This window comes from Legionella quinlivanii (assembly GCF_003265995.1).
GTDB lineage: Bacteria > Pseudomonadota > Gammaproteobacteria > Legionellales > Legionellaceae > Legionella_C > Legionella_C quinlivanii_A.
In genome coordinates this window covers 230,686-315,054 of the sequence record NZ_MVJN01000006.1, presented here as the reverse complement: position 1 = coordinate 315,054, position 84,369 = coordinate 230,686, and the positions used below count along the sequence as shown (strand labels likewise).

Here is an 84,369-nt window from a genome sequence, read left to right as displayed (position 1 = left end):
AAAAAACCATAACAATATAGAATTTTCCTTTTACAAAGCCTGTAAACTCCTAATCATCAACGTCTCAGAACTAGCTTCTGCTCTAGTCTCTGTCTATCGCCTAAAATCGTTTATCCATTCCTTTTATAAAAGTCTCGCTTGCTTTGCTATAAAAAATGTAAAAAAGAAACCCGATTGGGAGCCAGCTCCCTCCCCGGGGGAGGGATTTTAGTTCCTTAGCCTGACGGCTATGGGCGAAGCGCCCGACCTACGCTTTATGGTTAAAACTTGTGAAGTGTCCTGCTCACGTTGTCTTATGGCGAAGACGGAGTGTCCGAGACAAGTTCTATCTCTGTATGTTTTGTTTCCACCACTTCCTCGATGGTAATTGATGGTTTTATGCTGACTGGCTTTTTCCAGAAAAACGAATAAAGAGAATCTTTAAAGCCTGGCGCATTCTCCGATTTAGCATCTTCTTTGGGTGGGGCAATTAAAGAGGCAAGAAACTCAGGTAGTTCAACCGGCAGGTTTTTAAACTCGCCCGATTTGAGTAACTCCTCGATTGTTTTGGCAGGCGATAGATTAGGCAAATACACCAGAAGTAATCTCACCAGACCGATATTGGTAAAGGCAGTGAGCAACAGGCGATAAAAAAACATGGTGGTGAGAGTTAAAAAATCGTGCTGTAAATCAGGACGATTACGAAGTTTGGCGTAATGCCAGAACATGGTCATGGCTTGCTGACCCGCAATTACCGCAGCCAGCTTCCCCCAATAGGTGGGATCGTTTGCTGATATAATCATTACCAGTAAACGGGTCCAGTCTACATAATTATTATACAGTGTATACATCTGGCTAGCTTTTAAAGCAGCAACATCCGCGGGCTTTAAATTCCATTCTGTAAAAAAATTACGCAGCAATTCAATGTTCATGGTGTGAATCCCCATACTCCATCCTCTGGCTCGCTGCTTATAGAGATTTTGATCCGGGCCTAAAACAGTTGTGGGTACTTCGGTCGGAAACACATAATTGGCATCAAAACGCTGACGATAACCTAAACGAGCGGCACGAATACCCGTTTCAAGGTCTTCGGCGATGAAGCGAGTGCTATGGGTTAATAATGTTCTTAACAAGACTGATATTTTCCAGAGAGCAATAGCGCCATGCGGATATAAAGCACCATGAAAGCGATCCTCGAACATTTTAAAGTGATCGGCCTGCTTGTACTCAATAGATTGAAATTGCACTAGTCTGGATGGTTTTTCTTGCTTGGAAATAGCCATAATGGGATAGAAAATCCCTTTAAATTTTTCATTCTCTAACAAGCTTTCGTTAAATTTAAAATTAGATGGCGGATGGACGTCATCGTCGCTCATCAGCGCAAATTCATGGTGATCTGCCTGAGCTAAAATAAGTCCAGTAAATTGGGCAACTGTTTTGTTTCCACGATTATGCCAATAGTAATTAATTTGTTCAGATACCGATTTTGCAATGCTGAGTGTATTGTCGGTGGGCTGCTCGCTGTTCCCATTGTCAATAATATAAATTTGCTCGGGCTCAACAATTTTCAAATACGCTCTGAGCGTAGCTTCTATTTCCTTGGAACTGTTGTGAGCAACGATGATTACAGCCATTTTTTTATTATGAGCTTTAATGGCTGCCTGAGTGTTTTCCTCCTCAAGCTGGATTTCCAAGTCTGCTGGCTCGGGGGCTTTCTCTGAAACCTCAGGAAGTTTATCCGGATACCTGGTGAAAGCCATCGTAACCAGCATTAATAGAGGTTCAAAACCATATAGAATAGCCATTAAAGGAATGAGATTGGATTTAACCGCGCGAACCAGATATTCAAAAAAACCCACATTAGTCTCTACAGCTACAACTGCTGCAATGAGTAATGCATAAAACAGAAAGAAGAATAGTTTGCGTAAAGTGAATGGGAAAATAATTTCGCGGGGATCAAAAATAGATTTGATAAAATTCCAGTCCATTGAAGGGGTAAGTTTCATGAGTAACTCAATATCTCAAAAATTAATAAATTGCCATTCCCTGCTGAAGCAGTGGCATAGTAATGCCAATTGACAGGAGATAACCTCAAAAAAAGCAATAATTCTAAAGAATTTAATCGTGAAATGAAATAAAGCGACAGTTATTAAACAGAGAGCTAAACTTTATAATAAGGAATTTCGCAAACTGCGATAAAAATCGGTATAATTGAAATTTTATTCTTAAAGTTATCATATGAAGATTCTAGCTGGATTACATCGTTTTCCATCAGATATGGGATGTGTAGCAACAATCGGTAATTTTGATGGCGTACATTTAGGGCATCAGGCCATCCTGAAAAGATTGCAGCAAAAATCAAGGGAATTGAATTTGCCCTCTGTTGTATTGACTTTTGAACCGCAGCCCGCCGAGTTTTTTCTTGGAAAGGACACTTTGGCGCGATTATCTACTTTCAGAGAAAAGGTAGAAATTTTTTCCAGATACGGGATAGATTATATTTGCCGGTTAAAGTTCAATAGTGAAATGGCTTCAATGAGCGCTGAAACCTTTGCAAAAAAGTATCTTCTCGATTTATTACAACTGCGCTATTTAACAGTGGGCAATGATTTCCAGTTCGGGGCCAACCGTCAGGGAAATGCGCTATTATTAAATGATTATTTCAAGGATCAAGGACGGGAATTAGAGATATTTCCTGATTTTGAGATAAATGGGAAACGAGTCAGTTCCACCCGAATCAGAAAACTGTTGAAAGAGGGCAGGCTAACCCAGGCTGCCAGTTTGCTAGGCCGTACTTACAGCATTTCCGGGCGGGTGGTTGTCGGAAACAGGCAAGGTCACAAATGGGGAGTTCCCACAGCGAATATAGCCCTTAACAGAAAAATACCTCCGTTTACAGGTGTGTTTTGCGTCGAAGTGAAACGGTGTAACGGCAAGATATATCATGGTGTCGCCAATTTGGGTGTTCGCCCAACAGTTGACGGTACTAAAACAGTATTGGAAGTTCATTTGCTCAATTTTCAGGAAAACCTGTATAGTGAACGATTACAAGTATTTTTCTTGCATAAATTAAGAGATGAAATAAAATTTTCCAATTTGGAAGATTTAATCCAGCAAATTAGAAATGATATTGTGGCGGCAGAACACTATTTTTCAAACAGCCGCCTGAATTTAACGCTTTTAACAGAGTAAGTAATGGCAGATTATAAAGACAGCTTAAATTTACCGAACACTTTATTTCCAATGAAGGCCAGTCTGGCGCAGCGGGAACCGGAACGCCTTGCGGGCTGGCAGGATGCCAGGCTTTATCAGCAAATCAGATCAGAAAGAAAAGGTGCCGACAAGTTTATTCTGCATGATGGCCCTCCCTATGCAAACGGTCATTTGCATTGTGGACATGCCTTAAATAAAATTTTAAAGGATATTATTGTCAAATCCAAAACCATGAGCGGGTACGATTCACCATTCCAGCCCGGTTGGGATTGTCATGGCTTGCCTATTGAACTAAATGTTGAAAAAAAGATTGGGAAGGCCGGGGTAAAAGTTTCTGCAAGAGAGTTTCGTGAAAAATGCAGGGAATATGCCGCAAGCCAGATTGATATCCAGCGGGATGAGTTTCAACGCCTGGGTGTTTTCGGTGACTGGGAGCATCCCTATGCTACATTTGACTTCTCTTATGAAGCCAATATTATTCGTGCACTTGCAAAAATCATTGAAAACGGCCACCTGCAACAGGGATTTAAGCCTGTGCATTGGTGTATTGAATGCGGCTCTGCCCTGGCTGAAGCAGAAGTTGAATATGAAGAAAAAACATCCAGCTCTATTGATGTGAGTTTTTATGCGATTCATCCCGAGCAAATACTTAAAATTTTTGCTGCGGGTCAGACAGTCAAACCCGTTATATTCCCAATATGGACTACAACCCCCTGGAGTTTGCCTGGAAATGAAGCGGTTTGCCTGCATCCGGAATTAAGTTATGAGCTCGTGGATGCCGGAGCAGCCTGTTTTATTATTGCATCCGAACTGGTTGAGAGCTGCATGACCCGCTACGGTTTCTCTGAATACCAGTCTCTTGGACAGGTTCCAGGCTCGAATCTGCTAAAGCAAGCTCTGCAACATCCATTTCTGGATAAAACTGTTCCTGTAATTCTTGGTGAACACGTTACGATTGACGCAGGTACCGGCTGTGTGCACACAGCGCCGGCACATGGTCCGGACGATTATCAGGTGGGCAAAGCCTATAATTTGCCTCTGATTAACCCCATTAAAGCGAATGGCTGTTATGCTGCTGATGTGGAATACTTTGCGAATCAATCCGTCCTGAAAGTGAATGACAAGATTATTGCGCTACTTGAAGAACGAAAAGTACTGCTGAAAAATGAAGTCATTCGGCATAGTTATCCGCATTGCTGGCGTCACAAAACACCAATGATATTTCTTGCAACCCCACAATGGTTTATTTCCATGGAAAAAAACGGGCTGCGAACACAAATCTTAAAAACTATCAATGAAGTGAACTGGATGCCGGAGTGGGGCAAAGCCCGTATTGCCGGCATGATTGAGACAAGACCCGACTGGTGTATTTCCCGGCAAAGGGCCTGGGGAACGCCGATGCCCTTAATGGTTCATAAAGAAACCAGAGAGCTTCACCCAAATATAATCGACTTGATAGAGCAGGTTGCAAAACGCGTTGAAGAGAAGGGCATTGATGCCTGGTTTGAACTTGATTTGAAAGAACTTCTGGGCGATGAGGCAGAAAACTATGAAAAAATTACCGATACCCTGGACGTTTGGTTTGATTCCGGCGTTTCTCACTATAGTGTATTGAAAGCGAATCAAGAGTTATCGCTTCCGGCTGACATTTATTTTGAAGGCTCCGATCAGCATCGAGGCTGGTTTAATTCCTCCATCACAACCGCCGTTGCCATTTATGGACATGCTCCTTATCGTACCGTTCTGACCCACGGATATACAGTAGATGCAGAAGGAAAAAAACTGTCAAAGTCCAAAGGGAATTATGTCGCTCTGGATAAACTCATCGGCCAGCACGGGGCAGATATTCTTCGTCTCTGGGTTTCTTCTACTGATTACCGTAATGAGGTAAGTATTTCAGAGGAAATTATAAAGCGAAATGCCGATGCCTATCGGCGAATCAGGAATACAGCCCGGTTCTTATTAGCCAATTTATTTGATTTTGATCCTCAGACAGATTTATTGCCTGCCGATAAGCTGGTGGAGATCGATCGCTGGGTTGTCAAGCATAGCCAGCAGTTACAGGAAGAAATTCTGCAGGCTTATGAGCAATATAATTTTCATATTATTTATCAGAAAATTCATAATTTTTGTGCAGTTGATCTAGGCAGCTTCTATCTTGACGTCATTAAAGATCGACAATATACGACCCCGAAAAACAGTGTAGCCAGACGCTCCTGCCAAACAGCAATGTATCATATCATCCACGCGATGACTCGCTGGTTAGCTCCCATTCTGTCATTTACCGCCGATGAGATTTGGCAGTATATCCCAGGCAAATCCTCTGAATCGGTGATGCTGGAAGAGTGGTATGATAGCTGGCCTGAAATTGGTCACGTGGATATGGCATTCTGGCGGCAATTACTAGAAATCAGAGATGAGGTAAATAAAGCACTGGAAGCTCAGCGACAGCAGGGAGTTATAGGTTCTGGATTAGCGGCAGAGATTCGCTTGTATGTTAGTCCGGCGCTTTTAAATAGACTCAAACCCCTTGAAAATGAGCTGCGTTTTCTGTTTATCACGTCGGACGCTAAAGTTTTTTCGATTGAGGAAAAGCCGGAAGAGCTTTCTACACTCTCTGATTTTGAGCTTGCAATCGAAGTCAATGCCAGCCCTTATGAAAAATGCATTCGTTGCTGGCATCGTCGTGACTCTGTTAACAAGCAGGAAAACTTTCCCGAAGTATGTGATCGTTGTGCAGACAATTTAAGTGGTCAGGATGAAGTGAGACAATTTGCATGAAGAAATGGCACTGGTTCATTATTAGTATCCTGGTAATTGCTCTGGATCAAATAAGCAAATATTGGGCGTCGACCCATCTGGTTGCTTATCAGCCAGAGCCTTTAATCCCAATGGTTAATTTTACCTTGGCGTATAATACGGGGGCGGCATTTAGTTTCCTGAGTGGAACTGGCAGCTGGCATCGCTGGTTTTTTGCAGGCTTTAGTATTGTAATGAGTATCGCACTAATAATCTGGCTTGTGCGCTTACCCAATAAAGCAATTCTGCAGTCACTTGCAGTTAGCCTGATTCTCGGTGGGGCGATTGGCAATTTGTATGATCGTGCACTGCTGGGGCATGTAATTGATTTTATTGATGTGTATTACCAGAATTATCATTGGCCAGTCTTTAATCTGGCCGATAGCGCGATTTGCCTGGGAGCTTTTTTCCTGCTCCTGGATCTATGCAAGAGCCCCGTCCGATAAAGAGGTTAATAATTTAACCTCTGGATTCAGAATGCTGATTGCAGCAACTGACGGCAAGCTTAAATAATGCTCTGCTTCATCCCATTCGACTTCCGCGGGGAATAAACGAAGGGTGGGTAAGCATTTATTTAATAGTGCGCAGAATGATAAGGACGCAGGAAAAGGCCTTGCCTGATGGTAGCCGAGTGCCATTACCTGCATTGCCTCTGACAGCGTGGCAATCCCTGGAAGATGGTTAATTGAATAAATTGCAGCTGTTTGTGCAATAGCGGGTAAGAAACCTGGGCTGGAAACAAAGTGGACACCTGCCTGATAGCAATCTTCCAATTGTTGGGTGCTGATTACGTTACCTGCTCCAATGCGAAGCCCGGGAAATTCGGTCAGAATTTTTTTCAAAAGCCCTTCATCACAGCTGTTGATCTCAACGACTGAGAAACCTGCCTTTGCAATTTGTCTAAGCCGGTCAAATAAATAGGCATCGACATCGAGGCTTATTATAATTGATTGATTTCCAAACAATTTATCTGTCATCATAGATTTTCGCTAATACAGGCGCCGTAATGACTCCTATGTTAGAAGACTTACAAACTCTTAGCAAGCCTTTTGTAGTGAAGGAAGCAGCTCATGCTGTCAAAGCTTACCTCAGGACCCAAATTGAACTAAACTTAATACAAGGACTATCGTTCACAGGAAAGGATCCGTCATGAATACGAATAAAATAAGCGCGATTTTCCGTGATGAAAGAACCCTCGAAAAAGCGATCAGTCATTTGACTGAGAAAACCCTTTCTTTGGGTGAAGTCAGTGTTCAGGGTCCTCCATCGAAAATGGTAGAAAAATTCGGCAAGCCTTATGTTAATCCGGAAACTGTACAGAAAGCAGAAGATTTTTCCCCAAAGCAAGAACCCTACATGCATGATGATTTTGGCTGGGTTCAAGGATTTTCAATATCAATTCCTATGTTTGTCGGCATTATTCTCGGCCTGCTTGCCGGAGGCGAATTGAATCACTATGCTGATAATCTTATTTTTGGGATCCTAGGCGGCTTAATTGGTGCGGCAATTGGCTTCGGTATAATGAAGTCCATTAGAAATGCACGTAAAGCCAAAATTGAGAAGCAGGAGCATATGGGTGGTTTTGTGTTATGGCTGACCTGCACTAACGAACAACAGCAGCAGGCGATATTTTCTATATTAAATGAACATCATGCTGAGAATATTACACTGCACTCCGACAGTCCTAATATCGTTTCATAAAGGAGTATTTTTATGGGCAATGTTGAGCAATTTTTGAAATCCAGCGCCTTTGCCGTGGTCGGGGCCTCAGGTAACCGCAGCAAATTTGGCAATAAAGTATTACGCTGCTACCTGGCTCACGATATGAAAGCCTATCCGGTTAATCCATTCGAGGATAACATTGAGGGGCAGGCAAGCATCAAAGATCTTTCAGATCTTCCTGATGAGGTTGAGAGTATATCAATTATCACGCCTCCTGCTATTACCGAAAAAATTGTTGACGCGGCCATTACAAAGGGAATAAAAAACATCTGGATGCAGCCCGGAGCTGAAAGTGAATCAGCCATTGAGCAAGGCTTAAGGCATGGAATTAATGTAATAGCTCGAGGCCCTTGTATTCTGGTGGTATTGGGATTTGATGAGTGGTGGTGAGTAAATCAGATCGATTGCCTTAACTGCTCGATGGTCATTGGTGGATAGAAATAGATACCCTGAAACAGATTGCAGCCTCTTGATTTGAAAAATGTCAGATCATCTTCTCGTTCAATGCCCTCAATAATGACTTCACTGTTCTGTGACAGTAATTGTTTAAGCATGATATCTATTTCAGTCTGGTCTACTTTTCGTTCATAAATTTTTCGTACATAGTAGCGATCAAATTTAATCTGCCTGGCACCAATTTCAGCCATAAAGCGATATGACGTAAATAAGGAATAACCACAGGACACCGCAATATTGACTCCGCTTTTCTGCAGTAGCTGCACGCTCATAGCGGCCGCCTGCTGCTTTGTCATTAGATCGTTATTGATTTCAAGACTTAACATCGAGGGTGAAAAATCATAATGCTGCAAATTTTCCTGCAGTTCCTGATAAAAATCCGGGTGAAGAAACTGAGAGGCACTAATGTTGACATGAAGTCTTAAGCTTGTGGAGTTAATCATTTTCATATCTTGTAAGGCCTGAGCAATAACCCATTTTTCAATCGCAGGCAAAAGCTGATATTTTTCGGCAATAGGGAAAAATTCATTAGGCAATAACAGACCGCCCTGATCATCCTTGCATCGTAGAAACGCTTCGATGGCAACAATTTGATTGTCCAGGGTGACAATGGGTTGATAAAAAAGACAAAGTCCTTCGTTATTCAAAGCTTCTTTAAGATAGGAGTAGGTAATCAGATTGGATGATGATTTATTTTGAGGTTCATCAATAAAATAAGACGATTGTTTGTTGATGGTTTTGGCATGCAGCATCGTAGAAACTGCTTTCACTAACAAAGTATCGAGATAAATTCCATTTTCAGGATAGACTGCAGCACTAAGCGACAGGCCAATGGGCAGGTTAGCTGATTTATTTTCCGAGTTAATCATTTCAATCAGTACCAGGCGAAGATGGCCTAGAGTCTGTTCCAGTGCATTTCGTTGTTGAAAACTGGCGATGGCGATTAAATAATTGTGATTCAGTTTACCGGCAAAAACAAATTGCTGTGATTGACTGGACATGTAGCTCACTATTTTGTCGCTAGCACTCTGATAACTGTTTTTACCATTGAGTTCATATTCGGACGTTTCAATTTTCAATAAAATAAGCGCAAAACTGTCGTTATTATTATCACCGGTATTTTCGTCGAAAAAACTGGACAGTGTAATTTCTGATCCCGGGAGCAGGTTAGGGCAGGCATCAAATTGCGGCATATGAGTTATAACCGAGTCAACTAAATCCCCAAGTATTTGTACTGACAATAAGCGCAGGAGATAGAACTGCAGATCGCCTTCATCATCATTAATCCTAATAACCAGCACATTGGCGAGATAGGCCTGTCCTGTTCTTGTGCGATTTATCATAGCACCTTGCCAGCGTTGGTTTATCGCAAGGAACTGTTCAATTTTTTGAAAATAGGAATCATCGTGCAGGCCTGATCCTAACAAGAAAGCATCCTGTCCAATTAGTTCTGCGGGGGAATAGCCGGTGATGCGCGATGCAGTGACATTATTCAATATGATTTTATTGAGCGAATTGAGAACAAAGACCCCATCCTGAGAACTTTCAATAAGCTCATTGATGAGTCTGAACTCTAAACCAGTCGTGTCCATATAATCATTCCTTTGAGCCTGTTAGATCAAGTGGGCAGATTAATAAACTAATCCCTTAGATTATTTACATCTGATGCTACAGTATACCTATACTGTTTCCTTTAAAAAATCCTTTTTGACGAATTGCAGATTTTTTATTGAGTAGTTTTTACTGCTTCATAAATTGGGTATAGCTAACCAAAGGAATTTGTCAAATTCATACAGTAATGACTATAGAAATTAGCTACCAGCACTGGTCAACTGTTCCGCTTGGTGCCCCACCAGGCCCCGCAGCAATTCCTTTTGCGCCCAGGCTATTTACAGTTAAGGTCTGACAGAGGCGGTCGTCACGCCCCTGGTTGTTTCGCGGGATAGCCTGAAGCGTATAGGTAGAGGCTGTTTGCGAGCTGATAGAAAGCGTATACCATCCTTCAGGCGATATATTGCTTGAGCGGATATCATTGGCGCCTCCAGTTCCGATTGTAGCGTTTAAATAGGTATTACGCTCTGAATAGTAGCGCTCCATTCGGCTCGCCAAGTCCATTATTGCGGATTGACCATCGCTTCGTCTGGCACTGACGATGTATTGCAAATAACTTGTGTAAGCAATACTGACCAGAATTCCAATGATGACCATGACAATCAGTAATTCAATTAGCGTAAATCCCTTTTTCATAATACCCTCTAAAAGACTGGTGAACTTAGTTGATAATCACTTGTACTGATCTGAGCCTGCGGTGGCTTCCGGTTTAAAGTATAAGCGGAATGTAACTGTTCTGCCGATTTATGGAATAAGCGGTTACAGGGCGTATCATCTTTCGCTTTTGAAAGATGAGCCTTGGGCAAATCATCGATAAGCATTTCAAGAAGGCATTGCGTAGAATCCTGGTCTTCCAGACGTTCAATGCGCATTACATCTTCCTGAAAATAATCAAAATCAGTTTGTGGCTGGTGTACTGCTGCATCCTGGGCCGCGAAAGCCCAATGAAACAAGGCATGTCGGCCTAACTGGATCTCTTTTAAAATTAATTGACGACTAAATCCGGCCGCCTGATCGATTAGATTGCTGGTTTTAGTGACAATCGTCGCACTTAAACGCAGTAAATAGCCTATCGTGTAATCGGAAACATAGCCAGTGTAAAATAAAGTCTTTCCCAGCATGAATGCTGCCAGTCGGCTTATGGGATCAATTAATGTCAGAGACAGGCGAATCCCAAGAAAAGTCAGATCCAGAAGCGGAAGAATGATGAGGTTTTTTAGTAACTGAAAAACGGGGATTATCACCATACACACCAGGGTAGCCAGTAAATTAAGCAAGGTATTATTGGAGTAGCGCTGAATCGGGTTGCTAAATCCATAAAGCGGTGACAGGCGAAAACCTGATAAATAATTCCAGCCTGTTTTTCGCTCTGCAAACTCACTAAGACTTTGTCCAATCGCCTGAACATTTCCAAGCGCACCCAGTGTTTTGCTAACGAGACTGGTAATGCCTCTAAATGGCACATGAATAAACAGGGCGCTTAACTCCATAAATGGAATTGTTAAGAGGGCGAGCGTAAAATCCAGTGAACCAGCGGCAATTTCTTTTGCAGTTTGTATAGTTAGTACAAGGCTTTTGCCAAGACCTGACCCAAAGCCATTTTTAAATCCGTAATAGCGCCATTCAATGAAGGGCGATAGGGCAATTTTGAGGAAAATAAAGCCGCCGTGTAATAACCATTTAATGGTTCCCAAAAGCCAATCATCGCCGGGATGCATGATGGTGTCAAAGGAGGCTGCACCAAACTTCCCTCCAACAGCCAATCGATTGGGCCAGGGAAATGTGCCCATTTCTTTCTCAATCGCAGGAAATGTCTTGCATAAACCATAACCTAGTCCAAGGGCGAGGCTGATGATGATCGCAACCTGGGCGGGCTCATCTTTCAGAACGCTCACCGCTTTAATAAAGAATTGATCCAGGTCACCGCCCACAATGACTCCCTGCCAGTAAGTGACAGCCGCAGAAATAGCCTCTGAAACTGTACCGTGACTCATCCAGCGCCCTAAAGCCTGAGTGGGTTCAATACCATAGATCAAACCATTCAGATGAAGCTTGGCCAGAATGGACTTTAGCAGCTCTGGAGCGGCAACAGCACCCGCACCGTAAATATAGGCAGCAAGTGCCAAGGATCCAATAATAGGATTTTGCTCGCTAATATCAATGAACAAAGCTGAAAAATGCCTTAATACACCCAGCACTCTATGAAATGGATTGTTGTAAGGGGGAGGGCTTGGCAGATGTTCTGCTCTGGCGATGACATATTGATTAACATGTATTTGTCTTTTAACAAACTCCTCCAGTGTTTCTCCATTGGCAAGCAGCCCCTGACCCTGAAGAATGTCTTGTAAACTTCGCAGGTGGGCTGGCAGCACTCGTAAGGGTTTAGATGGGGGGGCTTCTTTTTTTAATTGGGGATGGCCTGAATGCAGATGATTGGAAAAATCGTCCTTCAGAGTTTCAGTAATATAAGCGTAAACCTTTGTATATAAAAATTTAAAAAAGCGAGGAACGTTCACTAAAAATGCTTTGAATGTTAATTTCGCCCGTTCAGGAAAATAGAGATGGCGCTTGCTCAATTGCATCAGAGTCAGCAGGTCCTGATTCGTTGGTAAAATATAATAACATTCATTTTCCTTAAAATAATGCCATTGACGGATGCGATTATTTTTTCTAAGGACAATTGAATTTGAGCCTGCCAGGCGCACCCAGGAGCCGTCATGAGCGGTCCATAACAATTCTTCTGCCTGTTCAAAGGTCTCGGTTTTGGCGATTTCCACGGGACTATTCACCAGGCTTTCAACTAATGAATGAAGATTCAGGTGAGCTTGCTGTCCAACACCTTCAAAAAAATAATAAGGCTCAATACTGGTAGTCGATATTCCATTTAATCGCTTTTCTTCTCTAAGCTTTGGCTCGGGCTTGTGTGGCAATGCCAGATAATCAACCCATTTTTGGATATCCTGCCATCGCTTTCTTAAAAACGTCTCCAGCCGCTTAAAACGGTTGGCATCAATCTGGTTTAGTTCATTTGCTTCATTGAAACCGTATTGACGCGAAATAACCCAGAGCGCCTCTTTTAATAATTCTTCTTTATCACCATTTTCCAGGTGAGTTTCACTATCCCAGATGAAACAAGGGTTGTTCTTCGTTTCAGATACCCTGGAAAAATCATGTTGATCAATTCTACTTACTGGAAAAACGCGATTAAATTCATATCGTTGAGCAAAGTCACGTGCATGAAATAAAATTTTACCGAGCGTTCCCTCCGAAACGGCGGGATGATTGGCCAGCAAAATATTCCCATCCTGGCATGCTTCAATGACAGCCAGTACTTTAATGCGCAGGTCTTCTTGTCTTGACCATTCCTCACACTGAATTTGTCGTTCTTCTTCAAGAAGCAGAGATAACTGTTTAATACAGTTTTGCGTCAGCTGAATTTTTTTCTTCTGATGAATGGAAAGCGGTCTGTCATAAGAATCCGCGTGCAGGAAATAGCCGTTTAAACGGCTGATGGTATTGGCAATCAGAGAGGAAGGCCGCTCTCCTGGCATCTCCTGGAGCAGCGCGGTATCTTCTGTCATCAGCAATATTTGCATTGTTTTATTGTCATGACGCGCTAATAACCGCAGAATACCTCCCGGTATACGGTAATCCATACTATAATGCCCGTATAATAAGCTAGCCTCTTTGGGCGTTAAGCTGCTCACTGTTGCTGTTTCGTTATCAACAGGTTTAACGGTTAAGGGAATAGCTATTTGCAGATGATCATCCGTTGCTCTTAAATTGGCCATTTGCTAGTTACCGTTTATCCATGTGGTCTTAAACATTAGCGTTATTAGGGTTGATAAGGCAAGTGCTTTTGAATAAGTAATCTTATCAGTTCACGGTTACTGTATTGGCCGAGTCATGCTAAAATGACTCCAAATTAATCAAGGTTTTATTGAATGACTAGTTATTGCGGCTATATTGCTTTAGTAGGGCGTCCTAATGTAGGCAAATCAACCCTGTTGAATCGAATTTTAAAACAGAAAATCAGCATTACTTCGCGAAAACCTCAAACGACGCGGCATAGTATATTAGGGATTGATACCCTCGGCGACTACCAGTATGTCTATGTGGATACGCCAGGTATTCATCAGGGTTCCAAAAAAACCATGAATCGAATGATGAATAAAACAGCCATCAGTGTGCTGCGTGATGTCGATGTGGCTGTATTGGTAGTAGATGGAACGCATTGGAATGACGAGGATGAGTATGTCCTTAAGCTAATCAGGCAATCAGGCGTACCCTGTATACTCGCGATTAATAAAGTGGATAAGCTTGCAGACAAATCCGCCTTGCTGCCCTGGATAGATAAAATATCCCAACAGCATAATTTCGTTGCCATGATTCCCTTATCAGCAAGAACCGGGGTGCAGGTTGAGGAATTGCAGAATCAGCTAAAGCCGTTTTTACCCGAAGGTCCCCATTTGTTTGGGGAGGATCAAATCACCGACCGGCCGATAAAGTTCCTTTGTGCAGAACTGCTTCGTGAAAAAATATTCCGTCTCTGCGGACAGGAGCTGCCCTACTCGACGACTGTGGATCTTGAGTCCTACAAAGATGAAGGAGACCTGGTGACCATTCATGCCCTGATTCTGGTCGATAAAGATAATCACAAGCGAATGATAATCGGCGATAAAGGGAAAAAGCTGAAAGAAATGGCGACTAGCGCGCGTCTGGATATGGAAGAGTTACTGGGCAAAAAAGTATTTTTACGTTGCTGGTGTAAAGTGAAGTCAGGCTGGTCTGATGATGAGCGTATGCTACGGCAATTAGGCTATGATCACTGAAACCTGTAAAGCATGGCTTTTGCACAGGCGCCCATCGGGTGACAGCAGTCTTCAAGTCCGTTTTTTTACACGAGAAATGGGCGTAATTGATTGCCTGTATCGAGGCGGGCGCAAACCTGGAAAACATGCTTTGGTACAGCCTTTCTCTGCATTGTGGTTATCGGTTAATCTGCGAAGAGATTTTTTCTATATTAATACCGTGGAGTCAACAGAAACTATTCTTGACTTGCAGGGAAACGCTTTATTTACAGCACTTTACCTTAACGAACTAATTTATTATACAATCAGGCCTCAGGATCCCTGTTCCTGGTTATTCGACAGTTATGAATTAACACTCAACGCACTGCAGATTACTAATGACAAGCTGGCGATTGAAATCGTATTGAGACAGTTCGAGAAGTGTTTATTAAGTACCTGCGGGTATAGTCTGAATCTCAGCGAAGAGGCTTCAACAGGAGATGCCATTACTGCAGACCATTATTATCAGTTTATTCCGGGTACTGGTTTTCTTTTATCCCGTCAAGGTTTTCAGGGATCTGATATTCTCGCTTTTGCCAATCAGGATTTCAGTCGTCTGTCTGTTCTTAAAATGGCTAAAGCCATTATGCGTCAAGCCATTGATCACTTATTGGCTGGCCGCGAGCTGAAATCGCGAGCCCTGTTTTTAATTCCCAGGAGCGAATGATTCCTGGAGGGTGTTCATTAAACGGTGTCATTACACCCGTCATCTCGAACGCAGTGGGAGATCTCCTAAATCTGATATGGCATGACACAGTTTGATGAAGACTCTCGATTCTTCTACTTTCTCGCATTATAACCTGATATGATAAATTGAAATGAAGTGCCGGCCACTTGGTTATTCTATTGTATTTGTAACAGGTGAAGTATGTTAAAAGAGATATTATTGGGCGTAAACATTGATCACATCGCAACCATTCGTCAGGCCAGGGGCACTCGATACCCTGACCCGGTACAGGCAGCAATGGAGGCAGAGGAAGCGGGCGCGGATGGCATCACTTTGCATATGCGGGAAGATCTGAGGCACATACAGGCCCGGGATGTCCGATTGATTAAGGCTGTTTTACAAACAAGAATGAATCTTGAACTGGCCGTTACTGATGCTATGCTGGATTTTGCTGAGGAAATTTCACCTGAGCATGCCTGTCTGGTTCCTGAAAAAAGAGAAGAGCTGACTACTGAAGGGGGTCTGGATGTGCTTGGCCATTTTACAGCCGTATCAAACGCTGTAAGACGGTTAAAGGCTAACGGCAGTGAGGTCTCTCTGTTTATTGATGCTGATCTTAAACAAATTGATGCGGCGGTTGAGACAGGGGCTCCGGTTATCGAAATTCATACGGGATGCTATGCCGACGCAAGCAGTCCGGAAACTCAGAATCTGGAGCTGGAACGAATAACGCAGGCTGCAAGTTATGCTGCCAGCAAAGGTTTGATTGTAAATGCCGGACATGGTTTACATTATCATAATGTAAAAGCCATCGCGGCTATACCGGAAATGAATGAACTGAATATTGGGCATGCCATCATTGCGAGAGCACTGTTTACCGGTTTAAAGCAGGCAGTGAAGGATATACGTCAACTCATGCTGGAAGCAAGGAATTATGTCAACAACTGATGCGATTGTAATTCGCCTCACCGGAGATTCTGGTGATGGGGTACAATTACTGGGCGAGCAACTCACTATCACTGCTGCACTTACCGGACGAGAGGTGCGAACTCTGCCTGATTTTCCGGCTGAGATCCGTGCACCGGCCGGAACAGTGGCTGGAGTGTCCGGTTTTCAGTTAGCGATGGCTGAAGAGGCTATTTTTACCGCCGGTGAAACTTTAAATGTATTGGTCGCTTTAAATCCTGCAGCCTTAAAAAACTCTCTGGAGTTTTTATCTCCGGGGGGCTTGCTGATTATCAATGAAGACAGCTTTACTGAGAAGGATTGGCAAAAGGCTGGTTTAAGCAGTGATTTTTTAAAAGGGGCCAGCGAGCTTTATCAGATTTTGAGTCTGCCGCTAATCAGTCTGACTATCAAAGCAGTAGAGGGCCTGGGTATTACGCATGCTCAAGCCAAGAAGACCAAGAATTTCTATGTGCTGGGTCTGGTATTATGGCTTTTTGATTTACCTGCCGAAAATTGTCTGGCGTTTATTGCTAAAAAATTTAAAAACAATTCAGAAATTGCCAAAGCAAATGAATTGACGTTATTGGCTGGTTATAACTACGCCATGACGCTGGAACTGGCCAGACAGCATTTCATGTTGGGCAAGGTGAACAGAGAGCCAGGGGAATATCGGCAGATTACCGGGGTTGAAGCTTTGAGCATGGGACTTGCAGCCTTAACTGTGGGTACCCAGACCAGAATGCTGGTATCCGGATATCCTATTACACCTGCTTCCGCCATTTTACATGAGTGCGCAAAATTCACTGATTATGGTATCCAGTTATTACAGGCTGAAGATGAAATTGCCGCTGTCTGCGCCTGCATTGGAGCGGCTTTCGGAGGCAACCTTGCTTTGACTTGCACCTCCGGTCCGGGCCTTGATTTAAAAAGTGAGGGCTTGGGGCTTGCGGTAATGACTGAATTGCCCCTGGTCGTGGTCGATGTACAACGGGCCGGCGCTTCCACGGGATTGCCAACTAAAACTGGGCAAAGCGATCTCAGGCAGGCTTTATATGGACGTCATGGTGAAGCTCCTTTACCGGTTATTGCTGCTCGTTCGGCAGCCGATTGTTTCAAAACTATTATTGAAGCATTCTCAATAGCAGTTTCTTATATGACGCCAGTGATTGTTTTGCTGGATGCTTATCTGGCCAATGCCGCAGAGCCCTGGAAAATTCCTGACTTCGACTCTTTGAAATTACCTGAGATAGAATTTAACCATTTTGATAAGCCTTATCAGCGTGATGATAAATTGGCTCGAAGCTGGAATCCGCCAGGTGTACCTGGCTTTATACACCAGATTGGCGGGCTGGAGAAACAGGGAGAAGAAGGGAAGGTCAGTTACGATGCTCAAAACCATCAGAAGATGGTGAATTTACGAGCTGCCAAGATTGCAGGGATAAGCAAAATTTATCAGCCACTTCATGTAGAAGGAAGTCAGAACGCTTCAACATTAATAATTGGATGGGGAAGTACCTATGGCAGTCTTAAATCAGCTGTTCAGCATGCGGCTTTAGAAGGGCTTGAGCTTGCCCTGCTACAACTTCGTCATTTGAATCCATTTCCAGATGATCTGGGTCCTTTGCTCAAAAAATACAAGAAGGTGCTGGTGGCTGAACTGAACTCCGGACAATTATGCCAGTTGCTCAGAGCCGAGTATTTGGTCGATTGCCGTTCAATCAATCAATGTAACGGTCAACCATTTACAGTCAGTTTTTTACTTCAAGCCATCAAAGCGGAAGTCGATTATGAACACTCAATACAAGCGTGATGATTTTGCCAATTCAAATGAAGTTCGTTGGTGTCCTGGATGCGGTGACTACGCTATCCTGATGGCATTGCAGCGCTTGCTCCCGGAGCTTGGCCTGCCGCCTGAACAGCATGTATTTATATCAGGAATTGGCTGTGCCGGCCGGCTTCCTTATTACATGAACACCTATGGTCTGCATACAATACATGGAAGGGCGCCTGCTGTCGCAACAGGTCTCAAAACCATGCGAGACGATCTTACCGTCTGGATTATTACCGGAGATGGAGATGCTTTGAGTATTGGCGGTAATCATTTTATTCATTGCCTGCGCCGTAACGTCAATGTCAATATTTTATTGTTTAACAATCAGGTCTATGGTTTGACTAAAGGTCAATTTTCACCGACCTCTCAAAAAGGTCAGATTACAAAAACCTCACCGCAGGGCGTTAATAATGAACCGATTAATCCCCTTATGCTTGCTTTGGCAGCAGGAGCCAGCTTTGTTGCCAGAGCGGTTGATAAAGATCCCAATCATCTAATCACAGTGCTCAGGAAAGCTTATGAGCATCCTGGATGCTCATTTGTTGAAATTTATCAGGATTGCAATATTTTCAATAATGGTGCTTTTGATGGTTTTGCCTTAAAAACAAACCGTGCGGACAAGACCGTGCTATTGGAAGAAAATAAACCTCTTGTGTATGGAAGCAATGGTGAGAAGGCTTTATCATTGAAGGGAGAGACACTTGGAATCATCGCTCATGATGAACAAAACACTTATGTCCATGATAGCAGCAATCTGATAGCCGCCATGCGCCTGGCCCAGATTCATTATCCCGATTATCCAGTACCCTTGGGTGTTTATTATCAGCAGCCCCGTCAATGCTATCAGTTTGATAAACCAATAACTAAAACAAAAGCTGATGTAGAGCATTTATTCCGGGCAAAGGCGTCCTGGAGTCAGGATTAGCGTATCATTCGTAATCGAAGGCCTGGTTTCGAGGGATCCAGAAGACTCATAAGAGAAGCACTGCACCTGCGGACAAGCCGCAGGGCGTAGTGGAGATGTACAGATACCTTTCAGATCAGGAAGTTTAGCAAATGTAGCTTAAACTCAGTTGCAATTGATGGGCATAGAAATTATCAGTTTCAATTCCATTACCTACTGTTTGGCCAGAAGCGCGGCTTAATTCAGTTTTACCCCAATCTGCAAATTCATAACCTAAGCCGACTTGCCAGTTTGAATTCAACGCTGTTTGTAATCCGATCCCCAGCGTATAAACAAAAGATGATTTTGTTTCTGAGTTAAATGGAGGCGCTGGAATTTCTTGAAATATTCTGGCAGCAATCTGGAAATCTCGAGCCTGATTAAAACCTATACCGGCGCTTGCGCTGACATAAGGCTCAACCCACTCATCCAGATCCATAAGCAGCTTACCTTTTACAGCAAGATGATAATGATTCACTTTATACTGATAGGTAAAATTATTAAATGCAGGGTCAGCATCTTCCCAGACATCGCCTTCCAGTTTTACCTGTGTTGTAGCTGCCCCCGCTATTCCGATTTGACCGCGTAGCGTATCATTGATGGGGTGTTGCCAGCCAAGAAATAACTCGATAGCAGGAACGACTTTTGAGTTGGTGGTATCAGAATAGGTTTTAACAATATCAGGTTGTAGTGTCAGGGTTTGAGTTTCGCCAGGATCGACCCAGGCTGCAGCGAGACTTACAGTCGCTACATAAGCTCCCGCTGGTACCGCACCCATTGTGCCAGCGAAAGAACTGGAAGCGAGTAACATGCCTATCGAAATTAGAGCATTATTTTTTGTATGCATGTCTTGTCCTTGACTTATAATTGGAGACAATATTAAAAAAACGGGTTAATGATATGATCGATAAGCAGTTTAGGCAATAAGGGGATGAAAAAATCCCGACTGGCGTCGGGATTCAGATAGGAAAAACGAATCGATTAATCTCTGTTGCCTGCAAAAGCGCTTAGTATGTTCAATAAACTGATAAACAGGTTATATATTGATACATAGAGAGATATCGTTGCGGAAATGTAATTTGTCTCACCGCCATGAATAATTTCGCTGGTCTGGAAAAGAATCAAACCGGAGGAAATCAATACAAAGGCCGCTGAGATAGTTAACTGAAGGGCAGGAATATCAAAGAACAGACCTGCAATCATAGCCAGCAACGCAACCATCATTCCCACAAAAAGAAAGCCGCCAAGGAAGCTGAAATCCTTTTTAGTTGTCAGAGCATAGCCAGACAAGGCGAAGAAAATCATACCGGTGCCGCCCAGTGCAGTACCAATTAATTGCGGCCCGTTAGAAAAACTGGCGACATAAAAGTTAAGAATAGGGCCCAGGGTGTATCCGAGAAAGCCTGTGAATGCGAATGCGCTAACCAGTCCCCATGCGCTGTTACGCAGAGCCTGAGTCAGAAACATTAAACCGTATACACCTGCAATCATGACAAATGGGTTCATTGGACCTGCTTTGCTTGCATAAGACAGATAGGCTGTCAGTGCGCTAAACAGGAAAGTCATACTCAGAAGCAAATAGGTGTTTCGCAAAACACGATTGGTCGCGAGTACCGAATCGTTGCGTTGGCTTAAAACAGTAACGTCATTTCTATTCATTGACAGCTCCGGTTATTTTGTCCTAATTAAAATAATATATAGTTATTTTAGCATATATATGGGAATGACTCTTGGCATTTCAAGTCTATAGAGATATTAAATTGAACTCAATAGTGTGATTACTGTAACCATCGTTGAATAGAATAATCAGAAAGTTAAAAGCGTGTAATATTCAATTATTTGAGAGTAGAATGAGATTCTGTTTTATGCAAGGAACACAATGATGTCCAAAGTGGCTGTATTACAAATGGTTTCTTCTGCCTCACCCGCTGAAAATTTGCGCCAGGCCGATTTATTGCTGGCAAGTGCAAAGGAGCAGAATGTTGAGTTAGCGGTTCTTCCAGAAAATTTTGCATTTATGGGATTGAAGGAAACCGACAAGCTTGGCTTGGCGGAGGCTTATCCGCACGGCGAAATTCAGGAAAAAGTCAGTGCGCTTGCCAGTAAATACAGGCTTTGGATTATCGCTGGAACAATACCGGTCAAAGGGTTGCAGGATAAAGTGCGTTCCTCAAGCCTTGTATTTGATGAAAAAGGCATTTGTGCAGCCCGTTACGATAAAATCCATTTGTTTGATGTCAGAGTGTCTGAGCAAGAGGCCCATCAGGAGTCTCTGACAATTGAAAGAGGAAGCGAGCTGGTCGTTGTGGATACACCCGTAGGTAAAATCGGCTTGACAGTTTGCTACGATTTGCGTTTTCCAGAATTATATCAACAATTATTGATGAGGGGAGCAGAATTATTTTCCGTTCCTTCAGCATTTACGGCCATAACTGGCATGGCGCACTGGGAAGTTTTACTGAGAGCGCGTGCCATTGAAAATTTATGTTATGTGCTTGCCGCCAACCAGGGTGGAACACATCAAAATGGCAGACAGACTTATGGTCATAGTATGATTATTGAGCCTTGGGGGAAAGTTCTGGGCCAGCATGAGAACAATGCAGGTATGGTGACTGCGGATATTGATTTGCCGCGGTTGCATCAGTTAAGACGGCAATTTCCCTGTGTGGAACATCACGTCTTGATATGTAACTGAGGTTTATGCGGTCATGGTAGGTTAATAACGTATAAGGTGTTTATTATGAGTCAGGCGCTGGCAATTGCCAAAGAATTAATTTTAAAACCCGCTTCACTTGATGAATCAACCATCGCCAAGCTGGTTCGTTCGATAATGGGTCAGCATGTGGATGATGCTGATCTTTATTTTGAAAGCAGCAGCTATGAATCCTGGTATCTGGAAGATTCCGAAGTTAAAAGCGGCAGCTATTCTCATGATAAAGGAGTAGGGATTCGAGCGGTTAGCGGTGATAAAACCGGTTACGCCTACTGTGATGATATCATTTTACCTGCATTGCAACGTGCCGCAGATGCGGCGCGTTCAATTGCTCTGGTCGCGACTAATCCTGTGCAGGCCATTCATGTGACTGGAGCGCCTGTTGCCCGCTATCAGGGTATTAATCCGATTGAGGGAATGAATAAGCAGGAAAAAATCGCATTACTGGAAGCGATAGATAAGGAAGCTCGCCGTCTTGATCCCAGAGTGATTCAGGTGAATGCTTCATTGAGCGGCTGTTATGAAGTGATTATGATCGCCGGGATTGAGGGAAGAATGGTTGCAGATATCAGACCATTGGTAAGCATTCATGTCAGTGTTCTGGTGGAAGATAAAAACGGCCGCCGTGAAAGCGCTCGCTCTGGAGGAGGAGGCCGGGTTCCCTATTCCTACTTTCTTGAGAAGGATCGTGCTTTGGAGTATGCACGAGAAGCAGTGAGGGAGGCTTTGATAAATCTGGAAGCAGAAGATGCTCCCGCAGGAACTATGCCTGTCGTATTAGGACCTGGCTGGCCGGGGGTGTTATTACATGAGGCCGTAGGACATGGTCTGGAAGGTGATTTTAATCGCAAAGGCTTATCTGCGTTTTCCGGTAAAATCGGTCAGCAGGTTGCAGCCAAAGGGGTGACCGTGGTGGATGACGGTACTCTGGAAAATCGTCGCGGCTCCCTGACAATGGATGATGAAGGTACTCCAACGCAATGCACAACACTTATTGACGACGGTGTATTAGTAAATTATATGCAGGATAAACTAAATGCCAAATTAATGGGAATGAAACCCACTGGAAATTGCCGTCGTGAATCCTACGCTCACGTACCAATGCCCAGGATGACTAATACTTATATGCTGGCTGGTCAATATGATCCGCAGGAGATAATTAAATCTGTTAAAAGAGGTCTGTACGCAGTTAATTTTGGCGGTGGACAGGTTGATATTACTTCCGGACAATTTGTTTTCTCTGCCAGTGAAGCCTATTTGATTGAAAATGGCAAAATCACAAAGCCTGTAAAAGGAGCAACACTGATCGGCAATGGTCCGGAAGTAATGAAGCAAATCAGTATGATTGGCAATGATTTGACCCTTGACGGTGGAATTGGTATTTGCGGCAAGGAAGGACAATCCGTTCCTGTAGGCGTTGGGCAGCCAACGCTTAAGATTGATGCTCTGACTATTGGCGGAACGAAATAAAGATTCGGAGGACTATTGTTCAATAAGTCTAACTCGTCTGCGAAAATCCCCTCTCTCTAACTCTCTCCCCTTAGGGGAGAGAGGATTTTTTAAGGGAAGATTTTTTGTGAAGATCCCCTCTCCCAAATTGGGAGAGGGTTAGGGTGAGGGTTGATTTAAAACCCTTGACTTAGCCTGATTTATAGTTTCGATACCAGGGAGGGTCGATAATGAAAAAAAGGAATATCCTTATAACACTGTTCAAATATAGCATCGCTTTATGCTTGCTGTTCCCGTTTTGCATAGAAGCCAGCAGCTTCGAACCATTAATTTATCTGCGGCCCAATGAAACTCCTGTGTTCACCGAGCTATACCAGCGTTATGGTTTGCTGAACCCTCCAGCGCTTCATGTATACGACAGCTCTATCTATATTGGCCAACCGGGCGAGGAGGGTGGTTTATTAATTCGTTCAAGTCAGACTTACTTCAATGATGTAGATAAAGCACTGCAAGCCTATCATTCGCGTATTGGGAATCTGGGCCAGTTCCTCGATACCAATGAAAAATATATTTTTAGCCCCTCCAACGGATCACTGCAGATAATTTTTGCTCTTGTCTATGCCGTTGTAACATCAGAGCCTGATAAAAAATTTCTTTTCGTGGAAAAAATTCCCTTTTATTCATTCCATGAACATGCGGTGTCTTACCGGCCTTATCCCAATGCGCGGTTTCAGGGATTTAATGATCCTCAGGAAATCAAACTCAATCCTGACGAAGTGCTTGTTGAGTTTGTCACCTCTCCTAATAATCCTGATGGAAAGTTCAGGGAACCTTATACTGACGCAAAAATTATTATTGCAGATTTTGTTTTTGCAGCACCCCCTTATGGCAGTGAGGGAACTGGTTATGTGAAAGAAAATCTTGAATGGCTTTCCAAAGCAAAAGGCGAGGGAAGACACATATTTGCATTCAACTCCGTTTCAAAGGCCCTGGGAAAACCGGGTTATCGTTTAGGCTATATGTGGTTTCCAATGGGTGATAGTTATGGCTCCAGCATATTTACCAATTATTTTTCCTATCTTTGGAAATTGACTGTCGGCGATAGCACACCCGGTGTTGCCGAAGCATTAAATCTGATGTCTGCAATCACCGCTCTTCCTGATGCCGGACAATCACTTCGCAGTGATGCATTTAATACGATTGTAAAACGTCATAAAATTCTGCAGACAGAGTTTCTGAAACGATATCCTGGTTCGGAAGTATCAAGCATTGCGGGCAGCCCAACCTTTTTTGCCAGGCTCAATAGTCCTGATACTAAAACTATGGCCGCCAAGGATGTTTTACTCAAAACATACAATGTGGCTGTCGATAACGGGAATACGATGGGCGCCACTGATGAGTATTTAAGAATCAATCTCTGTGGTTATAGCGGTGATCTGGCTGAATTCCTGAATCGTCTGGCGGGTGATAAAAAGTATAAGGCAGAAGATCTTTTAATCGCGTCGGCGAATCACTGCAGCCATACCACTATTCATAGCAATGAAAACAGTCGTTACGTGGTAATACCCAATGATTGCACTATTGATGTGGATGCAGAAAATGCGGATGTCACAATCATCCTGCCGCAATTTATTAATTATCAGTACAGCAATCTAATAACCATTAAAAAGCTGGATTCGAGTCCACATGCAGTGACGGTGCAGACTGAAACGTTTACAGCAACTATAAAAGAAAAAGAAAAGCCGCTTCAGCTTCAATGGACACAGGCTTTTTTCCTGAATGGTCAATGGGATAAACGATAATTATCCTGATGAGAGAGCAGTGAAATTATTATCAGGATAATTTCACTGCCTTAGCTATAGTGTCTTGACTTTAGCGCCCTGGTCATTCATTCGACTATACTTCTAGCTGTATATAGAGATTTTTCAAGGATTGAAAATGACAGCTACTGATACAGGATGTTTGATAAACCAATATCTTCTCGATAATGAGAAGCGCCTTGGTGATCGCATCTATCTTCGTCAGCCACGCGATGATCAATGGCATGAATATACCTGGCAGCAAACGATGCGGCAGGCCCGGCAGGTTGCGCGTTTTTTACAGGATGCGGGCTTAAACCCAGGCGATCGAGTGGCTATTTTTTCAAAAAACTGTGCGGAATGGTTCATTAGTGATTTTGGTATTTCTTTAGCTGGAATGGTGAGCGTACCGCTTTTTGCAAATCAGCACAAAGAGAGTATTGATTTTGTATTAAATCACGCCGGCGTGAAGCTGGTTTTTATTGGCAAACTGGATAACCATAAAAAAACCAGAGAATACATTTCCAATCAATTTACCTGCGTTTCTTTTAATTATCATCCCAATCTGAGCAACTGTATATCCTGGGATGAGATATTAAGAAAAGAACCTTTACAGGAAGTTGTTTTACCGCAGCCAGAGGATTTATTTACGATCATTTATTCGTCAGGCACAACGGGGCTTCCCAAAGGCTCTGTCTACACACATGAAATTATCGGTAATTACCTGGCGTTATTCCCTGACGATCTGGCACGCGTTCGTAAATTAAATCATTATCATCTGGTTTCTTATCTACCATTGGCTCACGTATATGAACGAACAGCTATTGAGCTCGGTAGTGTGAGTATTCCCTGTGATGTGTCTTTTATTGAGAGTCTGGACAAATTTGCTGAAAATCTTCGTGAAATAAAGCCCAGTCTTTTTACGGCAGTACCCAGAATATGGGGAGTTTTCCAGCAGAAAATAGAACAAAAAGCCTCGCCTGACAAATTGCGCCTGATCTTGAAAATTCCCATACTTTCTTATTTTATCAAGAAAAAAATCCGACACCAATTAGGGCTGGAACGATGTTATAACTGTTTCTCGGGCGCTTCTCATTTACCCGCTTCAATTATTAAATTTTTTGACGATTTAAATATTCCTATCCAGGAAGGCTATGGGCAAACGGAAAATCTTGCTTATGCTACATTATCAGAGTTATCTGAAAGACGGCCGGGCTATGTGGGAAGCCCAAGATTAAAGGTGGAAGTAAAGCTTGGTGAAAATGAAGAACTGTTAATAAAGTCGCCATGTTTAATGAAAGAATATTATGATGATCCAGAGGCCACTGTACGTTCTCTAACGACTGATGGCTGGCTTTGTACAGGTGATATTGCTGAAATAGATAACTCATTGCGCGTTAAAATTCTCGGCCGTTTGTCGGAAAATTTTAAAAATCAGAAAGGGGAGTTTATTGCGCCAGGACCAATAGAGGAACGTTTTAGCGAAAGCTGCTTCATTGAACAACTCTGCCTTGTTGGGCGAGAACTGCCCAGCAATGTGCTGATAATCACATTAAATGAGACAGGTCAGCAGAAACCTCCGGAGTGGATTAAGGAACAGCTTGAGAAAATATTACACTCTGTAAATACTGACTTGGCCAGTTATGAGAAAATTAGCCATATTCTAATCAGCAAATATCCCTGGACCCCGGAAAATGGCTGCCTGACGCCGACCTTAAAGATCAAAAGAAGAACGATTGAAGCGAACTACCAGCCTTTGATAAAAAGAGCGATTAAGGAAAGGCAGTCGGTGATCTGGGAGTAAGCCAAACGGTTCAGGCTTATCTCCTTTCCCCATCCTACAGCCGCCTAACTCGCTACGTGCCTCGGCTTGTCCGAGGCATCCAGAAGACTCATAGAGGAACACTGGACCCTGCGGACAAGCCGCAGGGCGTAGGGGTGATGGGTAGATAACCAGGTCACGCTCACCCCTCATTACCCAACCTCAATAACAAATCCTTAATCTCGAGAATTCGTTCCTCATGGCTTTCACTATCCAGTGTAAACTTGAGCCTGGAGGGGCCTTCAAGCTGATAGCGTTTGGCATGAACCTGAATGAGATTAATAAGCACTCCAGTATTGATTCTGGGATTTTCTCCAAACTCAATTTTACCTTGCTGCTGTGCTGCATATATTTTATTAATCCCCAACTCGCCCGCTATAAGCTTCAATTCGGTGACCCATAATAAATATTTGGCTTGAGGAGGAAGCAGCCCAAAGCGGTCGATCATTTCAATCTGCAGATCACGCAATTGCTCTTTATCGCCTGCATTGGCAATCCGTTTGTACATAATCAGACGAGTGTGGATGTCAGCAATATACTCTTCAGGCAAAATCGCGCTTAAACGGAGATCAATTTCAGGTCCTTGCTGCATAGGCCCGCCCAGTTCCGGAGTTTTTCCGGATTTTAAATCGCTAACCGCCTTGTCGAGCATTTCCATAAACAGATGAAAGCCTACCGCATGCATATTGCCGCTTTGTTCTTCACCTAACAGTTCGCCTGCGCCGCGGATTTCCAGATCATGAGTAGCCAGTGTAAAACCGGCACCGAGATCTTCCAGTGACACGATAGCTTCCAGACGTTTTACCGCATCGGGAGTCAGCAGCTTTTCATTGGGAGTAAACAAATAGGCATAGGCCTGATGATGCGAGCGGCCGACTCGGCCCCTTAACTGATGTAATTGTGCCAGACCAAATTTATCAGCCCGATCGATAATAATCGTATTCGCCGTGGGAATATCAATACCGGTTTCTATGATCGTCGTGCATACCAGTACGTTAAAGCGATGATGATAGAAATCAGACATTATTTTTTCAAGCTCTCTTTCCCTCATCTGTCCATGAGCGGTGCGGATTTTTGCTTCCGGAATCATTTCCTGCAATTCCTCAGCCGTTTTATCAATTGTCTGTACGTTATTGTGCAGAAAGTAAACCTGGCCGCCACGCAGTATTTCCCTCAAGATAGCTTCGCGTAAAACAGATGTCTGCTTTTCCTGCCAAAACGTTTTGATAGCCAGTCGTTTGGCGGGCGGGGTTGCAATCAGCGAAATATCACGGATCCCTCCCATCGCCATGTTTAAGGTTCTTGGTATTGGGGTTGCCGTCATGGATAAAATATCGATATGGGTGCGAAGCGATTTAATATGCTCTTTTTGTTTGACTCCGAATCGATGCTCTTCATCAATAATTAATAAGCCCAGATTTTTGAAACTAATGTCCTTGGAGAACAGTTTGTGCGTGCCAATAACGATGTCAATTTTTCCGGATTTTAATCCGTCTATAACCTGATTGGATTCCTTAGTACTGCGAAATCGGGAAAGTAATTCAAGGTTGACTGGAAAATCGGCGAAGCGATCACGGAAATTTTCAAAATGCTGACCCGCCAAAAGCGTTGTTGGAACGAGGACACAGACTTGCTTGTTGTTCTGAACCGCCAGAAAAGCGGCTCTCATGGCAACTTCTGTTTTCCCAAAACCCACATCGCCGCATATCAGGCGGTCCATTGGCCTTGGAGATTTCATATCCTTGATAATTTCATTGATTGCATTTAACTGATCAACAGTTTCTGTAAACGGGAATCCACTGGCAAAACGTTGATATTCAAGGGAATCAAACTCATACACAAATCCGGGCTGCGCTTCACGTTTGGCATAAATATCGAGCAATTCAATAGCCACATCGTGAATTTTTTCTGCCGCTTTTTTCTTTTCTTTTTGCCACTGGTCGCTGCCCAATTTATGAAGCGGGGCATGCTCACTATCCATGCCAGTGTATCGGCTAATCAGATGTAAAGAGGTGACTGGAACATATATTTTATCATCACCGGCATAGGATAAGACCAGGAATTCGTTAATACTGTCATTGGTTTCGAGTGTTTTAAGCCCCTGGTAACGCCCGACTCCAAACTGAATGTGCACCACCGGCGCATGAAGACGTAACTCTGATAAATCCCGGATAATCAAATCCGGATCGACTGTTTTTTGCGTACTCCGGCGCTGGGGGATGGCCTGTTCACCGAAAAGCTGGGCTTCGACAATAATAGCGATTTGCGGGTCTAAAAGTTCTGCTCCTTCAATCAAAGGACCAGTTGTAATATTAATCAACTCTTCACTGTTGACGAATGATTGCCAGTCACTAAGCTGATTTGCACTAATCCCGGTTTGCCTTAGCAAATCTAAAAGGACTTCCCGACGGCCAGCACTCTCCACCACAATTAAATGACGGCGGTCGGGTTGGCTGAGATATTCGCGTAGACGATGTAAAGGCTGTGGTGACTGACGTTGAACAGGAAGAGCGGGGGCTTCTTTCACCTTGAAGTTATATACCGCTCCTTTTCTATCAACTGCCTGATGCCTGACGCGTAATTGCTGATGCGTATTCACCTGAGTCAGGAGATCCGTGGGGGTAATAAACATTTGTTCGGGGGGCAATATGGGTCGGCTGATATCATAGCGGCGCTGCTCATAGCGCAGTTTTAATTCCTGCCAGAATCGCTCCGCTTCGTCGGGTATATTCTGTATAAGACAAATACTTGCATTTTCTGGTAAATAGTCAAAAAAAGTGGCCGTCTTCTCAAAGAAAAGAGGCAGATAATATTCGATACCGGAGGGATATTGGCTATTGCTGACGCTTTCATAAACAGGGCATTGACTTGGATTACCCGAAAACTGTTCCCGAAAATTTCTGCGAAACAGGGTGATGCTGGCTTCATTAAGCGGGAATTCTCTGGCTGGAAGAATTTCAATTCGATCAACCTTGGCAATCGTTCGCTGCGATTCAGTATCAAACTGACGAAGGCTTTCAATTTCATCATCGAATAATTCAATGCGGAATGGGCAATTGCTGCCCATTGGATACATGTCAATAATCGAACCGCGAACCGCGTATTCCCCATGCTCTAATACTTTATTGACCGAATGATAGCCGCCATTTTGCAGCTGGCTTCTGAAATGGCCCAGATCAAGTGTTTGGCCCTGTTTCAGCGCAAACGCATATTGATGCAGAAATGCCGGAGGACAAAGCCTGTGCATCAGCGTTGAGGCTGATGCGATAACAATCGCCTTACTGGCCTGCTGCAAGCGGTTTAATGTGAGCAGGCGTTCCGAAATAATATCCTGATGGGGAGAAAATAAATCATAGGGCAGGGTTTCCCAGTCAGGAAAATAAAGCAGTTCACAATTCGATTGTCCGAGGAAAAAACGCAACTCTGACATGAGTTGATTGGCCGTCAGAGTATCAGGGGTGATAAGTAATTTAACCCCGGGTTCATTCAGGCAGTATTCCGACAGGGCAAGTGACAAGCTGCAGCCATGAAGGCTTCCCCAGTTTTGTTTTCGGTCAACAGATGGATATTGGAGTATGGCGTTTTGCATAAATCACGATCAAGACTATTTGAGGGTTGAAAGTATACTACAAGATAAGGGATGAACGAAAATATCCACGTAGCCTGGGGTGCATTGCCATTAAGTTAAGGAATTTGTCATTCCCGCGAAGGCGGGAATCCATTGCTTGTCCGGCATTATAGCTAGTTCAGAGGTAGATCCCCGCCTTCGCGGGGATGACAATTTAATATACAGTTGAGCTTGACTTAATGGTAGTGAACCTAGGGTGTGGCTAGCCAGGCTAGGTTTAATTTGTATAACTACTTTTGTTGAATGATGGGCATATGTCGTTGCTGTAAACAATCAATGACCTGGTAGAGATCGAGCTCGCAGGCTTTGAGCAGTACCAGAACATGAAATAGTAAATCTGCTGTTTCTTCGATGACTGCGTCTTTATGGCCTTCTACTGCGGCAATCACTGTTTCAACGGCTTCTTCGCCCACCTTTTGAGCGCATCGAGGCACGCCGGATTGAACCAGTTGGGCAGTATAACTAATCCCTTCCTGCTGGTCGCCACGCGTTTGAATGATGTCAGCGAGACAGGCGAGAAAGTTGATTTTTGCCGTGGTCACTGGTTTATAACAGCTTGAATAACCAAGATGGCAGGCAGGTCCTGTTGGAATAACCTGAACTAAAAGACTATCGCCATCACAATCTACAGCCAGTGAGATGACATCCATTGAATTACCCGAGCTTTCCCCTTTACGCCATATACGTTGTTTGCTTCGGCTGTATAAAGTCAGCTTTCTGGTAACCTGGGTTATTTCAAGTGCCTGAGGGTCCATATAACCTAACATCAGTATATCACCGTTATTGGCATGTTGAATTATGGCGGGAATCAGATTATTCATTTTTTCCCAGTCTAATAATGTATTATCAATATGATTCATAATCTAACCTCGATATTATTTTCCGCAAGCAAGCATTTGATTTCCTGTATACTTGCAATTTTGTCGTGAAAGATAGACGCTGCGAGCGCTCCATCAACTTGAGCTTCTTTGAATACAGCAATAAAATCGTCAGCCGCACCTGCTCCGCCAGAAGCAATTAATGGAACATGAATTGCTTCTCTGAGCTTTTGCAACTGGTGAATGTCGTAGCCTTTTTTTACACCGTCCGATTGCATACAATTCAATACAATTTCTCCAGCACCTCTTGCCTGAACTTCCTTCACCCAATCCAGGGTTTTGCGCCTTGAATTCAATGTTTTGTCCGGATTGCCTGTGTATTGGAATACATAGTAATCATCGTCAATCCACTGGCTATCGATCCCGATAACAACGCATTGCTTTCCAAATTGATCACTCAATTCATTGATTAATTGCGGTCTTTCCAAAGCCGGGCTGTTGATAGAGAGTTTATCTGCTCCCGCATTTAAAATAGCTCGCCCTTTATCCAGTGTACGGATGCCGCCAGCAACAGTAAAGGGAATATTGATTGTTTTGGCGATTGCTTCAATCCAGTCTAAAGAGACTGCGCGATCTTCACTGCTGGCCGTGATATCATAAAATACCAGCTCATCGGCACCGGACTGTGAATAGTGGCTGGCCAAGGGCAGTATATCGCCAATAATTCGATGATTTCTGAATTGAACCCCCTTAACAACCTGATTATTACATACATCCAGACAGGGAATAAGGCGTTTGGTTAACATAGCAAAACTCCCTCGGAATAACTGGATAAATCAAAATCGGTTTCATAAAGCATTCGCCCGAGAATGGCGGCTGACAATCCCATATCTGCCAAGCGCTTCAGATCATCCGCGCCACGAATTCCACCAGAGGCCTGCCACTGAATTTGCGGGAATCGTTCAATTGCTTGCTGGTAAAGGGAAAAATCAGGGCCTTGCATCATGCCGTCGCACTGCACATTCGTACAAAGAATTTCACGAATGTCCATATCCGAATAAGCCTCAACGAGATCCCAAAGACTAATCGCCGTGGGTTGCTGCCAGCCGTGACTGGTAAGCAAGGGCAGGTTATTGCTCCAGCGAATATCTAATGCCAGCACAATTCGGCCGCCACCGGCCAATCGGATAATCGCTCGCGTTAAATCGGGATCGTGAACCGCCAGACTCCCCAGAACGATGTTATGAATTCCGGCATCAAGGCATTGCTTTACTGTTTCAAGCGAGCGAATTCCACCACCTGCCTGTAAAATTAAACCGGAGGATAAAAGGCTGGTCATTAATTCAAGCTGTTCCATACAGCCCGAGCGTGCGCCGTCTAAATCCACCAGATGTAAACGAGTCATTCCTTTTTGGCGATAAAGACTTGCCAATTGCAAAGCTGTTTGTGGATAAATTGTGGTCTTTGAAAACTCGCCCTGACGCAAACGGACGCATTGCCCTTGTTGTAAATCGATGGCAGGAATAATATTCATTATTGCATCCTTAAAAAGTTATCAAGTAACTGTAAGCCGGCTTCTGCTGATTTTTCCGGATGAAACTGCATCCCTACTTTATTTCCCTGCTGCACAATCGCAGAGAAGGGCTGTATATAGTCACAGCTGGCTATCGTGTGCTCATTATTTTTGTCAATAAATCGGGCATAACTATGCACAAAGTACAGAAATGTCTCTTGGGGAAGCTGTTGCTGAAGAGGAGACTTCTGCAACCAGCTTATAGAATTCCAACCCATATGAGGGACTGGACAGCCTTTCTGTGGAAAAAAACTGCTCACTTTTCCCGGAAGCAGGCCCAGGCATTCCACCTTGCCTTCTTCACTGTATTCATAAAGTAACTGCATACCGAGACAAATTCCCAGAACGGGTTGCTGAAGTTCTCTGATTAGATCAACGAGCCCGTATTGAATCAAGGCATTCATACCGGATAAAGCAGTGCCAACGCCAGGAATTATTAAGTGACTGGCCTGTTCAATTTTCTTTGGATTGTGGGTGAGTGTATAGTCATAACCCAGTCGGGCCAGTGAGTTACTCAACGAAGCCAGATTGTTCCCACAGATATCCAGTACCGCAATCATAAAATCCCCTTGGTCGAAGGTAAGTCATTGTCTATTCGGGCACAGGCTTGTCTTAATGCGCGGCCCAAGGCTTTAAAGCAGGCTTCTATCATATGGTGATGGTTTTCACCGGTGATTTTTATATGAATGCTTGCTCTAAGGCTTGCGGCTAAGGAATGAAAAAAGTGGGGAACCATTTCGGTAGCCATCCCGCCTACAAATTCCCGGGTAAACGATGCTTCAAAGCGGCAATAGGATCTTCCGCCCAAATCAATGGCAATAGCGGCCAGAGCTTCATCCATTGGCAGGGTAAATCCATAGCGGCCAATTCCTCGCTTATCGCCTAATGCTTCACGCAGTGCGTCGCCCAAGACTAAGGCAGTGTCTTCAATCAAGTGGTGCTCATCCACTTCTGTATCGCCCAAGGCATTCAGTTGCAAGGCAAATCCGCCATGTTTGGCAACCTGCTCCAGCATGTGAGAGAAAAAGGGAATAGGCGTATTTATCGAAATATTGTTATCCGAGTCAAGAGTCAGGCCCATCTCTATCGCTGTCTCACGCGTACGCCGTTCAATCCGGGCCTTTCTTGCCAGAATGAGATTAACAATTTCCGGCCAGCTTTGATGTTTGTTAACCTCCAAAAAGCCAATACCGAGATTTTCTGCAAATTGACGATCGCTTACACGGTCGCCTACCATCCAGCTCGTTTGATCCAGTTCATTATTTTTAAGAAATTCAGTCATTAACCCAATAGCGGGTTTACGGCAAAAACAAGCATCCTCCTCTTTGTGTGGGCAAATGAGGATGTCCTGAAAGCGAATACCCTGTGATAAAAATAAATCCAGGATGAAATTCTGACACCGCTCAAAGTCTGGCAACGGGAAACTGTCAGTTCCCAGGCCATCCTGATTCGTGATCATGATGAACTGATACCCTGCCTTTTGTAAACGAAGCAGAGAAGGGATCACATCAGGCAAAAGTTTAACTTTCTCAAACCGGTCTACCTGAAAATCTTCAGGCTCTTCCACCAGAGTTCCATCCCGATCAATGAGTAACAGTTTTTTCATACAACACCTGTAGGTTTAAAACGGTTTAATACGTCAAGGAGCAGGGTATTTTGCATCGCATTACCGACTGTAATGCGCAGCATATTGTGCAGTTCGGAAGTATTCGGCAATTGCCGCACCGCAATATCATGTGAGGCCAGCCAGACTTGTAACTGGGCGTTATATGGGCTTTTTATTAAAATAAAATTTGCCTCGCTGGGGTACACAATCTCTATCCATGCAAAAGCCTCCAGGGCTTTAATCAGGTTTTGACGCTGTTCCACAATGTGGCAGACAGAGTTCGCAAGCCATTCCGGGTTTTTCAAAGCTAATTCGGCAATTTTCAATACAGGTGCTGCCAAATGATAGGGGGGGATAATCTTTTTTATTTGCTGAATGAATGCCTGGTTAGCGACGACCGCTCCCACTCTGACAGAAGCGAGTCCATAGGCTTTGGACAGTGTTCTCAAAATAATCAGATTTTCAAATTGCGGGAGTAAACTAATAGCACTTTCCCGAGCGGAAAAATCAATATAGGCTTCATCAACGACGACTGCCGCTTTATTGGTAAACTGTTCGCAGATTTCGGCAATGCTTGCAATATCCAGACAATTACCAGTGGGATTATTAGGACTGCATAGCATCACCAGTTTGCAGCCTTCACGCCAGCTTGAAAACAGTTTTTGGAAATCCAGGCTAAAATCGGATTTAAAGTCCAAAGGGCAGTCAATCACAGCCGCATTTTGCAGCTGCGCATAAAAGCGATACATGGGGAAGGTGGGCGGGCATTGCAAAATGCTGTCCTGTCCTGCGATTAAAAATAAACGCATCAACAGATCGATACCGTCATCACTTCCACGAGTTAGTGCAATCTGTTCCTGATTGACTTTATAGTATCCTGCAAGCAGCCTTTGAACTTCCCGCTCAAGTTGATAATCCGGATACTGGTTTAAAGGCAGGTCAAGGGCCAAAACAGGTGCGCTGGGCGATTCATTAGCGTGCAGCCGGTATTTAAGCTCATCACCGCCCGGTCGATAAGGAATCAATCTGGCAAATTCTGGTCGGATTAAATTTAAAATGGTCACATTATTCTCCTGCGTAAACCGAGTCTATACGAAGCTGAATGGCATTGGCATGAGCTTGCAGATTTTCAAGCTTTGCAAGCCTCATAGCATATTCCCCCAAGCCCAAAAGGCCGGCCTTATCAATTGACTGGATAGTCATTGATTTCATAAAATCAGCGGTACTCAAACCGCTGTGTGTCTTTGCATACCCAAATGTCGGCAGGACGTGGTTACTTCCGGTGATATAATCGCCCATACTTTCTGCGGCCCAAGGGCCCAGGAAAACAGTCCCGGCTGATTTGATCTCATTGAGCCAGTCACGGGCGTCTTCGCGATTAATAATCAAATGCTCTGGCGCATAACGATTTATTATAGCGAGCTGTTCTTTAACAGACTTGCAGACTATTATGCTTCCTATGCCCAGCGACTGGCGAATGATCGCCTGTTTAGGCATTTCATAGATTTGCCTTAACAAGGCGGTCTGAACCGAGCAGGCAAAGGCTTCTTCCTCACATAGTAATATCACTTGAGAATCGCAGCCATGTTCTGCCTGTGCTAGCAAGTCGGCGGCGACAAATTCCGGATTAGCCCATTTATCTGCCACGACCATCACCTCGGATGGACCGGCAGGTATGTCAATGGCGGCCCCTTCAGGATCAATTGAAACCTGCGTTTTTGCCTCGGTCACAAAACGATTGCCTGGGCCAAATAATTTGTCCATTTTGATGACCGTTTCTGTTCCATAGGCTAAAGCCGCGATTGCCTGGGCTCCGCCCAGTTTATAAATAGTGCTTATACCGCAGATGCGCGCAGCCACCAGCAGATGAGGATCGATACCACCTGTTTTATCAGGAGGAGTACATAAAACGCGCAGCGGGCATCCCGCAATTTTGGCGGGAATGGCCTGCATCAGCAAGGAAGAAATTAATGGCGTATTATTTCCACCTGGTACATAGAGTCCCACTTTTTCAATCGGCCTATATTGCTTATCAATAATAATTCCAGGCGCTGTCTCAATGGTCTGTGAACAGGGCAGCACCGCCTGATGATACCTGGTAATGGTGTCTGTCGCCTGTACAATGGCTTCAAGCGCGTTATCCTCAATTATGGCTTCGGAAATTGCCTCAGGCTCAACCTGAATTGAATCCAACGCCACTCCATCGAGCTTTTCAGTCAGCTCAAGCAGAGCACTGTCCCCCTGGGTTCTGACCTGGGAAATAATTTCACTGACCTGTTGAGAGGGATCATTAGTCATAATGGGTCTTTCAAGGATTTGCTCTTTGGCAGAATCAGAAAGGGTGTTCCAGTTAATAATTTTAATCATGATTACTCCAGCATTTTCTCAATGGGTAAAACCAGAATAGAGCTGGCTCCCATTGCTTTAATGGATTCCAGCGTGTTCCAGAAAATTCCTTCGCTGGAAACGACATGTACCGCTACTTTCTCAGGATTAGCCGGCAGCGGAAGCACTGTTGGACTCTCCGCGCCAGGCAAGTACTCACAGATTTGCTGGAGTGCATTACGGGGTGCATGAAAAAGAATGTATTTTCTCTCCTGTGCCTGCTGAACCGCTTCAATGCGGCGCTTAAGCATGATGAGCAGATTTTGCAGTTCATCAGGAAGGGGATAAGATGATTGAATGAATAATGCCTGACTGTTTAAAAGCGTTTCGACCTCAACCAACTTGTTGTCTTCAAGTGTTTGTCCGCTTGAAACGAGATCGCAGATTGCATCAGCCATGCCCATTCGCGGAGCAACCTCGACCGAGCCTGAAAGGGTTAAACATTCAGCAGAGATTTTATTTTCATCCAGATATTTTTTAAGAATCAGAGGATAGCTGGTGGCTATGCGTTTACCATCCAGACATCCTGGACCTCGATAGTCAAATGACTCTGGAACCGCAATGGAAAGACGACAGCGGCAAGTTCCTAAAGCTTGCAGAATAGAATAGGGTTTATCAGGGAAAGTTAGTGCCGCCTCCAGTAAAACATTTTCGCCAACGATGCCGCCATCACAAAGACCATCGAAAAGTAATGCGGGAATATCATCGTCACGAATTAGCAGTAAATCAATAGGGAAGTTTTCAACATGGCATAACAGGGCATTTTCTCGTAAGCGAAATTTTAATCCACAACGATTAAGCAGCTCTATTGATTCTTTGGCTAAGCGCCCTTTTTTTTGTATCGCTAAACGTAATCTTTTTGTCATGATTGATCTAACCTCTCTGCAATCAGTGTATAACCCCCGCTTCCCATGCTAAGACAGCGCGCTACACGCGTAATGGTTGTAACGCTCACTCCTGTTTGTTCGTGAATCGTTCGATAAGATAAGCCTTTACGTAGTAAGGGAACCACTTCCCAGCGATCGGCCATTGCTTCAAGTTCTGCAGGCGTACAGAGATCATTAAAAAAAGCAGTGGCTTCGTCTTCATTTTTCAATGAGCAAATTGCCTTCATTAAATGGTTGTTTGAACGTTTAGAATGGTTGTGTGATTTCATGATAGTGTATTAATGTAATATAACATTAGCGCATTCTATCTGAATGCCATTTGATAGTCAAATCATTTGACATTCGGCGAGGTTTGAGATGTGATTACTGCTTAATGGGGACGAAGGTCATTTTCGTGCAAGCGCATAGGTGTCAGCATAGAGAAAATCCCCTCTCCCAAGCTGGGAGAGGGCTAGGGTGAGGGTTGATTAAAACCCCTCTCCCTAACTCTCTCCCCTGAGGAGAGAGAGGACTTAGGGAAACTTATTAAGTTGACCTTTATGCGCACTGACGACAATAACCTGTTTGAAAAGGAAGTTACAATGCTGCTCAAAAAAGAAAATTCATGTTTATTACTAATTGATGTACAAAAAAAACTGGCGCCTCTGATAGAGCATTCTCAAGCAATTATTGAGCGCTGCAAATGGTTAATGTCGCTGGCAAGTGATTTGTCAGTTCCCTGTTTAGTGAGTGAGCAGTATCCTTCTGGTTTAGGTCATACAGTGGATGAACTTCAGTCGCTTGAATGTGCAGAAACTTTTGAAAAAGTGTATTTTTCCTGTCACCGTGAGCCCAATTTTATTTCCACGCTAAAAAATCTGAACAGAAAACAAACCGTTCTAATTGGAATAGAGGCCCATGTTTGTGTTCTGCAAACCGCGATGGAATTAATTGAGGCAGGGTATGAGGTGTTTGTAGTTGTCGATGCGGTGGGCAGCCGAAAGACGCTTGACTGGAAATATGGTTTGAAGCGAATGAAACAGGCTGGTATTCAACTGGTTACTTCAGAAATGGTATTTTTTGAATGGGTTGAAAAAGCGGGAAGCGCGGAATTTAAACGATTAAGCCAACAATATTTGAAATGAGGGAAGCTAAGTGAGTCTTAACAATCAAATTGCAGTGATAACGGGTGGTGCATCCGGCATGGGATGGGCATGCGCGAACGCATTAATGAAAGCGGGTGCTCGAGTGGCTATCTGGGATAAAACAAGTACTGAAAAAGGGGATTTGTCCATAGCCTGTGATGTGAGTTCTGAATCCGAAGTGGAGCGTGCCCTGCAGGAAACCATTGAGCAATTAGGTACCCCCCGTATTTGCATTAATTGCGCAGGTATCGCACCGGCAAAGAAAATGATTGGCCGCGAAGGAGCTATGCCGCTTGCAGCATTCCGCCAGGTCATCGACATTAATCTTATTGGTACATTCAATGTGATGCGATTGGTGGCTGAAGCCATGACTCGTTTAGCAATAGATGAGAATAGCGGTGAGCGAGGTGTGATAATTAATACGGCCTCAATTGCTGCTTTTGAAGGACAAATTGGACAATTGGCCTATAGTGCTTCCAAGGGTGGTGTTGTCGCCATGACACTACCTGCAGCAAGAGAACTGGCGGAACATGCCATTCGTGTGAATACTATTGCTCCTGGTTTGATTGCCACCCCCTTATTATTAAATATGCCGCAGGAGGTTCAGGATAAACTGGCTGCAACGGTGACATTTCCCAAAAGACTGGGTAAGCCGGAGGAGTTCGCTGCATTAGTCATTCACATTATTGAAAATCAGATGATGAATGGTGAAGTGATTCGGTTGGATGGTGCGTTGAGAATGCAGGCAAAATAAGCCGGTTAAATCCCGTCATTGCTGAAAGGAATGCAATGACGGATTGATGGGCTATGTTTTATCTTTTCACGATTTCTCTACCGGAAGGGGAAGGACTATCCTCTCCATCGGAGCTGCTCAAAGAGTTAGAATGAAAAGCATACAGATTCTGTGATATGGCTCCTTTTTCCACCTGATCTTCTTTCTCTTTCTGCGCCTCCAGGGCGCTGCATAGACCAGAGGCGAAAAAAGAGAAGATATTGGCAGCGCTTGACTCGGCAGGTGTACATTGAGCCACTCTGATCACCTCATCACATTTATCCATGATTCCGCGATGCGCCTTCACCACTTTTCTCCTGCTGCCGGCTGGCAGTATGGAAACATACTCTCCCATCTCCTGGAACAGGCCTTGCGCACTTTCAAACAAAGTCAGCCGCCATTTAAGAATTTCTTCATAGCTCATCGTTTTGATATTCTCGGGCGTATGGGAAAATAAGTCGCTAATCATTTCTTTTATAGACCGAGTCCTTAAGCAACTGCTGCGAACCTGTCTTCTCTTAAACTCCAGGGCAACTCGATTAAAATTATCTATGGCCTCGATGATTTCCGGAGCTCTTTCAAGCTTGTGAACCTGTTCGTTGCCGATATGAACTGCTAACTCTACCATATTACTTACGTTAGATAGTTCCGACATATCATTCAGTTCCTGAGCAAGTACTGCAGATTGGGCACGATTTCTATATACGTCAATTTCAATCGCCAATCGCTCTGCATTCGCTTCATCCAGATCATGATTGGAAAGATAGCTCTCTAAATGACTAACAAGCTTGAAATAAAAATCCTTGGTTAATTTCCTGCTGGCTGTCAGGGGTTTCTGAAAAGGATGATTAGGATCGCTTAATATTATGCAGGCCAATGGTATTCCCTGTTCATCAGGAACCAGTAAAGAAGCATTGTGTTTAAGTAATGTGCTGAAGCAGCCAGACATGTCAATGCTCCCCCGGCAAGTCTGGAGACAATAATGTATAGGGGAATGGTAAAATTGTTCTCGTATTCTTAGTGGCTGATAATTGAGATCATGTTCACTGCACTGAATTAAAAAATCGAGAAATAGATCATCGCCGCAACTCAGAGCCTCATTAATCAGACGTTGTTCAAGGCTGGAATGAAAAGGATAAAGTGTAGAGGCGAGGGCAAAGTTTTTATCTTTAACAAGCTGCTTCAGCAGTTTCTCGCCTGTGGTTTGTATCTGCAGACGCAAAAGGTTTAATTCGCTTAAACCTGTTTGTGAAGGTCTCGCATCAATAGCAACGATGGATAGTTCGCTTGTCTTTGCGAACATATTACATAAATCGATAGCCAGTTTGCTGCTATTTTCTGACTGAAGCTTCGCAAATTCTCGAGCCAGCCTCTGTAAGCCGCTCTCAAATTCTTTTTCAGACGGCCTGATTTTTTCTTTTTTTGATGATTTTTTCGGTTGTTTGTTTTTATGCCTGGAGTGACTAACGGGCACTGATTTTTTCTCCTCCACAGTTTTTGTCGGCGGTAATGGAGGTTTTTCCTGGGCAATAGGCGATTTAAACCGGATAGCACCAAGCATTTCAGCAACTGCTGCATTGGTATCATGCTTGAAAAGAGGGTCTAATTGAAGCCGAATGGCAATCATTCGTTGTATGACCTGCTTATGCTCGGCCGCATTTTTCTTCAGATCAGTGGAAAGCTCGCTTGCTCTTGCTTCTTCTATCTGATACTGCTGCTGTAATTGTTCAATACATTCTTTTTTGAGCGCTCGTAATTGCATTAATGTAGGTCGAATCATTTCTTCTGACAACGCCAGGAATTTACCGATTAAATCATGATCAAGGGAAACGGTTTTCTGTCGACCTTTACTGACAAAATTTAATGAAGGGAGTTTGGTTAACTCGTCTTTCTCATTAAAGTAAATATGGAGAATATAGTGATCTGACAGCGGATCTGGCTCTCTTTTAGCTTCTTCTGGCTTGACTGCCTTTAATTTGACAGTGTAATGGTACTGGCTTAATGAAGGAATGCCATTGCTTTCTGTTGCATAAACGCTGATATGATGCTCGATAAGCTCTAGCTTTTTGTCGTCCAGGTCGAAAGTCATTGGCCTTGGCATTTCGAGGTCTATCAGATAATAATCTTTCTTGTCCAGTGTTGTTAAAGGCTTTAACTTTCTTACGTTAACCAGTTTTTTCTGGCCGTCAATATAGTGGGCAATAAAATTATATAAAGTATTTTTATGAGGCATGAATATACTCAATGCTTGATTTAAGGCAAATAATACATTTATTGCACAGGTTTATCAATGGTATTTTTTACAAAATGATGTCAATTTGAACACTCATATGAATCAGGCTTTCTCATGATGATTTGAGCCCGCTTTTGAGTTTAAATCGCCTGTGGAAGTGTAGGTATTAACTGCTTCTGCCGGGTGTTGTCCATGTAAAATCTGGACCAGTTCCTGGCGAATATTCAGATTAGTGACGATCACCTGCCCGTTAACAGTGTTGAGCTCACGGCAATGGATTAATTTGTTTGCAAGTTCTTCATTGAGTCGTTTAATCTGACCGGCTTCTTCAGCGGAACAGCCATTTAGAAAAATCTCCAGTGCGTTCTTATGCTCTGAAGAATTGGAAGAGGAGGTGAGCAATTCACTGCGCTGTTTTCCGCTTGCTTCCAATTGCTCTGATAACTCCTGTTTTTGATTAGCAAGGCTTTCCAGATTCTCAAATTGCCTGTTAAGAAGAATCTCTTTTTCCTGAGCCAGGACATTACATAGGTTATTGAGCAAATGAATTTCATTGGCTAGCAATGAAACCAGTGTTGAAGCCTGAGGAGAAGTCATCACAGTCCTTAAAATGATTGCATTTGATTAAGCATATTGGCGGCAATTTGTCGGCCAGACATTTCATATTGCCCGCTGGCAATCTGACTTTTAATAAACTCAATTCGAGCTTCATTGACAACTTCGGTATCTGTAACATACTTTTTTAGCATGGCAATTTGCTTGGTTACATCGCTTAAACTGACATTACTTGCACCAGAAGCATTCCGATTTTGATGAAGTTGCTGGGAGTTTTTTAATTTAATCTCTGGATCCAGCTGCTTAAAATTATGGGAATCGTTAATGGAGTTAACCATAATATTGTCCTCAATTACATTCATCATAGTTATCGGTTCCATTTTAAAAATCTTTAGAAAAACCCTGGAAAAAAGTATAAAAAAGGTCTACCGATAGTTGTCCAGGCGTAGCCCCTTTAAGTCCAATCAGTGAGGCTTTTCGTGTTACAGACCTAGCAATATCATAAATAAAAGAAGATGTCACTAATTTTGCTGCTCCCTTCTCCGGTTTTTGGTAGAGGGAAAGAAAATGTCACTAACTCTGCTGCTCCCTTCTCCCGCTTGCGGGAGAAGGGTCGGGGATGAGGGTATTTTAATTAGGTTAATTTTCGATTAAATTCAAAATCCTCTCCCTTACTCCTTGTATATTGTTAAAAACCTCATGATTCCAAACACGAAATATACGATAACCGCAACTTTCCAAAAAAAGAGAGCGCTGTTCATCATAGGAGAGAGCTTTCATATGTTGTCCACCATCCACTTCTATAATCAAATTTTTATCGCGACAAATAAAATCAACAATATAATTCCCAATGACGTATTGCCGGACAAATTTATACCCACACAATCGTCTGTTTCTCAAGTAATACCACATGCGATTTTCAGCATCAGTCATATTTCTTCGTAAAGAGCGTGCGTATTCATTCAGCATGCGTAAAAGCTCCAGTATAATTTTAGAAACCCTCATCCCCGACCCTTCTCCCGCTTGCGGGAGAAGGGAGGATGTGTGACTAGGCAGATGAGACCGTGACTTTTCTGACATCAACAACCTGCGCATCGACAACTCGTTTGCTTGTCAGATTACGGACTTTTATAGTTTCATTCAAAGCCCCGTCTGCAAGTGCAATTGCTGCCATAGTAATTTTGATATTACCGTTAATGGCCTGAATAAGAATTTGTTCACCTTTTCTCACTAACCAGGGTTTTTGCAGCAGGCTATGGGTTATTAACTGTCCTTCTTTGATATTTTTTTTAACCGCCAGACCAAGTGCCTGATCGGAGTTATCAATATAATCCTGACTGACGAAACTAACATTTTGTTTTTGTAAATAAATATCTCTGTCGGTGATAATGTCACCCTTGGCAAGCGAATGAGAACTCACCAGAACTTCCTTCAGAATGGTAATTCGAACTGGTACGTAAATTGTCCAGTGGTTAGTGGGTTCTTTGCAGCGAATACCAATTGTCGTATGTTGTTTAGCGAGATGCTGATAAGGGTTGAATGCTTCCAGTTGATTTTTATGACATTTCTGTAAATGTAACCTGGGATCTATATTTTCTGCGACGATATTGATTTGATCATAGTGTTGATTGGGCAGCTCCTCTTTAACAAACAACTCTATTTTATGTCTTAATACATCAAGCGATTGATTTTCAGCGTAATTAGTCAGGGGATGAAGCAATACAATGAAAACAATTAATCGATAAAAAATCATGTACAATACCGTTTTATAAAAAAACTCCCCAAGCAAAAATCAAGCCAACTTTCTAATGGCTGTTTTATAAGGACCATCAACGATGTATTTTAGAATGATTATTATCAGCTGGATATTGAGTCAGAATGTGTGGTCAGCAAGCCACCGCCCCCAGGAATTTTTGCAGGAAATCAGGGGGAGCTCTGATGAAGGAGAACAGATTGTTGAGCATTTTTGCGCAACCTGTCACGACGCCAAGCCGATGATTAATCTTGGAGCGCCTGTCATTCAGCGGGATGAGGATTGGATCCCGCGGCTGAAGCAGGGATTTAATGTCTTATTCAAACATACCGAAGAAGGGTATGGGGCTATGCCTTCTCGTGGAGGATGCTTTGAATGCAGTGACGAGCAATTGAAGTTAGCCATTTTAGCCATGCTTTCACCGCAAATCAAAAAAAATCTGCAAAATGAACTGGAAGCTCATAAAAAAAACAATTAGTTAAAAAAAATTATAAAAAAAGCTAAACCTATTTTTTATTCTCCCGATAACAAAAAAAAAGAGAGGGAGGATACACCAATGAAAAAACAACTTATCATTGGATCGCTTTCGGTGTTAACCGCAGCTTGCGCTTCAATGGATCGCTCAGTGCCGATTGTCGATGATGGGGGGTACACCCATTATACGGCGTTTTATAAATCGGATTCTAAAGGCAGCAACTACTTCCCTGAGAAGCGAGCGGCTACAGGACGTAAAGTATTTATCTTTGACCCGAAAGCGACAGCATGGGCAGCTTATGATGCCCAGGGTAATCGGGTCCAGACAGGTAGTGCTTCGGGAGGAAAGGATTTCTGTGAGGACGTGGGTCGCCCTTGCCGCACAGTAACAGGTACATTCAGGGTATATTCTAAAAAAGGTGCTGAATGTACATCCAGTATTTATCCTATCGAAACAGGCGGCGGAGCCAGAATGCCGTACTGTATGCACTTTAGCGGTGGTTATTCAATCCATGCAGCTTATGAAGTTCCTAACTATAATGCCAGCCATGGTTGTATACGGGTACTGCCCAGTGCTGCGCAATGGTTGAATCAGGATTTCATTGATGTAGGTACGACAGTAATTGTGAAACCCTACTAGAAGAAGTTTACGACCTGCCAGCGCAGGAATATAAAATATATCTGATTTCGTTTATCAGGCTACTTTGTAAGAGTAGCCTTGATAAGCGAAGTGCAAGATGCTTGCTCAGGCAAGATATTTTTTTAGTAATTCATTAACAACAGCGGGATCCGCCTGTCCTTTCGAGTATTTCATTACCTGGCCTACAAAAAAACCGAAGAGCTTTTCTTTTCCCTGGCGGTATTCCTGAGCTTGTACAGGATTTTTTTCAATCAACTCCTTGATAAATTGCTCAATTTCAGCAGCGCTTTCAGATTGGCTGGCTTCTGCATCTTCTACCAGTTGTTCTACATTGGCATCAGGATGAAGCGCGAGATTATTAAATATTTGCCTGGCCTGATTATTACTAATCTTGCCCGCGCTAATGTGGTTCAATAATAAAGCGATTTGCCCGGCTGTTATTGGCGGGTTCAGGAAATCAAGCTGCTTTTCCTTCAGTAAAGCCTGATAAGGCCCCTTGAGCCAATTAATGACCAGCTTCTCGCTAACCGGAGCTTGCTGCAGAACCTTTACAAAAAAATAATAATTTTCTGGTGAGGAGAGTAAAAACTGTATGTCATCCTCATTAATATTTTCCATTGCCGTCAATTGTTTTTTAATTGTTTCAGGTAATGGCGGCAGGCTGTTTTTGATGCTTTCAATGTTCAATGACTCCACATCCACAGGTAAGAGATCGGGATCCGGGAAGTAACGATAATCCTGCTCATTCTCCTTGGTTCGCAATACATAAGTGCGTTCGGTATCGGGATTAAAGAGCCGGGTTTCCTGAATTACTGGTTGACCATTTTCCAGAAGATCCTGGTGTCTTGCCTGTTCATAGGCAATGGCTTTTTCAATAAAGCGGAAAGAATTGAGATTTTTCAACTCAGTACGCACCCCTAAACCTGCGGAGCCGGCAGGTTTTAAAGAAATATTAACATCACATCGAAATGAGCCTTCCTGCATATTGCCATCGCAAATACCTAGAAAACGAACTAACTGATGCAATGTTTTAAGATAGGCTATCGCTTCCTCCGAGGAGTAGAGACAGGGGGCAGTGACTACTTCCAGCAAGGGAGTTCCCGCGCGGTTTAAATCAATGCCGGTGTAATCAGGATTGGCGTCATGAACCGACTTACCTGCGTCTTCCTCCAAATGCGCACGTACAATGTCGACTTCTTTCGTAGCGCTATTGGGGGTTTCAATACGCAGACGGCCATCACTGACGATGGGAGATTGATACTGGCTTATCTGGTATCCCTTGGGTAAATCAGGATAGAAATAATTTTTACGTTCAAAATAAGATAAGTTATTGATCTTCGCGTTAATGGCGAGTCCAAATTGAATGGCCATATGCACGGCCTCACTATTTAACACAGGCAAAACACCGGGTAAGCCTGCGTCAATAAAGGAAGTCTGTGTGTTTGCCCGTGCACCGAACCGGGTTGCTGAGCCTGAAAAAAGTTTTGATTTAGTTTGTAACTGCAGGTGCACTTCAAGGCCGATTACGGTATCCCATTGCATAATATTGTCCTCACAAGGCCGGACGGCGTTGATGCCAGTCAGTCAACAGTTGAAATTGATGAGCGACATTTAATAACAAGGCTTCATTAAAATGTTTCGCCATTAGCTGCATGCCAACCGGTAAGCCTCTAATCTGACCCGCGGGAATGGAAATAGCCGGAATTCCAGCGAGATTGGATGCCACTGTAAAAATATCAGCCAAATAATTTTGTATGGGATCAGATTGGACTTCACCAAGCGGAAAAGCCGGAGTAGGGGTTGTAGGTCCCAGGATAACATCCACTTTTGAAAATTGCGCCAATAGTTCCTGCTGAATCAGTCGACGTATTTTCAGTGCTTTTAAATAATAAGCATCGAAATATCCGGAAGACAGGGCATAAGTACCAGTCAGAATTCGGCGTTTGACTTCAAGACCGAATCCTTCAGAGCGTGAAGCCGCAATCAGTTCTCTGATATCACCAGCTCTGGCACTTCGGTAACCAAAGCGTATTCCATCATAACGTGAAAGATTGGAGGAGGCTTCAGCACAGGCAATCAGATAGTAGCAGGGAACCCACAGGGATTGTAAGCCAAGATCCATTTCCACGATAATCGCCCCGGCGTCTTCCAATTGCTTCACGGCGTGTCTTATTACCACCTGAATTTCCGAATTAACTTCTGCCTGAAAAAAGCAGGAAGGAAGCCCAACGCGCAGGCCCTTCAAAGACTGATTCAGGAAACTCGAGTAATCGGGAATATTACTGGGGTAGGAAGTGGAGTCGTTCGGATCAAATCCCGCCATGACAGATAAAACCAAAGCCAGATCTTCTGCGGTTCTGGCCATTGGACCTCCCTGATCCAGACTGGACGCATAAGCGACCATGCCATACCTGGAGACGAGACCATAGGTAGGTTTAATACCGGATATGCCGCAAAACGCAGCGGGCTGACGGATGGAGCCTCCCGTATCAGAGCCTGTTGCAAAAGCTGACAGGTCGGCCGCAACAGCGGCAGCGGAGCCGCCTGACGATCCTCCGGGAACACAGGATAAATTCCAGGGATTTTTAACCGGGCCAAAATAGCTGTTCTCATTAGTGGAGCCCATGGCAAATTCATCCATATTGGTTTTACCAAGTAATACAGTATTGTGAGCGGCGAATTTGTTTACCACGGTGGCCGAAAAGGGTGATTTATAATCAGCGAGCATTCTTGATCCGCAAGTGGTTGCGAGCTCGGATGTGCAGAAAATATCTTTATGAGCCATTGGCACGCCAGTCAATAGCTGAGCTTCACCTTTGTGAAGAAGCTGATCCGCTTTTTGGGCTTGCATCATTGCTGCTTCGGCATCCACATTAATAAAGCAGTTTAATGTTTTATACTGATCGATGCGTTTAAGATAGTGGCTGGTTAATTCTGTACTGGATATTTTCTTGCTATGCAGAGCAGTAATCAGTTCTCGTAAGTTTTTAAACATCCTGCTTTTCCGTATCAATAACCTTGGGTACCAGATAGTGAGCTTCTTCAAATAAAGGAGCGATTTCCTCTAACTGCTGTAAGCAATTGTCTTCGCTCACTTCATCAGGACGAAACCGCTGATGCATATCCATTGGATGAAACAGTGGCGCGACCTCATCGGTGTTCATTTGCTGTATTCGTTCTGCGAAATTTATAATCGAATTGACTTCTTTCGCCAGTGAATCCATGTCCTCATCCTCTATATCAAGATGGGCTAATTCGGCAATAGAATGCAAATCGTTTATTGAAAATGTCATGTGATTTTCCTGTGATTCAGTGACCTCAGTTTTGCCCTGGGTATTATATCCAATCTTTCCTGCATTCACAGTAAGTGATTACTACTTTATTTGCTGCACCTGTACTATGATTAGTCGAAGAGATTCACACTCACTCCAGAGAGAGGATTATGAGAGCTGCAATTGTACCCGCAATCAATGCCAATTGGGAAATCAAGGATATCCCCACACCTAAACCTGATATTAATCAGGTGCTTATTAAAATACATGCCAGTGGGCTTTGCTATACTGACGTGCATCAGACTGAGGGGCATTTGCCTGGCATGTTTCCTCGTACCTTAGGACATGAACCGGTTGGGGAAATTGTCGAAACAGGACCAGGCGTTTCAAGCCGGCGAGTGGGGGATCGTGTGGGTGTTCCCTGGGTACAGAGTACCTGTGGACGCTGTGAGTGGTGTTTACGAGGGCGGCCATTATTTTGCGCGAATATGCATGTTACTGGAGGGGATGCGGCTGGTGGGCATGCTGAATACATGGTGGCTCCTGCTGATGCAACCATGCTTATTCCGGACTCAGTCAGTTTTGAACAGGCTGCGCCTGTTTTCTGTGCTGGCTATACTGTATGGTCGGGACTACGCTGGGCAGAACCCAAGCCGCATGAACGTGTTGCGGTGGTAGGAATTGGCGGTCTGGGGCATTTGGCAGTACAGTTCGCGCATGCGGCAGGCTATGAAACTATCGCGGTATCACACTCACCTGATAAAGACTCTCTGATTAAAGAAATGGGGGCCGATGAAATTGTTCGCGATGGCAAAGACTTATTAAAAATGGGGGGTGCTGACATTATTTTAAGCACGACCAATTCCAATAAAGCCATGCTTGAGAGCCTCGGTGCACTGCGACCGGATGGCCGGTTCGTGGCAATGGGATTCGATGTTAATCCTCTGCAGGTTTCTATAGCCGATTTAATCGTCAAACGTATAAAAATAATCGGCAGCCAGCAAAACCATCGGGAATATCTTTTTGAAGCGCTTGATATGGTTTCTAAAGGAAAAGTCAAAGTAGTTGCTGAAACCTATTCTTTGAATGAAATCAATAAGGCCTATGAAAAAGTAAAGAATGGCCAGGTGCGTTTTCGCGCTGTAGTGACTATGTAAAAGAGGTGACGGTACGTATAAATTTACGTACCGTGCCGGTTTTACTGGACTGAAATCACAATTTTTCCAATCTGTTCATTGGATTCCATATAGCGATGAGCGTCTTTTATTTGCTCCAGGGTAAAGCTGCGAGCTATACGTGGTTTAAATGTTCCACTTTGCAGATGATCAAAAATATAATGCTCTGCTTTCTTTCGTAACTCAGGATTGGTACTGAGCTCAAACAGTGTATAACCGCGAATGCTGAGTCCCTTGTTTAAGGCAGTGAACAGAGGGAAAGGCATCGGCTCATTGGCCAATGCGCCATACACAAAGATGATTCCCTTGTCTGAGGCAGCCTCAGCCAATGCTTCAATACCTTTGCCTGCAATAGGGTCGAAAATGACGCGTGCGCCTTTGCCTCCAGTAATTTCTTTTACTCGCGCGGCCAGATCTTCCTCGTTAGTGACGATCACATGATCAGCGCCAAGCTCAAGTAATTCGGCTTTTTTAGCTTGAGTACGAGTTGTAGCAATACTTATACCGCCCTGAGCACGCACTGTCTCAATAGCTGCGATACCGACACTACTGCTCGCTGCAGTAATCAACACGAAATCACCTTTAGATACATTCCCGTAATGAACGAGTGCGCCATAAGCAGTCATGTATTGCATCCAGATGGATGTCGCCTCAGTAAAGGATAATTTCTCAGGATAAGCCGCCAGAGCATAAGCAGGTAAAATGGCGACTTCACCATAGACTCCGTATTTACCCATATCAAAACAGGGAACCGTACTAAATTTTTTACCAATCATTTGGGGATCTACACCTGGACCCACAGCTTCAATGACTCCTGAAGCCTCATAACCAATCTTGGAGGGGAACTGGGGCGTTATAAGATATTGGCCTACGCGAAACATTACTTCCGCGCGATTTAAGCCAATCGCATGGACACGCAAGCGTACTTCGCCCTGGCCGGGTTCTGGCAATGCGACGCTCTCAAGCTTTAACACATCGGCATTCCCTGTTTCATGAAACCGAACAATCTGCGCCTGGCTAGCTGACATAATATTTTCCTTTTAGTGACTAAATTTAATTATTCTTTCCATTTGATATTGCATCCCAAACTTGGTTTTTGCTCTGTGGAAACGGGCAGTGCGTTTAACAGACAATCCAGTGCATTGCGGATAGAAATACCGGACACCGGAATTTGATTTCCCGGACGTGAGTCGTCAAGTTGTCCACGATAAACCAGTGTCAGATTCGCATCATAGATAAAGAAATCCGGGGTGCAGGCCGCCTGATAGGCTTTGGCAACATCCTGAGTTTCATCGAACAGATAAGGAAACTGATAATCTTCTGTTTGTGCAGTAATTCGCATATTCTCAGGAGAGTCATCAGGATAGTTTTTTACATCATTTGAATTAATGGCAATGAAGCTTATTCCTTTACCAGTGTAGTCTTTTGCCAATTGGCTCAACTCTTTATTAACATGTTTTACATAGGGGCAATGATTGCAAATAAACATGATCACTGTGGCAATCTGACCCTTGTGAGAACGCAATTCAACTTTGCTATTGGAAATAACATCTGTCAGGGAAAATTCAGGCGCTGCAGAGCCCAGCTCTTTCATATTTGAAGGTGTTCTTGCCATAACCAACTCCTTTGTGCAATTTTCTAAAAAATCACATTAATAATAGCAATGAGTGCGAATAAACTGTTTAAAACCGCCCAGAGTAATACCAGAGGGTTCTTCTTTACAATAGAAAATGCATAAGTTGCCAGGGATATTCCGCCAATAAAAAATATCCATTCATTAGCATAAGAAAAACCTATCGATAAGCTGGCAATACCGACTATACCTATCAGAAGGAAAATATTATTGAGCTGGCCTATCAGATAAAAAAAGATTAGCAGCTGCACGCATAATAAGACCGGGATGGCAAATTGCAGAATAGAGCCAATGCCCAGCAAGATCGCGCCGTGCCCTGCAATTAGAATAAGTTCAAGAGCAATAAAAAATACCAGTCTGGAGTAAATAGCAGTAAGCAATAGAAGGCTGGAGCCTGCTACATAATAGGCTTGTGCATTGGTCTGGGTGAAACCATAAAGCGTAATGATTGCACCCACAATACCAAGCATCCAAAAGAAATAATCACGGAATGTTAATGGCATCTTGTTACCAGCGTAAATAGATGCCTTTGGCTGCTGCGTCATTGATGATTTCGCGCTGTGGTTTGTTAGTGGAAACCCAATAATTGCCCATGTTGCTTAAAGCAAATTTTGCTCTTGGATATTGACATACGTCGAGCACTTCACGGCAATCTACTTTTTCAGTGTTGTTGTCTTCAACGACAAAACATTGAAAGTTAAATTCTTTTTCATCGGATGCAAAGGCTGCCCAGTTAGCAGCTTGTAATTTTGCGGTCAGAGGAGGGCTCATAAAGACCTCTTTTGTTTCGATACGCTGCAGTTCAACATGATGCGTACTGCGATTCTGTATCAAATAAAAGCTTTGATCTCCCGTTTCATTAAGAACCAGATTATAGCCATTGTATCCAAAACCGGTGACTTCGCACCCACGAGGAAACCCCTCTGCATAACTGCTTACTGAAGCCAGCAGCGATAAAATTCCTGCAAATCCTGTCTTTAATGATGACATTATTAACCTTTATACCAATGTAAAAGCGGCTATTCTAATGAGATTGAGTCTAAAAGTGAACCTCCTTTTAAACCTTGCTCTCTAATTCTTCGCGATGAGCAGTGATTCGTGATTTGATCATCGGGTAATACGTTCTGTAAATGCTTAACAACAAATAAACAACCACATAAATGAGTGAGACAGCCAGACAAAATGGGTTTAGCTCGGGATAGGTCCATAAAATAATCGCAGAGCAAACTCCATACATTATTGAGAAGACATGCATCAGCACCTTTAGTGCCCTGGATTCTGTCAGATAGTCGAGCCGCGAGGGATAGACGTATTTGACCGGAACAAAAACGAGGAGGCATAAAATTCCCAGAATCAAGGCATTGGTATACATGGATGTGTTAAAAATAAACATGTAAAAAATAACAATATTCCAGTAACAGGGGAATCCTTTAAAGAAATGATCAGGCGTTTTAGCATCAGACTGGGTAAACTGGTAGGACGAAGTGATTGTAATCGCAATAATAATTAATAGACCCAGTGAAGGGGGAAGCATATCTGCTTTGGCGTATAGGAAAAAGCAGGGAGTAATCACATAATTAACATAATCCACGAGATTATCCAGCAAGGCGCCATCGATATTGGGTAATACCATTTTGACCTTTACAAGTCTTGCCAAGGTGCCATCCAGCGCATCGATTACCACCGCAATGGCCATATACCACAGTGCCTGTTGATATTCCTGCTGATAAATTTTAATAAGGGTCAATATTCCCACATACGCAGCACTGGCTGTAAAGGCATGTACTGCCCAGGCGACCAAATAATGAGAAAAACGGTAGCCCAGTTTTTGTTTTGTCATTTCTAATCCTGTATGGCGGTTTTGCAGATTACATTTGCAAAACAAATTAGTTTAGTGTTGGAATTATTCCAACGATTACAAATAGCAAAATAGTAACAATAATCATTTATCTGAGGCAAGGATAGCGGTCATCTGATTGAGATATTTGTGTATTTAGCGAAAATTGTTAATAAAAAATACTCCAATTAATTAATAAATGAACTTTAAAATGCCCGTTTCCTGAAAAGGGGGGCGAAGTGTTATACTAATTTAAACTGCTTCTCGGTCTTTTGGTTCGGGGAAAAAGCCAACAGGAGATGGAATATGATATTTCAAACAATTAATCCGGCGAATGAGCATCTGATTAACGAATATAAGGCTCTGGATTACAGGACTGCCGAAACCAGGATTCACAATGCTCATACGGCATTTAAAGATTGGAAAAGCAAAACTTTCGCTGAAAAATCGACGTTGGTGCTGGCATTGGCAAAGTTATTGCGGCAAAAGTCTGAAGAGCTGGCTCAAATTATTACAATGGAAATGGGTAAACCTATAACCCAGTCTCAGGCTGAAATTGAAAAATGCGCCTGGGTTTGTGAGCATTATGCCGAAAATGCAGAGCATTATCTGGCTGATCACAGCATTCAGACGGAAATGAAAAAAACATTTGTCTGTTACAAACCACTGGGGGTTATTTTAGCGATTATGCCCTGGAATTTTCCCTTCTGGCAGGTTTTTCGCTGTGCCATTCCGGCCATCATGGCGGGAAATGCGGTATTGTTGAAACACGCACCGATTTCCATTGGTGCTGGCAATGCGATGGAACAATTATTTCTCGAAGCAGGTTTTCCAAACCATTTATTTCAAAATCTGATTATAGATAATGACGTGGCAGCAAAAGTGATTGCACACCCCGAGGTGGCTGGATTGAGTTTTACAGGCAGTGAAAAAGCCGGGCGGATTGTGGGCGGGCTAGCCGTTTCAAATTTGAAGAAAGCGGTTTTGGAGTTAGGCGGAAGTGATCCTTATTTAATTTTGGAAGATGCGGATTTGGATATCGCTGCCCAGGCTGTGGTTTCTTCCAGGCTGAATAATTGCGGCCAGGTTTGTATCGCTGCTAAACGTGTAATTGCGGTTCATTCTGTTAAAGACACGCTGCAGCAGAAAATAGAACAATTAATAGCTGCCTATCAAATGGATGATCCGGCAAAAAATACAACAAAGTTGGGGCCGCTCGCGAGAAACGATCTGAGAGAAACTCTTCAGAAACAAGTAGAACAAAGCCTGTCTAAAGGATGTCGGCTGATTACAGGAGGAAAAATTCCGCAGCGAGAGGGTTTTTATTATCCCGCTACCTTGCTTGTTGATGTAAAACCGGGAATGCCGGCGTTTAATGAGGAATTATTCGGACCAGTGATTGCCCTAATCGATGCGAAGGATGAAGAGCAGGGAATAGAGCTTGCCAACCACAGCTCATATGGTTTGGGCGCTGCGGTTTTTACCCGTGATATTTCGCGCGGCGAAAGGATAGCCCGTAATAAAATAGATGCCGGATCCTGCTTTGTGAATACCTTTGTCGCATCAGATCCACGTGTCCCATTTGGGGGTACAAAACACTCAGGTTTGGGGAGAGAGCTTTCCCGTGAAGGTATTCTTGAGTTTGTGAATGTTAAAACTGTCGCAATAAAATGAGCCGTCAGATTATAGTTATTAATACCCAGGTGCAGTCGATGTATTGCTATGCATACGACTCCTTAGTTAATGTTTATCCGATATCTTCAGCCAAAAACGGTCTGGGGGAGGAAAAGGGCAGTTTCCGTACCCCCAGAGGCTGGCATCGTATTTATAGTAAATTGGGATTAACGGCAGAAGCTAATTCGGTATTTGTTGCCAGAGAATGGACTGGAGAAATGTACACCGAGGAACTGGCAAGCCAATTCCCCGAGCGAGACTGGATCCTGACGCGCATTCTCCAACTGGATGGGATGGAGCCAGGTCGAAACCAGGGCGGAGAAGTAGACAGTCTTAAACGATTCATCTATCTTCATGGAACACCTGATACTACCCCATTGGGCCATCCCGGCTCACATGGCTGCATTCGTATGAGAAATAGCCACATTATTGCCCTGTCGGACTGGGTAGAAGTAGGAACCCCGGTATATATTCAATAACAGTTGCAATTTCTATGCTTTAATTTCTCGCAAATTGAATGGGGTCCAGTATATAATTCCTCAAAAATTTATTTCCCATCCTGATGAGGTAAATGCATGTCTTATAAGTTTGAAGCGGGCAAGGATCTGATTATCCAGGAAGTCGTTGATAAATTACGTCAGAAAATGACCGGTGATCAGGGCCTTTATTGTGCCGAATTTGTTCGTCAGTTTTTTGGCACCGTTGCCCTTGAAGATTTGGGTGAATGGGACATTGATGACTTGTATGGTGCAGCTATCAATTTTTGGGCGCTCATTCAGCAACGTTCTCCCAATGAAACCAAAATTCGAATCTATAATCCCGATTACGAACGGCATGGATGGCAGACAACTCATACTGTTGTTGAGGTCATCACTGACGATATGCCTTTTCTGGTTGACACATTACGCATGGTGATTAACCGTCTTGGCCTGGTTTCCCATTTAGTGATTCATATGGGCGGATTTACTGTTCGCAGAGATAAACAGCACCAGGTTGCTGAGGTATTGCCAAGAGGCAGCAGTGAAAAAGGATCGTCCATCTATGTAGAAGCCCCTATTTTTATCGAAATTGATCGCCAGACTGATCCTGAAGTGCTTGAAGAATTACATCGTAATTTCGAGCGGGTTCTGGAAGATAATCGCGCTATTGTCGAAGATTGGCCAATGATGCGGCAACGAGTCCGTGAAGCGATTGACGAGCTTAGTGAAGCTGCAGGAATAATCGATCAGGCTGAGGTGGAGGAGGCCAAAGAATTTTTAGGCTGGATAGAAGACCATCATTTCACTTTTCTTGGTATACGGGATTATGATCTGGTTCATAAGGGACAGGAAACAATTCTTCAGCCGATTGCGCAAACGGGTCTGGGGGTTCTGAGATCCAGCATGAGCAAGTCGAATGTACGCAGTATTTCGGCAATGACGCCTGAAGCACGCGAACTGACATTATCGAATCGTGCTCTGGTGATGTTCAAGACTAACACAGAAGCTACTGTTCACCGCAGTGCCTATACCGATTATATCGGTGTGAAACGCTTTAATAAACAAGGGCAGGTTATCGGGGAAAGACGCATCATTGGTCTTTACACCTCTGCGGCTTATAATACCAATCCCAAGCATATTCCTTTTCTAAGGCATAAAGTCGCGACAGTGATGAAAAATTCCAATTTGAATCCTCGCAGCCATGCTGGCAAAGTCCTGCTGAATATTCTGGAAACTCTGCCTCGCGACGATTTGATCCAGGCGTCTGAAGATGAATTACTTGAAATCTCTATGGGCATTTTTTACATGCAGGAACGCCGCCGTATCCGCATGTTTGCTCGTACAGACGTTTATCGCCGCTTTGTTTCCTGCCTGGTTTACGTTCCCAAGGAACGGTTTAATACTGAATTGCGTCAGGCAATGCAAAAAGAACTTGCCGAGAGTTTTAACGCGCAGGAAATCAGTTTTTCGACCTGGTTTTCAGAGTCGGTTCTTGCCCGTATTCACTTTATCATCAAAACCAATCCTCAGGATAATACCGAGTGGGATTTTAAAGAAATCGAACAAAAGCTTATTGAGATTGGCCGTTCCTGGACGGATGATTTGCAACACTTTCTGTCAGAGGCCTTTGGTGAAGAAGTCTCGAACAGGCTGAATGCGCGCTACAAATCTGCATTCCCTGGTGCGTATAAAGATAATTTTACTCCGCGAACAGCAGTTTATGATATCAAACATATAGAGGCATTATCGAAAGATAATCCCCTGGTAATGAACTTCTATCGTCCGATGGATGAAGTGGCGAGCAGCTTCAGGCTAAAAATCTATCAGCATGATAATACTATTCCGCTTTCAGATGTGCTGCCTATCATTGAACGGCTGGGTATGCGTGCCATTAGTGAAAGACCCTATACTTTAAAATTTGAAGATGGCAAAACAACCTGGATCAATGATTTTTCATTGCAATACACCGGGGGTGAATGTTTTGATATCGATGAAATTAAAGATTTATTTCAGAATGCCTTTGCCAGTGTCTGGTTTGGTGAAGCAGAAAATGACGGCTTTAATCAATTGGTTCTGGCCGCTGGTTTAAACTGGAGACAAGTCGCAGTTTTGCGTACTTACGCGCGTTATTTCAAGCAAATAGGTCTGACCTTCAGCCAGGAATATATTGAATCCGCACTGAATAACAATGCGCTGATTGCCAAAAAACTGGTTGAACTTTTTGAAATGCGCTTCAATCCAGATGCTAATCCAAAGCGTGAAATTCAATTTGGTGAAAAGGTTGAAGAAGTGTTTGCCGCACTGGATAACGTAGCCAATCTGGATGAAGACAAAATTATCAGACAGTATGTGCATACAATGGCGGCGACCTTAAGGACGAATTATTATCAGCTGGACAAGCAGGGGAATTATAAGCCCTATGTCTCTATTAAATTAAATAGCAAGCTGATTCCCAATTTACCTAAACCGCATCCTTTATTTGAGATTTTCGTTTATTCTCCCCGCTTCGAGGGAGTGCATCTTCGTGGCGGTAAAGTAGCTCGCGGGGGATTGCGATGGTCGGATCGTCGTGAAGATTTCCGCACTGAAATCCTGGGATTGATGAAAGCCCAGCAGGTCAAGAATGCGGTAATTGTGCCTTCAGGAGCGAAGGGAGGATTTGTTCCCAAACGTTTGCCTGCCAATGGTTCCAGAGAAGAGATCCTGGCGGAAGGTATTGCCTGTTATCAGGATTTCATTCGCGGTATGCTTGATATTACTGATAATTATAAAGACAGTCATGTCGTCAAGCCGGCGAATGTTATTTGTTTTGACGAAGATGATCCCTACCTGGTCGTCGCGGCGGATAAAGGGACCGCCACATTTTCTGATATTGCCAATGCAATCTCGCTGGAATTTGGTTTCTGGCTGGGAGATGCTTTCGCTTCCGGCGGATCGGTGGGCTATGATCACAAGAAAATTGGTATTACCGCACGTGGGGCCTGGGAATCAGTCAAACGGCATTTCTATGAAATGAATGTCGATATCAATACCACCGATTTTACTGTGGTGGGTATTGGTGACATGGCGGGTGATGTATTTGGCAACGGGATGCTTTTATCGCATCGCATCAAACTGGTTGCCGCCTTCAACCATATGCATATCTTCGTTGATCCTAACCCGAACCCCGAAACCAGTTTTAATGAACGTCAGCGCCTGTTTAATTTACCTCGTTCAACCTGGGCGGATTATGATAAAAAATTAATTTCCAAGGGTGGCGGCGTATTTAATCGTAATGCCAAATCGATTGCTGTCAGCAAGGAAATGAAGCAGGCATTCGGTATCAAGCAATCAGATATCGAGCCCAATGAACTGATTCGCATCATTTTACGTTCCAAAGTTGACTTGCTCTGGAGTGCTGGTATCGGTACTTTTGTTAAAGCGACCACTGAAACGCATCTGGATGTTGGAGATCGAAGCAATGACGCAATCCGTATCAACGCGACTCAACTACGCTGTAAAGTGGTTGCTGAGGGCGGAAATCTTGGTTTGACCCAGCTTGCCAGAATTGAATATTCCCTGGCTGGCGGTTTGATTTATACAGATTTTATCGATAACTCCGCAGGGGTAAGTTGTTCAGATAAAGAAGTCAATATCAAGATTTTGCTGGATACAATTGTTGCTGCCGGTGATTTAACTTTTAAACAGCGAAATGAGCTCTTAGAAGAAATGACGGAAGAGGTCGCGGCATTGGTGCTTAAAGATAATTTTGCCCAGACCCGGTCTATTAGTTTTACAGCCGAAAATTCCCTGCGGATGGTCGAATTGCATACTCGCTATATTAACGAGTTAGAGCGTACTGGTAAAATCGATCGGGCTTTGGAGTTTTTGCCAGACGATAAAGTCTTCATGGAGAGAAAGCTCCTGGGCAAAGGGCTTGGGCGTCCAGCTATCGCGGTATTGCAGAGTTATAGTAAGACCATTCTTAAAGAGCAAATCCTGGCAACCAATGTGCCGGAAGATAGTTATCTGAAAGGAATTTTGGTGAGCTATTTCCCTAAGCCTCTGCAAGAGCGATTTAGTAAGCAAATGCAGGAGCACCCATTGAAACGTGAAATTATTGCTACAAAATTAAGCAATATTATCATTAATGAAATGGGCTTCCATTTTGTATTTCGTATGCAAGAGGAAACCGGCGCGCCTGTATCGGCCATTGCAAGAGCCTATATGATTGCAAGAAGCATTCTGGATATTGATAACATCTGGCATCAGATTGAAAATCTGGAAACTCTGATCACGGTTGAAAAGCAAATGGATCTGGTTATGTCTTGTGTGCGCTTGTTGAGGCGAACCACAAGATGGTTCTTGCGTAACCAGCGTCTGCGTTTAAATATCAGTAAGGCTGTTAAGGCTTTCGCCCCAGGGATAGCTGAACTAAAACAAGCGATTCCTGGCATATTCGGCGCTGATTATAAAGAAGTTTACTTAACTCAATATAACCAGCAGCTGGAAGAGGGATTAAGCCCTGAGCTTGCTCGTGATCTAACGGCCGTCCGTGCTTTATTTTCAGCGATGGATATTGTGGAAATTGCTCGGCAGCTTGATATTAGTGTAACTAAAGTGGCCGAACTTTATTTTGGGATTGGAGAGTTTCTCGATTTGCACTGGATCCGTTCTCAAATTATTGCTCATCCAACAGACAATAACTGGGAAGCGTTGTCACGTGAGGCATTACGTGATGATTTGGATTGGCAGCAAAGACAGCTTACAATGGGAGTGATTACGCTGGACAATCAGCAGAAAGATTTCATGGGTTGTTTCACTGCATGGGCAGAGAGCCATTCTGGTTTGATTGAACGTTGGCAGCATATATTGGCTGATCTTCGTGCCAGTTCCAGTCTGAATTACACAATGTACTTTGTTGCGATTCGTGAACTGCTTGATTTAACGCAGACCACAATGCAAATGACCGAAAAAGAAGCCCTGGTGTAAGGATGCACAGGGTTGTTGCATAAATGAAAACCGTCTTTGCGAGCGTCAGCGAAGCAATCCAGCTCCTTACTTTGTTCAAGTTTCGCTCTGGGTTGCTTCACTTCGTTCGCAAAGACGACAGGTTCGCGGGATCCAGGATTCAGTTGATCTTCGAACCAGTCTTGTAGATCACAAATATCCTTCTGATCCATTAAATGATTGCTTTTATTGCTATATCTTGAAATGATAACGCCACTTGCTTGGATTTTTCAAAAGGAGTTCAGATGTACAGAAGCGAGTTGTTAACCCATTACTCAAGTGGTTCCAAGTTTTTTCATTGGCTTATCGCCTTATTGGTACTTGGAATGCTCGCGGTGGGATTTTTTCTTGATGAGATTCCTGATCAGTATGCAGCAACAGCATATATGGTTCACAAATCATTAGGCTTGAGTATTCTTTTGCTGGTTATACTGCGGATTATCTGGTTAATTAAAAGTGGAAGGCCTCCATTACCAGAAAATGTTCCACTTTGGGAAAAGATCCTTTCCCGCATAGTGCAATATTCTATGTATTTATTTCTTATGTTAATGCCGCTTTCCGGATGGATTATGTCGGTCGCTGCTGATCGCACTCCAAGCTATTTTGGCTTTTTCAATGTTCCGTTTCCAGGGGTTAAGCCGGACAAAAGCCTGTCCGATTTAATGTTTGAGTTTCATGAAACCATCGCCTGGATCCTGATTGCATTGATTGCTCTACACGTTGCAGGCGCTTTAAAACATCATTTTATTGATAGAGATGATGTATTAAGAAAGATGCTGCCCGGCTCAAATAAGTAACTCGCAGCTTCTACAGTAAGATTAATTAAACTGTCATTCCTCGAGAAGGCGTTGTTGCGTAAATAGAACCAAGAAACCAAGCTGTTGTCTTTGCGAACAAAGTGAAGCAATCCAGATCGGAACTTGAATAGATTTAGGATCTGGATTGCTTCGCTAACGCTCGCAAAGACGGTTTTTGTGTACCTAACTTAATGGCAGTAAAAGCCAGGCGGGGTTATATGCTTTCCTGTAACCTGACAGAATTCTGGTGCCCTTCAAAATAAACCATCTCGGGATGCTCAAAAAGAATACTTGCTGCGGCCAGATAGTGGTTGTTTTCTAAAGGGCAAAAATCGACAAGTTCTCCCAGCTCACTATTTCTATCATCCGCTAAAATACGCTGCCCAAGGACTAATGGCTCATCAGTCTCAATGAGATAAATGGCAAGTTTATGCTTAAGTTTGGCTTTGTAATGGGTGCGGGCGATGATCTCCTGTCCTTTATAGCAGCCTTTCTGGAAATCGAGATAGCCTGCCAGATGCAAATCCAGCCGATGCGGTAGAAAAAGTCCACGGGAAGAGGGATAAATTTCTATTTGCTTGCGTCGAAGTTGTAGCTGATGCCATGCCAGGGAACCATAGAATTGCTCTTGTGCAATAAAACTATTTTTAAGATCATCGCTTCGGCTTATGATCTGATAGTAATTATTTCCAAGAGAATAGCAGCAAAAATCATCATTGGACACAAGCTTATATTGCTGTTTGGGTAGTTCAATGCCCAAATGGGCGAGAGGCAGAGAGCCGGGTGGGGCATATAAGCCAAAAATGGAGAAATCAGAAACAGCCTGCAATTTAACCCGGCTAAGCATGGCTGGCTTATTTAGTGACTCAATGGTTTTATCACATAAATCATTGGGTACAACCAGATAGTAGTGTTGCCAGCTGATAATATCTGCCAGGCTTAAAATTCTGCCTTTCAGGTTACAGAATGCTCCCTGCCGCATCTGGTCAGATGTCACTTTTGAAACATCACAGCTTAATTGGCCCTGCAGAAATTCCATTGATTTATTACCAGTAACTTCGATAAGAGCCAGGTAACTCAAATCAAAAAGTGCTGCAGACTCTTCTCCCAGCGGAAATAGCCCGCTCTCTTTGAGGGAATCAATTTTAGTATAAACTCGGTTATCAATTTGAATAGTGTTCATAAAAGCGCCAGATAACAATAAATTTGCAGTACATTAGCATTGTATTGTAACATTTGCCGATTTTTAAAATACATAAATTATGATAGATCCAATTAGAAAAGCCAGAATTGAATGGCGATGCCGCAGAGGAATGCTTGAACTTGATTTGCTGTTCCAGTCTTTTCTTGAGTTTAGTTTTGCCGAGATGAAGGATGAGCAGTTTGATACGCTGGAAAGATTGTTAGGCTGTGATGATCCGGATTTGTATAATTGGTTGATGACAGAAGAATCGCCTGAGGATAAGGAGTTATCCGAACTTGTACAATTCATTAAGTTGCGGCATAGAGTTAAATAGATCGCCAAACTATATCAAAACAGCCTCCATACTGTATTTGTTTGCATTCCTTATGTTAATGGCATCTTCTCTTCTGCTTTTTTTAAAACTTATCTTGACTTGCCTGATTATTCTCCAGATGCTTTATATTCTGAAGTCTCCTTATCCTTCAGGGAAAATCAGCATCCAGTTTATCTATGATGAGTGGATTCTTAACAAAAACGGACAGCGCATAATCTTCACCAGGCGAAGGGTTTTGTTAAACACCGGACTATTTTTTCTTCTTGAATTGTCCTCCCCAGACCAGCGAAAAATCATACCCATATTCCTCGATCAACTATCTCATACAGAATTTCGCTCAATTGTCCTCGGTTTGAATGTGGATGAGTTATAATCAATAAGAACAATGTTAAAGCAAATATTGTTTGTGACGATAAATCAGATGTGAGCAATTAAAGAGCATATCATGGCTGCGCTAGAAAAAGATCTAGATAGGGAATTGGTGAACCAGGCGCGAAGCGGAGAAAGAGCGGCTATTGGGAGACTTTTGTGCCATTATCGTCCCAGCATTGTATACCAGATCAGAGCGCAGGTAGATGAGATGGCTGATGTAGAAGATCTCGCTCAGGAAGTTTGCATTAAAGTGTTTCGTTTTATCAATCAATTTGATCATAAAGCTAATTTTAAGACCTGGTTATACAAGATTACCCAAACGACAATTATTAATTATTATCGAAGCCGGCGTCTGGATACTGTAGAAATTTTCAATGAGGAGCCCGATACGCAGGACAGCTCACCCGAGCAAGAGGCAATTCGTTTGGAACTCAGTGAGAAGATAACCAGATTCCTGCTGAGTTTACCAGAAACTCTGCAGAAGTGTTTTTATCTATACAGTGTTTTAGGATTGGCTTATGAAGAGATTGCTCGCAGAATGCATTGTCCATTAGGCACAGTTCGCTCAAGAATACACCGTATTCGCTCAACAATTCTCGTTATTCTCAAATAGATTTTTTTGTCATTGATCTTGCTATTATCTTGTTCGATAGCTGTGCTAGAATGTGGCATTTGATAATAACACGAATAAAAATGCTCGAAAGCGACCGTTTGATAAGTGCTGTCCAAATTGGCTCAGAAGAAGCTATCGATCGAGCGATCCGCCCATTGAATCTTGATGATTATATCGGCCAGGATGCGGTTCGCACTCAAATGCGCATTTTTATTGAAGCGGCCAGAAAGCGATATGACGCGCTTGATCATGTTCTCGTATTCGGACCTCCAGGCTTGGGTAAGACCACTCTTGCAGGTATTATTGCTCATGAAATGGGAGTCAATCTTCGCCAGACGTCCGGACCAGTATTAGAAAAAGCAGGTGATATTGCAGCTTTATTAACCAATTTAGAAGAAAACGATATTTTATTTATCGATGAAATCCATCGATTAAGCCCAGTTATTGAAGAAATCCTTTATCCTGCGATGGAAGATTATAAACTGGATATTATGATTGGCGAAGGACCGGCTGCTCGCTCCATAAAACTCGAGTTACCTCCATTTACACTGGTGGGAGCCACTACCCGCGCAGGCTTGCTTACTTCCCCATTAAGAGATCGCTTCGGCATTGTTCAGCGTCTGGAATTCTACTCCACTGATTCCTTAACCCAAATCGTGAAGCGTTCAGCCAATCTGCTTAAAGTAAGCACAGAAGAGGCTGGTGCAAAAGAAATTGCCTTACGTTCACGAGGAACACCTCGAATTGCCAATCGTTTGCTCCGGCGCGTGCGAGATTATGCTGAGGTTTGCGGGGAAGGTATAATCACTCTGCATATGGCGAAAAAAGCACTTGAGATGCTTGATATCGATAAAAATGGTTTCGATATGATGGACAGGAAATTATTGCTGGCAGTCATTGAGCGTTTTGATGGTGGCCCTGTCGGGGTTGACAGTATCGCTGCGGCTATTGGTGAAGAGAAAGGAACGATTGAAGACGTGCTGGAGCCCTTCTTAATTCAGCAGGGATTTCTAATGCGTACCCCAAGAGGCCGTATCGCTTCAGCCCAGGCGTACCATCTTTTTGGATTACAGCCTGCGGAGCGCGTCTAGTGTCTCAATTTACGCATTCCAGCCAGTTTCGTGTTTATGCCGAAGATACCGATTTCATGGGTATCGTTTATTATGCCAATTATCTGAAATTTTGCGAAAGAGCAAGAACCGAGATGTTGCGAAGTAATGGACTGGTACTTACTGAGTTAGCAAAGCAGGACTGCCATTTTGTTATCACAGATGTGGAATTAAAATACAAACAGCCTGCCAGATTAGATGATCTTATAGCTATTACCTGTAATATAAAAAATAAAACGGCATGCAGTATTGTATTTGAACAAATCATAAAGAATGAGCATAATAGCGAGCTTTGCAGTGCATTGGTGACAATCGTCTGTGTAAACAGTCATACCAAGCCGCGGCGCTTGCCAGATCGATTCAATTTATTGCAAAAATGACATTATCTGTCATTGTGGAAAGACAATTTTTTTGAAATTATTGAGTTACGTCAAAATCAACTTCTAAAATGCTGGAGGAATACAGTGGGAACCCATGCGAGCGTATTAGCGTATTTTATACAGGCAGGCTTGGTCGTTAAAACAGTGATGCTGATCTTGCTTGTCGCTTCGATTACGTCCTGGACACTTATTTTACAAAGAGCTTGGTATTTCAAGCGCAAAAAGCTTGAGTGCGACAGCTTCAGCCAGCGATTCTGGGATAGTAGCGACCTAAGCAAGCTCTATGCTGATGTTGATGGTAATCCGGATAGCAAGCATGGCCTGGCTTCGATCTTTCATTCGGGTTTTAAAGAATATGTTCGCACAAGAAAGCAGGGCGCGATTGCCCTGGAGCCTATTCAGCGAGTTATGCAAATTACTCATAATAAGGAAGCAATTCAGCTGGAGCAGCACCTGCCTTTTTTTGCGTCAGTGGGGTCCATTGCACCTTACATCGGTTTATTTGGAACCGTTTGGGGGATTATGACGTCATTCCAGGCTTTAGGGCAGGCTTCCCAGGCGACCATCGCAATGGTTGCTCCCGGAATTTCTGAGGCATTAGTGGCAACAGCCCTTGGACTGTTTACTGCCATACCCGCGGTGATTGCTTTTAATCGTTATTCTACCAGAGCCACTGGTATATTGGAGCAATACGATTTATTTCAGGATGAGCTTATCGCATTAATCGAACAACAAACCACTGTACCGATTAGAGGATAACTTCCATGTTAAGAAAGAGAAGAAAACCAGGTGCCGGGCCCATTGCGGAAATCAATGTGGTTCCCTATATCGATGTGATGCTGGTGCTGCTGGTTATTTTTATGATTACCGCACCGATGTTGTCACAGGGGGTAACTGTTGACCTGCCCAAAGCGGCGTCGACAGAATCATTAAAAGACAGTGAGCGTGAGCCGATTATTGTATCCGTTAATCAGCAAGGCGATTACTTTCTGAATATCAATGCCCAGCCTGAGCTGCCGATTGAGCCTCATGCGCTAGTGGTCAGGGTTGCGGCTGAACTTGAGCTTGCGAAGCAGAATAACCAGTCTGTTAATGTGCTGGTTAAAGGTGATCAGGGCGTTCCTTACGGGAAGGTGGTGTCTGCTATGGGCTTTTTGAAACAGGCAGGTGCTGAAAAAGTTGGCTTAATGACCGACTCCACCCAGGAAACGGAGATGCAGGGATGATAAATGATATGAGTTATCGTAAGGCATTTATCGCTGCCTTAATTCTGCATTTCGGCCTGATACTTTTTCTTTTGCAGGATTCATCCAGTAACGAACACCCCGTTTTGGTCGCTGACAACAAAAACACACCAGGACAGATGTTGCCTGTCGAGCAGGTTGAGCAGCCAAAACAGCAGGAAATTGTAAAAGCGGTAAGTGTGGATAGCCAGGAAGTCATGGAGACAATTAACCGGCTCAAACAGGAAAAACTACAGCAGCAAAAAGCCGAGCAGGCGAGACAGCAGGCTTTGACAAAACAGGCTGAGGATGCACGAAAAGAGCGGCTGCGCGAACAGCAGCGATTGGCCAGGTTGAAAGATGAGGCGGCAAAGCTGGCAATACAGCGTAAAAAGCAAATTGAAGAAGAACAAAAACGCCTCAAACAGCTGGCATTGCAAAAAGAGCAGGAAGCCAAGCGTCTGGAAGAGTTAAAGCGTAAACAGCAACAGTTGGAAAAACAACAGCAGGAAGCAGCAAAACAGGCTGAGCTTAAAAAAAAACAGGATGAGTTGAAGGCGAAGGAAGCCCTGCAGCTGGCTGAAAAGCAGGCTGCGGAAAAAGCCGCTGCTGATAAACTGGCTGCAGAAAAGGCAGCTGCAGACAAAGCGGCCGCAGAGGCAAAGGCCGCTCAGCAAAAACTCGCTGCTCAGCAGCAAGCTGCCCAGGAAGCCGCCCAGCAGGCCAGGCTGGCTGGTGAAGTCGACAAATACAAGGCGATGATTGTGAACGCGATTGGCAGACAGTGGATTCTGCCTGAAAACGTGGATAGTCATTTATCCAGTCAGTTCCGAATTCGACTGGCGCCTGATGGAGCGGTACTGGAAGTGACTCTGATGCGCAGCAGCGGGGATCCCATACTCGATCGCTCCGCGCAAACCGCTATATATAAAGCATCGCCATTGCCGGTGCCAAGTGATCCGGAAACATTTAATTTATTCCGCGATATCAGTTTAACCGTTAGACCCGAGAACGTTAGGGGGTAATTATTGTGTCTATGAAAAAACTTCTGACCTGTTTTTTAACGCTTGTATCAAGCCATCTTTTTGCGCTTGATTTGGAATTGACCCAGGGTATCAGCTCAGCCTTACCCATCGGAATCAATTCATTCGGAGAAAACAGCAGTGCCCAGGAAATCACGTCAGTGATTAATAACGATCTGCGCTTGTCGGGTCAATTCAAAATTATCAGCCTGCCTGCCATGGAAATGAATGGCGTTGGCGCCTGGAAACAGGCGGGTGCCGACAGCGTATTGACTGGCCGAGTGACTCCGATAGGTTCAAACCGCTACGATATCAGTTTTGAATTATTGGATACGGTCAGCCAAAACAAATTGCTGCTTTCCAAAAGTTTCCAGGTGAGTGCCAATGATATTCGTCCACTGGCGCACCATATCAGTGATATGGTTTATGAAAAACTGACTGGTGAACGGGGTATTTTCTCAACCCGGATCGCCTATGTTCTGGTTCAAAGAGCTGCAGGCCGTGCCCGCTATTCTCTCGAAGTTGCAGATGCTGATGGTTATAACCCGCAAAGCCTGCTGGTTTCGCCTGAACCGATCATGTCGCCTTCCTGGTCGCCGGATGGCAGCAAAATTGCCTATGTTTCATTCGAGAAAAGAAAAGCACAGATTTTTATTGTTTCAGTTGAGTCCGGGAAACGGCAATTAGTCACTGATTTTTCTGGTATTAATGGTGCGCCGACCTGGTCGCCTGATGGTCGTCAGTTGGCGGTTGTATTATCCAAGAGTGGTAGTCCCAAAATTTACAGCATCGATCTGTCTTCAGGAAGCATGAAGCAATTAACCTTTGGCGACTCTATTGATACCGAACCGCGCTATACTCCTGATGGCCGTTCTCTGATATTTACTTCAGGCCGCGGTGGTTCTCCACAGGTATATAAACTGTCTCTGGCTGACGGCAGCATTAACCGTATCACTTATGATGGAAACTATAACGCGCGGGCAATGTTTACCCCGGATCAGAAACATCTGGTGATGTATCACCGCGACAATGGCAAATTCAATATTGGTGTACAGGATATGAATAGCGGTCAGGTGAGCCTGCTGACCTTTGCTTCACTTGATGAATCGCCTTCTGTATCTCCTAATGGCCGATTGGTACTCTATGCAACACGTTTCCAGGACAAAGGCGTGTTAGGGGTTGTTTCAATTGACGGACGCATTCGTTTACGTCTCCCTGCTCGCCAGGGTGATGTTCAGGAACCTGCCTGGTCACCTTATTTAGGGTAAATGATGAATCTGATAAGGACGTTGGTTTATTTATTTTTCTTATTATTTGTTAATATGGCCCATAGCTGGAATGCTTTGGGTCACCGTTTGGTGGCGCAGATTGCCTATAATCATTTGACGAAAGAAACAAAGCAGGCGGTTAATCACTATAATCATCAATTGGATCGGTTATATAAGCCTCTTTCATTTGTTAATGCAGGACCCTGGATGGATACCCTGCGTTTTCAAAACGATTTATGGTTACAGTCTCTCCATTATATAGATATTCCTTTCAGCCGTGATGGCACTTCTCTGGTGCCCCCAGATAAAAACAACGCTGTGCTGGCTTTGAACAAAGCCATTGCCACGCTTAAAAAGCGTCAATCCACTCCCTTTGATAAAGGCTTTAGTCTGAGGATTTTATTGCATGTCACGGGTGACATACACCAGCCCATGCATGCGGTCAGTGAATTTAGCCGACGGTTTCCCGAAGGCGACGCGGGAGGCAATTTTCTTATTCTTGGACAAAACCCGGTTGCAAGAAATCTCCATTCTTATTGGGATAATGGTGCCGGCTTGTTTAAAACTGGCTATTTGAATGCTGCTCAGCTTAACAGAAAGGCTAAATATCTTGAAAAAAAATGGCCTTGCGATATCGCTTCTCAGGTTATAAATCCTGAAAGCTGGTCTGAAGAATCCTACGACCTGGCAGTCAATCTCGCTTATCGTATTCAATACGGTGAAATACCATCCAAAGCTTATGAGAACGACGTTAAAACGGCGGTTGAAAAAAGAATCACACTGGCCGGCTGCCGGTTAGCAGTCGTGCTTAATGACATTTTCGCCCACAGTGACTAACGCAAGTTCTAGCCTCCCCCACAAGGTGCCTCGGCTTGTCCCTGAGGTATGCCCTCAATTTTTATCTAGTCAGCGGATGACTAACCAATTACTCAAACAGCTCTATTATCGTGTCGTTCCCGCATAGCGTTGTTGCGTAAATGTAGATAGATGCACAAAACCGTCTTTGCGAGCGTTAGCGAAGCAATCCAAATCCTGGCTTTGTCCAGGTTTAGATCTGGATTGCTTCACTTTGTTCGCAAAGACATGTTTGTTGCTTGGTTCTATTTACGCAACAATGCCTTCCCGCATAGGTTGGAATCTATTTCTCAAGATAATTCCTAACGTTGTTTTCCGCCTACGCGGAAACGACACTATTACGTATTTTTTTGAATGAAATAATGTGAGGATCCCTCAGGGACAAGCCGAAGCCCGTAGGGGGCAAAAGTACTTAATACTCACTTAATTTTTTTAGGATATTATCAATCCAAATAATCTGAGATGTAGGCGTTATGTTCGCATTTACTAACATTGAAGCTAGCTTATTGGGCAATTTGATCTCCGAATTCAAGATACGTCGACAGGAAATTCTTTCCAAAAATAGAATGGGTGAAATCAGCCTTGTTGACAGCGATTTGAAAAAAGAATTTTCAATGACTCAGATAAAGCTTATAAATCAAACATTTGATTTTCTTACTGAAGTAGTTCTTCCCAAGTTTGATAAAGGAGAATCGCCCGGCATATTCGCATTACGTAAATTGGGAAAGCAAGCCGAAAAATTATTCAAGGATACCGAATACTTAAGCGCTAACCCTGATTATAATTTGTTGGGCAATATCTACGGTAATCTTGAATCTTTGCTAGGTTCTCAAAAATTCAATGAACAAAACATAAGTCACCTGAAAGAAACATTAAAAAAGAACATTAGAGCCTCTACGCTTAATTTTCTTACCAACTGGCAAAAAATACCTGATTTCAGTCTTGAAAATTCCTTGAAAGCAATTGATGCAGCAATTGATTGCTTTGATTTCTCAGCTTATTTTGTTAAGGGTCAGCTGGATGTCGGTTTATTGAAGGAGAATGGATCTTTTTATTGGCACCTGCACAATGCCTTAGGAATCAAGGGCAGCTATCAAATCCGAATTTATGATCCTGTTGTTTATGAACTGTTTAATGAAATCAGCACAATGCTCGCAAAGTTTCCTCCAGTCATGGATGAACTGGTGTCTTTCCTGAATCCAGAAGCATTTGCATTATTAATAGTCTCTCATACCCCCCGTTCGGAAGCCGAAAACAAAGAGGAAAATAAAGGCCAGTTTAGCTATACAGCCATGGGGCAGGGAACAATTCATGCCAATGATAAATATTTGAAGTATCTTGCATTAGGCAAAGATGTAATCAGTAGCGCACTTGATACCTACAAAACCGCAGAGAATAAAATACTCACTCAACGAAGGACAATTGAAGAGGCTCGCGAGCAATTGAGAAAGATTGAACTTGCTATCGACCCGCTCAATGGATATGTAATCCCGAAACTGGAGCCGTCTGTAACCGCAACAGATGCTATAGATATTTATGAAAAGGAACTTGTACTGATTTCCGAACACGAGAAATTACTGATTAATGCCAGGGAGTTACTTAGCCAAACCAGAGAGACGCTTGATGATGACGAGCCTGTTTATTCAGACCTGCATAAGCACATTCAGCAGTTTGGGCAGCACCTCAATGAACTGGGATCCATGTTATTAAAAAACAGGTCTGAGATTTTAAAATTGCGAGAGAGAGCCCAGCTTAAGAAGTTAGCGGATGAGCGTTTAGCCAATGCAAGTGTTGATGATTTAATTGTAATATTTGAAGAAAACAAAAAGACGATAGAGGCTGTTTCTTCTGAGAAAAGTATAACTGAGGGTTCTATATCAAAATTGCGCGATGAAGTTGCTAGTCTTTCAGCTCAGTATTATCAACTGATGAATAAATTGGGCCAAAAAGTATACCCCTCTATCCCAGTAAATAGCCAGCCTCAGCACACAGCTGTTAAAGTCAACTTCCAGAATGTCTCTGATGCCAATAGAAAGTTTGAGCAGTGGAAAGGGGCTCTGAGTAAACAAATAAAAGAACGGGAAGAGATCATAAAATATAAAGAGAGTCTGATCATTGCCGTTATGACCTGCCTCAATAATAGTGGGAAGGGGGATTTCCCGCTAAGTGCTATAAACAAGCTGAATGTGTTAAATGTGAAAGGAGCAAAGTTATCAGGATTGGATTATTTTTTGTCCGTCATTGGCGACAAAACTTTTGAAGTGAACCGCTTGGGATTTGTTTCAAAAAACTACCAGGTTGAAAAAAAAGAACAACTATATGCTCTTATCGGCTCTAAAGAATTTGAATATGCCACAATCAGAGCGGAACAGCATAAAATCAGCGTTTTGATTGAGGAAGGGGATATAGAAATTCAGACGCTTAATGCGGTTGAGCAATCTCTCAATGCATCTGCCGAAGAAGATCGTAAATTGACATTAGCTCTTAATGGACAACAGAAACAATTAGATGATTTAGATCAAGAGCAACGTCCATTATCCTCTGTGATTGCTTTCTTTAACAGGGCGAAGAGTTTGGTCGAGAAAATGAATGGATTGATAGCTCTCGATGGTTTTAATGAAAATGGCGTTAGCTCATATTTTGAAGAGGTAACATCATTATTTGAGGAAATAAACAAGTTTAAAAAAACAATTTCGCCACAGTCCCCCTATCATAGAAATCTGGTGTCCATTGAAGCGCTAAAAGAAGCAGCCGATCAGCAAGTGGAGACCTGTTTCAAGCCCGAATTAACGGAACAAAGCAATTTGCTCGCGTCTTTACTGAACGAGATTGGCAAAGTAGAAGCAGTCATAACAGACGATTTGAGCCTTGATAAACTCAATGAACTGTTGAAACAATTCAATGACTTGAAATCCACATTAAATAGCTGCAATGGCCGCATAAGCTTTATTGCGAAGCACAAACCAAACCTTGCTGAGCAAGCTTTAGCGGACCTGAGAAATTTGACCACGCAGTTCGATCGCGTGTCGCTGCGGCTTAAAGAAATGGCTGACGCACTACTGGAAAGTATGAATAAACAGCTTACAGCACAAGCGAAGGAAGATTTAGATCGACTGGATTTTGATGCAAATGATGAAATCATAAAGAATTATAGAAACAAACAAAATATTCTGGATTTGCATAATACTAACTTAACCCAGTTTTCCCCTGATAGTCTTCAAATATTCCAGGAGCAGTTCAGGAAATTTAATCCCGAATTGGTTGATGTGCATGAGCAGATTGAAAAATTTCAACAGCACCAACAAGCAATTGAACCGGTTTTTGTCGACAAGATGGCAGTTGCCGATACAATCCGGGAAAGAGCAATACTTCGAAGCAAGATTTTTTCAGATTTTAATCTGGAGCTGCAGGAATATCTATCCAGGCGAAACCAAAGACATCATACCAAAGATTTTTTCAACAGGGCCGATCAATTCAGCCGAACAGCCTTTATTGAGTGTCTGGCAGCACAATTGGCTCAATTTAAGGATACAGGGGATAGCAAAACCCTTCTGGATTTAATCAATACCCAGGGTAAAGCTTACAGTGGAGTTCATTTCAAACCTTTACTTAATCGTTTAACGCTTGCAGTTAAAGAATATCGCAAGCAGGTTCCTGCTAGTTATGAAATGCCATTTGTGTTTACACCCAGGATTCTTGCGGACAGAAATGAGCTTTTAGGGAGGATTCGCGCGGTTAATGCTGATGCAGCCGAAAAAATCGATGTTCTTTATTCGTCCATAAACGCTATGGAAGCTTATTCTGAAAAGCTTGCAATTGACGATGCGGACAAAGCCAAAACGGCTAGTACCCTGGCCTGTCAATTGAAACAGCGGGTTGATGAGTTTCTTATGGATAATGAATCAGTACTGACTGAGTCCGGCAAGGTTGATGAGCAGACGTATCGCGCTTTTGAAGATGATTTTCGTCTTCACCTGCATAGTCAGGACGATGCAATGAGCGAGCGGCGAAATACATGGCAACCGTTGCTGGGAAATATATTTGTCTCCGTGATCTCAGCGGGACTGGCATTAATAGCCAAACTGGCCTACAGCAAGATTAAAGATGGCTACGCATCGGCTTTCTTCACTAACACATCTCGAATGGGATTTGTGGAGAATATTGAGCGAAATGTGAAAAATATGGCCGCAACGGCAAGCTGTGCGTAGTGTAGTAGTGCGAGCGAAGTGAACAATCCAAATGAAAGGTATGAACTGGATTGCGTCGCTGACGCTCGCAAAGACGTTTTTTTAAAAATCAACCTTCATTAAACAAAACAACGCAAGTTATGGTACGTAGACGAAAGTCAAAAGCTTTGCCATCTCCTCAGACTCCAATGTTTATAATTCCACCATCTGTACAAAAATTGAATTATCAATGACCATGCTATACACTTAAGCTAGCTAATGGAAAAATAACGGAGTCCAACATGAAAGGAATATTATTGTTACCTGCCGCCCTTTGTTTAACCGCTTGTGGTTATATTCCAACCACAGACTATGTAAATACCGTCTACACCCCCTCCAGCTGTTGTAATGCGGTTGTTGTAAAACCCGTACCTGTACGCAATTGCTGCACAAAAGTAATAAAACGGCCTGTTGTAAAAACCAATTGCTGTGCCGCTGCCGTAGAGGTTCGTCGCCCGGTTGTGACCAATACTTGTTGCTCACCTGTACAAACCACCAACTATGAAGAGGTGACTGTGGTCAATGAAGCGCCGGTTGAGGTGACTCCTGCTGTTTATGAAATGTATTGATAGTTTTAGGCTCCGTGAACCTGGAGCATTGAATCCCGGTTGTGAGCAACCGGGAAATTCATTTTCTAATCCCTTTCTCGCTTAAATAACTGATAGCTATCATAAACGACTTTTTCAATGATATCGGTATCGAATGAATTAGTGAGTATTATTATAATTAACTGCTCTCGTGGAAAATAATAAAACTCTCCCTGGAAGCCTGAGGTGGCCCCATTATGAGTCCAGGCCCATTCATCACCAATCTGCTCCCGATAAATGCCGAGCCCATAGTCGTCCTTTGTAGTTAACATATTCTCTAAAGAGCCTGGAGACAGTAAATTTTTATCTCTGAGAAGAGCAGCCACAAACTGCTCCAAATCAGTGACCGTGCTAATCATGCCGCTATCTCCAAGACCAAAACCATCATTAAGATAGGTCACGTCAATGAGTTGTTTCTCTGCCAGTGTATAGCCCCGGGTAATTAAGCGAAGGGTGTCCTCGTCTGTTTGCTCCACATAAGTATTTTTCATGTGAAGCGGAGTCAGAATTTGTTCTCTGAATAAATCCGCATAGGAATGGGCGGTTAGCTTCTCAACAATTAACTGCAGTAATAAATAATTGGTGTTACTGTATTCGTATGAACTGTCGGGACTGAATTTGGGCTTTTCATCATAAATAAGTCTGATAAGCAATTCGGGTTTCCATTGTTGTCCGACCATTTGTTCAATCAGGCGATAGTAACTGTTGTATTCAACATAATTCGGTATGCCGCTTCGCATCTGCATTAGATTTTTCACTGTCAACAAACGGCCATTCGGAATACGGTCTATATCAATGCTATTGGGAAGAAGTGTGGAAATTTTCGTATCAAGGCTTAGTTTTCCCTCTTCAATCAGCTTTAGCAAGCTGACCGCCAAAAAAGTCTTACTAATGCTGCCAATACGAAAATTATTACTGGTATTCATCATTTGCCCGGTCTGATGATTGGATTGGCCTGCCGCAGCGATTAGCAAGCCTGTTTCAGGGCTGGAAACAAGCAAAACGGCGCCGGGAGTTGTGGAGTTAAGATTTTTATTCAGAATGTGCTGAAGCTGGAATTCGATTGTGCCTCTGGAAAAAGCAACAGAAACCAGTAGACAAGTAAAGAAGAAAACAAACTGGTGCTTTTTTTGCATGAATTTCCCTGTATAAATGAAAAAATAATTGCAAATTTTTTTTTACTGCTATCATTATACAATATCACATTTATTTTCAGTGACTTGAGATTTTTCCAGTATTTTATTTTGTGCTTGGATGTCTTGCTTTATTAGAAATACATGTTGGGTCATTATCGACCATGTAGTCATGACTAACTATAACCTTTTAATTAGGGCGGTTTGTCACTATGAAACAACTAGCAAAAATCAATAAGCCTGGCAATTTAAATCTTCGGGAAAAAATCCAATCCTTTCTTCATCTGTCTCATCCAGAGAACCAAAAGATTAACAAGTGGCTGAAGCAACTGGATGCCTTACTGGCCAGCGATGAGGATCAGTTTAATAAAGGGTTTAAGTATTTTTTTAGCACCACAAGAAAGGATAAGGTCAACAATTATAAGTTAGAGATCAAAATTTTCCTGAGGAAAATGGCAGGGAATAATAATGCTGAAACGCTATACAGCCAATTACTGCAGTTAAAGCTAATGCTACAGCGCGTGGTTCAGGAGCAGGCTGTTCGTTTAGCCAGAACAAAAGCAATACTTAAATTAATTGCAGCCATTGACTATAGAACAGATCAGCTAAAGCAAGAGCGCATAGTCACTCATAACCAGCAAGTGTCCCAAGAGAATGCTTTACCCCGTGAGAAAAAAAAGCATACAAAAAAAATTATTTCGCAGGCTGTTTTTATAGCTCAGGAGTTAAAAAGTAAACTGTTACCAGGAAAAGCAAATGCGGATAAACTGTCCTATTCAGAGATGGAAGAAACACTTTTTCAGGAAATAAAGTTGGAATGTCAGCGGCTTATTAAGTCCATTCAGGAAAAAAATGTCGGGGGTAAGAAAGATTTATTGATGCAACAATATGTGGATAAGCAGCAGCAACTGATTGATGGCGCAAAATCAATTACTGATATCAGCAAAATTAAGACACGGCTGGATAATGTTCTGAAAAGTTTAAACTCATCTGAATATCAGGAAATTTGTTTAGCTATCCTCGATTTGCGTAAAGGAGCCCAAAGTTGGTTTGCTATTGGAAAAAATGCCAAAGCAGACAGGATAGAGGACGCTATCCGCAAGGTGTCTGTCGAGTGTAGGGGGGACATGTTTATTACTAATCTGGAGGTGAGGAAAGCATTGGCTTCTCACAGGCATTTTGGCAAACGAGGCAAAATCTATTTGAACAAAAATACGCAGGACATTGATTTGAAAAAAGCAGCCCGGACATTTATTGAAATAAATAATCGGCTGGAAAAGAGCAGAGAAAATCATGCAGATATTGATTGCAAGGTTTTCGAGATGGGGCGCTACTCTTCAGTATGAGCGAAGATATCAGACGCCTATCTTTGTGATAGTCCGGTTAAATTACATGCGGCCACGGGTTGCATTTCAGCTTCAGCTGTCGAAAGCCGCTTTATTCGGGATTGAGAAAAAAAACCATGTTGTCTGATAGTAGAAACGCTTGCAGAGGATAGCTCTTTTCGATTTAGCCAATGAACGACCGCTTTAACATTCGGAGTGCTATTATGCGTTTCGGTAAGCCCTGCCAATTTCAGACAGGCGCCTAAATCCAGAATCAGACCGACAGAGTAATTGCCTGTTAGAAAAGAATACAGATACATCAGTTGTCCCAGGGTTTCTGTATCTGTTTTAATTTGATATAGATTGGGTTTGTCAGCAATACTTTTAGCCGCATTATATAGGGCTCCGGCAGTTATCAGACAGCATCCCGCAATAACTAATACTTTGATCACTTCGCGTGGTTTATTGCTGACATGTGCGTAAACATCTTTTAAGATCTGCCGGAAAAAATTGTTGCTGGACATAAATGCAACGATAGCAGCAGTTAATCCCGGGATAAATGCGATACTTAGTTTAACGATATATTTCAAGTCATCGACTGTGCAGCGTTCGCTAAGTGCCTGACAGAATAGTTTAAAGCCGTCAAAACCTGCCTGACTGATTAATAAAAAAAAGGAAATGCTAAAAAAACCAGAGACTCCTGTGGGAGTACAGGATTTAAAGCAATTGATAGCTCTTGCAATAATTCCTGGTTTATAAAAATGAGATTCGCCGATGTCTGAGAGTGCTAATTCCTCCTGATAGATGCGCTTTACAATGATTTTAACCAGTTGCTCATCGAGCAGGAGATTTGAAAATTCTTCAGTAATCCAATTGTTTATCGTGCTGACAGAATCCGGCTTTAAATGACTGAGTTGGTAGGCGAGTTCTTTTTGAAAAATCCGATCTTCGTCAAACCAGTTTTTAATTGTTTGAATAAAATTGGGAATAAAAACAATACGTAAGGCACAGGTGTTAGCAAAGCTCGATAATGAGGAGAAAAGAGCCGCACTGGATCCTGCCCAGATGGCGCCGAAATAGCCTAAGGCCGCTGCTGGCATTGCTGAGAGGGCAGAGATTAACAAGATAGCTGTTCTATAAAAAAAACCGCTTAAACTGTCAAAATAGCCACCAAGGATTTTTTTTAAATTATCGACCATTTCATGGTAATAGCGAGTACGTGTTGCAGTTCCAATACCCATAAAAATTAAGGCATTGATGATTAGAAACCATTTATCAGACTTTAATTTTGAATCCCACCATTCTTCACTGATGGCTTCCGGTCGAGAGGTTAAACAATAAGGCAGAAAGGGCAGGGTGGTAAGGACTGCTGCTGATCCGTAAGCTATCGAAGACCAGGAAGGGACATAGCTTTTTAGTGTATTGGAAGAGGGCAGATAGCTGCTCAGATTTAATGTGCTGACATAGCGTTTAAGACTTCCAAAATAACTGTAAGAACTTGTGGGTGTGTCAAAAGTGGCGTAGCTTGAGGTGTTTTCAATTGTAGCTATTTGCTGAGCATCAGATTCTTGCGGCATAATTTCTCCATATCCTTTGGTAAAACTCCCTGAGCGAGTTGCGAAAGATAGTTTCCTGGAAGTTATCTCTAAAGTAAATAAAAGCTTTATGGCTAGAAGTGGTTTCTGCCATGCCAGTGCTGCCGCCACTTCCGGTTGTCGATATGAATCAGTGATGTCGTCTTTAAATCATGGTTCTGGATCCATAAGTTGTGCTATTGTTCCTTAACAGGCGAAATGAATTGGAAAGCAGTCATGCTTTTACTTCATCTGTAAAAAAGATAAATGATAAATAAGGATATTATATGTCAACCGAGAAACAGGAAGTCAGGGCGGTCAATGAGCCAAGCCGCAGTTGGGGATGGCTTATGGCTTTGGGTATCTTTTTTGTGCTGCTGGGCGCAATTGGTTTAAGCATGGTAGTTGGGTTAACTTTGGCCAGTATGCTTTTTTTAGGTATTCTGCTAATCATTGCCGGATGCTCCCAAATTGTTGATGTGTTCAAATCTAAACACTGGCGAGCAGTCATCTGGCATGCCTTTATTGCTGTTCTATATATAGTTGGCGGCGGTCTGGTGATTTATGATCCTCTTCTTGCATCCAGTCTGATTACTCTGATGCTGGCCACGGTTCTGATCGTAATCGGTTTAAGCCGGTTTATTATGGCATCCACACTCAAAGGCTCATCTGCTTTTATATTGATTTTAGCTGGAATTATCGCTATTGCTCTGGGTGTAATGATTATTATGCAATGGCCAATCAGCGGCTTATGGGTGATTGGTCTTTTCATTGCGGTAGAGCTCATGGTTGATGGCTGGGCTTATATTTTTCTGGCCATTGCAATGCGGCGAAGCCGCTAAAAGAAGCCCTGATGCGGCATGGCGCATCAGGGTTAAACCAGCTTATATAACTTCACCGGCATTTCGCGGTGTTTCAAAGTGGCATTGCCGATGAACTCAGCCTGGATGGTGGGTAAATTATTCACTACATCTTCAGAAATCAGGGCGGTAGTGTTGTAGGTTTTATTCAATTGCTCAATATGAGCAGCTGAATTAACCACATCTCCCATAATGGTATATTCGAGCCGCCGTTCGGTACCAATAGTGCCAGTTACAGCATAGCCAAAGTGCAGGCCGATACCCAATTTGAAATTGGGTATGTTGCCTTTGATACTTTCTTCATCCGTGCGTTTAATGATGTCCTGGGCTGCCCGTATGGCATTTGCGATATCATTACCGCTGGAGATTGGCGCTCCGAATACCGCCATAAAACCATCCCCGAGAAATTTATTAATTATCCCTTTGTTATCATGAATAATTTCAACCATATAATTGAAAAGCTGATTCAGATAGCTAACCACAACAGCGGGTTCATTCTGCTCCGTAAAATGAGTAAAGTTTCTGATATCAAGAAACATGACGCATACCGGAATGTATTCACTGGCATTGGCATTTTTTGATAGTAATTTAGCAACTACTTCAGGAGAAACATGCTGTCCAAAAATACTCTCAATTCGTTCGCGCTCTTTTTGAGCCTCAAAGGCTGCACCTAATTGTTTTCTGATTTGAGCGGTTACAAAGCCGGTTACAATGCCTGCAATCAATAACAGCGCAGCGCGCGCGGCAAAGGTGTACCAGCTTGTCAGAAAGGGATCGATCTCCTGAAAATTGCTCCAAAATGGCGCGTAGTAGTAAAGTCCAATATATTCTATCGCTGCTATCAGCCCTGCAAACCGGCAAATCCACTCATTTAAGGTTAATGAAGAAAGAATAATAAAAATAAAATAAACCAGGACAGGCGGCATCAGCAGGACATAAACAGGCGTTTGAAAGTGAGATAAAATAATAATGGCGATAGTCGGGATGCTCACTTCTAAAAAAGAAGTCAAATAGCGGAAAATACCAGGAAATGGCTTTTGATGTTTAATATGTCGACAAATCATTTGTCTCATAAAAAGAAAATAAAGCGCAACCAAAGCCAAGCCGCTGGGTAAAGCGGCCAGAGGTAATCCCCGCATTATTTTAATATATTCCTGGGGATAAAAAATAACAAAAAAGGTCCACATGAGCGAAAGAGATGCAAAAACGATAGCCAGAATGGTCGTTCTTAACTTATCGCTTTTTAATATTTCCAATTCGAGGAAACTTTTTTCCATGCTGCTCTTAAAATTAATCTTTCTCTTTAATTCTAGCCCTGGAAATTAAAAAAGCACGCCTTAAATTGGACTTGGAATAAAAACGTGTTAGTTTCTGAATGTTCAATAGATTAAGGAAGCTCAATGAATACTTTTTTACCACGGAAAAGCCCCGCTGTATTTTTAACATCCCTTGCTCTGGCTTTTCCCCTGTATGCCAGTAATCCTTTGGCAACACAAGAGCAGAAACTTCTCGATGAGAAAGCAATCGAAATCTATCAAAATCATGCCTTTAGATTGCTTCGCATCAAAGCCAAGGCGGTTTATGCACTGGCTTATGGACTTTTAATCAGTAATGAAGCAAAGCCACTGTTGTCACCGATGGTTGATGAGCTGATATTCAGTTCCATTCAAAAAGCAGTTAACAGTGATCCCTATTTCCCAAAAGTGTATTGGGTGGATAGCGGTCCGCGCCAATGGTTTGGCCTGGATGTGCCTGGCGGCCGATACAGTTATGATAATCCGGATGTTATTTACCGTACGATCCCCATAGATGGTTCCTTACATTATAAAATACATGGACACCGGGAACCCGCCGGCCTTGCGGATTCCAGTTTCTCTCTAATCAGTAATCCCAATTCACAGGGTACAGTGGCATTGCTCACTAATAGTGAATTGCAAATCGATGCTGATGGAAATTATGAAATCACGATAGATAGTGAAGCGGCTAATGGTCGAATTAATCATATTCAATCGAATGATGATGCAGAAATGTTGTTTGTGCGCAATAGTCTTGGAGATTGGCAGGCTCAAAAGCCGGATAGTTTATCGGTTGAACTGCTTGATGATATCTCTGGTGAAACGCCAAGATCAGACACCCGAATTTATCTGGAGACGATTAAGAATATCTCGGAATCTATCTTCTTTTACGGGGTAGGGGCTTTGGGTATCAAAACCAAGCTAAATCCGGTTAACACATTTAAACAGCCCGAGCAATCTGATGATTTGGGAACTCTGGTCAGTCAGGCAAGTTCGTTTGGACATTTTGAAATAGAGGATGATGAAGCCTTATTATTAACAGTCGATATGGGAGGTGCTAACTATTTCATTGCGCCGGCGACTGGTCCATGGACCATCACCATCGATCCTGGAAATGTAGTATGCAGTTTAAATAATCAGCAAGCGATGGCTGATACCGATGGACGCTATCGTTTTGTGCTGTCTTTACAGGATCCTGGTGTATACAACTGGATTAGCACTTCCGGTCTGCATGAGGGAACCATGATGCTTCGCTGGCAGAATCTTCCAGCTAACACAGAGGGTCAGGGTCCAGCCATTACTACTGAACTGGTGAAGATTGCGGATCTACCATCAATGCTGCCCCCAGAAACCCATTGGGTAAGCCAGGCTGAGCGTCAGGAGCAAATTCTGAACCGGCAATCAGGCTATCAGTCGCGCAGTACTATTTGACGAAGTAACCGGGTATCTTGCTCGCAGCAGTACCCGGCAATATGATTAACGTCCTAAATTAATGGCATTTGTGATTTCGTTTTGTGATTCTTCAAGCGCATCAGTTGTTTTAGAAACAGTTTCTGGGGCTATTTTTAAAAAGCTTTGCATTCTTGACTTAAGCGAATCTCCATCACGATATCGAGATAGAATCGTTTTATCTTCTTTTGACATTTGAACTGCCTGAGAATAATGGCTTAAAGAGCCTTTTAGCTTATTTTCCAGCAGGCTTCGTAATTCAAGATACTCTGCTTTATTATCCCTGTTGTTTAAATTGTCCTGTATATCAATTTTGGCGGCCTGAATATTGGAGATTAATTTGAGAATAACGGCTCTTTTATCGTCATACTCGCCATGCTTTTGTTCAATTTTATCCGCAATTTTAAGGAGGTTTTGTTCCAGTTGATCCATTGCTTTGAGGATTAATTTGGTTTTGGTCTCAAAAATTTGCATAACCTGTTCAATGTGTTTTTCAGAATGCGCTTCTCGAATGTAACTTGCATTGGAGTCTTTTATAGGATTTAAACTATGTTTTGAAGGATTAAAATCCTCAGTATGATTAGTGAAATTTCCTGTTGTTTTATCAGTTACACGATAATAATTTTTTGTCCTGCTTAAATAGTCACTTGCAGGATACACCTCGTTTGCCCAGGGATCACAAATATAGGCTTGATCACCCCAGGTTTCAGGCTGGCTCGCTATACTATCTTTCTTGCGGCCTACAACCAGAAATACATGATCACCACCTTTGATGTGATATACCTCCGCCTTGGTTTGTGGCGGAGTGTAATTGACGACGTAATCAAGCGCCATCAATGCGAGTTCATGGCAATTACCCAATGACAGTTTTTTACAAAGCTCTATCGTTTGATAAAAATGTTGAATCTCTTTATCCAGTTCAAGCGTATAATCGGGAAAAGCTCGGCAAGCTTTTCGTAACATAGCAATGTATTTTTGCAGCTCGTGTTTTTGTAGAATAGTGTATTCATTATTAACCAGTTGGGTGGAGCCCATCTTGATAAAATGTCTTGCATAAGCGCAGGCATTTTTAGCTATCGCTTCAGAAGTAGTGGGAACTATCTGGGACATATTCCGACAATCAGGTTAAGGACTTTATACTAGTATAGGCTTGATTGATTAACTCAATATTAATTCGAAGTGACCAATATTGATTCAAAATGTTAAGATTGTGTTAATTTTATTTGCTTTCTCACCAACTTACTTCCCCGCTTTATGCGGGGAACGTAGGGTCGAGGGAGTTGCTTATAAAAAGGATTAAATCGAGGGGGTAAAGGATTTAGAAGATACCTCTTCTTTTTGAGTGAATCCTGATGTTAACTCTACTTTTAATTTTGAAAAAGTATCAATGAAACACTTCATCAAAAGCCCGAGGGAATTAAGTGGTTTTCCCGCATCAATTTCACCCGACAGATTGTTGAGTAACAGTGTACTGACCGGTCCTGGTAGCGCTCCTATTTCAGGTTCACTATTTAGTTTGGGTAATATGTGGTTAAAGCCCTGTGTTAGATCGACATTTATTTTAATGGTTGTATTATTTATTATCCATTCCAGTGTTTTCAATGTGTGGATGTATACAGGTGCTTTTTCATCTTTTAATCCAAAATAGATATGAGGAAGCAACTCTTCAATTTCTTCTCGACTAAGCAGGGGTAAAATCACGCTAAAATAATTGGCTGCCTGAAAGCGGTGATAGTGGAGTTTGCTTTGCGATTTTATAATAATCCCGGTAATAACTTGCTCCCGCTGGCTATCAGTCAGAAGCGGTAGTAATCGTTTTAGGCAAATGGGTGATTTTAAATCAGTATAACTCCGCTGTTCTCGTGAGTTTTCCATGATTGTTTGTAATAGCTTATGTGCGTCCTCCGCAGTTATTCGTTTTGCAAGCGCCAATAATAAGTCATCCAATTCCTGCGCTGAATAACTATCTATTATATTGGAGGGAAATAGCGCAGGATTCTCGAGAATTATCCATTGCCAAACACTCTTATGCAGAATAAATAGCTCCTCAGAATTTTCTGTGTTATTTACAGACCAGATTGTCTGTAAATTTTGAGCCATCTTCAGGGAAAGCAATTTAACTGTTCTCTTGTCAAGTTTGTCTTTAGCGGTTAGGAGCCAGCGAACTGCACTGGGGGCTGATTCCAGCTGTCGTTCATCATCAAGAATTGCAATTATTTCTTCGGTTAATTGTGAAACTTCCCGCTCGTCAAAAACAGGAAAAAAAGTGGTCAGGCAATCTAAAATCAGGGGTTTATTCATTCGGGTAAAATAGGTCTCGGATTGCCACAGATTCTTCAGACACTGTTTAAATTCAAGCTTCTGACCTGTAGACCGTATGCGTTCTGCATGTACCTGAACAAAACTGAGAGGTGTTGCCAAATGAGGATTGTAAGGCTCAAGCTGATTACAAAAA

Annotated in this window: 74 protein-coding genes (1 of these 74 only partly in view); 38 read left to right on the top strand and 36 right to left on the bottom strand. The window is 43.1% G+C overall.

Going from position 1 to position 84,369, the window contains the following annotated elements:
- Nucleotides 1-293: 293 nt before the first annotated feature.
- On the bottom strand, nucleotides 294-1,967 hold the full coding sequence (locus tag B1207_RS09785) for a glycosyltransferase (protein ID WP_172458258.1): 1,674 nt from the start codon (nucleotides 1,965-1,967) through the stop codon (nucleotides 294-296).
- 250 nt (nucleotides 1,968-2,217) lie between these two features.
- On the opposite strand from B1207_RS09785, the gene ribF reads away from it, so the two are divergent.
- From ribF to lspA, 3 genes are read left to right on the top strand one after another with little or no spacing between them, the layout of a single operon-like run.
- On the top strand, nucleotides 2,218-3,171 hold the full coding sequence (ribF, locus tag B1207_RS09780; protein ID WP_112219784.1) for a bifunctional riboflavin kinase/FAD synthetase: 954 nt from the start codon (nucleotides 2,218-2,220) through the stop codon (nucleotides 3,169-3,171).
- A 3-nt stretch (nucleotides 3,172-3,174) separates the two neighbouring features.
- Entirely contained in the window at nucleotides 3,175-5,973 is a 2,799-nt protein-coding gene (gene ileS, locus B1207_RS09775) for an isoleucine--tRNA ligase (protein ID WP_112219783.1), read from the top strand.
- A complete protein-coding gene (gene lspA / locus B1207_RS09770; protein ID WP_112219782.1) occupies nucleotides 5,970-6,437 on the top strand; it encodes a signal peptidase II in 468 nt (155 codons plus the stop codon). The genes ileS and lspA overlap by 4 nt, the downstream gene beginning before the upstream one ends.
- On the opposite strand, the gene B1207_RS09765 is transcribed toward lspA, so the two are convergent.
- Nucleotides 6,414-6,971: a multidrug DMT transporter permease gene (locus tag B1207_RS09765; RefSeq protein WP_058506686.1), complete on the bottom strand. Its 558-nt coding sequence runs from the start codon at nucleotides 6,969-6,971 to the stop codon at nucleotides 6,414-6,416. The two genes, lspA and B1207_RS09765, sit on opposite strands and share 24 nt — an antisense overlap.
- 169 nt (nucleotides 6,972-7,140) lie before the next feature.
- On the opposite strand from B1207_RS09765, the gene B1207_RS09760 reads away from it, so the two are divergent.
- Together B1207_RS09760 and B1207_RS09755 are read left to right on the top strand one after the other, a co-directional pair.
- Nucleotides 7,141-7,692 (top strand): SoxR reducing system RseC family protein, encoded by a 552-nt coding sequence (locus B1207_RS09760; RefSeq protein ID WP_112219781.1) that lies wholly within the window; start codon nucleotides 7,141-7,143, stop codon nucleotides 7,690-7,692.
- A 12-nt stretch (nucleotides 7,693-7,704) separates the two neighbouring features.
- Entirely contained in the window at nucleotides 7,705-8,103 is a 399-nt protein-coding gene (locus tag B1207_RS09755) for a CoA-binding protein (protein ID WP_172458256.1), read from the top strand.
- Between the two features lie 5 nt (nucleotides 8,104-8,108).
- On the opposite strand, the gene B1207_RS09750 is transcribed toward B1207_RS09755, so the two are convergent.
- From B1207_RS09750 to B1207_RS09740, 3 genes are all read right to left on the bottom strand, one after another.
- Complete coding sequence (locus tag B1207_RS09750; protein ID WP_112219779.1) at nucleotides 8,109-9,761, bottom strand: EAL domain-containing protein; 1,653 nt, start codon at nucleotides 9,759-9,761, stop codon at nucleotides 8,109-8,111.
- Between the two features lie 223 nt (nucleotides 9,762-9,984).
- The gene (locus B1207_RS09745; protein ID WP_112219778.1) at nucleotides 9,985-10,416 is read right to left on the bottom strand and encodes a type IV pilin protein; all 432 of its coding nucleotides are present in this window, start codon (nucleotides 10,414-10,416) and stop codon (nucleotides 9,985-9,987) included.
- An 8-nt stretch (nucleotides 10,417-10,424) separates the two neighbouring features.
- Nucleotides 10,425-13,571: a hypothetical protein gene (locus B1207_RS09740; RefSeq protein ID WP_112219777.1), complete on the bottom strand. Its 3,147-nt coding sequence runs from the start codon at nucleotides 13,569-13,571 to the stop codon at nucleotides 10,425-10,427.
- A gap of 153 nt (nucleotides 13,572-13,724) precedes the next feature.
- On the opposite strand from B1207_RS09740, the gene era reads away from it, so the two are divergent.
- The 5 genes from era (at nucleotide 13,725) to B1207_RS09715 (ending at nucleotide 19,001) form a co-directional block, all read left to right on the top strand.
- Complete coding sequence (era, locus tag B1207_RS09735) at nucleotides 13,725-14,612, top strand: GTPase Era (RefSeq protein ID WP_112219776.1); 888 nt, start codon at nucleotides 13,725-13,727, stop codon at nucleotides 14,610-14,612.
- Nucleotides 14,602-15,297, top strand: coding sequence for a DNA repair protein RecO (gene recO / locus B1207_RS09730; protein WP_112219775.1), 696 nt, complete (start codon nucleotides 14,602-14,604; stop codon nucleotides 15,295-15,297). The genes era and recO overlap by 11 nt, the downstream gene beginning before the upstream one ends.
- Nucleotides 15,298-15,498: 201 nt before the next feature.
- A complete protein-coding gene (pdxJ, locus tag B1207_RS09725; protein ID WP_112219774.1) occupies nucleotides 15,499-16,245 on the top strand; it encodes a pyridoxine 5'-phosphate synthase in 747 nt (248 codons plus the stop codon).
- Complete coding sequence (locus B1207_RS09720; protein WP_112219773.1) at nucleotides 16,232-18,055, top strand: 2-oxoacid:acceptor oxidoreductase subunit alpha; 1,824 nt, start codon at nucleotides 16,232-16,234, stop codon at nucleotides 18,053-18,055. The genes pdxJ and B1207_RS09720 overlap by 14 nt, the downstream gene beginning before the upstream one ends.
- On the top strand, nucleotides 18,033-19,001 hold the full coding sequence (locus B1207_RS09715; protein ID WP_112219772.1) for a 2-oxoacid:ferredoxin oxidoreductase subunit beta: 969 nt from the start codon (nucleotides 18,033-18,035) through the stop codon (nucleotides 18,999-19,001). The genes B1207_RS09720 and B1207_RS09715 overlap by 23 nt, the downstream gene beginning before the upstream one ends.
- A gap of 124 nt (nucleotides 19,002-19,125) precedes the next feature.
- Here the strand turns inward: B1207_RS09715 and B1207_RS09710 are convergent, their stop codons facing one another.
- Together B1207_RS09710 and B1207_RS09705 are read right to left on the bottom strand one after the other, a co-directional pair.
- Nucleotides 19,126-19,866 (bottom strand): outer membrane protein, encoded by a 741-nt coding sequence (locus B1207_RS09710; RefSeq protein WP_112219771.1) that lies wholly within the window; start codon nucleotides 19,864-19,866, stop codon nucleotides 19,126-19,128.
- A 134-nt stretch (nucleotides 19,867-20,000) separates the two neighbouring features.
- Complete coding sequence (locus B1207_RS09705) at nucleotides 20,001-20,678, bottom strand: Bax inhibitor-1/YccA family protein (RefSeq protein WP_058506675.1); 678 nt, start codon at nucleotides 20,676-20,678, stop codon at nucleotides 20,001-20,003.
- Nucleotides 20,679-20,901: 223 nt separating this feature from the next.
- On the opposite strand from B1207_RS09705, the gene B1207_RS09700 reads away from it, so the two are divergent.
- The 4 genes from B1207_RS09700 (at nucleotide 20,902) to B1207_RS09685 (ending at nucleotide 26,784) form a co-directional block, all read left to right on the top strand.
- The gene (locus tag B1207_RS09700; protein ID WP_112219770.1) at nucleotides 20,902-21,714 is read left to right on the top strand and encodes a carbon-nitrogen hydrolase family protein; all 813 of its coding nucleotides are present in this window, start codon (nucleotides 20,902-20,904) and stop codon (nucleotides 21,712-21,714) included.
- A 45-nt stretch (nucleotides 21,715-21,759) separates the two neighbouring features.
- Nucleotides 21,760-23,202, top strand: a complete 1,443-nt coding sequence (gene tldD / locus B1207_RS09695; protein WP_112219769.1) for a metalloprotease TldD — start codon at nucleotides 21,760-21,762, stop codon at nucleotides 23,200-23,202.
- A gap of 209 nt (nucleotides 23,203-23,411) precedes the next feature.
- Nucleotides 23,412-24,983 carry an aminotransferase class I/II-fold pyridoxal phosphate-dependent enzyme gene (locus tag B1207_RS09690; RefSeq protein ID WP_112219768.1) on the top strand — a complete coding sequence of 524 codons (1,572 nt, stop codon included), beginning with the start codon at nucleotides 23,412-23,414 and terminating at the stop codon, nucleotides 24,981-24,983.
- Nucleotides 24,984-25,119: 136 nt separating this feature from the next.
- Complete coding sequence (locus B1207_RS09685; protein ID WP_112219767.1) at nucleotides 25,120-26,784, top strand: AMP-binding protein; 1,665 nt, start codon at nucleotides 25,120-25,122, stop codon at nucleotides 26,782-26,784.
- A gap of 160 nt (nucleotides 26,785-26,944) precedes the next feature.
- On the opposite strand, the gene mfd is transcribed toward B1207_RS09685, so the two are convergent.
- The 10 genes from mfd to B1207_RS09635 all read right to left on the bottom strand — a co-directional run bounded on the left by mfd (nucleotide 26,945) and on the right by B1207_RS09635 (nucleotide 37,968).
- Nucleotides 26,945-30,391, bottom strand: coding sequence for a transcription-repair coupling factor (mfd, locus tag B1207_RS09680; protein ID WP_112219766.1), 3,447 nt, complete (start codon nucleotides 30,389-30,391; stop codon nucleotides 26,945-26,947).
- A gap of 269 nt (nucleotides 30,392-30,660) precedes the next feature.
- Nucleotides 30,661-31,290, bottom strand: coding sequence for a bifunctional phosphoribosyl-AMP cyclohydrolase/phosphoribosyl-ATP diphosphatase HisIE (hisIE, locus tag B1207_RS09675; RefSeq protein WP_112219765.1), 630 nt, complete (start codon nucleotides 31,288-31,290; stop codon nucleotides 30,661-30,663).
- Nucleotides 31,287-32,054 (bottom strand): imidazole glycerol phosphate synthase subunit HisF, encoded by a 768-nt coding sequence (gene hisF, locus B1207_RS09670; protein WP_112219764.1) that lies wholly within the window; start codon nucleotides 32,052-32,054, stop codon nucleotides 31,287-31,289. Before hisF ends, hisIE begins: the two co-directional genes overlap by 4 nt.
- Nucleotides 32,048-32,782 carry a HisA/HisF-related TIM barrel protein gene (locus tag B1207_RS09665; protein ID WP_112219763.1) on the bottom strand — a complete coding sequence of 245 codons (735 nt, stop codon included), beginning with the start codon at nucleotides 32,780-32,782 and terminating at the stop codon, nucleotides 32,048-32,050. The genes hisF and B1207_RS09665 overlap by 7 nt, the downstream gene beginning before the upstream one ends.
- A complete protein-coding gene (gene hisH / locus B1207_RS09660) occupies nucleotides 32,782-33,381 on the bottom strand; it encodes an imidazole glycerol phosphate synthase subunit HisH (protein WP_112219762.1) in 600 nt (199 codons plus the stop codon). Before hisH ends, B1207_RS09665 begins: the two co-directional genes overlap by 1 nt.
- Nucleotides 33,378-34,427 (bottom strand): bifunctional histidinol-phosphatase/imidazoleglycerol-phosphate dehydratase HisB, encoded by a 1,050-nt coding sequence (gene hisB, locus B1207_RS09655; RefSeq protein ID WP_112219761.1) that lies wholly within the window; start codon nucleotides 34,425-34,427, stop codon nucleotides 33,378-33,380. The genes hisH and hisB overlap by 4 nt, the downstream gene beginning before the upstream one ends.
- Nucleotides 34,424-35,491 carry a histidinol-phosphate transaminase gene (hisC, locus tag B1207_RS09650; RefSeq protein WP_112219760.1) on the bottom strand — a complete coding sequence of 356 codons (1,068 nt, stop codon included), beginning with the start codon at nucleotides 35,489-35,491 and terminating at the stop codon, nucleotides 34,424-34,426. The genes hisB and hisC overlap by 4 nt, the downstream gene beginning before the upstream one ends.
- Before the next feature lies 1 nt (nucleotide 35,492).
- A complete protein-coding gene (gene hisD, locus B1207_RS09645) occupies nucleotides 35,493-36,794 on the bottom strand; it encodes a histidinol dehydrogenase (RefSeq protein WP_112219759.1) in 1,302 nt (433 codons plus the stop codon).
- Between the two features lie 2 nt (nucleotides 36,795-36,796).
- Nucleotides 36,797-37,678, bottom strand: coding sequence for an ATP phosphoribosyltransferase (gene hisG / locus B1207_RS09640; protein WP_112219758.1), 882 nt, complete (start codon nucleotides 37,676-37,678; stop codon nucleotides 36,797-36,799).
- The gene (locus tag B1207_RS09635; protein WP_112219757.1) at nucleotides 37,675-37,968 is read right to left on the bottom strand and encodes a YerC/YecD family TrpR-related protein; all 294 of its coding nucleotides are present in this window, start codon (nucleotides 37,966-37,968) and stop codon (nucleotides 37,675-37,677) included. Before B1207_RS09635 ends, hisG begins: the two co-directional genes overlap by 4 nt.
- 312 nt (nucleotides 37,969-38,280) lie before the next feature.
- Here B1207_RS09635 and B1207_RS09630 point away from each other — a divergent pair, with 312 nt between their 5' ends.
- Together B1207_RS09630 and B1207_RS09625 are read left to right on the top strand one after the other, a co-directional pair.
- On the top strand, nucleotides 38,281-38,823 hold the full coding sequence (locus B1207_RS09630) for a hydrolase (RefSeq protein WP_112219756.1): 543 nt from the start codon (nucleotides 38,281-38,283) through the stop codon (nucleotides 38,821-38,823).
- A gap of 10 nt (nucleotides 38,824-38,833) precedes the next feature.
- Nucleotides 38,834-39,577 carry an SDR family oxidoreductase gene (locus tag B1207_RS09625; RefSeq protein ID WP_112219755.1) on the top strand — a complete coding sequence of 248 codons (744 nt, stop codon included), beginning with the start codon at nucleotides 38,834-38,836 and terminating at the stop codon, nucleotides 39,575-39,577.
- Nucleotides 39,578-39,635: 58 nt separating this feature from the next.
- Here the strand turns inward: B1207_RS09625 and B1207_RS09620 are convergent, their stop codons facing one another.
- The 5 genes from B1207_RS09620 to flgA form a co-directional block, all read right to left on the bottom strand.
- Nucleotides 39,636-41,828: a hypothetical protein gene (locus B1207_RS09620; RefSeq protein WP_112219754.1), complete on the bottom strand. Its 2,193-nt coding sequence runs from the start codon at nucleotides 41,826-41,828 to the stop codon at nucleotides 39,636-39,638.
- Between the two features lie 102 nt (nucleotides 41,829-41,930).
- Nucleotides 41,931-42,425, bottom strand: a complete 495-nt coding sequence (locus B1207_RS09615; protein WP_112219753.1) for a flagella synthesis protein FlgN — start codon at nucleotides 42,423-42,425, stop codon at nucleotides 41,931-41,933.
- An 8-nt stretch (nucleotides 42,426-42,433) separates the two neighbouring features.
- Nucleotides 42,434-42,748, bottom strand: coding sequence for a flagellar biosynthesis anti-sigma factor FlgM (gene flgM, locus B1207_RS09610; RefSeq protein WP_058506657.1), 315 nt, complete (start codon nucleotides 42,746-42,748; stop codon nucleotides 42,434-42,436).
- 274 nt (nucleotides 42,749-43,022) lie between these two features.
- The gene (locus B1207_RS09605; protein WP_172458254.1) at nucleotides 43,023-43,352 is read right to left on the bottom strand and encodes an endonuclease domain-containing protein; all 330 of its coding nucleotides are present in this window, start codon (nucleotides 43,350-43,352) and stop codon (nucleotides 43,023-43,025) included.
- A 79-nt stretch (nucleotides 43,353-43,431) separates the two neighbouring features.
- On the bottom strand, nucleotides 43,432-44,136 hold the full coding sequence (gene flgA / locus B1207_RS09600) for a flagellar basal body P-ring formation chaperone FlgA (RefSeq protein ID WP_112219752.1): 705 nt from the start codon (nucleotides 44,134-44,136) through the stop codon (nucleotides 43,432-43,434).
- Nucleotides 44,137-44,218: 82 nt separating this feature from the next.
- On the opposite strand from flgA, the gene B1207_RS09595 reads away from it, so the two are divergent.
- On the top strand, nucleotides 44,219-44,614 hold the full coding sequence (locus tag B1207_RS09595) for a c-type cytochrome (protein ID WP_112219751.1): 396 nt from the start codon (nucleotides 44,219-44,221) through the stop codon (nucleotides 44,612-44,614).
- A gap of 78 nt (nucleotides 44,615-44,692) precedes the next feature.
- The gene (locus tag B1207_RS09590; RefSeq protein ID WP_112219750.1) at nucleotides 44,693-45,250 is read left to right on the top strand and encodes a L,D-transpeptidase; all 558 of its coding nucleotides are present in this window, start codon (nucleotides 44,693-44,695) and stop codon (nucleotides 45,248-45,250) included.
- Between the two features lie 105 nt (nucleotides 45,251-45,355).
- Here the strand turns inward: B1207_RS09590 and gatB are convergent, their stop codons facing one another.
- Genes gatB through gatC form a run of 3 tightly spaced genes read right to left on the bottom strand, consistent with a single transcriptional unit; the run spans nucleotide 45,356 to nucleotide 48,543 of the window.
- Nucleotides 45,356-46,792, bottom strand: coding sequence for an Asp-tRNA(Asn)/Glu-tRNA(Gln) amidotransferase subunit GatB (gene gatB / locus B1207_RS09585; protein ID WP_112219749.1), 1,437 nt, complete (start codon nucleotides 46,790-46,792; stop codon nucleotides 45,356-45,358).
- 10 nt (nucleotides 46,793-46,802) lie between these two features.
- On the bottom strand, nucleotides 46,803-48,245 hold the full coding sequence (gene gatA, locus B1207_RS09580; protein ID WP_112219748.1) for an Asp-tRNA(Asn)/Glu-tRNA(Gln) amidotransferase subunit GatA: 1,443 nt from the start codon (nucleotides 48,243-48,245) through the stop codon (nucleotides 46,803-46,805).
- Nucleotides 48,238-48,543, bottom strand: a complete 306-nt coding sequence (gene gatC, locus B1207_RS09575; RefSeq protein WP_112219808.1) for an Asp-tRNA(Asn)/Glu-tRNA(Gln) amidotransferase subunit GatC — start codon at nucleotides 48,541-48,543, stop codon at nucleotides 48,238-48,240. The genes gatA and gatC overlap by 8 nt, the downstream gene beginning before the upstream one ends.
- A gap of 149 nt (nucleotides 48,544-48,692) precedes the next feature.
- Here gatC and B1207_RS09570 point away from each other — a divergent pair, with 149 nt between their 5' ends.
- Entirely contained in the window at nucleotides 48,693-49,679 is a 987-nt protein-coding gene (locus tag B1207_RS09570) for an alcohol dehydrogenase catalytic domain-containing protein (protein ID WP_112219747.1), read from the top strand.
- A gap of 41 nt (nucleotides 49,680-49,720) precedes the next feature.
- Here B1207_RS09570 and B1207_RS09565 read toward each other — a convergent pair whose 3' ends face one another.
- From B1207_RS09565 to pcsA, 5 genes are all read right to left on the bottom strand, one after another.
- Nucleotides 49,721-50,725: a zinc-dependent alcohol dehydrogenase family protein gene (locus B1207_RS09565; protein ID WP_112219746.1), complete on the bottom strand. Its 1,005-nt coding sequence runs from the start codon at nucleotides 50,723-50,725 to the stop codon at nucleotides 49,721-49,723.
- Between the two features lie 29 nt (nucleotides 50,726-50,754).
- Complete coding sequence (locus B1207_RS09560) at nucleotides 50,755-51,312, bottom strand: thioredoxin family protein (protein WP_112219745.1); 558 nt, start codon at nucleotides 51,310-51,312, stop codon at nucleotides 50,755-50,757.
- Nucleotides 51,313-51,335: 23 nt separating this feature from the next.
- Complete coding sequence (locus tag B1207_RS09555) at nucleotides 51,336-51,833, bottom strand: hypothetical protein (protein ID WP_172458252.1); 498 nt, start codon at nucleotides 51,831-51,833, stop codon at nucleotides 51,336-51,338.
- A 4-nt stretch (nucleotides 51,834-51,837) separates the two neighbouring features.
- Nucleotides 51,838-52,320 carry an enhanced entry protein EnhB gene (locus B1207_RS09550; protein WP_112219744.1) on the bottom strand — a complete coding sequence of 161 codons (483 nt, stop codon included), beginning with the start codon at nucleotides 52,318-52,320 and terminating at the stop codon, nucleotides 51,838-51,840.
- A 67-nt stretch (nucleotides 52,321-52,387) separates the two neighbouring features.
- Nucleotides 52,388-53,170, bottom strand: a complete 783-nt coding sequence (pcsA, locus tag B1207_RS09545; protein WP_112219743.1) for a phosphatidylcholine synthase — start codon at nucleotides 53,168-53,170, stop codon at nucleotides 52,388-52,390.
- A gap of 303 nt (nucleotides 53,171-53,473) precedes the next feature.
- On the opposite strand from pcsA, the gene B1207_RS09540 reads away from it, so the two are divergent.
- From B1207_RS09540 to B1207_RS09525, 4 genes are all read left to right on the top strand, one after another.
- Nucleotides 53,474-54,841, top strand: a complete 1,368-nt coding sequence (locus B1207_RS09540; protein WP_112219742.1) for an NAD-dependent succinate-semialdehyde dehydrogenase — start codon at nucleotides 53,474-53,476, stop codon at nucleotides 54,839-54,841.
- Nucleotides 54,838-55,320: a L,D-transpeptidase gene (locus B1207_RS09535; RefSeq protein ID WP_112219741.1), complete on the top strand. Its 483-nt coding sequence runs from the start codon at nucleotides 54,838-54,840 to the stop codon at nucleotides 55,318-55,320. Before B1207_RS09540 ends, B1207_RS09535 begins: the two co-directional genes overlap by 4 nt.
- Before the next feature lie 96 nt (nucleotides 55,321-55,416).
- On the top strand, nucleotides 55,417-60,291 hold the full coding sequence (locus B1207_RS09530; protein WP_112219740.1) for an NAD-glutamate dehydrogenase: 4,875 nt from the start codon (nucleotides 55,417-55,419) through the stop codon (nucleotides 60,289-60,291).
- A 263-nt stretch (nucleotides 60,292-60,554) separates the two neighbouring features.
- Nucleotides 60,555-61,106, top strand: coding sequence for a cytochrome b (locus tag B1207_RS09525; protein WP_112219739.1), 552 nt, complete (start codon nucleotides 60,555-60,557; stop codon nucleotides 61,104-61,106).
- Nucleotides 61,107-61,320: 214 nt separating this feature from the next.
- Here B1207_RS09525 and ygfZ read toward each other — a convergent pair whose 3' ends face one another.
- Entirely contained in the window at nucleotides 61,321-62,289 is a 969-nt protein-coding gene (gene ygfZ / locus B1207_RS09520) for a CAF17-like 4Fe-4S cluster assembly/insertion protein YgfZ (protein ID WP_112219738.1), read from the bottom strand.
- A 79-nt stretch (nucleotides 62,290-62,368) separates the two neighbouring features.
- On the opposite strand from ygfZ, the gene B1207_RS09515 reads away from it, so the two are divergent.
- The 12 genes from B1207_RS09515 (at nucleotide 62,369) to B1207_RS09460 (ending at nucleotide 74,260) form a co-directional block, all read left to right on the top strand.
- Nucleotides 62,369-62,623, top strand: coding sequence for a succinate dehydrogenase assembly factor 2 (locus tag B1207_RS09515; protein ID WP_112219737.1), 255 nt, complete (start codon nucleotides 62,369-62,371; stop codon nucleotides 62,621-62,623).
- A gap of 58 nt (nucleotides 62,624-62,681) precedes the next feature.
- Nucleotides 62,682-62,996 carry a hypothetical protein gene (locus tag B1207_RS15970; protein ID WP_172458250.1) on the top strand — a complete coding sequence of 105 codons (315 nt, stop codon included), beginning with the start codon at nucleotides 62,682-62,684 and terminating at the stop codon, nucleotides 62,994-62,996.
- 72 nt (nucleotides 62,997-63,068) lie between these two features.
- Entirely contained in the window at nucleotides 63,069-63,608 is a 540-nt protein-coding gene (locus B1207_RS09505; RefSeq protein WP_112219735.1) for a sigma-70 family RNA polymerase sigma factor, read from the top strand.
- A gap of 80 nt (nucleotides 63,609-63,688) precedes the next feature.
- Nucleotides 63,689-64,699, top strand: coding sequence for a Holliday junction branch migration DNA helicase RuvB (gene ruvB, locus B1207_RS09500; protein WP_112219734.1), 1,011 nt, complete (start codon nucleotides 63,689-63,691; stop codon nucleotides 64,697-64,699).
- Nucleotides 64,699-65,097, top strand: a complete 399-nt coding sequence (ybgC, locus tag B1207_RS09495; RefSeq protein ID WP_146740059.1) for a tol-pal system-associated acyl-CoA thioesterase — start codon at nucleotides 64,699-64,701, stop codon at nucleotides 65,095-65,097. Before ruvB ends, ybgC begins: the two co-directional genes overlap by 1 nt.
- 84 nt (nucleotides 65,098-65,181) lie before the next feature.
- On the top strand, nucleotides 65,182-65,856 hold the full coding sequence (gene tolQ, locus B1207_RS09490) for a protein TolQ (RefSeq protein ID WP_058506635.1): 675 nt from the start codon (nucleotides 65,182-65,184) through the stop codon (nucleotides 65,854-65,856).
- A gap of 5 nt (nucleotides 65,857-65,861) precedes the next feature.
- On the top strand, nucleotides 65,862-66,323 hold the full coding sequence (gene tolR / locus B1207_RS09485) for a protein TolR (protein ID WP_112219733.1): 462 nt from the start codon (nucleotides 65,862-65,864) through the stop codon (nucleotides 66,321-66,323).
- Nucleotides 66,320-67,345, top strand: coding sequence for a cell envelope integrity protein TolA (gene tolA, locus B1207_RS09480; protein ID WP_112219732.1), 1,026 nt, complete (start codon nucleotides 66,320-66,322; stop codon nucleotides 67,343-67,345). Before tolR ends, tolA begins: the two co-directional genes overlap by 4 nt.
- A gap of 11 nt (nucleotides 67,346-67,356) precedes the next feature.
- Complete coding sequence (gene tolB / locus B1207_RS09475; RefSeq protein ID WP_058506632.1) at nucleotides 67,357-68,610, top strand: Tol-Pal system beta propeller repeat protein TolB; 1,254 nt, start codon at nucleotides 67,357-67,359, stop codon at nucleotides 68,608-68,610.
- Between the two features lie 54 nt (nucleotides 68,611-68,664).
- The gene (locus B1207_RS09470) at nucleotides 68,665-69,447 is read left to right on the top strand and encodes a S1/P1 nuclease (RefSeq protein ID WP_172458248.1); all 783 of its coding nucleotides are present in this window, start codon (nucleotides 68,665-68,667) and stop codon (nucleotides 69,445-69,447) included.
- A 491-nt stretch (nucleotides 69,448-69,938) separates the two neighbouring features.
- The gene (locus tag B1207_RS09465) at nucleotides 69,939-73,673 is read left to right on the top strand and encodes a hypothetical protein (RefSeq protein ID WP_112219730.1); all 3,735 of its coding nucleotides are present in this window, start codon (nucleotides 69,939-69,941) and stop codon (nucleotides 73,671-73,673) included.
- Between the two features lie 260 nt (nucleotides 73,674-73,933).
- On the top strand, nucleotides 73,934-74,260 hold the full coding sequence (locus B1207_RS09460; protein ID WP_112219729.1) for a hypothetical protein: 327 nt from the start codon (nucleotides 73,934-73,936) through the stop codon (nucleotides 74,258-74,260).
- 65 nt (nucleotides 74,261-74,325) lie between these two features.
- On the opposite strand, the gene B1207_RS09455 is transcribed toward B1207_RS09460, so the two are convergent.
- The gene (locus B1207_RS09455) at nucleotides 74,326-75,414 is read right to left on the bottom strand and encodes a serine hydrolase domain-containing protein (protein ID WP_112219728.1); all 1,089 of its coding nucleotides are present in this window, start codon (nucleotides 75,412-75,414) and stop codon (nucleotides 74,326-74,328) included.
- A gap of 209 nt (nucleotides 75,415-75,623) precedes the next feature.
- Here B1207_RS09455 and B1207_RS09450 point away from each other — a divergent pair, with 209 nt between their 5' ends.
- Nucleotides 75,624-76,757: a hypothetical protein gene (locus B1207_RS09450; protein WP_112219727.1), complete on the top strand. Its 1,134-nt coding sequence runs from the start codon at nucleotides 75,624-75,626 to the stop codon at nucleotides 76,755-76,757.
- Between the two features lie 17 nt (nucleotides 76,758-76,774).
- Here B1207_RS09450 and B1207_RS09445 read toward each other — a convergent pair whose 3' ends face one another.
- The gene (locus tag B1207_RS09445) at nucleotides 76,775-78,313 is read right to left on the bottom strand and encodes a hypothetical protein (protein ID WP_112219726.1); all 1,539 of its coding nucleotides are present in this window, start codon (nucleotides 78,311-78,313) and stop codon (nucleotides 76,775-76,777) included.
- A gap of 284 nt (nucleotides 78,314-78,597) precedes the next feature.
- Here B1207_RS09445 and B1207_RS09440 point away from each other — a divergent pair, with 284 nt between their 5' ends.
- Nucleotides 78,598-79,152: an HdeD family acid-resistance protein gene (locus tag B1207_RS09440; RefSeq protein WP_112219725.1), complete on the top strand. Its 555-nt coding sequence runs from the start codon at nucleotides 78,598-78,600 to the stop codon at nucleotides 79,150-79,152.
- A 32-nt stretch (nucleotides 79,153-79,184) separates the two neighbouring features.
- On the opposite strand, the gene B1207_RS09435 is transcribed toward B1207_RS09440, so the two are convergent.
- Nucleotides 79,185-80,447 carry an adenylate/guanylate cyclase domain-containing protein gene (locus B1207_RS09435; RefSeq protein ID WP_112219724.1) on the bottom strand — a complete coding sequence of 421 codons (1,263 nt, stop codon included), beginning with the start codon at nucleotides 80,445-80,447 and terminating at the stop codon, nucleotides 79,185-79,187.
- 123 nt (nucleotides 80,448-80,570) lie between these two features.
- Between B1207_RS09435 and B1207_RS09430 the strand changes: the two genes are divergently transcribed.
- Nucleotides 80,571-81,896: a hypothetical protein gene (locus B1207_RS09430; RefSeq protein WP_112219723.1), complete on the top strand. Its 1,326-nt coding sequence runs from the start codon at nucleotides 80,571-80,573 to the stop codon at nucleotides 81,894-81,896.
- Between the two features lie 45 nt (nucleotides 81,897-81,941).
- Here B1207_RS09430 and B1207_RS09425 read toward each other — a convergent pair whose 3' ends face one another.
- Both B1207_RS09425 and B1207_RS09420 read right to left on the bottom strand, forming a co-directional pair.
- A complete protein-coding gene (locus B1207_RS09425; protein ID WP_112219722.1) occupies nucleotides 81,942-83,024 on the bottom strand; it encodes a hypothetical protein in 1,083 nt (360 codons plus the stop codon).
- 186 nt (nucleotides 83,025-83,210) lie between these two features.
- Nucleotides 83,211-84,369: the 3' portion of a hypothetical protein gene (locus tag B1207_RS09420; protein WP_146740058.1), read on the bottom strand. The gene runs 1,346 nt beyond the window's last position; 1,159 of the gene's 2,505 nt are visible here — the last part of the coding sequence; its start codon lies beyond the right edge, outside the window — the gene reads right to left on this strand; it ends in the stop codon at nucleotides 83,211-83,213.

What these genes read in the sequence shown, in the direction of transcription:
- B1207_RS09785 (WP_172458258.1), bottom strand. Translation starts at nt 1,967, where the DNA reads ATGGACTGGAATTTTATCAAATCTATTTTTGATCCCCGCGAAATTATT.
- ribF (WP_112219784.1), top strand. Translation starts at nt 2,218, where the DNA reads ATGAAGATTCTAGCTGGATTACATCGTTTTCCATCAGATATGGGATGT.
- ileS (WP_112219783.1), top strand. Translation starts at nt 3,175, where the DNA reads ATGGCAGATTATAAAGACAGCTTAAATTTACCGAACACTTTATTTCCA.
- lspA (WP_112219782.1), top strand. Translation starts at nt 5,970, where the DNA reads ATGAAGAAATGGCACTGGTTCATTATTAGTATCCTGGTAATTGCTCTG.
- B1207_RS09765 (WP_058506686.1), bottom strand. Translation starts at nt 6,971, where the DNA reads ATGATGACAGATAAATTGTTTGGAAATCAATCAATTATAATAAGCCTC.
- B1207_RS09760 (WP_112219781.1), top strand. Translation starts at nt 7,141, where the DNA reads ATGAATACGAATAAAATAAGCGCGATTTTCCGTGATGAAAGAACCCTC.
- B1207_RS09755 (WP_172458256.1), top strand. Translation starts at nt 7,705, where the DNA reads ATGGGCAATGTTGAGCAATTTTTGAAATCCAGCGCCTTTGCCGTGGTC.
- B1207_RS09750 (WP_112219779.1), bottom strand. Translation starts at nt 9,761, where the DNA reads ATGGACACGACTGGTTTAGAGTTCAGACTCATCAATGAGCTTATTGAA.
- B1207_RS09745 (WP_112219778.1), bottom strand. Translation starts at nt 10,416, where the DNA reads ATGAAAAAGGGATTTACGCTAATTGAATTACTGATTGTCATGGTCATC.
- B1207_RS09740 (WP_112219777.1), bottom strand. Translation starts at nt 13,571, where the DNA reads ATGGCCAATTTAAGAGCAACGGATGATCATCTGCAAATAGCTATTCCC.
- era (WP_112219776.1), top strand. Translation starts at nt 13,725, where the DNA reads ATGACTAGTTATTGCGGCTATATTGCTTTAGTAGGGCGTCCTAATGTA.
- recO (WP_112219775.1), top strand. Translation starts at nt 14,602, where the DNA reads ATGATCACTGAAACCTGTAAAGCATGGCTTTTGCACAGGCGCCCATCG.
- pdxJ (WP_112219774.1), top strand. Translation starts at nt 15,499, where the DNA reads ATGTTAAAAGAGATATTATTGGGCGTAAACATTGATCACATCGCAACC.
- B1207_RS09720 (WP_112219773.1), top strand. Translation starts at nt 16,232, where the DNA reads ATGTCAACAACTGATGCGATTGTAATTCGCCTCACCGGAGATTCTGGT.
- B1207_RS09715 (WP_112219772.1), top strand. Translation starts at nt 18,033, where the DNA reads ATGAACACTCAATACAAGCGTGATGATTTTGCCAATTCAAATGAAGTT.
- B1207_RS09710 (WP_112219771.1), bottom strand. Translation starts at nt 19,866, where the DNA reads ATGCATACAAAAAATAATGCTCTAATTTCGATAGGCATGTTACTCGCT.
- B1207_RS09705 (WP_058506675.1), bottom strand. Translation starts at nt 20,678, where the DNA reads ATGAATAGAAATGACGTTACTGTTTTAAGCCAACGCAACGATTCGGTA.
- B1207_RS09700 (WP_112219770.1), top strand. Translation starts at nt 20,902, where the DNA reads ATGTCCAAAGTGGCTGTATTACAAATGGTTTCTTCTGCCTCACCCGCT.
- tldD (WP_112219769.1), top strand. Translation starts at nt 21,760, where the DNA reads ATGAGTCAGGCGCTGGCAATTGCCAAAGAATTAATTTTAAAACCCGCT.
- B1207_RS09690 (WP_112219768.1), top strand. Translation starts at nt 23,412, where the DNA reads ATGAAAAAAAGGAATATCCTTATAACACTGTTCAAATATAGCATCGCT.
- B1207_RS09685 (WP_112219767.1), top strand. Translation starts at nt 25,120, where the DNA reads ATGACAGCTACTGATACAGGATGTTTGATAAACCAATATCTTCTCGAT.
- mfd (WP_112219766.1), bottom strand. Translation starts at nt 30,391, where the DNA reads ATGCAAAACGCCATACTCCAATATCCATCTGTTGACCGAAAACAAAAC.
- hisIE (WP_112219765.1), bottom strand. Translation starts at nt 31,290, where the DNA reads ATGAATCATATTGATAATACATTATTAGACTGGGAAAAAATGAATAAT.
- hisF (WP_112219764.1), bottom strand. Translation starts at nt 32,054, where the DNA reads ATGTTAACCAAACGCCTTATTCCCTGTCTGGATGTATGTAATAATCAG.
- B1207_RS09665 (WP_112219763.1), bottom strand. Translation starts at nt 32,782, where the DNA reads ATGAATATTATTCCTGCCATCGATTTACAACAAGGGCAATGCGTCCGT.
- hisH (WP_112219762.1), bottom strand. Translation starts at nt 33,381, where the DNA reads ATGATTGCGGTACTGGATATCTGTGGGAACAATCTGGCTTCGTTGAGT.
- hisB (WP_112219761.1), bottom strand. Translation starts at nt 34,427, where the DNA reads ATGAAAAAACTGTTACTCATTGATCGGGATGGAACTCTGGTGGAAGAG.
- hisD (WP_112219759.1), bottom strand. Translation starts at nt 36,794, where the DNA reads ATGATTAAAATTATTAACTGGAACACCCTTTCTGATTCTGCCAAAGAG.
- hisG (WP_112219758.1), bottom strand. Translation starts at nt 37,678, where the DNA reads ATGACAAAAAGATTACGTTTAGCGATACAAAAAAAAGGGCGCTTAGCC.
- B1207_RS09635 (WP_112219757.1), bottom strand. Translation starts at nt 37,968, where the DNA reads ATGAAATCACACAACCATTCTAAACGTTCAAACAACCATTTAATGAAG.
- B1207_RS09630 (WP_112219756.1), top strand. Translation starts at nt 38,281, where the DNA reads ATGCTGCTCAAAAAAGAAAATTCATGTTTATTACTAATTGATGTACAA.
- B1207_RS09620 (WP_112219754.1), bottom strand. Translation starts at nt 41,828, where the DNA reads ATGCCTCATAAAAATACTTTATATAATTTTATTGCCCACTATATTGAC.
- B1207_RS09615 (WP_112219753.1), bottom strand. Translation starts at nt 42,425, where the DNA reads ATGACTTCTCCTCAGGCTTCAACACTGGTTTCATTGCTAGCCAATGAA.
- flgM (WP_058506657.1), bottom strand. Translation starts at nt 42,748, where the DNA reads ATGATGAATGTAATTGAGGACAATATTATGGTTAACTCCATTAACGAT.
- B1207_RS09605 (WP_172458254.1), bottom strand. Translation starts at nt 43,352, where the DNA reads ATGCTGAATGAATACGCACGCTCTTTACGAAGAAATATGACTGATGCT.
- flgA (WP_112219752.1), bottom strand. Translation starts at nt 44,136, where the DNA reads ATGATTTTTTATCGATTAATTGTTTTCATTGTATTGCTTCATCCCCTG.
- B1207_RS09595 (WP_112219751.1), top strand. Translation starts at nt 44,219, where the DNA reads ATGTATTTTAGAATGATTATTATCAGCTGGATATTGAGTCAGAATGTG.
- B1207_RS09590 (WP_112219750.1), top strand. Translation starts at nt 44,693, where the DNA reads ATGAAAAAACAACTTATCATTGGATCGCTTTCGGTGTTAACCGCAGCT.
- gatB (WP_112219749.1), bottom strand. Translation starts at nt 46,792, where the DNA reads ATGCAATGGGATACCGTAATCGGCCTTGAAGTGCACCTGCAGTTACAA.
- gatA (WP_112219748.1), bottom strand. Translation starts at nt 48,245, where the DNA reads ATGTTTAAAAACTTACGAGAACTGATTACTGCTCTGCATAGCAAGAAA.
- gatC (WP_112219808.1), bottom strand. Translation starts at nt 48,543, where the DNA reads ATGACATTTTCAATAAACGATTTGCATTCTATTGCCGAATTAGCCCAT.
- B1207_RS09570 (WP_112219747.1), top strand. Translation starts at nt 48,693, where the DNA reads ATGAGAGCTGCAATTGTACCCGCAATCAATGCCAATTGGGAAATCAAG.
- B1207_RS09565 (WP_112219746.1), bottom strand. Translation starts at nt 50,725, where the DNA reads ATGTCAGCTAGCCAGGCGCAGATTGTTCGGTTTCATGAAACAGGGAAT.
- B1207_RS09560 (WP_112219745.1), bottom strand. Translation starts at nt 51,312, where the DNA reads ATGGCAAGAACACCTTCAAATATGAAAGAGCTGGGCTCTGCAGCGCCT.
- B1207_RS09555 (WP_172458252.1), bottom strand. Translation starts at nt 51,833, where the DNA reads ATGCCATTAACATTCCGTGATTATTTCTTTTGGATGCTTGGTATTGTG.
- B1207_RS09550 (WP_112219744.1), bottom strand. Translation starts at nt 52,320, where the DNA reads ATGTCATCATTAAAGACAGGATTTGCAGGAATTTTATCGCTGCTGGCT.
- pcsA (WP_112219743.1), bottom strand. Translation starts at nt 53,170, where the DNA reads ATGACAAAACAAAAACTGGGCTACCGTTTTTCTCATTATTTGGTCGCC.
- B1207_RS09540 (WP_112219742.1), top strand. Translation starts at nt 53,474, where the DNA reads ATGATATTTCAAACAATTAATCCGGCGAATGAGCATCTGATTAACGAA.
- B1207_RS09535 (WP_112219741.1), top strand. Translation starts at nt 54,838, where the DNA reads ATGAGCCGTCAGATTATAGTTATTAATACCCAGGTGCAGTCGATGTAT.
- B1207_RS09530 (WP_112219740.1), top strand. Translation starts at nt 55,417, where the DNA reads ATGTCTTATAAGTTTGAAGCGGGCAAGGATCTGATTATCCAGGAAGTC.
- B1207_RS09525 (WP_112219739.1), top strand. Translation starts at nt 60,555, where the DNA reads ATGTACAGAAGCGAGTTGTTAACCCATTACTCAAGTGGTTCCAAGTTT.
- ygfZ (WP_112219738.1), bottom strand. Translation starts at nt 62,289, where the DNA reads ATGAACACTATTCAAATTGATAACCGAGTTTATACTAAAATTGATTCC.
- B1207_RS09515 (WP_112219737.1), top strand. Translation starts at nt 62,369, where the DNA reads ATGATAGATCCAATTAGAAAAGCCAGAATTGAATGGCGATGCCGCAGA.
- B1207_RS15970 (WP_172458250.1), top strand. Translation starts at nt 62,682, where the DNA reads ATGGCATCTTCTCTTCTGCTTTTTTTAAAACTTATCTTGACTTGCCTG.
- B1207_RS09505 (WP_112219735.1), top strand. Translation starts at nt 63,069, where the DNA reads ATGGCTGCGCTAGAAAAAGATCTAGATAGGGAATTGGTGAACCAGGCG.
- ruvB (WP_112219734.1), top strand. Translation starts at nt 63,689, where the DNA reads ATGCTCGAAAGCGACCGTTTGATAAGTGCTGTCCAAATTGGCTCAGAA.
- tolR (WP_112219733.1), top strand. Translation starts at nt 65,862, where the DNA reads ATGTTAAGAAAGAGAAGAAAACCAGGTGCCGGGCCCATTGCGGAAATC.
- tolA (WP_112219732.1), top strand. Translation starts at nt 66,320, where the DNA reads ATGATAAATGATATGAGTTATCGTAAGGCATTTATCGCTGCCTTAATT.
- tolB (WP_058506632.1), top strand. Translation starts at nt 67,357, where the DNA reads ATGAAAAAACTTCTGACCTGTTTTTTAACGCTTGTATCAAGCCATCTT.
- B1207_RS09470 (WP_172458248.1), top strand. Translation starts at nt 68,665, where the DNA reads ATGGCCCATAGCTGGAATGCTTTGGGTCACCGTTTGGTGGCGCAGATT.
- B1207_RS09465 (WP_112219730.1), top strand. Translation starts at nt 69,939, where the DNA reads ATGTTCGCATTTACTAACATTGAAGCTAGCTTATTGGGCAATTTGATC.
- B1207_RS09460 (WP_112219729.1), top strand. Translation starts at nt 73,934, where the DNA reads ATGAAAGGAATATTATTGTTACCTGCCGCCCTTTGTTTAACCGCTTGT.
- B1207_RS09455 (WP_112219728.1), bottom strand. Translation starts at nt 75,414, where the DNA reads ATGCAAAAAAAGCACCAGTTTGTTTTCTTCTTTACTTGTCTACTGGTT.
- B1207_RS09450 (WP_112219727.1), top strand. Translation starts at nt 75,624, where the DNA reads ATGAAACAACTAGCAAAAATCAATAAGCCTGGCAATTTAAATCTTCGG.
- B1207_RS09445 (WP_112219726.1), bottom strand. Translation starts at nt 78,313, where the DNA reads ATGCCGCAAGAATCTGATGCTCAGCAAATAGCTACAATTGAAAACACC.
- B1207_RS09440 (WP_112219725.1), top strand. Translation starts at nt 78,598, where the DNA reads ATGTCAACCGAGAAACAGGAAGTCAGGGCGGTCAATGAGCCAAGCCGC.
- B1207_RS09435 (WP_112219724.1), bottom strand. Translation starts at nt 80,447, where the DNA reads ATGGAAAAAAGTTTCCTCGAATTGGAAATATTAAAAAGCGATAAGTTA.
- B1207_RS09430 (WP_112219723.1), top strand. Translation starts at nt 80,571, where the DNA reads ATGAATACTTTTTTACCACGGAAAAGCCCCGCTGTATTTTTAACATCC.
- B1207_RS09425 (WP_112219722.1), bottom strand. Translation starts at nt 83,024, where the DNA reads ATGTCCCAGATAGTTCCCACTACTTCTGAAGCGATAGCTAAAAATGCC.